A 115,343-nucleotide genomic window follows, 5' to 3' on the forward strand; every position below is an offset into this window, starting at 1 on the left:
TTTGGGACATATCGAGTCATGTTTGCTTCCAACTTTCCAATGGATCGAGTGAATACCAGCCTCGTCAATATCATTGATGCTTTTAGTGATATTGTGATGCAATATGATGAAAGTGCACTTGAAAATGTCTTTCATCATAATGCTAAACAATTCTATCGTTTATGATTGAACAGGATTAAAGTGGTATTTCCAAATGCCACTTTAATCTCATCATTCACTCAGGCATCAAGTTTCAATCAAATTGTGCAAGAAAGGCTTGAATGGCATGTCGAGCAATTTCAGCATCTTCAAATGATTTTACTCCTGATATACCTACCGCACCCACCACATGATCTTGATATAAAATCGGTTCTCCGCCCTCTAGCATACCTAAACCTGCATTCATGGATAAAAATCCGAATTGACCATTTTTGATCATGTTTTCATAAGCGCTAGAAGGTCTACGACTCAGTGCTGAGCATTTGGCTTTTTCTTGACAAAAATTTGCTGACATTGCCGATGCACCATCCATGCGCTTCATTGCCAATAAATTTCCTGTTTCATCGACAATAGCAATACTGACATTAAACTGATGTTCTACAGCATATTGTTGTGCTTTGTTCAATAAAAATTCTGCATCAGATAGCGTTAAATAATGTTTAGTTTGCATATTTTCATCCGTAATTATCGTATTTAAAATTTAAAAAAAAGCCCATAGTACAAAGGCTATGGGCTTTTATTCTAAATGAAGCTTTACGAAAAATGACTGCTCATTCTGCTCATTTATTACCGTAATCTACATGAGGTAAAATTAAGTTATACCTTCATTTCAGCAAAGGTTTCTTTGGCTGCTTGTAGGGTAAAGGCAATATCTTCATCACTATGTGCAGCAGAGATAAATCCAGCTTCAAATGCTGAAGGTGCAAGATTTACACCTCGGTTTAACATGCCGTGGAAAAACTTACGGAATGCATCAATATCACATTTCAAAATATGATCAAAACTGGTGATTTCAGTTTGATCTGTAAAGTAAATTCCAAATAATCCGCCTGCTTGTTGGGTAAAGAATGGAATCCCTGCTTCATCAGCAGCAGCTTGCAAGCCTTGCAGTAATTTATCTAGTTTTGCTGTTAAATCCGTATAGAAGTTGGCTTGGCGAAGTGTTTCAAACATTTTTACGCCCGCGCGCATTGCCAATGGATTACCCGACAAAGTACCTGCTTGATAAACACCACCTAAAGGTGCAATACATTCCATAATTTCACGTTTACCACCAAATGCACCTACAGGTAAACCAGCACCAATAATTTTACCCAAAGTGGTTAAGTCTGGTTTTACATTGTAATACGCCTGAGCACCACCAAGCGCAACACGGAAACCCGTCATGACTTCATCAATGATAAATACAGATTGATATTGATCACATTGTTCGCGGATAGTTTCTAAAAAGCCTTTTACGGGCTTAACCAGATTCATATTCCCTGCTACAGGTTCAACGATCACACCTGCGATTTCATCACCATACTTCGCAAAACACGCTTTAACTGCCTCAATATCGTTATACGGCAAAGTGACAGTATGCTTGGCAAAGTCAGCAGGTACTCCTTTTGAAGTTGGTTCACCCATGGTCAACATCCCCGAACCTGCTTTTACCAAGAGCGAGTCTGAATGTCCGTGATAGCAACCTTCGAATTTAACAATCATGTCACGCCCAGTATAGCCACGTGCTAATCGAATAGCGGTCATGGTCGCTTCTGTACCAGAATTGGTCATACGAACTAATTCAATGGATGGCATGATTTCACAAATTAAATCTGCAAGCGTGGTTTCATGAACAGTGGGTGCACCAAAACTTAAACCATCAACTGCTGCTTCTTGGACAGCTTGGATAATATCAGGGTGTGCATGCCCCAAAATCATCGGACCCCAAGAACCAACGTAATCTACATAACGCTTACCATCGACATCATACAAATAAGCCCCTTTGGCCTTTTCAATGAATATTGGCGTACCACCGACGCCATTAAACGCACGTACGGGAGAGTTCACACCCCCCGGAATATGTTTACTGGCTTGTTTAAACAATTGTTCTTGCTTGGCAGATAACGTCATGAGATTACTCGACTAAAAAAACAAATTACAAAGATAAGCTTAGGCTTTGTGAGCAGTAAATAAATCTGCCCATTCTTGGGTACGTACAGTGACACCAGATAAAGTGCGTCCTAATATATCACTAATTACAGCACAAAGGTCGGCGCCGGCTTCGATCACAGGTGCTGAATTTTCAACAGTCAAACCACCTATCGCACAGATTGGTACCTCAAATTTAGCTTTGGCTTGTTTTAAGGTATCAATACCGATATTTCCAGCTTCTGGTTTAGTATCAGTCGCGTAGATTGCCCCAAAAGCAACATAGTTTGCACCATCTGCAATTGCTTGTTCGGCAAGTTCGATCGAATTGTTACAGCTTCGCCCTACGAGGACCCCTTTCGGTAAACGAGCTACTGCTTCAACAATTGAACCATCACCTTGACCTAAGTGTACACCCACACCATATTTTATCGCAGCGTCTAGATCGTCATTTATCACAAAAGGTACTTTGTATTGTGCGCACATGGATTTCATGTACTCAATTTCATAGTCCTGATCTTGTTTTGGCACTTTCTTACGACGATATTGCAAAACAGCAACCTCATAGGTTGCCATTGCACCTTCTAATTTTGCTAATAAAAGTTCAATTGGATCATCATTGGTGATGAGATAAAGACCGCGCATGAGTTACTCGATTCATAATACACTTTTCAATTTGTACTTTAATGAATAATAAGATCAGAAGCTATACTGATGTTTTACAAGTGTTTATGTTTTTTGAAACAATTAACCGAATAAGCTGAATACAACAGCCTAAAATAACATTGCCATTTCTTTTTTAGTTTAGCTGGCTTGTGCTGGCTATTCTTCGATGAAATGCTCAGATCAATGTTATGTCACTGTTTCAGGTCAGTTTACACATCATAGATCTGAGTTTATTGTATGTTTAATCTACGCTAAAGTTTTTGAATCTAACAAAATCTATATTGGCACTCTTATGAAAGTAAGCTCAAGAAGTGACATGAATCAACTGTCAATTTTATCAAAACGGCGATCTTTCAAACTTAGATTGCCTCGTAAAATATCGGAGAGCATACGCCAATCTGAAATAAAGCTATATAAAGGTTGCTTAAAGCTGGCAGGCTTATTTTTTTCGAAAACGAAATGTCCCACCCAAGCACAGGCATAACCTGAAACTAATCCATATAGCACGTATTTGGCTTTACGTTGGCGAATTGCTTGAGTAAAGAAATAAATACCAATGCTACTTCCCGCTGCATGTAAACGGCGACTCATAATGTTGCGGTGTTCTGTTAGATAAAAACGATAAAACTCCGAATAGTTTTTAATTGGAAGTTCAAATTTAGGGTATTGCTCTAATTCCGATTTAGGCTCTACTTGGGCATTCATGTTCAATCATCCTGTTTTATTTTTAGTCAGCTTAGTTTATTTTATGCTGCATTAAAAGCCAAATTAAATATAGTGTGTTAATTGTGCATTCTTGTGGAAAGGATACGTTCCATCAGCATTTTACCAGCAATTTTGCGTTACAATGTCGAATTAAACATGAAGAAAAAGTTAAGTCTTCAATCAACACGATCATTTTTAGGATTTTCACATGCTTGAAGTTGAATTAAAGTTTCAAATTTCCGAAGCTCGTCGCAATGCAATACTTAAAGCAATAGACCCTAAAAAATCTGAGATTATTCACCTTCAAGCAAAGTACTATGACACGCCTGAACGTCAACTTTCTCAACAAGGCGCTGCACTTCGCCAACGTTTAGAAGGCACACGCTGGATACAGACTTTAAAAGCGGCAACAAAAAATCATTTAGAACGCTTCGAAGACAATATTGATTTAGGCGAGCAAACAGAAACACCAAGTTTAGATCTCAAAATTTACGAAAATAAGCCTGAGGCATTCGCCATACTTAAAAATGCTTTAGGTGATAAAATTCAAGACTTACAATTACAGTTCGAAACTGATATTCAACGCACTACTCGTGTGATCACTTTTGAAGATGCAGAAATTGAAATCAGTTTAGATGTCGGTGAAGTCAAAACTGAAACAGCAAAGCAAGACATTTATGAAGTTGAATTTGAATTAAAAAGCGGTTCAATTCAATCACTTTTAGCTTTTAGCTTTGAATGGGTTAAAAAATACCAACTTTGGTTAGATGTCCGCAGTAAAGCTGAGTTTGGAAACCTGTTGTTGCTTGGACAAAAAGTTAGTTCTGCAAAACTTGCAAAAGAGCCTCATTTAAATAAGAAAGACACTGCTGATAAAAACTTACGTGGGCTGATTGCCAATCAACTACAACATTTACTACCTAATATTGCCGCAATTTCCGCACAAGTCGCTGAACCTGAACATATTCTTCAAGCTCAAACTGCCCTCCACCACCTCCATTTAACCTTATCATTATTTAAAGATTGGACAGACAGCAAAACAGAAAAATGGGCACACCAACTTTCCGCTTTTGAGAGTCATTTTAAAAATTTACAACATTTTGAACATATGCAACGCACGTTGGGGGCTTTACTACAAAACCCAAAAACGGCTGAGAGCCTAGATAAAGACATTTTATATGCCAATGAAAAGTTAATTAATCTCGTCAAATCTACTCAAAATGTTCAACACTACCTAGAATTATTAATGTTTAGTTTGGGGCAATCAGAAAAGTCCCAAGCACATGATTTGAAATGGTTTGCACAAAATACTCTGCAACATCAGTACAAACAGCTCCAAGAGAGTTTGAATGGTGCTGATCTTTCGGATCTTGAAAGTCTTGAAGCTTTGGCACAGCATTTAAATGAACTGAAGTTTAGTTTTCCAATTTTAACCCAGATCTATGATGTTAAAAATTTGCAGAAATACGGTAAATCTTTGAACGATGCTCAACAAGCCTGTGAGCAATATCAAGTATTGGCATCCTCCTCTTCTTATTTACAACAAACTGACTTAGACGCAAGCGATTGGTTTGCTTTAGGATGGCTGACTGCCAAGCAAGAGGTATATGCTGAAAAATTACTCGAAGCCACGGAGCAATTCTTAGTCAGTCGTAAATTCTTAAAATAATAACTGTAAAGAGATGATTTTTATTTTAAAAATCATCTCTTTACATATTTCAACCAAGAATAAAACACAGTATAAATCTTCAACTGAGCATTTGATTTGTAATCATTTTTTAAAAATTCTCAAAAATACGATTGATCAGATTAGAATCATTTTGATACTAGCGAAAATGAGAAGATTAAGATGTTTGAAATCGAATTAAAATTCCAGATTCCGCAAGAAAAGCAAGATGCTCTCATTAAAGCATTTCAAAGAAAAAATGATCGCAGCTTACATCTACAAGCAAAGTATTACGACACTCCATCTTTTATATTATCAAAACATTCTATTTCGCTTCGTCAACGGCTTGAAAATGATCAATGGGTGCAAACTCTGAAACTTCCAACGGAACAAAAGCTTAAACGTGCTGAGTTTGAGCATGTTTTAGCAACAGATGAAACTGAGTTAAATCTTGAAGTTTATTTAAAAAACAAACAGATTGCTAAAAGTATTCAAGCATTATTAGAACAAAATAAAAGTTTGCTTGAAATTCAGTTTCAAACAGACATTGAAAGAAGATTAAGCGTTTTCCATTTTCAAAATAGTCAAATTGAAGTGAGCTATGATCAAGGACAAATTTTTACCCAAGATAATCGTTTAACTTTGCATGAACTTGAATTTGAACTTAAACAAGGCACAGTACAAGATCTGATTTCTTTTATATTGCCCCGTGTGAAACGCTATGGTTTATGGCTCGATGTCCGTAGCAAAGCACAACAAGGTTTTCAATTGGCGCAAAGCATCCAAGACAATCCGGTAGAATTCCAAACATCTTTACAGCTAAATGCAAAAGACACAGCTGAAATAGCATTAAAAAAGATTTTTAATCATTGTCTTAATCATCTACTTCCTAACAGCACTGCGATCGCTTCTGGCAACTTTAACTCCAAACATGTTCATCAGGCACGTGTCGCAATCCGCCGTTTACGTAGTGCAATTAAAACCTTTTCTGGTTGGTCTTTGCATATTGACCCAACATGGCAAACGCAATTAACAGAATTGTTTAGACAGCTTGGTTCAGCACGAGATTTAGATGTGATTCGTGAAGAACTCTTACCTCAGCTTGAAGCGGTAGGTGCTCCAAAATTTAAGTTGCCTGAATCAGAGACTACAGATACACAGAAATTAACTAAACTATTTAGGTCATTTAATTTTAACTATTTAGTTCTTTCATTGATTCAATTCATCGAACAAGATTCAACTGAAAAAACAAAAACCTCAGCACACAAATTAGCATTAAAAAAAATCAGTAAATTACATCAAAAAATTCAATTAGACGCTCAAAACTACTTAAACCTAGACATAGAAGCACGGCATAAAACACGTAAAAATTTAAAGCGTTTGCGCTATAGCCTAGAATTTGTTTCATCCTTATGTGATAAAAAAACTGTAAAAAAATACTTAAAATTAATAAAACCGGCTCAAGAGAGTTTAGGTCTATACAATGATTTTATTGTAGCAGAAGAGCTTTTAACAAAGCTGGTCAATACACAACCACAAGTTTGGTTTGCTTTGGGGTGGATTGCCGCAGAAAAACAACGTGTTTTACAGCAATCTCAGCAAGACTTACTCGACTTTGCTCAAATAAGTACATTACAGTAAGGCACTCCCAGTAAAACCAATTACTAAATGAGTACTAGCATAAATTGAGAAATTCCTTTTTGACGAGTAATACCTTAAAAACTCTCATCATTTTTTACTCTATTGATAGTGTTTAAGTCTGCTCATAGAGCATGATTTCTTGGATAACAATTGCTTCATCACTACAGCTAAATTTAATATTCATCTGTCCAAAACGCATCCCATAAATTCTTTGCGCATCGTCTTGATAGGCTGGACGTGGATCCAATGCCAATACTGACTCAAGTTCAGCAATATATTGCTGATCAATTTTTGCCTGTTGTAATAAACCTGTTCTAGATTGACATGCATGTTCTGACCAACGTACTTGTTTAACAATAGGTCGATCTTGTGCATAACCGCTTTGCGCATCCAACACAGCGTCAGAATACTGGATATAAGGTTTGATATCTAAAATGGGTGTACCATTTAATAAGTCACTTCCTGTCACATAAACACGCACAGTATTGCCCACTTTTTTGACCTGTTTAAGTTGAACAACCGACAATCCAACAGGTGCTGGACGATACATACTGCGTGTAGCAAATATCCCTATTTTCTTATTGCCACCTAATCGTGGCGGACGGACTTGGGGTCGAAATTTATCCTGTTGTTGCTGATTTTTATTGTCATGAAACTGCCAGATCAGCCATAAATGACTAAATGCTTCAATTCCTTCAAATGCCTCCATAACATTATAAGGGGCGAGCATTTCAATAAAAGATTCGACCTGAACCAAATTCGGTTGCCGAGGAATCCCAAATTTTTCCACATAAGGTGAACGCATAATACCAATAATTGGAAGACTCAACTCCGTCATAATCATTTTTTCTGATAAGCTCAATTAAATATATTCAGTTTATCGAGAATGATTTTAGATTAGAATAGCAAGCTGTTCTAATTTGATAATTTATTGAGACCTTTAATGGCTGCTTTCAACGTCGAAAAGATTACTCACGTACACCACTGGAATGACACTTTATTCAGTTTTAAGACCACACGTGATACTGCATTACGTTTTAAAAATGGTCAATTTGTGATGATTGGTCTTGAAGTCAATGGTAAGCCTTTAATGCGCGCATATTCGATTGCTAGCGCTAACTACGAAGAAGAATTAGAGTTTTTCTCAATCAAAGTACCTGATGGTCCCTTGACGTCTATTTTACAAAAAGTAAAAGTTGGCGATGAAATCTTGGTTTCGAAAAAACCGACTGGAACTTTAGTCCTTGACGATTTAAATCCAGGTAAGAATCTTTACCTTCTTTCTTCTGGGACTGGACTTGCACCATTCTTATCAACCATTCGTGACCCTGAAACTTACGAACGCTTTGAAAAAGTGATTGTTGTCCACGGAACACGTTTTATTTCTGAATTGGCATATCAAGATCTTATTCTCAATGAACTTCCAAACAATGAGTTCTTTGAAGAATTAGGCATCAAAGATAAATTGGTTTACTACCCAACAGTAACGCGTGAAGACTTTCATACACAAGGTCGTGTAACGACTGCAATTGAAACGGGCGCTTTATTTGAAAAAATCGGTTTACCACGTTTTAATCCAGAAACTGACCGTGCAATGTTATGCGGTAGCCCAGCATTTCTTGATGATGTTGTGGCACTATTGGATCAACATGGTCTTAAAGAATCACCAAAAATGGGTGTATTGGGCGACTACGTGATCGAACGTGCATTTGTTGAAAAATAAGTTTTAATCGTTAAAGATTAAAATGATAAACCGAGGTCAACGCCTCGGTTTTTTAATGATTAATGAATATAAATCAATACAGCTTGATTTCTGAGTGCCGCTTCTTGATAGAATTGTTTTAAGTCTTGAAAATACGGCAAAATATACTGTAACCCTTCCTCACTGTCTTCATCCCACATATTTGGATAAATATCAGCTTGGTCCAATGCTTCAATATCATATTGCTTTGAAAACTGATGATCACTGACCTGCTCTACTGCGTTCGCAACTTGCTTCACTTGCTCCGCTGTTAAATATCTGGCTGGACCGATTCCTAAATCCTCACCAATCTCTTTACCACCGAAAAACACCATTGCTAAAGGACCTTGTCCTCCATAAGCATCACCATTTAAGATAAAATGAATGGCATGCCATGTCTTATCCAAATCCAAAGTTTGTGATTGTTGATCTTTTTGATCACCATAAACATAAGCTTCAAGTAAATTTGGTGACTGAATAAAATCTTCTAATTGTTGCGTTGAAATACTCAATAAATTGCCGATCATTGACATTGTTTTCACTCTTTTTTCATTATTCTTCGAATTTATAAATCAAAAAACCATATATGTATAGGGTCTGCTCACAGACCCTATACTTTACTCAAACTAATTTTTAATTTAGGCGATCAATTTATACCTTTCTGAGCTTGCCCATATTGATCAGCCATGACTTCAACCAATTGCTCTGGTTTAATATATTTTTTAATCGCAGCATCAACATCAGCCTTAGTCAGCTTGGCAAATTCTTGATCACGTAAACCACGACTATCCATTTTTTTATTGCGTTCAAGTTGGCTGTTAAGCATACGATGAATGATCCGCTCATCTTCCAATGAGGTTACACGCTGCTTCATAATATTGGCTTTTGCCGCTTCCAACTCTTGACTAGTCACGCCAGTAGTGAGTAAATCCTGCAATACCTTACGAACCACTTGTGATACTTCAGCAGATTTTCCTGCGGTGTAATTGGCTTCGATCGATAAAGCTCCAGCATCATTGAAAGAATCTAAGTTAAGTTGACTGCCAAAACCGTAAACCAAGGCATTCTTCTCACGCAATTCCTGTCCTAAACGAGAAGATAACTGGGAATCGCCAAGAATATAACTAAACACAATTAATGCGGCTGCATCTTTATTGTCTACACCTACAGGTAAAGTCTGTAATGCCTGATAACTACCAAATTCACGTTGTTCTGACAGTGCATGCACTTTTTGTGCTTTGTAAGTATTAAATTCAGTCGATAAGCGTTGGTATGGTTGTTTACCCGTCCAATTCCCAAACTGTTGATTAAGTAACTTTTGCATAGCTTTGGCATCATATTGTCCTGTCACAGAAATGAAGCCGTGATCCATTGCAAAATACTTTTTATACAGGTCAATCACCTGGTGATTGGTCGCTGCCTGAATCTGCTGTTTTGCCAATTCAGGTTCAAAATGATAACGCAAATCTCCTGGTTGATAGGTTTCCAATAGACGCGCTATTGTTAAAGAGGAAACCGTTTCTGGCTCAGTATAGGGACGGTCTAAACTCGAAAGACTCTGTAATTTAATCAGATCAAATTGTGATTGTTCAAATTTAGGATTTTTCATTACAGAAACGATATATTTGAAGAAATCTTCAAATTTTTCTTTTTTCGCTGAAATTTGAATGGTTATCCCATTATCGATGGCCGCTGCAGTTGCATCACCGCCTGCCTCAATGGTTTTATCTGCAATATTCTGTAAGCTATATTGCTCGGATGCGCGCAACAATAAATAAGCCATAAAATCTAAAATTTGCGATTTATTTTTTAAAGCCTCTGCTGTGCCAAAATTCACCTCAATGGTCGCATAGGTTTTATCATCACGTGTCGAGGTTGGGAACAAAGCATATTGCATTCCATTTTTCAATGTTCCGCGTTGAATCTTTTTCTCTGTCGCCTCTAAGTACTGTTTTGACTGTTGAACGTACTGAGCAACTTCAGCTTGGTAAACACTGACATCTTTCAATGGTTCAACTGCTGCTGCCTGCTGATCAAGTGTTTTCGGTTTTTCAGTTGCTTGTTTTTGTTCTAAAGCTTTTTTCTGATCTTCTGGTGTAGGTTGAATATCACCATGGAAACGATGCTGTTGGGTGAAGAACGACTTTAAAGTTGAATTGGTTTCATTCACTGTCAAATTTTGAATGCGTTGTTGATCTTTAAAATATTGCGCCCAATCACCATGAGAAGTCACCACATAGTCACTTAACATGCCTCCTACAGCAGTTGCACTGCTCATTAGGTTATCGTGTGCATTCTGAATTAAGTTTTTAACGCGTTTTAATTCGACATCATTAAAGCTTGGGTTCTGCTCCACACCAGAAATCAAGGATTGATCAATTTTCTTAGCGTCATGATTCGGTGCATAAATTGCCCCCATAAACACCAAATTAAAATCATCATCTAACCATGTTGTTGACTGAACGTTGGTCGCAATACCTGTTTCCACCATACTTGAGTAGAGATGACCGCTCGGTTGCAAAGTATAGAGATAAGGAGCAAGTGCGAGTGCTGGTTGAATTTTCTCATTCTTACCATTCATATAAATATTGAATTTGGCAAGATCGCTGCCTTTTTTCACAGTGAAATCACGATTTTTAATTTTTGCAGAATCTAATAATGGCACTTGAGCTTGTTGCGGGGTTTGACGTGCAGAAATCGGGCTGAAATTTTTATCAATCGCTTTTAAAACTTCTGCCTTATCAAATTTACCTGAAATCACCATGACCGCATTATTCGGTGCATACCAATCTTTATAGAATTTATTTAATTCACTCATTTTAATCGATTGCAGTTCAGATAAGTCACCAATAGGTAAACGTCCTAAAGATTGATTACCATAAGCTGCTTTCCACATCTGATCCATTAATACAGCAAAAGGCTGATCCATGCGCACTTCACGTTCACGCATGACAATATTAATTTCAGATGGAACAAATTTTTCTTGGAGTACCAATTTATCCATACGCTGTGATTCTAAGTAGATCACTTCATTTAAGATATTTTGGTCTGGGCGAATAATATTGGTATATTTGGTTGAGTAATAATCTGTGCTGGCATTGGTCATCAACGTGTATTGATCTAAACGGCGTTGAAACTCTTCACCTTTCACATCTTGCGTGCCTTTAAAAGCCAAATGCTCAAGTAAATGAGCCAAACCACCTTTACCCTGTGGATCATTTAAAGAACCCGTTAAATATACGGTGTTCATAAACACTTTATTTTCTTTGTCGTTTGGCGCAAGTAAAACCCGAAAGCCATTCTCTAGCTTATATTCTTCAATATTATGATCAGATTTAACCAGAACAGTTTGAGCCAATGTCGACGCACTGAAACCAAGAATACAGAGAGAGAATGTGAGTTTTTTCAACCGCATAAGCATAAAAGAATCCAGAATTTTTTAAATTTTAAACATTTATAAGTGAGACATCTTAAAAAATTCTGAACATAATTTATAGTTAAGTTTTGAAAAAATAGCCGTTTATTTCAACGGCTTTTGTAAGCATTTCTGAATAAATATAGTCAAACCGCCTGATTATTCATACAAGTGATTTGGATGATTCATTTATTTTGTACTTTTGAATCATAAACAGTTTTGCTATCACGAGGCGACATGGATGTCGCCATGTTGAGCGGGGGTATTAGGATGTACCCCTCGCTCAACGGAAGATTTTTGTTACTTTTCATCTCTGAAAAGTAAAGTATCGCCTACGCAAAACAATTTAAACTCTAGAGCTAAAGCGTGGCAGTGCAAGCTTTATATCATCAAACAATATATTGATCGCTTTAATTTTATTGATCAAGAGAAATGATATTCAACTGGATGAATTTTTCAACAGATTGACTATACAATTCAGTCTATTTAAATCACGATCTCAGCTTGCATGTAAAGCTGGGCATAACCAGAAATTTCAATACGATTATCTGCTTGAAGAGTGCAAAATAATGTTCCACCACGCTCAGAAGCCTGATAACCAATTAACTGATTTTTTGCTAATTTTTCAGCCCATAATGGCGCTAAACCCGTATGCATAGACCCTGTCACAGGATCTTCATTGATTCCTTTGTGTGGAGCGAAATAGCGAGCAACATAATCATATTGATCAGAAGCGGCAGTGATGGTCACATCAAAACCACCCGAACTTGCGGTCAATGCTGTACTCACACTGTATTCCTCTGCAATACGTGTAATGTTGACCAAATTTGCTTGAGCATCAATCACATCTTGTGCCGAATCACAGACCAAAATATAAGCCTGAGCATTTAAATAAACTTCTTTAAAAGGCTTATCAATCACATGATTCAGTAATTCAGGATATTCCGTAACTTTTTGCAGTCTGCGTATTGGAAAGTTCATTTGAATCTTACCATCATCGGCTTGTTGAATGGTAAAAATACCTAAGTCTTTCACATGAAAACGAATTGTTTTGGCTGACGTATAGTCTTTAAATAAAACAAATGCTGATGCTAATGTTGCATGTCCACAAAAGTCCACTTCAACTTTTGGCGTAAACCAACGAATCTGATAATTTTCATCGTCGATTCTTTTTACAAATGCCGTTTCTGCCAAATTATTTTCTAAGGCAATATTCTGCATCAAGGCATGATCAAGCCATTCGTCTAAAACTAAAACTGCCGCAGGATTTCCTTTAAATAATTGTTGTGTAAAAGCATCAACTTGGTACATTTTCATCACAGAGACTCCTTATTTTCACACATTCTAAGTCAAGCAAAAAAATGATTACAGATACAATCTAAGCATAAAAATGGGTACAGAATATAGATATTTAATTCATGAAACTTTTCATTCACAAAACGAGCATTTTCATTATAGTATTTCAGGTGAATAATTTTTTTATCCCAATAAATAGGCAATAATAATGAAGAATAATCAAATGAAGAATCCCCAAACAATGTGTAAAAGCATCGTAATCACCTGTTGCTTACTCTTTTCTCCTTGGGCAAGTGCATCCAATACCACTTGGATTGCAGGAACAACACATAAAGGAAAAGTTACCGTTCCCATCGAAAACGGTCCAAATGTGGTTTGGAAATGTGATGGTTCTGTTTGTCGAATGACTGGTCCATGGGGCAATCAACTATCGCTTGACTCATGTCAAAGCTTGGTCTCCCGTATTGGAAAAATTAATTTTTACAAAAATAGCGCGGGTAAAATTTGGACAAAAAAATCTAAAGAATTGGCAGAATGTAATAAAGCATCGCGATAGCGTACTCTAAAATTAACACCATAAATTTACAAGAGACGATGACTCCATATTCTTTATCACTGCTTTCTAAGCATCAATGCATTAAATTGGAGTTATATTTTATGTGTATATCCCTCTTCAGTATAGGCAATTGATCGAATCCATTGAGTGTATTGAGAAATTTAAACTTTGATATATGGGGTAAATGTATGAAGCAATCTCGTTATTTAGATGAGTTAAACATACTTTTGAATCAATCAAAATTCGAACAAGTCGAAGTGTATCTAAAAGCACACTCAAATTTACCTGGACCTCGCGCAAATTTAGAACTGAGCTATAGCTTTGCCAGATGCTTTGCAAATATTTCAATATCTCAAAGCTTATGGGAATTTTTAGAGCAGTTATTAAATACATCAACTGACGGTAATTCGCGCGAAACAATTTTACCTTTCAGTGCTTTACTCGGATTATCTCAGAGTTATTTTTCTCAAGACACAACTCATCAAAAAATCATTTTAAATCAAAATCAAACCATGATGAATGATTCACGTTGGAGACTTCGAGAAGCCGCAGCAATGGCGTGCCAAATTATTGGGGAGCAAGATTTTTCAACTATCAAAAAATGGTTCGAACAGATATATCCTGATTCTAGTCTGCTAGAAAAAAGAGGAATTTTAGTCACTCTTGCTCACCCTCCTCTCTTAACAACCGCAGCTAACACTGTATATTGTTTAAATCTATGTGAACAAATCTTTAACGATATTTTTCCGTCTGATCATCAAACAATAGATCAATCAGAAGCCTTTAAAACATTGAAGAAAAGTTTGGAATACGTACTCAGTGTATTTGTTGCTGCAGATCCTTTACTCGGCTTTGATTTGCTTGCAAAGCTTGCTGAGAGAAAGCATCAGCAGATCAATAAAATTCTTAAAGCAAATTTATCAAAAAGTCGATTAACTAAAAAATATATGCTTAAAATCAATAAAATATATGAAATGATGGATCAATAAATAAAAAAACACCTAAATAAAATTTAGGTGTTTTTAAAACTCAGACAATCGAGAAAAAATGATCAGCTATGTTGCAAATCTTCTTGCTCATCTGAAAGTAAAATAGATTGGTCTGTCTGCCCCATCAATTGACTGGTTACCACACCAGCAGTCATTGAGCCATCGACATTTAAAGCCGTACGTCCCATATCAATCAAAGGTTCAATTGAGATTAACAACGCCACTAAAGTGACGGGTAGCCCCATAATGGGTAATACAATCAGCGCTGCAAAAGTTGCACCACCACCGACACCTGCAACACCAATTGAACTGAGTGTTACCACGCAGACCAAAGTCAAAATCCAAACAGGATCAAGTGGGTTAATCCCGACAGTCGGTGCAACCATGACCGCAAGCATTGCTGGATATAAACCTGCACAGCCATTTTGACCGATGGTCGTACCAAACGATGCTGAAAAACTGGCAATTGACTCAGGTATCCCTAAACGGCGTGTTTGTGCTTCAATATTTAAAGGAATACTGGCTGCACTTGAACGACTGGTAAAAGCAAAAGTCAGTACAGGTAAAACCTTTTTAAAGAAACGAATCGGGTTAACACCAGTGAATAATAAAATCAGTGCATGTACCCCAAACATGATGGCTAAGCCCAGATAAGAAGCAACAAGGAAACCACCTAGATTGACGATATCCGCTGCATTCGAGCTTGCCACCACTTTTGTAATTAATGCAAATACACCATAAGGCGTAAGCGTCATGACCAAGCGAACCAGTTTCATGACCCAAGCTTGTAAAGTATCAATTGCACTGACAATACGTTGCCCTTTTTCAGCATCATCTCTAATGAGATTTAAACCAGCCAAGCCCAATAAGGTTGCAAAAATAACCACACTAATAATTGAAGTTGGGTGAGCTCCCGTCAATTCTGCAAATGGATTGGTCGGCAAAAATGATAAAATGAAATCTGGCACATTTAAGTCAGTGACTTTACCAATATAATCCGTTTGAATTGCTTCAAGTCGCGCTGTTTCTTGTGTACCTTGTACTAAACCTGCCGCACTTAAACCAAAAAGATTGGTGACAAAAACACCAACCAATGCTGCAATAAATGTAGTAATCAACAATGTACCAATGCTGATAAGACTAATTTTACCCAGTGATGAAGCGTTATGTAGTTTGATCACAGCACTCAATATTGAAACTAGAACCAATGGCATTACGACCATCTGCAACAGTTTCACATAACCATTACCAACAATGTTAAACCATTGAATAGATTCAGTTAAAATTGCTGAATTTGTACCATAAACCCAATGTAATCCAAGCCCAAATACAACACCCAAACACAAACCTGCAAACACTTTTTTAGCCAGACTCCAATCGGTCTTTCTGGTTTGCATTAACAGTATGATTAAGGCAATGAATATGACAATATTCAAAATGAGCGTATAGTTCATTCGAGTTCCAATAGTTTTGATCGTTTTATTATAAACTTATTGTGAAATATCCAATAGCCTTTAGCACTTTTAGCGATTTAACTGATATTTTTTTGTTGCTCATAATCAACAATAAAAACATCATCTTATTTGCTTCATATGAATTTCATATAAGCATGTGCAAATAATGAATAAGCCCTCAATATAGGTTGTAATATGAATCAACATCTCCAAGCTGTTGAGCTTTCAAAAGCATATCGTCTATTAAATCATGGTCCAACCGTACTGGTGTCTGCGCAGTATGAACATGAGCAGAATGTCATGGCTGCTGCATGGGCATGTGCATTGGAGCTCGTACCTGCAAAAGTAACTGTTGTTTTAGACAAAAGCACAAAAACACGATTATTAATTGAAAAATCAGGTTATTTCATTTTACAAGTTCCCACCTTAAAGCAACTTAAACTGGTGCAACAACTGGGTTCAATCAGTCAATTCAACGATCCAGAAAAACTGTCACATTGTGAGACCCCCTTATTCAAGTTTGAAGGTTTTGATCTGCCTGCAGTGGAAGGCTGTGCGGCTTGGCTGATCTGTGAATTGATCCCAGAACCACACAATCAGCAGGAACATGATTTATTTATTGGCAAGGTAATCGCGGCTTATGCAGACGACCGAGTTTTCCGCAATGGGCACTGGTATTACCATGAAGTAGATGCCGAGTGGAAAAGTTTGCATCATGTTGCAGGTGGGCATTATTACACCATTGGTGACCCTGTCGATGCCAACCTCATTCAACCCTAATTTTTATTGTAACCAGAGTTCGAGTATTAAAGGCATTCAGTTGGGCTCAGTATTGTCTTTTTTACCAATTGATGGATTATTCTTAAACTAAATATTGATTATTTATTGTCATTTTTTTCAATTCGCCTTATGGTGAATTGAGTGAAAAATGGATGATATGTAAGTGAACAGGACTGTTTCAAATAAACTTCAATTGAGTGTCTTTCTTTGTCTAAGTACCTGTTTAGCGATTGGTATATTGCGATTTTCCTATACCGCATTATTGCCCACTACCCGACTCGCCTACCACTGGGATAGTAGTTTTGCCAGTATATTGGGGAGTGCTAATTTACTCGGTTATCTCATCGGTGCCTTTTGGTCGATGAAACTCCCACACACAGCCAATATGCCTCGTTATCTTGTACTTGCATCCTGTGCAGGTGCAATCAGCTTACTCAGTTGTGCATTTTCAGGTTTTTCTGAACTATGGTATGTATTCTGGCGAATCATCTCAGGCATTAGTGGAGGCTTAATCATGATTCTTGCACCCAGTATTGTGGCGCATTGTTGTCGAGCTGATGAACGCTTGAGTATCAATTTTATTGGTTTTAGTGGTATTGGGATTGGTGTACTTTCAGCTACCTTGTTTTTACCCTATCTAGATCAAATCAGTACCCAATCAGCTTGGATGATTTTGTTTGGGTTTTCAGCACTGATTTGCCTAATAAATGCCTATCTTTTACACGGGTTTAAAGATTATTTACACCAAACAAGTACCCATAACAATTCTATCAGCTCGATGGATGGTATTTATCTGAGTGTGTTAATCGTATATGCATGTAGTGCTTTTGCTTATGTGCCACACTCATTATTTTGGATTGATTATCTAAAAAACACTTTACACCTCAACCTCTACCTGATTAATTTCAACTGGATTCTTTATGGTTCAGGCAGTGCTTTGGGGGCGATCAGTGCTTACTTATTGGCACGAAAATTTGGAAATTTTACTGCCTTAAAAATATTATATAGTATCTATGTCGTTGCAATTTTGGTCGCAGTCTTTTCTATTCATCCGATCTTTACTTATATTTCCTCATTTTTTACAGGGCTTCTCAATCCAGCTGTGGTGTTCTTAACCTCCTATACGATTCTCAATCTTTATCATACAGCCTATAAAAATTTATGGAGTATCGCAACGCTAGGATTTGCCATTACTCAACTGATTGGTGGTTTATGTTTTAGCGCATTGCAACACTGGGGTGTTTCATATTATCAACAATTCATACTCGCTTCAGGGGTGCTGTTGATAGGTACACTACAATTTTTTATCTATACCCGAATGAAATTTAAATCGCAGGCATAAAATACGATTTTTAGAAGGATGATGACTTAATATTGAACGTATCATCCTACGTTTAAGCCATTCGCTGCGCATGCAGAACCAAACCTATTCATATTTTACCGTTTGGCATACAAATTGCTCATCTAAACCATTGATGAAAAATTCATGAAGGTTTCATATGAGCGCTGAAATTAACAAAATCAAACCTGAAGATGAAGTTTTAAGTTTAGGAAAAAACCTGACTTTTGGTCTACAACATGTACTCACCATGTATGGTGGTTTAATCGCTGCCCCATTGGTAGTAGGGACAGCCATTGGTTTAAATGCAGCCGAAATTGCACTATTAATTACTGCCTCGATTCTTGTTGGTGGTTTAGCTACGTTGTTACAAACATTAGGAGTGAAATGGTTTGGTGCAAAACTGCCCATAGTACAGGGCACTTCATTTGCTGCCGTGGCAAGTATGATTGCGATTGGTACTACAGGCGGTAATATTCAAACAATTTTTGGTGCAGTCATTGTCAGTTCTATTTTTGGTTTGTTGATTGCTCCATTTTTCTCAAAAATTGTGCGTTTCTTTCCACCGATTGTCACAGGTTCCATCATTACAATTATTGGAATTTCACTGTTACCCGTTGCCATTCGTTGGATTATGGGTGGAAATCCCAAAGCACCCTCATGGGGTTCATTAGAAAATATTGGAATTGCAGCATTCACACTCACGATCCTACTTTTGGTCAGCCGTTTTGGTACAGCAACCATGGCACGTCTGGCAGTATTGATTGCGATTATCGTCGGTGCGATATTCACCATCTTTTTAGGCGTTGCCGACTTTTCTAAAGTAACTCAAGGTGAGCTGTTTGCTTTGCCACATTTGTTCGCCTTTGGTCTTCCTACTTTTGAAATGTCTGCCATCTTGACCATGTGTATTGTCAGTATTGTGATCCTGACTGAAACTACTGCCAGCCTATTGGCGATTGGTGAAATTGTAGATACAAAAATGGACAGTCCCCGTCTCGCAAATGGTTTAAGAGCCGATATGCTTTCTTCAGCGATTGCCCCCTTATTCGGTTCATTTATGCAATGTGCTTTTGTACAAAATGTTGGCTTGGTCGCTATCTCAGGTGTGAAAAGTCGTTTTGTGGTTGCAACAGGTGGAGCAATTTTAGTGGTTTTGGGTTTATTGCCTATTTTTGGTCGTATTGTCGCAGCGATTCCGATGCCTGTTCTGGGTGGAGCGGGTATTGTTTTATTTGGTAGTGTTGCTGCAAGCGGGATTCGTACACTTTCTAAAGTCGATTATCAAATCCAGTCCAATTTAATCATTGTAGCAGTTTCAATTTGTGCGGGTTTAATTCCGTTGATTAGCCCAGAGTTTTTCAATGCATTCCCCAAAGTATTACAAACCTTATTTCACTCGGGGATTACCACGACCTGTATCGCAGCAGTCATGCTAAATATCTTCTTTAATCATCTGTCCTTTGGTAAAAGGTCGGTGAAAGCTCCAGTAAAGTCTGTACAAACTGTGACACATTAATTTATAAAAACAGAGCTTCTATTGAAGCTCTGTTTTTATATCAATAACTACATTTAATCATTAAAAGATTATTTTGTGATTGGCATATGCTTTTTAATAAAAGCAACCAATTCAGCATTCTTTGCAACAATTGCTCCTGTATGATTTTGATCATCTACAAGTAAGAACGTCACATCTGTACCCATATTTTTTAAGTCTTGCTGTAATTTTTCAGTCACTTGATAAGGTACTGCCATATCTAATTTACCCTGAATAATCATCACAGGTGTATTAATTTTCTTGGTTGCAGGCTGATTGTCTACTAAGAATTTTTTTACTGTTGAATTTTCTTGGAAGTTATCAATAAGCCCTGGATAGTCTAAAACAGTTTTACCGCTATTCGTGTTCAAATATTCACGAATATCTGTAATAAATTTACCCTTCAAATCTTCAAGACATGAACCATTTTCACCCGTTGTGCCCTCTGCCAATTCTACAATCAACTTAGAACGATCCTTGAAAACTTCTCGATAATTAAATCGAGGTTCATAGGCAGTGACACCTACTGTGGTATAAGCGGCATAGGCTAATAATTCAGCATAGACATCAATTGCTGTCTCAACTTTACCAGCGAGAAGAAGGTTCCGAATCGCTTGTGGTGCTACCTCAGAAATAATATAGCCTAAACTTGAAGCAGGTGCACCTGCTACTGCGCCTCTATAATTGGTATCACTATTGGAAAGTTCTGCTGTTCCTAAAGAAGCATGACCACCTTGAGACTGCCCCACGGACATCCATTGACCATTGATCTGACTACCATAATGATCTTTATAGGCTTTGACCGCATAAATCGCTGAATTTGCTTCACTCTTCAGTTTTAAATACGGATGCATACCTGGTGTTCCTAAGCCCTCATAGTCAGGTGCAACCACCACATAGCCTTCTTTTAATAAACTTTGTGCCATAGCTTTAAAACCTGTTTTAAAGCCATTCCTACTTGGCGCACAGCTATCACCTACACCTACCGTCCCATGCTCCCATACTACAACTTTCCAACCTTCCGCAGGTCTTGTTGTTTTAGGCACAAAAACCATGGCTGTGGCTTTTTTAGTTTCCCCTAAAACATTCGGCATATTATAGGTCATGACTTTGACTGAAGATGCTTCACTCATAATATCTAAATTATATGAACTTTCCGATACATAACTTTTATTACTATTCCAATTATCCCAATTGTCATCATCATTACATGCGCTTAAAAATAATGCTGAACCACAAGTAATAGCCAATAGTGTCCGTTTAAATAATACTTTCATTACCCTTTCCTCAAATTTTTCTTTTTTGAACAGCTCCGTGTTCCCCTCTAATTAAACATAAAAAAAAGCATCTTGCTAGAATGCTTTTAACCAAAGAGTAAAATAATATAGAAATACAAATAATTAATTTTAATTTATGTGATTTATCACACTTTAAATCAAACTCAATCAGCTTTAACCAAATCAAATGAGAGCAATAAAAATGCCTGCAAAAATAATCAGTCCAACCCAACGATTGTGCCTAAATGCCCAGAAACATCTTTGTGGATCACGATCTTTGGTTTTACTCCACTGATAAATAAAGTCCCCTGAAACCAATAACAATGCAATCAGTCCTATTGGGATCAGAATATTTTCCAAATACAGCGCTGCACCAATCAATACCACACTGCTCAACTGCAATAATGAAATAATTTCTATATCATAGCGACCAAACAGGATAGCTGTAGATTTCACCCCAATTTTTAAATCATATTCTCGATCTGTAATGGCATATTGCGTATCATAGGCCACGGTCCAAGCGAGATTGCCAAAATAAAGTAACCAGCATGTCCAACCTAAAGGTTTGCCCATTGCAGTAAAAGACATGGGAATTCCCCATGAAAATGCCATTCCCAACACCACTTGGGGTAAATGGGTATAACGCTTCATGAATGGATAAATAAATGCCAGAAGCAAACCTGCTAACGCACAATAAAATGTTGCAATCGGTAAAAAAAATAAAGTGCAGGCGCTTGCAGCCACCAACCCGATAAAAACCCAAACTGCTTCTTTTGCCGAAATTACACCCGTTGCAAGAGGACGGTTTTTAGTGCGTTCAACGTGGGCATCGACTTTACGATCTGCAAAGTCATTGATTGCACAACCTGCCGCACGCATAAAAATTGTCCCTAAGACCATCGCAATCAAAGTAACAATATCCGGGATTCCTTCCGCAGCAATCCATAATGCCCACATGGTTGGCCAAAATACCAACTCTGTTCCGATAGGTTTATCAAAACGACATAGATAATAATATGCTTCTAACCGTTGTTTCCATGTGGTTTGTTGCGCTATTGCCATGACAGTCCTTCAGTACACTATTTTGAAATATGCTGTTGTTGTAAAAATTGTTCAAAAGCAGGTAAAAAAGTTTCTTGAACTATAAATTTACAACCATGCCAAGTATAACAACTTTGGCGTGTCCAACCTTCTGCTAATTTTAAAACACGTCTTTCACATAAAGGATTGGTTCTTTGGAACAAAAACTTTCCAATTGGTTTGGTACGGATATGTTTAAACAAGCGTGCTTTGCTGTGAATACTTAAAATAGGAAAAATACTTTTTGCTTTAACCCAAGGTTGTGCATCACAACCAAATAAGTAACTTTCTCGCACCCATGAGGTATGTTGGTGAGGCATTGACATCCATTGACTGTCTAACAATGTCATTCTTTGATAGTGCTCTTGGATGGGCTGGACTTTAAAAATACCACCTGCCGCATCTGTCAATTGCTGGGTCAGGGAACCCTGTGCAAACAACCATGTTTTTAATTCAGGAGGAAATTTATGATCCCGTATTGCGCATGATTGTTTCAATGTTCACCCCTTCCATATTTTGGATGCCTCAGTTTAACTGAAATTTTTAACTTTGTTTGAGCTGATCTTTAAAATGTTCAGAATTAGTTGAAAAATCAATCAAAATTAAATCCACTCGAAAAGAACTTAATTTTCAATAAATCTCTTGATCAGTGATAAAGCATCACAAACATTGGGCTTTTTTAGTACGACTTAACTATTTTCGTTTTGATTTACCTTGATTTCTGCTACATTTTATAAATTAAAATCAATTGTAATGATTTCAGGACAAGCATAAATGAATATAAAAACTGCGCTAAAATTTAGCTTACTGTGTCTTCCCTCGACTTATAGCTTTGCACTCAACTTATCCAGTTCTCCAATCCAACAAGTTACTCTATACCCAACATTGGCAAAAATCGAACGAACCATTCCTGTGCAGGCTGGGGAACAGTTGGTGAGCTTGAGTGGACTGGCTGCCAATTTCAATATCGACCAACTGCAATATCAAAGTAGTAATATCGAAGTGAATGCAGTTTCTCACACTGACAGTGCATTAGATAAGCCTGCTGGCAATGAATCTTCACAGTTACGCGACCATATCGACGCGATTAAAAAGAAAATTTCAGAACAAAATTCAATTATTCAAGCTGCTGAGCTTCAGAATAAATTCTTGGGCAATGTGACCGAAGGTTCTGCACCTAAAGTTCGTAAGCAAGCTTATGAAGCGTTTATCGCCATTGATCAAGCCAAGATCGAAAAAGAAAAGCTTGAGCAACGTTTAGATGAGTTGGAACAAGATTTAAGCGCCATTGGTGACAGTGAATTTAATCAAAGAACCCTTAAATTTTATGTCAATGCACCACAACGGGGTGAAATTAAAATCAGTTATATGGTGCCTTATGCACGTTGGCAACCAATTTATAAAGCTGAATTGGATACCCAGACAAAGCAAATTAAGCTCACACGTATGGCAATGATTGCTCAAAAAACAGGTGAAGACTGGAATAATGTGAAGCTGGCACTGTCTACGGCAACACCGCAAAACTATGTTCAACAAGTCCAACCACAACAATGGTGGGTAAATTATTTTGAGCCAGAACCTGTTGTACGCCCTATTTATGCTATTGCTCCTGCACCAATGGCTGAAATGAGCTATGACCGAAAAGAAAAAAGTGCCAAAAAAGCGCCCCAGTTTCCACAATTCCAAGCAGCCGATCTAAACTTTAGTACTGAATTTCGATCAGAAACCAAAGCCTCTATTCCAAGTAGCCAACAGCAAATATTCTTACCTTTAAGCACAGAACAATATGCAGCAAAGCTTTCCGTATGGGCAATCCCTAAAAATAGTACCCAGGCAACGATTAATGCTGAGATTGCAAAACTGGATCAGAATTGGCCTTCAGGTACAGTGAAACTCTATCGTGACGGCGACTATATCGGGCAAAGAGCTTGGAACAACAGTGTAGATGAAAACTTACAAATGAGTTTTGGAACCGATGATCAAATCCAAATCAAAGTCACTGACTTGTCAGACAAGAAAAACCCTGTCAAAGGGACACAGTCAGAAACCACACAGAAACAGCAATATTCTGTGCAAAACTTACATAACTATCCAATTCAAGTCACTATTTTTGAATCTGAGCCACAAAGTCAAAATGGAAAACTGACCACTCACTCAACTTATAGCATTCCCCCAACGGCGACCCAATGGAATGGACAACCGAATATCAACTTATGGCAAGTGGATTTAAATCCAAAGCAAAGTTATAAGTTGGATGTACAACACCAATTTAAATATCCAAGTAAAGGTAGAACCTCTGGTTTTTAATATTCTCTTCTCTACCATAAATAATGAAGCCCAGTCATCACTGGGCTTTGATTTGCAACATGCTCATTCAGCAAAGACTAAAGATAGTCACCCTCACGTTCAGGCTGATACAATACTTTTTCAATTTTAACTTTCATTAAGTGTCCATCGGGTTGCGGCCACTCGATTTCTTGCCCTTCAGCCAAACCTAAAATAGCGGCGCCAACAGGAGCAATGACATTGACCTGCCCTTTATCACCACGGAAATCATGTGGATAAACCAGTGTAATTTCAGTTGCTTCTGTTGATGGTGCAATCGTGATCAGCACCTTTGCATTCATGGTCACAACATTTGCTGGAATGGCATCAGGTGCAACCACTTCTGCACGTGCCAATTCTTCTTCTAAATGTTGCATGGTGATCGTCAACTTTGACTGATGTTCTAACATCGTTTCCAAACGATGCAAATCCTGTTCTGAAATAATAATATTGGGTTTAGTCATGTACCGAATTCCTTTGCACTATTGCATTACCACAAGCGTATTGATAAAGCCGATCTTACAGTTATACATCAATTCGCTTGCCAACTAAATTGACAAAGCAAGATATAAACTGAAATCCATAGCTTTTCATCACCGATTTCTTTTATAACAGATATTTAGTCGTATATTACTGCTTTTTATTCAACCATAAAAAAAGCCTCCTTGAGAGGAGGCTTTCTCAAGTCAATGCTTATTTTGCATAAACTGGGAATTTAGCACATACCGCTTCAACTTTAGCTTGTACTGCTTTGATTACCGCTTCATCACCTTTAGCGTCTAGGATATCAGCAATCCAACCTGCCAAATCACGCACTTCCGCTTCACCAAAACCACGAGTGGTTACTGCAGGTGTACCGATACGGATACCTGAAGTAACAAATGGAGAACGTGGATCATTTGGTACAGCATTTTTATTCACTGTAATATGCGCTGCGCCTAACCATGCGTCAGCATCTTTACCTGTCACATCTTGTTTAATCAACGATAACAAGAATAAATGGTTTTCTGTACCACCAGAAACAACATCATAACCACGTGAAATCAACACTTCAGCCATCGCTTTAGCATTAACAACCACTTGTTTTTGATATTCTTTATATTCAGGTGTCATTGCTTCTTTAAAGCAAATTGCTTTTGCCGCAACAGCATGAACCAAAGGACCACCTTGGTTACCTGGGAATACAGCTGATTGAAGTTTTTTCTCAATCTCTTCATTTGCTTTAGCAAGGATCAAACCAGAACGTGGACCACGTAAAGTTTTATGCGTAGTTGTCGTTGTTACATCCGCAATTTGTACTGGGCTTGGATATACACCAGCAGCCACTAAACCAGCAACGTGCGCCATATCAACAAATAAATATGCACCAACTTTATCCGCGATATCACGGAAACGTTGCCAATCAACAATTTGGCTATACGCAGAGAAACCAGCAACGATCATACGAGGCTTGTGTTCTACAGCCAAACGTTCAACTTCTTCGTAGTCAATTTCACCAGTTTCAGGGTTTAAACCATATTGCACTGCATTATAAGTTTTACCTGAGAAGCTTACTTTTGCACCGTGGGTCAAGTGACCGCCATGCGCTAAGCTCATTCCTAAAACAGTATCGCCTGGGTTTAAAAGTGCAAGATAGACTGCTGAGTTTGCTTGAGAACCGGCATGAGGTTGTACGTTAGCGTAGTCAGCACCAAATAATGCTTTAGCACGATCGATCGCCAATTGTTCGATCACGTCTACATATTCACAACCGCCATAATAGCGTTTACCAGGATAACCTTCGGCATATTTGTTAGTGAGTTTTGATCCTTGTGCTTCCATTACTGCAGGTGAGCAATAGTTTTCAGATGCAATCAACTCAATATGTGCTTCTTGACGGGCATCTTCTTGAGAAATTGCTTGAGCGATTTCTGGATCAAATTCAGAAATAGAGATATTGGCGAACATTAGCGAGGTCCTATGAATTAGGGCTTTTAAGCCGTGCTAAGATTGCGCGTATTGTAGCATGAAGTTTGTAATTAAACAGAATGAAGTTTGCTCTGTTTTAAATAAAAATAGCTAATGTATCGTACATTAGCTATTTTTTTGATAATGGCAGTTTAAAGCGTTATTTTGCTGCAAACATAGCTTTGACATCTGCAACAATATTATCAATATTTAAAACATACGCAGAACTATGATCCCAAGTAGGTTCAGGGATATAGCGAACCTGTGTACCAAATGCTTTTGCGGTAGCATATAAAGTATCTGTCGCAATTTTGGGTACAGTAGTATCCGCCCCCCCTGATAAATTACTACAGGTGTTTTGACTTGAACTTGTAGTGGTTGTGAGTCTTCATTTAAAAATTTTTGTACAGGCGCTAGGGTCATAAATCCGTCAGTTGTTCTTGGATAATTCTTTAATGAACCATTGCTACCAACATATTGCATCATAGCCCCTGCAAATTGAGTTCCAAGATCACAGCTTGATTCTGCATTTCTTGCAATTGCATCCGTCGGTACTTTAAATACTTGGCTATAGTCTAAAGTAGGGTTTGTATTGCGTAAGCCCGCAGCAATTAATGCAGTAAAGGTATCTAAAGATGCATAAACAGGTATCTGCTGAGTTGGTGTAGCATTTTCAACTGAAAGATTTCCAACACTTAAAATTAATTTCAATTGTGAAGCTGGTGCAACAGCGACGGTGCCTTTATAGTCTAGGTTTGCACGCGCCGCATATTGCGCAGCGCCTAATGCTGCTTGACCACCTTGAGAATGTCCAACTGTGACCCACTGATTAGACGCTTTACTGCCTAGCCAATTACGTGTCGCCACTACCGCATCAGTAATCGAATAAGCTTCACTTTTTAAATTTAAAAATGGGTGTAATTCTTTACCACCAGGCTCGCCCAAGCCTTCGTAATCAGGTGCAACCACCACGTAGCCTGCTGCAAGAAACTTAGAAATCATGCCTTTAATATGGTCATTCATCACATTACGACTTGGTGCGCATTGATCTGCAACGCCTGTTGTTCCATGTGCCCAAACCACGATTGGCCAACCACCTGCTGGTGCTACAGTTTTCGGTGTAAAGACCAGTGAGGTTGCTTGTACTTCGGTACCATTAATACCTTTCATTTTATAGGTCATCACGACACTATCCGTTGCCACAGTGGAGAAGTCAGTTGCAGTGTATGCGCTTGGTGTTCCCACAACAGGATTGGCAATCGTGTTGACATCTGTATTATCTGGAGAAGCTCCAGATGAACTCCCTCCATCACCGTTATTACATGCTGTTAAAGCGATCCCAGAACTTATAATTAAAACTGTCAGTAAATTCTTTTTCATGTGATTTATCCTTAAACACAATTTTTTAAATATTTTATATCACTTATTACGCATAAGTATTTCATGAATACGTCAAAAAAATATGTTAGGCAAGTCTTTTAGTCATTATTTTTAAGGGATGAATCAACTGAATAAATCACCAATAATGGCATCACACCACACAAGGCATCATGTTTATTGTTAACATATTGAACAATATATAGAAATCTAAACTGCCAAGAAATGGCTATTTATTGTTTATAAAATTAATATCAAAGTAGCTTAAAGATTCGTTTAAAATTTCAATCTTATTTTAACGACGCTGGCTTTTTCACAGAATAAGATTCAACAGCATATCGCCAATCTGTTGAAAAATGCATGCCGCAAAAGTTAATTTCTCTTGATCAATAAAATCAATGCAATAAAGATCGTTTTGAATGATGTGAAGTTTCCCTGACCAAACTGTTATGCTGTACATCTAAAGCCTAAATAAATTTACCTAGATGATGCTTCACTTTGCTTAACCCATTTTTTGTTTAACCATATTCTTGCGATGCAAAAAAGGTAGTGCTTTGTTTTTTGCTCATATACGCATATAACCTCACTCAACATGGCAACATCCATGTCACCTCGCGATAGCAAGACCATTCTTGGTGTAAAAGTACAGAATAAATGAATCACAAAAATTTTATAAAATTTGTAAAAAAACATAAAGTTGATCCGACATGAGTGATTAAAATAAAAAATCACTGGTATGAATACTCAAGAAATGTTGAATGCATACCCTATTGATTTAAATATTTAAAAAAATTTGACTACAGGACAATGAGAGATAGATTGACTCAATCTTTTCACAAACTAACTATTTCACAAATTGAAAACTATAAAAGTGATTGCTAAAAAACCTGAGGATTTCCCCCTGCCTTTGCATATATTAGACAAATGAGGATGCTAACAACGTTATTGATGAATGAAGATACTCATCATGTTGCATTGAATGGATAAAGCAAGTTGAGTTATTCATAAGTTGCCACTGTTTGATTGAACAGTGGCAAAATTTAAAAACAATAATGATCAATATTCAAGGATTAGTTTGATAGCAGTGTTTTAATATCCGCCAATAAGTTTCCGTTTTTAGCATTTACACTATAAGCGGTACCATGGTCCCATTTTGGATCGGTTCGATAATCAATTTTTGTGGTTAATGCTCGTGCTTGCGCCACCAATGCGTCTGTTGCCTGAGGCAACACCAATGTATCTGCACCACCTTGATAAATAATGATTGGTGTTTTAACCAAGACTTGAAGAGGCTGTGAATCTTTCTCCAAAAATTGTTTGACGATCGGATCATCCATATAGCCCTTAGCTCTTCGTGGATAATCTTTTATACTACCATTATTTGCTTCAGCATATTCCCCTATTCCTCGCGCAAATTCAAAACCTAACTCAAGCACACATAAAGACTCAGCTTGTTCTGCAATTTTATCGGTGGGTGACTTAAAGACCTTACTATATACACCATCCATCCCATAAGTAGTTTTAATACTCGCAGCAATCAATGCGGTAAACCCATCCGTAGCAACATAACCTAGGGCTTTACGTTCGTATTCAGGATTTGTATCTCCATTTTCATCCAGCATATTATCGGACAACCCTTCTAACTTAAATTGAATTAAACTATCAATCATTTTTAAATTAGACGCAGGAGCAACCGCCACTGCCCCTTTGTAGTCCATATTGGCGCGTGCTGCATATTGAGCAGCACCCAATGCCGCTTGCCCGCCTTGTGAATGCCCCACTACTGCCCATTTATTAGAGACCTTATCACGTAACCAACTTTTGGTTGCTACCACTGCATCCGTAATTGAATAAGCCTCACTTTTGACATTTAGAAAAGGATGGAGTTCTTTATCACCAGGCTCTCCCAAACCTTCATAGTCAGGTGCAACAACAACATAACCTTCTTTAAGAAAGCTATCGATCATGTTTTTAATCGTTGGATCACCTGGACCAAACAAACCTGGTATCGTCAATTTGTTAACACTCGGTGCACAACTATCTGCGACACCCGTTGTACCATGTGCCCATACTACGATTGGCCATCCCCCTGCAGGCGGTGCTGTTTTTGGGGTAAAAACCAAGCTGGTAGCCAATGTTTCAGTTCCTTTGATGCCTTTCATTTTATAAGTCATCATTACACTGTCTGCGGCATTCGGTGGTGCATCTTCTTTAATATATTTATATGCAGCAGGTGTTCCCACCACAGGGTTTTGAATATTATTGATGTCTACATTTGATGTGGTAGATGGACCTCCATCATTATTGTCATCTCCTCCACATGCTGTTAAAAATACAACTGAACTTGCTAATAATATCCAAAGCGTATTTCTTTTCATTTTTTTCATCCTTGTTGCCTATCTTGTTTTAATACTTCAGTGTGCATAATTCCAATTTATCCGCACTGATCATTCAATTACCTAGCTTTTGGCGGGGTATTCTTTTTAAATTACCTTAAATCCAATAATTAAGATAATCTACACTATAATTATCTTATTAAAATAAATTTGCAAGCGATATTCGATAGCCATTATTTTGATATTTATTAGAAAATATTTAAAAAAAGTAGATTAAGTTGGTTTTAAACTAAAAAATGAGGTGAGATTCACTGTATTCAGTAGAATTTACAACCTCAACAATAAAAAAATACCAGCACGCCCAAACTTTAAGATATTCTTATAAATTATTAAATAAATGATGATAGCCAGTATCAACTAGATATAATTTATATTTTAATCATGCAACCACCATACAAGGACAGAACTGCTTGAGAGTTAAACAAAAACAAATCAAAACTGACTTTCAAATAACTTTAAATTGTATTCAATGCTTAAAAAAGCTAGGGTACTCAAAAGCTCCTGTTCAAATTGGTGAAGGAACAAAAGATGCAAGCCATTATTTTAGATACAGAAACACATACACTCAATGGTCTACCTATTGAAATTGCTTATGCACCTATTCAGATTGAAGCAGGAAAACTCAGTTTAGATCGCAAGCAAATATTTGATCAGCTTTATAGCATTGGCAATGAAAAAATCTCTTTTGCCTCTATGGCAGTTCACCATATTTTAGAAGCGGACATTGCAGGACAACCTAACTTTTCGGACTTCGAGCTTCCTAAAGAAACCACATATATCATTGGTCATAATATTGATTATGATATTCGTGCCATTGAACAATGCGGTGTGGATACTTCAAAAATCAAAGCTATTTGTACGCTGGCACTGGCTCGTTTAGTTTGGCCAGATGCTGAAGCCCATAATATTTCTGCGCTGATTTATATGATCAGTAAAGGCAGTGAAAAAGCACGTGAAATGCTGAAAAGTGCGCATCGCGCAGATGCAGATATTATTTTAACAGCCAATATTTTAATGCACATTATTCATCATTTAAAGATTCAGACTTTAGAAGAACTTTATGAAGCCTCTGAAGATGCACGTATACCAAGAACGATCAACTTTGGTAAACACCGCGGTACTGCAATTTCAGAATTACCCTCAGACTATGTGCAATGGTTATTACGCCAGGAAGACCTAGACCCTTATTTACGTAAGGCCTTAGAAAATGCAAACCTTATCACACTTTAACCTTGTGATTTGTAACAAGAAAGTCATATTAGTGTAATTTTCATTCTTTATCCTTGGGTCAATTTATTGGGGGAATAACTTGACTCATGGATCAATATTTTAAAACTGACTTGGGAATTCAGGCATTAAAACAGCGGTCATTTCAACTGAATGCGCGTCAAAGACAGTTATTACTCCTGATCGGTACTGATGATTTTAAAATTTTAAATAGTGCCCTCAAACAACGCTTGGCGACTCCTGAACTGATTCAACAATTAGAAGAACTTGGTTTGATTTTTCAGGATAATGCACCATCTGCGGATAAAAAAAATTATACCGCCCTATCAGCAGTGACAACTTCAATTGCATTAGACACAAACCAACAACCAACTTTGGCTCAAACAACAAAAAGTCAATCTTCAAAAGAAGATCTCATTTCCTCAATTAGCATCAGTGAAAAATTAACAGAAGTATCCTCACCCGACAATCTCCACACCAATGAGCTACCCCATGATCTAAAACCACAACTAGAAACACCAGCACAGAAGGAAAATAAACTCGAACATGTCCATATCAGTTTTGATGAGATCAAACAAAAAATGGCACATCTATTACAAACTCATTGTGGACTCATGACTAAACAATTGGTGATACAGATCCAGCAGGCAAAATCTATCCGTGATATTAAATTTTGCCAAATGCAATGGATTACCGCATTACAAGAGTCCAGAATTTCACCAGTTGAGCTAAATCAAACCATGCAACAAATTAATTATTCTTTACAACACCTACAATCATCATAATTTAAGCATGTTACAAGCGTGAGACTTAGCATTTAGATTTAACCCCCCTTAGAATGACACAATTAAGTGTTTTAACGTCATTCTAAGTTTTTTAATCTAAACAGATTAATATTTTTTAAAAGATGGATAATAATCAGATTTGGCAGATCATCGCCCTTGAAGATGATCATTATTTATCGGAACAAAAGCTGAATTTAGAATTAAAATCTGCTTTGCTCACAGAATTCCTTCAACACTTACACATTGAATTTCAACATTATGGTTTAGAAATACAACAATTCCACGTCTAAAATCAAATGTCATATATCGCTTAACATCACCAGCATATCTCATTGATATTAATGATGAATTAACTTAAATCCATATATCTTATTATATCTTTTTACAAAATCAAATTGTCTATTTTTACATCAAGCTATACAATAAACACTCAGCTAACTTGTTCAAATAATTACACAATTATGACTACTTATATTACCAAATCGACCAATCAAACAGCATTAGCACTTTCAAATTTTCATTCAACTTTTGAACAGTGTTTGACGGCTGTTTCTAATATTAAGCATAAAAGAGATTTACGAATCAAAGATGACCCAATGTCCTCACAACATGTGTTGGTACAAAGTTATCAATCTGGATCACTCAAAGGTGATTTAAGAATTGAAAAACGCGCTGTTGTTCAAGCCAATCGAGACCGCTTAGCCCTTTATCATTTAGTTGCTGTTGTTCTTGATCATTTTAAAACTGCTTGATTTTTTAGCAGAAACTTGGTTGTTGCTGTTCAGCTTTAGACCTTTTAATGCTTAGCTATAATAAATGTGTTGGATAAATGCATCCAACACATTTTTTTAATTGTCACATCTTTGGTCTAGTTAAAAATTAACTTACCTGTTCAATGATGCGATAAATACTATCACTTTCTTTACTCTCGAACAGTAATTCAATACTCGGCAATATCTTTTCGCCATCTACCACAATATGATCGATCTTTTGGAACAAGGATAAATTTTCAGCATCTTCATGCTCTTGCAATTTGTTTAACCATGCCATTGCATTTAATTCGTTGCTATATTGATCCTTCACCTTGACTGTAATCATTTCAGACATTTTCCTATCCTCTTTTTTATATACTGTTTTTCTTATAGCATGACATTGAATAAAATTTCTTGTGAAGTTGTTAGATTTTATGGCAATGTTAAAGCATTGCAACTTATGAATATTTTTCAGTTATAAAACAATCAATTACTTTGAATATTTTATGTAAATTCTGCCTATCTTAATTATTTCATCAAATTTCAAAATGAAAAAGCTCACATTTCTGTGAGCTTTTTGATGTTGGAAAGCTAGTGCTTATTTTTTATTTGAACTGGAGTCACAAATTCAATAAGCCGTCATTGATCTGTCCAACTACTTCGTAGCATCTTATCGATCTACTGTAGTTATAATATAGGCAGAACTTTGACCATCTGCAAGAAGCAGTAACATTATTCAACCTAATTACAGCGATTTTAAAATTGAATTATTTTAAAAACAGCAGATAATAGTTAAGCCTAAATTGATGATCAATTTTTCAATCTTTAAAGAATAATGGCTGCTAAGCACTAAAATGAAATTAAACTTTGAGAGTGCTTTAAAATGATCATTTTTCCGAATTAAAAATTCAGATAAAAAGTATAAAATTTGTTGAAAATAAATCATTTGTATGAAAAATTATGCGGTTTGAATATAAATGATCAGAAATTTACACGATCAATTATCACTTAGTATGTTTTCTTTATCGGATGAAAATTTGAGTTATGGCGATAATGTACTATATTCATTGTCTTTGAACTTCTTTACATTTTACCAATATTACCTAAAGTTATCGTACAGCTACATTTATAGTGCAATTATGTTCTGAGTCTTTTGCATTACGAAAATTTAATTGGTGCTTGAAACACTGACAATACGCTCTAGACTGAGTATATTTTATTTTTTCAGGAATATTTACACCCAAACATTCAGATTCAATATGCCCCATTTGTGATAAAGGAAACTCTCCTTTAAGTATTAATCCGACTGCGCCAAATACAATCAACATCACAAAAATTATCAATATTATATAAGTTCTCATTATTCTGAATTTTCATCTTTTTATAACTCAATAAAAATTAAGCAGATCTGTCAACAAGACTGTACTGCTCAATCATCATCGACCGTCTCATAAAACATACGATTTATTATTTTTTTACAACAGAGGATTTAGTGGCATATTCAACCCCATGTTTTTCTAAATATTCACGAATTAATTGGCGAACAACTTGAGAAGGTTTTAAGTCTTGACGGTTACATAATTCTTCAAATGCTTCTTTTTTATTTGGATCGATTAAAATTGTTAACCTTGCCGTTTTATTTTCCATACCCCATTTCCTTAAATTTCTTAGAAATAGAATTGTAATAATATTTAGAAGATTTTCAATGATAATTTTTTATCTCGCCAACCTTACAAGATAAGACATATACATATGATTTATAACACTTTATTTTAATAATTTTAATATTTAAATGATAAATCGATCATAATTTTTTGTGAATATTATCAAATATTTTAATTTTAAAGCTATAGCTAAATATATAAAGTTTGCTACACTATAAAAAACCTTACTGACTGCTGTTATGCCTAAGCCATACTCCAATGATCTTCGATACAAAGCTCTAGACTACTACAAAGAATGCCAGAATAAGTCTAAAACATGTACTGTTTTTAAGATTGCAAGAACGACTTTAGATCTCTGGATTCAGCTCGAACATCTCCAAGGAAATGCGAATAGACCACATCCCGAAAAAGCAGGTCGACCCTATAAAATTAAAGACCTAAAGGCTTTCAAAATCTTTGTTGAAACAACATCATTTTCACAGGCTAAAGATCTGGTGCCATTATTTGAGCAAAGATTTGGTTATTCCGTCAGCTATGCCAATATCTTATTTGCTTTAAAAAAGCTGGGATGGAGTTATAAAAAAAGAGTTTTCTCTACAGACAAGCCTGCAAAATAGGACGAGCAGTATTCCAATGGTTCCTGCCACAATGGAAACAGCAATATGGTGAAGAGTATATTTTATACATTGATGAATCAGGTATAAATACCAATGAGGTTGCTGAATATGGTTGGTCTGAGAAAGGAAAACGTTGTCGTGCATTAAGAACAGGTGGGCATGGAAGTAGACTAAATATAATCAGTGCTGTTCGATCAAGTGCAACGTTTAAATTCATTGCTCCCCTAATTTTTAAGGGCTCATGTGATCGCAATACTTTTACTGGCTGGCTTGAATATTTACTCAAAGATCTAACAAGAGATAAAAATGGTCAGCCTCAAAAATATTTACTAATTTTAGATAATGCTTCTATTCACAAAGGTCGAAAAATTGAGGAATTGGCTCGCCAGTACAATGCTAGGCTGATGTATTTGCCTGCTTATAGTCCAGACCTCAATCCAATTGAAAAAGCTTGGTCTATACTAAAAAGAAAAGTCAGACATATTGTTAGCCAACAACAGAAAACTATTCTTGAGGCTTTAGATATTGGGTTTAATCAAATGTAGCATAGTTTATTTAACTAGCTATAAAATTTACACAAAAGGCTATCACAACAACGCGAAGTAATAGCCAAGTCTCTATTTTTAAGAGAAATCTAATTCTTTTTCAAAAATTCTAAGTTCGTGTCTAGCCATTGCTAAATTAGATTTTTGACGATCCAATACTAAATATAAAAATAAATCACTGTTTTTCTCTAGCGGTCTAAGTAAATGATACTGTTTACCTAAAGTAATCAAAATATCATCAATAGTATCTTTCAAGTTCAACGCATCAGCAGTTTTCATTTTCGCACGTAAAACCTCAGTATTCCCCGCAGCTGCAAGCTCCAAATCAATGCCTGTTCCTTGTGCTGCCAATGAAAGACCACTTGTACAATCAACAAGTGCTGAAGCTGTAAATCCGTCAATATCTGCTAATGGTGTTAAGTCAATTTTAGCCATTTATATATACCTTTTATTAAGTAAAAACCGTATGAACCATCTGAGGAGTCTGGCTCATGTTTAAAAGTATCATAAAATTATAATAAAATATTATTTTATGATAATAATATGTGATTTTTTTTAGTCTAATTAAAAAAAGACAATATTTCTTTTCAGAAGTCATTTCTGATTTACTTTAAAATTCACATGTGAATCGACACGATTCATATAAATAAAGATGATTTGGAAAATAAATTTAATTTTTCTTATAAAAATATTGACAAAAAATAATTTAAATATAAAAACTTATGTGTTTATTATTTTCTTTGCAGCATACTTGGGTAGATGTTTTATGTATAACTTGCTCCACATATATGCTTTATGTATTACAGCACTTTTCATTAAAATGTTTGCGATATCATGTTATCAAGGTTATTTCCGTATTAAAAATAAGGCTTTTAAAAATAAAGAAGATGCACAATACCTAAACATGAATGCACATCCCGAAGAACTTCCGCAAGTGGTGAGAGCAAGTCAAGCCTGGGCTAACGATTTAGAAAATATTCCTGTGTTTTGGGTACTTGGTGGCATTTGTATCGCCTTGAATTTGAACACAACATTGATAGCATGGACGTTTAGTGTTTTTACCATTGCACGTATTGCTCATACAATAACCTATTTAGTAGGAATACAGCCTTGGAGAACGATCTCTTATATAACTGGTATCGTTTGCCTATTTATTTTAACCTTTATTATTATACTGGCTTGTTTATGACTGATCTAAGTGTAGGATGCTTCTAAATCAATCGCCAACAACATATTATGGTTGTGATAACGATCACAATATAACTATTTATTTGATGCAGATAAATACAAGATATGGTGAAATTTATAATTAAATTGAAAAATCATGTGCTTGATATAATATAAAAGCTAACCTGTTAGATAAATGCAGATTGACATTAAACTCATGCAAAATTTAAAATGATCAAAAATATATCATCCCACTATCCAACAAAAATGTGATCTAACTAAACTCACACATACTAAAAATATATTCTTATTGCGATTTATCTTAATAAAAGTAGATGTGGCACAACCCCGTACTGTATCGCTATTTTAAATATAAACATAAACAACACTTATGCACTGTTACGCAAGCCCAATATACATCGTCGTAATATACCTAGATCTGAGAACATAACCACGACGTAAAGAAAACAAGAGAATTGGTTAGGAGATAGACTTAACTCATCCTGATGATTGCTGACCTTATCCAAATGTTGTTTTCAAATGCTCAGCTTTATATAATCAGGAAAATATCCAGCCTCAATATGCATAATTTTAGCTGGAAAATTGGTAGTGCTGAATGCTTCTACACTACATATTGCATTGGTCAATAAAGTTACCAACAAAGATAAATCTCTAAATAGCAACAATCTTAGAGCAATCCAATACCACCTTATACTCACACCCCCTTATTTTATTATCTAATTTGCCAGTTTTGGATATTTTCCTCTTTGTTTATCAAACACTTACTTATCTTTGCTTAGCGTTCATTTTTTATTGTTTCTTCATCCTGAAAAATAGCTTCTATAGATAAACCAAAGAGTCTTGCTATTTTAAAGGCTAAAGGGAGACTTGGATCATAACGCTCTTTTTCGATAGCATTGATAGTTTGACGTGAAACACCAAGTAATTCCGCAATTTGTTGTTGCGACCAACCTTGCTTCATTCTTAATTCAGATAAAATATTTTTCATCGATAACGCCAACTTCCAATTGCGATCCCCATTCCCCACAATGTTGCCATTAATGGCCAAACAAAAAACATCGATAGTAAAGGAAATCCAATATTTTCTAAAAAGCCATAGCTAAATGTGATGAGCGCAGTACCAACAAAGGCGATTGCAAAAGCTTGTAGTTGAATTCGATGTTGCATTTCATCTAATTGCGATAACTGTCTAATCACGCTCCAACATACGAATACGCAAGGAATGACGGGCAATAAAGTTACAATCATTTGTGTTGAATCATCAAGTTGATTATTTTTTAAATATCTTAGAGAAAAAACCAACACAACAATATACAGCAAGATAGATAAAACCAATTCAAAAAGGTGTCTAAATTTATTCATAGCGCACTCATGTAAAGTAAACTTTACACAAGCATAATTAATTTCAAATTAAATGTAAAGGATACTTTACATCAATGATGATTGATGTGAATAAACTAACCAAAAGCATCGTACGCCTGATCTACTCTTTTTGAAGTAACCCAATTCAATAAAAATATATTTTTCATTTAAAATCAAATATATATTTCATATTTAAACTTTATAGCAATGATTTTAGATCATCTAAGATATTTAAAGTGAAAAAAATTATGGGGTATCATAAAAAACCCCACCAAAAGGTGGGGCGATTTATATCCAAGCTTATTTAACTTCTTTCACCGAAAAAGACTGATCTTTTGCAAGTTCAATTGTTGCTTCCTCACCTTTGGAATGAATTGACACACCATTTTCACCTTCTAGACGCATACCACTGCCAGCTGGAACTTCTTTAAGTGAATAGTTATGCCCTTCACTATCTGTCAAAGTTGCTGTAGCAAAATTATCAGTTGTTTGAAGTGTGAATTGCTTTTTATCTTCAGTTTCATATTTCACTGTTTTTTGGTTCGACTCATTGCTGTCTACCTGAGCAACAGGACTACTTGCTTCTCCTGTTGAGGCATTGGTTTTTTCTTTGTCTTTTGCATTACATCCAACTAAAAAAACAGCAGTTAAAATAGAGGAAATTAATAATATTTTTTTCATGATTAATCTCAGTAGAAATAAGAAGTTTAAGTTCTACCACAGGACTTGAAGCTCATCCAACCAGCGATTGCGAATTCACTACTGGTTCCGTACAGAAATCATAAACATTATTTATAATACTATACATTTCATATTTTATTTTTAACTATTTATATGTTAACTAGCCATAGATTTTAAATTAAGATTTATTTGAATAATAAATTAATGCAATGATTGCGATGAACACGATGCTGATTTGGAGAAGCAAAGAAAACATCAATTTTCCTAGGAGAATACAAAAATTTTCATTGAATTTAAAAGTTGTAGCTTCATCACTTAACATCGATATTGCTAATTTTTCCGCATTTACGGCATTCTTTTATGCAGCTTATATTAGGATATTCAAAAACATGAATACAAAGCAATTGTCTAATTCGCAACATCATAAAAATATGCCTTAAAAAAGCCCACATGATTGGATAATGTGGGCAACTACATGAAAAGCTTCTATTAGGTAAAGCTTGAAACTACAAAGTAATTTCTGGCTCAAATTTTAAAACAAAAACAATCAAGAACATTGGCATTAAATGACAATTTTTAAAATTTTATTTTAAATCAACACTTAATATTAAAAATACTAAACAATAATTAAATACTATAAATGTTCAATAATTAATGGACGATACTTAAAAGATTAAAGGTGCACATCGAAACATCTGAGATTAAAAAATATGGAGATAAACAAATTTTTAAATTTATTGTGAAAAGTTTAAAATCACGCTATAAAATTACTTCTTATTACCCAACAAGCCCCTTAAATTAGAGACCTGCTGGAATAGATAGTTACGACTGAGGTTGAATGTCCTTGTCATCATTCTTGTCGTTTTTGCTTGTCTTGGTCAGATTTTTTGTCTTGGTTTTATCAGCGCCATTTTTATGTGACTGATAATAACAACCAATTGCGATCCCAGTGCCTAATAATGCTGCAGTCTTAAACATGACATTCCTCGTACTGAATAAAAAAAGGTCTAATAGGAATAACATCAAATTAAAACCTGTGTATTTCAACATGTTAGTTGTGAAAGAATATGTGAAATTTTATAACATTAGATTTCAAAAATCATTTTAATTTTAATATTTTTCAATTGGTTAGAATTTATTTAATTTATAAACTGTTAACAGAACTGTCACACTTTGGACTATTTTTCATTGAATCATTAATTAATCAACATTTCCCTAAAAACAATCCATAAAAAAGCCCATCCTCAGATGAGCCCTTTACTTAGATTACACTATTTTAAAACCCACATCCCTGATGGAATATTTCCAAAGAGATGTACTAACAATGTAAGAACAACAAACATAAATATGAAAAAAGCGATGTTTATTGATTTATATATCATGTGATCACCCTCATTTTATTGTTGTTCTTTTTTTATACACTAATGACATAAAATTTACAAACCTTTTCAAAAAAACCCTATATTAAAAAGATTTATATAGTTATATCTATTCGGGCTAACAATCAGCAATCTTCTTGATTTTTCATTTTATTAAAACAATAAACACCAATATACATTTACTTTATTGTAGCTCTTGATAGAACGTTCATTTCATGATTTCACTGTGTAACCATTTTAAATAATTTTCTTTGTCATGAAATTGAGGAGACTGGTTTACATTCAAAGCAACTTCTTTCCCATCAACTAAAATTACATAATTTTTTGCCATCTGTGAACGCTCATCATCAGGTCGTGCAAGAATAAAAAAATATTTTAGAAACAGGGTATTATAAAGTATATTATCCATGATTGATTTAAGATCATTTAACTGTCTATTTTTCTTTGTGAATTTCTGATGATCATCTTTTTCAGGAAAATGCTGACTTGTCTTAAACGCTTCATATTTTTCATCTAATTCATTAATATTCATATTATTTATCACCAAAATTTTATTCCTACTTTAAATGAATGCAGTCAACCTGTTCTACATTCACCATAAACATGTTTTTATAACTACTTTGTATCAACCTGCGATCCGTTCCATAAGTATGAAGAATTAAACATTAAATTCGTTTCATACTTTTCTTGAGCAAATCAATCATAATATATTCATTTCAAATTTTTCATTCATTTATCCTTATTTTAAAGACTATGAATAAAATCACTTAGACTCATTAAAATTTTCCTTATTTATTAAATTCTTACAGTAATTAATGTGATCATTGTCTTTTTTATTATGCACCATTCTCATACATGAACAAAAGTGCTCAGATCGTCCATACTGGATATCATCTGGAACATCAATTCCATAACATTTCGCATCAATTTCATTCAATTTAGGTGCAACAATCCATTTTCCAGAATAAAAGGGATAGCCAAAGCCACCAATAACAATCATCAACAGAACAATAATTGGAAAGTTATTTTTAATATATTGAATCATTTTTAAAAATCTTTAAGGTCTAAAATCCAATTCTACAAAAAAATGATTATTCAACCAAATCAATACACTTTAATGGTACTTTTTAAATTTTATCAGCAAATAAAAGATATTGTCATGATAAAATATTTTAGAAAGTTGCTCAATCGTCGTTAGGAAATTATTTCATGAAATTTATAGTAGTTTTATCTACTTTTACTGTTTTACTTTCAGGCTGTACGGCAATGAGTATTGAGCAATGCAAAACTGCAAACTGGTTTAATGTTGGTGAAAAAGATGGTTCAGCTGGTTCCAACCCACATCTAGATCAATACTACTCTGCTTGCCAAAAAGCAAATATCATTCCAAATCAGAATTTATATGAAAAAGGCTACCAAAAAGGTTTGAATGCTTATTGTCAACCTGAAAACATTTTCTATGAAGCCTTAGAAGGTCATGGTAATTATCGAATTTGTCCTATAGAAAAGCGTGAATCTCTTCGTAGTTATTATCAAGTCGCAAGTCAGTACTTTTCCGCAAATTCAGATTTTAATAAATCACAAAATGGTATGAATTATTACCTTGAAAGATTGGAGTATAAAAACCTTTCTGATAAAGATCGCGATAGCTATAAACAGAAATTATATGATCTCCGTATCAATAGCAGCCAAGTACAATCTCGTTATCAAACAGCTCTGCGCAATTTAGAACGTTTCAAGGCTGAGCATGATCTTGATTAGATTGAAACAAATTCTTTATACAAATCTATGTTATAGATGTAATTTTCATGTTTTTTAAATAACATTTGAATAAAAATTTGTATTTGATTGATGCTGAATACGGTCTAGCATTATGCAATTATTTTAAAGCGATCTATACAAAATTGAAACTACTCGAAAATCTACTTATTTTTCGTTCTCGATTTTAAGCGATCTATAAGGCTGCGAAGAAAACAAGTTGTGAGCAAAAAATATGATGAGATTTAAAATTATTTTGCTATATAAAAAAGCCTCACATTTCTATGAGGCTTACCTTAATTTTGCGCTGATTAAGGTTTTTTGTTATTTATTTTTAGTAAAATAACTATTTAAATTTAATTTAAAATATATAATATGTCAATGATATTTACTGGTTCAAACAAAATTTAAAGATGTCCATTTTATTGGGTTTGCTGGATTTTTTTGAAACACATATTATCTTGTCAAACTTGAAAAAATTTATATGATGCCTGCGACCTGCATAAATTGATTTTATTGTGTGCCCTTTTTTCGAGTAAACTGCTGTTCTATTACAGTTTTGCCCCATTGATCTCCTGTCCATTCTTTTACTAACTCGAATCCCAATGATTCATACAATTTACGAGCAGCATCAAGCCCACTAAATGTCCATAAATGAACTGCTGAAAATGCGTGATGATCACAAAAACCGATTGCTTCATTTAAAAGCTTTCTTCCTACGCCATAGCCTTGATAATCCTCATCAAGAATAAACCAACGTAAATGAGCTTCATGATTGTTTAGATCTTCTCCATCTATGGCAACTGAACCAATGATTTGATCATTATGAATCGCAAACCAAATATTATTACAATCACTATTCATACGTTGAGAAAATTCAGCAACTGAAGCGGCAACTTTAGCTTCAAAAGAACACCCAAAGTTATGATTTTTTGAATAATATGTGCCATGCATTTCAGTAACACGTCCAATCATGCCCGCACGATATCCTGATATAATTTCAATATTTTGACTTAAATTAACAACTTTTTCTTTATGACAAGCTACCAATGCTTCTGCATAGAATTTAAGTCCTTGAGCAATCGTTTTTTGCTCAGAAATTAGGAGGTGATTTAGCGCATTCATCACTTGTTGATCTGCGTAGTGGTTTATTTTCTTGACAGTATTATGTCCTTGATCTGTCAATTGAAGGCACTTGTATCTTGCATCAGTGTCTTCGAGCCTGTAAAAACTTCTGTGTAAATGTCGCTTAAATGAAAGCGTCTAAACGACCTTCAAATTCGATCATAAACCGACTCATAGCAGCACGCCAATCCCGAATTGGCATATTCCACTTTTTTGATGCAGCTTCAATTGCCAAATAGATTACCTTTCTGACCGAGTCATCGGTTGGAAAGAGCTTACGCTTCTTGATTGCCTGCCGAATCACACTATTTAGTGATTCAATTGCATTGGTGGTGTAAATCGCTTTACGAATATCTGCTGGATAAGCAAACAAGGTATTTAGGTTCTGCCAGTGCCCGTACCAAGATTTGCTAATCTGCGGGTATTTATCATCCCATGTGCTCGCAAAGACTTCTAATGCCTGCAAGGCAGACTCTTCAGTAGCAGCTTGATAAATACGCCTCAAGTCACTGGTGACGGCTTTATAGTCCTTCCAACTCACATATTTCAAACTGTTGCGTACCATGTGGATAATACATAGTTGAATGCGTGTTTGTGGGTAGACGGTAGTAATCGCATCAGGAAAGCCTTTCAAACCATCTACACAGGCAATCAGAATGTCTTGTACACCACGATTCTTTAGTTCTGTTAGAACGGACAGCCAGAATTTGGCACCTTCATTCTCGGCGATCTACATACCCAGCAGTTCTTTGTGACCCTCAAGGTTAACACCCAATGCTAGAAAGACAGCTTTGTTAATAACGCTGTTGTCCTGTCTGACCTTCACCACAATGCAATCAAGGTACACGATGGGGTAAATGTTATCGAGTGGGCGATTCTGCCACTCAATCACTTGCTCTTTAACCGCATCTGTCACCTTGGAAATCAAACTAGGAGATACATCTGCATCGTATAGTTCTTTGAATGTACTGACGATTTCACGGGTGGTCATGCCTTTGGCATACAGCGATAGGATTTGGCTATCCATGCTGGTGATTCTGGTTTGGTGTTTCTTCACCAATTGTGGTTCAAATGTACCATCACGATCACGTGGGGTATTCAGCTCAAACTCACCATCACCCGTGAGTAGTTGCTTCTTACTGTAGCCATTACGTGCATTGCTTTTGGCACTAGGCTGGTGACGCTCATGCCCTAAATGCTCAGTGAGTTCTGCATTTAGGGCTGTTTCAACGGTAAGTTTCTTTAGAGCTTTACTGAATTCATTCAGGTCAGAATCTGTTTTTAGGTTTTTGGCAAATTCTTTTGCCAGTGCCATCAATTGACTGTGATCCATTGTGGATGTCTCCATCTATCCCTATTACAGGGTACTAAGATTTGGACATTTACACAGTTTTATTTACAGGCTTTTTTTAATCATTTGAACTTTATAAAGTACCTTATAAATAAAAGGTCTTTTTTCAAATTAAAACCAACTCAAGCGATCTATTTTCCAATTTAACATTTAAAATAGATAGCACCTTATAAACCTTAAAATACTAAAAAAATATACCTACAATAATTTGCGAATAAACATTTAAATTAGAATTTCCAAGTTGCAACCCACCCTCAGAAACATTGTTTTTCGGTTTAAAAAATCCAATTAATGGACTGATAAAATAGTGTTCTTTAATCATCCATTTTGTAAATATGTCTATTTCACGCCCACTATAATCATATGTAGACTTATTTATACTATTAAAGTTAAAATAAGATATCCCTAACTCTAATCCTTCTAAAGGGAATATACTTGCACCTAAATAATGCACTCTTAAATTAGTACTAAATGGCCCACCATAATTCGCAGCAACCTCACCTTGGAACCATGTACCATAGGTACCATTAGAGCCATAGAAAAGTGGATCATATTGTTCTGAAAACTGACTATATCTATAAATCAAGTTCGGGCTTCCCAAGACTTTATCAAGTTTAAAATTGGTTTGTAGGTACCAGGCACTTTCTTCCTTGTTTTGTATTGAATCTTGATAGGCATATTCACCGGAAAGCAACAAATAATCAGTTCCAACATTATTTACAAAACGCAAACTTACGGTGTCCATATTACGTCGATCTTTTAATCCAAGAGTTTTTGTTAGCAGTTGATCTTGGTTCAGTCCTCGAATCCATGTCAAACCAAAGACATTTTGATCACTCACATTTTCTAGAGTCATCGCTGCTAATTCTGTTTTAGCCTGGGCTTTATTGTCTGATTTCAACCACATTAAATCACTTCTTATACCCTCCTCTCCCCCCAGGGAGATCTTTGCAGTTTGAGCAAACGATTTTCTTGCAGCTAAATAATATGCACCACCTCTGGAAATATCTACGCCTACATCTGCATTACCATAATTAAACATATCCCCCAACAACAGAAAACCTTCTCCAATTCTTATAGACTGTTTCCCAACAGATAAACCTAGACCATTTTGTCCTAAAATTGGAATTAAATTACCAGACTTCCATCCAATACTAGCATTTTCAATATTTGTTTTACGTTCACTACCTCGGGTTATTCCTGCAGCATCCCCATCCCCCCATGTAGCAGAACTGATCAAGTCAAATGTTCCATAAAGATGGCTATCACTTTTTAATTTTTGATCAAGAGTAAAACCATATTTTGCATACCCCTCTTGCCATGAAGAATTGCCAATCTGTTTATTACCCATTACATTATAGTTTTCTTGGCTATGCATGGCTGCACTAATAGCTTCAAGATTTAAATTAAGTTTTAGTCCATTATTATCATATATTTCTTCAGCATATAATGATATAGAGTACATATTTAATATCAAAGCTGTTGTGATGCTAAATATATGATGAATAAATTCTCTCATTTTCTTTAGTGTCTCTTCGATAATTTCGAAATTACTTTTTATTTTTTTCATAGATTCACCTTAACAAATCATTTATTTTGGTTCAAATTGAGACTTTGATAAATATTCTTTAATTCTAGGTCTGATTATTTTCTCTTAAAATTAACCATCTATCAGCTTCAATAACAAACCTCATTAAACTCCGTAAATAAAGCTGATAAAATTAATATTTTAATTGATATTTTTAATGCATTTATAGATATTAAGAATATCTTTAATAATGCATCTTACAAATAGTGAATTCAGGCGATAGTAATGAGTTTCCTTGCCACAATCAAAATAATTAAATTTTATTCATCAGCTTTCACTTATCATATTAATAGCTTTAATTTTTATCAGAATTCAATATATACTAAATTCCTAAGCCAACTGTTGAATTACAGATTTTATCCCACCAAACAAGATTTGATGATTAAGCTATTATTGAGTTATTTCAATATTAAAAATACTGATCTCTTAAAGATATATAAACAACATACATATGATTCTGATTTAGAAAAGTTTCCAATAAGGACAACCTTCCTAAATCTTTAAAACTTATATCTGCTGTTTAAGAATTTTTCGCTTATAGGCTCTCCAAGTAATCGCCCACTTTTCAGGATCTTCCATTTCAGCTTCATTAACACGATGTACAACTTGACAGTGAGGTGCAGTTTTGACAATTTCAGGATGGCTGTATGCTTCGTCAATAATAATTTCTAATACATCAACCCACTTATCCAAATCTTCTTTTGACCACATTTCACCTGCTTCAGGTGTGAAAGGTTGAGGCACTAGCCATGGTTCATGTGAGAGCCAATAAGCATCTATCCCAAAATCTGTCATACGTGCTTGAATATCAAATGTTGTAACCCCTGTATCTTCAAATAGTTTCTGTACACTAAACCTTGTCATTTCCAAACGGCGCACTTTAAGATGTTCGTGTGAACGATTAACGCCTTTTAGGGTCATTAAACGTTTTTCCATATAGTTATTGCCCAAAACTGAAAGGTCTGCTGCCTCTTTAATGCCCTCAAGTCCCATTGCAAGAGTCCAAGCATAAGCCTTTATAATGATTGGAATATTACCTAAGAATTCACGAACTTTTTCAATAGCATAGGGTGCATCTTGTTTTAAATGATAGTGTTTACCATCAAATGTGACTTGTGGTTTAGGTAAAAATTGAGCCAGCTCTTCACTACAACCATAGGCACCTAATGCTGGACCACCCCCACCTTTGGGTACACCAAAAGTTTTATGTAACATAAACATACAAGCATCAAAACCAAGCTCTCGTGCCCGAATTCGTCCCATTACACCATTAAAGTTTGCATGATCGTAAAAGCATAAACCACCAGCATCATGTACAATTTCAATCCATTGTTTAATGTTGGGATTATATATTCCCATATCATCAGGATTATTTAACATTAAAGCAGCAGTCCGATCAGAAACAGCAGCTTTTAAGGCTTCTAATGTCGGATATCCATCAGGACCGAGTGGTAAAGTGATCACTTTAAATCCCGCAGTTGCTGCTGTAGCGGGATTACATGGATGTGATTGAATAGTCGTAATAATTTCATCACGTTTACCTAACTCCCCCTTTGACTGTAGCCAAGCACGAGTGACACAATTATGTGTATATGCTGCATCTGCACCGCCTGCAGGTTGAAAAGTAAATTGCGACATCCCGGATAATTGACATAACATTTCATTAAATTCATAAATAATCTGTAATGTCCCCTGTATCGTACTTTGATCCTGTAGAGGGTGAGTCTCTGCAACTTCTGGACGCCCTACCAACAATTCATTCAATCTCGGATTGTATTTCATGGTACATGTACCAAATAAATTAACCCCCATCATCCCCAACGTTTCCTGAGAGAGATGTAAATAATGACGCAGTACATCCGGTTCAGATAATTCAGGCAACTCCAAAGCACCAATACGTTGCATACCTTCTGGGATCAGGTCAGATAAAAGGCCTTGTTGAGCGAATAGCATTTCAGATATGGGAGGAAATAATATACCCCGACGACCTGCTTTACTCATTTCCATAATCACTGGTTCATTCCAACGAATTGCATGATAGCCTGTATTTCTTATATCCTTATTCATTTTCAAGTACCTCCTGTAAAGCTTTTACAGCCTGATCTATTTCTTTTAGACTATGTACTTCAGTTACAGCCCAAAGTGCAGTTTGTCCATAATTTGGAAAATGTGTCGAGAGATCAAGCCCACCAAAAATACTTTTTCTTAAAAGTCCAGTATTAATTTGTTCTACAGTTTTGCCAGTTGCCGTAAAATCAATCACAAATTCCTTAAAGAACCCATGTTTAAATTTGATCTGTACATTTGGGATTTCAGAAATTTTCTGAGCAGCGTAAATAGAATTACGAAGAATATTTTCACCAAGTTCTTTAAAACCCTGTGGACCTAATGTTGACATATACACAGCATTGACCACAGCCCATAAATATACTGACGTGCCTGTCCAATCCTTACCTTGTTCTCTCAATCCATAAGAAGACTGATGCATTAGTGGACGACCAAAACCATATTCATCAGGTTTTAATGTAGTTCCAATGGATACCATCAATGCATTGTATTCTCTGGCATAACGCTCCTCATCTCGTGTAGCAATGAAACCACCCAAACCTCCACCAAAATTCATATGGATACCAAGGGGTTGCGTAGTGCCAACAACAATGTCAGCTCCTAGACTTGCAGGTGATGCCAAAATACCTAAACAAGTAGGATCAACACCAATGATCAATTCACTACCATATTTTGTCGCTAAATCAGCTATCATTTTCATCTGTGTTTCAATGACGCCCAAAAAATTAGGTATTTCAATATAAATGGCACATACTGATGCAGATAAATGCTTTTCTAAATCCAAAAGATCTAGTAAACTATTTTTTTCATCAGATTTAATCTGTGTGATTTCAATACGATTTCGTGTATTTTCTGGTTGGCAATAGTTTTTGATCACTGAAAGGCGTTCAGGGCACATAATTTCTGGAATAAGAACGTTATAACGATGGGTCAATCGAGATGCCATACGAATAGCATGACCTGCAGCACAGCCCCAACTATAAACAGGCAGACTTACAATCTCTAAATCAACCAACTCACCTAACTGACTCGCATATTCAAACCATGCTTGATTTCTACCATGATCTGCTGAAGGTATACCCCACATAGACGTGAGAAATTCACTTCGATTTGCAATTTCATCACAAATCGCAGGGACATGATGTTGCCAACAACCAGCACCTAAAAAGTTAATAGTATCTTCACAGTGCATATTTTTTTTAAGAATATTCAAAATATGGCGTTTTAACGAGATTTCACTGGTTAATGGATCAGCTAACCTAATATTACCTGTAGCAATATGTTCTTTGGGAATTTCAACAAATAGATCCTCTATTTGATTGACCCCAATGGATTTAAGCATTTCTTGTTTTATGGCCTCTGTCGCGTTTGCCATAAATGGATGAGCTGTCTTTGTCATATCTATATTCCTTGATTTATTCTAAGCACAATGTGATGGACTTTCTGCCCATTTATCCTATTTATTAAATAAAAGCTTATAACACAGTAAAAAAATGAGTGTGGATGCATGTCGAAAATGTGTTCTTTTTTTGACTTTACCAAATTGACACATGGCGTAAATTAACAAGATCGAAAGGAGTATTCACAATGATCGTAAAAAAAATAGGATTAATTATTAATCCATATGCAGGATTAGGTGGAAAAGTTGGCTTAAAAGGTACAGATGGTTTAGAGACTGTTCTTGAAGCTTTATCTTTGGGCTCTGTAGCAATGGCAGAAACACGTACCCATCTTGCGCTCTCAGAAATCAGAAGTTCTTCCCATGTAGTTATTTATACAGCATCAGCAAATATGGGAGCTAATCTTTGTCAAGAACTTAAATTAAATCATCATATTATTTACCAATCATCAGAACTAGAAACTTGTGCAAATGACAGTATAAAAACTGCTCAGAAATTATTGGACTTGAATGTTGATCTAATTATATTTGCTGGAGGTGATGGTACCGCCAGAGATATTCAAACAATTATTACAGATCGTATTCCTATGATTGGAATACCTTGTGGTGTAAAAATGTATTCTGGGGTGTTTGCACTAAATCCAAGACATGCTGGTATATTAATCAATACTTTTATCAATAATGAAAAAAATGATATCAAAGAAACTGAAATTCTTGATATTAATGAAAACTATTTAAGAGCAGATTGCCCCACAACTCAACTCTACGGTTATGCAAAAACCCTTCTAGACCGAAGAATACAATCATCTAAAGGCTCAAAAAAAAGCCAACCAACCGATCATTTAGATGCTATCTGTTATGATAATTCGAAGTTATTATTTTCATCAGAAGTGGTAAATATTGTAGGTCCTGGTTCAACCATGAAAAAACTTATGGATTATGCAAATATCGAAGGAACCTTATTAGGTGTTGATGTTATCAAAGAAGGAAAAATCATCATAAAAGATGCTAATGAGCAACAGATTTTGAATATAATTCAGGATGTTCCTACAAAAATATTTGTAGGAGTCATTGGAGGTACGGGGTGTTTGTTTGGTCGTGGTAACCAACAAATCAGTGCTAAAGTCATTGATTTAGTTGGTAAGGCAAATATTAAAGTAATCTGTACTATGGATAAAATTCTTTCATTAGAAAATAATGAATTTTTTGTAGATACAGGATGTTGTGAGGTTGATCAAAAACTTTCAGGATTTATCAAGGTGCAAGTAGAAAAAAATAACTTTATGCTCGTAGGTATCAAATGTTAGTAAACTTATCATTAAAACTTTCAGGATTTTCAATTAATACTCAAACCTGAATAGAATAGACCTCTTGCGAAAGTGTTTTTTTAATCATTTGAACTTTATGCAATACCTTATAAATCAAAGGTCTTTCCTGCTCAAATTTTGACTAACGCAAGAGATCAAATTTATAATAAATTTGATCATCAACAAACATTTAAAACACTAAGTTATTTTAGAATTATCATAATTTTCAGCTATTTTCACACAAAACTTAATTGCAATTAAAATTGCGATGAAGCCACCGAACAACTTTGCCAATACAACTGGAAGTATTAACGTTGGTTGAAAATTCGCAGTAAAAGCTAAATGATCACCAATCGTCGCTTGTGCACAAATACCAAATGCCACACAAATTACTTTATCTCTAGCGTTCATATTTTTAAATAGATGATAGGTAGCAATAATATTTGCCAAAACAGTAATAAATCCAACTGCTCCAGTAGAACTGAGCCCAAATATTTTACCCACAAATTTCATAAAAGGTTGGCAATATTTCTGAAACAAATAGCATATTGGAAATGTGCCTGCTAACATAATTCCAATATATCCTGCGACTTCAATTGCTCTAAATAAATCTTTCGAATCTGCAAACATAGGGCTAAAACCCCAACCTATTGTTTTACTAAATAAGCCAGTAAAATGTTCAACAATTGATAAAGCTAGAATCATTTTTATAAAAGCATCTAATATTCTGCCAAAAATAAGAAATCCTACAACAATTGCATTTGGCTTAAACTTTAAACCTGCCGCTAAACTAAAACAGAATATGAATAATGGTATTAACGCTTTAAAAATTTCAAACAAGCTCCCTTTTAAATGTACCAAGGCAGGACCTGAGGTTGTAATAACTTCTCGAATAGGTATGTTAAACATCGTAATAATAAATAATCCAAAAATTACAGCGAAAGGGATACTTATTAATCCAGCCATTGCTCCTAGTGCTAAATATTTATGATCTTCTTGCTTAAGCATCATTAAACCAACAGGAATGAGATAAACTATCGTCGCACCAGAGGTGTAGCCAACCATAGATGCTGTAATCCACATTTCTTTAGTCTCTGCAATAGCATTGGCTAATTGGCATCCTCCTATGTCTACTGCTATAATAGATAAAGCTGCTATAGATGAATCAGAACCTAAGCTATTAAATATAGGACCAAGAAAATATGTAATTCCTTGTGATAAAAATGGAATCGAAACCATGATACCTGCTTGTGCCATAAATACAGGTCCAATGGAATGTATACCATTTACAAATTCTTTTCCAAGATCACTATGTGGCTTGATAATAGCTGAAAGTGCACCAACGACAGCTCCAACCATAATCAAATATATGATAAAGTTTCCCAAATTTAGCATATTTTTTCTCTTTTAATAACTACTTAATTTATTATTGAGTCATGTTAAATTCATTAAATTAATAAAACTGGAAATATATTATGATCTCTAAGCATAGTTTATTTCTATATAAAATAAACTATGCACTTTAGAATATGCATCTAAAAAAATAGTGCAAATTTCTCACAGTGGAGAAGAGCTTCCTTACCTTAATCAAAATGATTAAATAACATTAATCTCAATATCCCATTTTATACTTGGTACATTAATATTTTCATTAAATACCAACACTAACAGTTTCAGTAATCGTACATGCACCATCAATAACAATTTGGGTTCCTGTAATATAACTAGATTCTTCAGAAGCCAAAAATGCGGATAACTCGCCTATCTCATCTGGATTTGCTAGACGTTGTAATGGTATTGCCTCTGCCATATCCGTTAAAACTTGCTCTGGATTAGCTGGATTGCTTTGTTCAGCGATTTGTTGCGCCATAGGGGTTAATACAAACCCAGGGCAAATTGCGTTTACACGAATGTGGTATTTAGCCATTTCAACAGCTAAAGATTTAGTGAAACCAATTAGTGCAGCCTTTGAAAGAGCATAAGCAACTTCTCCTGGATCAGATGTCAAATCGCCCGTGATTGAAGACATTACAACAATAGATCCACCTCCTGATTGAATCATATGTGGAATTACAGCTCTGGATGTATGCCATGCTCCCTTAATATTGACATCAATATGGAAATCTAGTTCAGCATCTGTAGACTCTAGAAACTTTGCAAAACGGCAGACACCTGCGTTACATACTAAAATATCAATCTTTCCAAAGTATTCTTGAGCTTGATCCGCTATTTTTTTCATTTCTTCTGGTTGTGTAACATTGCCTTTTACTGCAAGAACTCGTATGCCATATTTTTGCCTTAATTCTTCAGCAACAATTTTGACAGTATCAGAAATATCAATAAGCACTAAATCTGCACCATATTTCGCATATATTGATGCGTGCGATTTACCCATACCTTGTGATGCACCCGTGATAAATGCCACCTTATTCTGTAACTTTTTCATTTTATTTCCTTAAGCTAAATAAACTTATTCCATTCCTTAAATACTGATATAATTCATTTCATTAAATATCTTTTGACTGTTTGAGAAGGTAATTCAGAAAATAGTTGTTTATAATAATAACTAAACATACCCATATGTCCAAACCCCCACTTTAAAGCAATATCATTTATTGATACATTACCATCCTTAATAATAATTTCCTGTTTTGCACCATTAAGTCTTATATAACGTAAAAAAAACCACTGGACTAATACCTAGAACTTTATTAAATGAATAGTGTAGTGACCTACGACTTACCTTTAACTCGTTACAAATATCAGAGACATTAAGATTCTTTGATTTATTAAAGAAAATAAATTCTTTAGTACAATCAATCAAATAACGAGCAACATATTGACTTGGATATTTATTTCTAATTTTTGGCATATAATTAAAAATATCAAATAATAAATCATAAACCTCGCTTTCTAGATGACTATATAAGTTTAAGTATTTCATTTCTTTTTTATTTTTTTCTATAACTTTAAATATCCCAATCATTCGACCAACAATATCCAAATAAAAATTATTATCTAACAAATTCAACTCCTTAATATTAGTTGATAAATAAATATCACTATCTTCAAAATATTTATTTAACAACTCAACATTTAAGGTAATTCCATATAGATCTGAAAAAATTGGAGTTTTAAAGAAATGCTCATAATTAGGTCTTAAATATAGAAGTGTTATTTCTATTAAGAAGTTTTCCATTCCAATTACCCTCCCCACAGATTTTTGTAGGAATTGCTATCGTAAAGCTATTTTTTTGGCTGGTGGATTTTTGGTAAACAATTTGATTCATGGCTTCCTGAAAAATCTGAATATTACCAACATGTATTTCTTTAGTAGTCCCTTTAAATACTCCAGAACTCAATTGGAAATATTCTTGCTTCCATTCTGATATTGAGCTTGCTTGTGTGCAAGCATCATTATTTTCTGTAGACTTCAAGTCACTTATTGTTGGAATCATAATAGTATCGGCATTTATATTGATCATTCCTTGACCTCCTCATATCAAAATAACAAAACTATTTTGATAAATTATTCTTCAAACACTTATTATTAAGTATAAAGTATCTAAAAATATTTCGTCGTACAATAAGATCATGACCAGAATGCTTATTCTTTTCCGTTTTTTGATATTAATTATGAATATACCGTTTAAATAATTGATTTTATAAAATTTTAAAAGGCTAGCTTATTGATTTTAAAGTGTAGTTCTATATCAAATATTCTAAATTTATTTTCAACAACAATTTATTTTTCATCAACATTTTATTATATTTTCAGTGATATAAAAAATTTACCCATTAAATTAATTTAAGATAATTAATAGACCTCTTGCGAAAGTAGGCTGTTTCATCATGATTGGCACATCCATGTTTGTGAATTATTTTGTGAAAAGTCTATAATTTATCGGTGATATTTTAATCATTTTAAATCTTAAAATAATTCATTGCGAAACTAAAATTTCGAGTCAACATTTATTATTTTTCTGTTTGAGGTATATGTCTTAGACAATCCTATCTATGTATCTAAGACATTAAATTTTCGAAATATTTTTTATAAAATTGATATTTAACAATGCTTAACAAAACCAAATTACAGTTTTTATTGAGTGAAAGCGCCTTGCTGATATGCTGGGAAAGTACTTTGATCAATTTTGTGATATAAGGCATACCCATTTATCTTTTTTCCTCTATGAGGTTTTATATGAAAAATACACCATCATCTGATGATCTAGAATCAACAGCATTAGGTTGGAAATTCATTGTTATTGTTGGTATTTTAACGTCTATCTTTTTTACTTTTCTGTATCTTGCGATGTCTAGCGAACCAGACTATATGCCAAGTCAGAAGCAGAAACAAACCTCCATACAACATAAAAACAGCACATCATAATCTTTTGAGTAATCAACTAGAACTTTATCAAGTGAATTATAGAGTATTCATTTTTTATTGTTGATGTTTGGTTTGAATAAAAACTCGCTAAATTGAACCGCACCCGAAAGTTGGACACTTTTAACCTAATTTGGAGGGTGCCTTTTATGACCAAATATTCTTAAAAATAACGCTGAGATGTCCTATCAACATTCGTCGTTATCGAAACGGCTTCATCATCTTGAGGCTCCGTTTGTAATAGTTTCGTTGCGGTAAAAGCAAAAGTTACCATCAACAAAATAAACATGGACAACGAAAAAAAACCACTTTTATTACCTATATCACATGATTGACAATGATTTTTTTCAGTCATTGTGGGTCTATTGCACCTTTTACAAAAATTTTGACTCATCGCCCTACGACAATCCTGTTATACAAGACTCTTTTAACATATCAATATTAGTTGATTTCGAGTAAAAATTACAGAATTGTTATTTTAAATAAAGAACCTCCTCTTTGTTGATCTACTTCAAATAAGGAATCTATATTTTAAATAATCAAAGAGTAGGTTGTGGAATCGGAATGTCTTTTGATATTTTCTTGGCATTATTCAAATTCAGATCACAACGAGAGTGCCCCCACTTCACTATGATACCCTTTTCAAGCATAAATTTTTCTTCACAATAACGCCCTGGATGAACAAATGTTTCATAAGAAATTATTTTTCCTCCATTTGTTAAGGTATAGCTTTTATCTGGTAATCCCCATTTTTTAATTAGTTTTTCTTCTGACGAACCAACCCATGATTGCATTAGATCATTGAGTGTTTCATAGCGCTGTGTACTGAGACTTGCACAAGCTAGAAGTGATTGGCTGATTACAATAATTAAAAGTATTTCCTTCATTATTCATGCCTAAAATCATAATACAGATCAATACTATATGATTAAACCATTTTTACAAAGATTAAAAGTTAAACTATTTCTTCTTTTATTAAACTCAGCATGATTAACTTTCGCACCACTCTTTACTCTAACACTTAAAAAAGTGAGCAGTGTAGATCGTTAAAAAACTAAACATTTTACGGTACATTTTTATTCGATTTTACAGCATGCCCCCAAATGTACCCTTATTATGAAGGTATACAGAGGAACAAACTGCGACAAGCTGAGACAATAAGAATGCCTAGGTGCTTTTAATATAAAGGGTTTTGAGACAAATTGGAATAAGGAGGAACAGCAAGATGGTACGCCCAGCGCTCTTCTAAATAAACACCCAATGTAATGATAAATATAAACTAATTTATTTATAAAAATATTTGTAACGCAACCTGTAACGCAATGATTGAAATCACTCTATTTTTTTATACTTTTGCTTAAAGAATTCTACCATCTTTATAAAAATCGCTAAAGTTGTTTTGGCTAAGCCAATTTCTCTGTATGTCTATGTTATTTCAAATATAGAAAGTGGTCTATGAGTCAAGATATGTTGTCTAAGAATTACTTTACGAAGAATGGGATGATTAGATTTAAGTAAATTTCAAATAAAATTTTTACACTTAATGCTGTGGTTTAAGAGTAGTCACTGATTTAACTTTAAATAATAAAATTAAGATTATGGTTTCGTAGAACTATAATTGAATTGTGTTAAAATTCTAGAATACATCTTGAAACCTCACGATTCATATTTTTGAGTAAGAAAATGACAGTTAAAAAAGTAGTTTATGACCATGATGATTTGGTTGAAAAATTCTCTAATTTAATAAATGATATTCAAAAATTTCTTGATCATTATAAAATTAAAACTAATGTCAACATTACAAAATTAGCAAGCTTCCTAAAAGCCTTAAAAGATTTAAATACCAATTCTGATTGTAATGATCAACAAAAAGCAAATCTTTATTATTTGGTGATAAAATTTCTACAGCTGCAGTATTTCTTGGATATAACCAATCCAAGAGTTAGAGTTAAACCAGATGAAATTAAAAAAATCATTTGTGGAAAAAGTAACACAAATGATTCAGATCAAGAGTATAACGGACCATTTTTTGAGATCTCTACAGCAGTTAGATTTGTAAAGATGACAAATGCTGAAACCGATATAAATTTAGATACTGATTGTGATATTATTTTAGAGAATGAAATTGCCGTTGAATGCAAGTACATTCGTAGTGAAAATAGAATATCAGATAATATTGAAAAAGCAATTGATCAAATTGATAAAAGAATAGAGGCAGGATTGGCTAAAAAAGGGATCATTGCTATAGATTTATCAAATTTATTTGACCGAGAAAATGTAATTGCTTTTGCTAAAAGTATTCTAGATAGATTTATTTACCATCATGAAATTCTAAACAATCAAGGAGTTCATTATGGTAAATTTAAAGATGTTAAAAGTATAATAAATGCTAATAAGGGTTATTCAGATATAGTTGGAAGGTATCTTCAAAATGAAATAGAAATGGTTTTTTTAAAAGCTTTATCGAATAAAGTTGATGAAAAATTTCAAACAAGCAAACATTCTGTCGCAATAACTTACGAAGCTAGTTTTGGGATTGGGTTTGAATACAATGGGCAAAGTGTCCATTTTCCAATTAGATGTCTTAGTTATTATATGAATCAAAATCTTTCAGAGCATGACAATAATTATTATAAAAAATTTTTGCACCTCTTAGCCGTAGGAATGTAGTTGTAAATTTAAACAATACAATTTTACGTAATTAAATGTAAAAGATTAATCGGGCCATACCTCCCTCAATCTTTTTGCATCAGCTGCGTGTCCATTAGCTAATAGTGCTTTAGCTTCACTTCTCCCTTTCTTTAGGAATCATAAAAAGGCGGGGAGGAAATTCCTTAAAATCATGATTTTCCAACTTATCAATACAATATTCTACATAGTAGCCTAGTCTCATTAGGAAGGTTAGAATACAAGAAAGGATTAAAAATTTTCCTTTGAGCCTTATAAAAGTTTGGGTAAGTTCATGTTTGATATCAATGATGATTTAAGAAAAATTGAAAATACTAATTTTTTTTCTAAAATGGGAATTAACAATATCAATGATGATAGAGTTATTTTAATTGAAAATTTAGGTAAAGCTTTTTTGAATCATTCAGACGAGGACTTTCAGGGAAAATATAACAAACTTAGATGGTTACCATCAAGTATTTCCCAAGAAGATCCATTTTACAAAAAACAAAAGAATACCTCAGAATTATTGAACTTGAGAAAATGTATTAATAATAAAATTTTAAATGCAACAAGAGACATGAATAAGGAGTTGTTCATAATACCTCCACATGATTTTAGTCTTGCAGCTCGTGATTCAATTTGTTTCTGTTTCAGACAGTTAATGACTGAAAGATATTTACAATTAGGTCAAAAATGGGAGTTTATTGCTGAGTTATATTATTTAGGCCATTATCCTATTGGATATATTGACAATAAAATTGTAGCTATTTAAGCCTTATTCTGTATAAATCCATCACAAAAGCAAACTTGAATAAGCATAAAAACAATGAGTTATATAATTTAAGAACTTTGGTCATGTTTGGTATAAGGTTTGACCAAAGTAATATTTTGCACACTTGTTAAAATTTTTAGTTATCTGTATTGAAACTTTTCACAGCCTCTAATGAACTCATAAAACCAGTAGTTTTATCAATTGCATGAATCACTGAATCAATTAACCAGTCACCATCAATTCCAGATCTAAAACTTGAAAGACTTAATTTTGCTTCAGCTGAAAGCAATGGATCACCAGGTAACTCAATAGAAACTTTATCTTCGTTACGCTTAGATGAATCAAGCGCAGATTGAGCAGCTGCTCTTGCACTTTTTTCATCAAGATAAGTATGTCGTAATCTTCTAACTGGTTCGCCCTCACCCAACTTCACTTCATTCTTTTTTGCTTTGTTTTTTTCATGCCAATAGGTGATAACAGTACCAGCACTATCCCTTGAACTACTCACCATTGACCAGTTTGAAACTTGGTAGCGTGTAAGCTCGACTGTACCTAAATCAATTTCGCCTCTTTTTACAAATAATAACTTGCCACCAGCTGGCTTACATACTGCGTCATAGCGTTTAGATAATCGCATCAAGAATGATAAATCTGATTCTTCAGACTGTGTTATTTGTGGTAGCTTAACTGACTTTAAAGAATCACTCACTAAGTGTTCTAAATTATGTTCAGTTGCGATTTTAAGGACAACACCCTCAACAGTAATGTCCTTATCCCATACTCTACTCTTTTGGGTCTGTAATGACGTTTTACCTGTCTTACTCTCCGTTTGAACTGCAGCCCTACAACGAATAATCATTTTGTCTGGTGGACCTGATAACTCAACTTCATCAACAATAAATAAGCCCATGCTCTGAAGCTCACCATCATAGCCCATTGAAACTTTTAACTCTGCGCCCTTCACAGGCATATCAATTGGGTTTGTAGGGTCATCGATCAAACTAATCTCGCATGAATCTGACTCAATTCCGGTTTTATCAGTCACACTGATTGATTCAAATAATTGATAGATCACACTGCTTATATCATTACCATTTGCGACCACACTAAAACTAGGTTTTAATCCCATAGTTTAATCCTTGTATTCATTGAAATTTGAGTGTTTGTTTGTTCTGGTAGTTTAATCAATACGCCTTCTGGCAATATTGGTGACATTGCGGATAATCGTGGATTGGCATTAAAAATATTTTCCACCACTTTATTTTTTGTGTGCCCATAATATTTATAGGCAATATAATCTACTGTATCGCCCGCTTTAGTTTGATATTGAGCCATGCTTATAATCTCCCAATTGCACCGCGAATGATATTTGCAAGCCCTAAGCTTCCCATTACATCACTATGCTTCCTAAGGTTAATCGTAAATTCTTGTCGTCGTGGTACACCAAATGCGGCATGTTTACTCTGCCCCTCAGCAACCTCTGTAATAATCCAATTGCCTAAAACCTTTCCTGAGCCAGTAATCAATAATTGAGGCTTACCCAGCGAGCCTAATACTCGTAAATTATCAAGCTGTCTTGTGCCACCATTCCATTCAGGGAAAATCACACCAGTTAAAGTCATAGTGTCTTGTCCAGGTCCCAAATATTGCAGATTATCCCAATCCCCAAAAACAGACTGTTCCCCCCACTGATATTGAGTTGTTCTGTTTAATTCCTGATAAGCTGCCGTATAGATTCCAAATTTGAAATCACCTAGGCGCATCATGGTGATGAAAGATCCATAAACTAACATTATTGTGCATACCCCCAATCAATCATTGAATTACGCTCTTGAACGCCCTGTTGTTGTTTCAGCTTTTGCATTACCTCTTGAGCTATTTCCTTTGGATTTTGATTAGGTGCGGCATGAATCGTAAATGAAAAGGAATTGTGGTTTACCTGATCGCGCCGATCTGATTGATTAATTCGAGCGGATTGACTCGAGTCAGAAGTTTTACTATTTGAAAATGGTTTGATTGCTTCAGGAATGTTATCGGCTTCAAAATTAGATTTTCTTGCAAATCCTTCACCTACAAATGAAGCTTTCGGCATTTCAACTTTTGGGACCTTCATTGGGAATGGTAATGCTGTAGTTTTTGGCTGTGTTGGCTGGGCAAGCGGTATTTGCGAAATAGATTTAACCTCTGCAACTTTTGAGCCTAGATCAAAACCTACAATTTTCCCAATTAAGTCAAAAACTTTACCGCCAAAATCTAAGATCCGCTTAAAACCATCAATCATCATGCGAAGTGGTGCCAAAACAGCATTGATTGCACCGCCCACCAATTGACCAAATCTTTGCCCAGCTGAGGTCGCTTTTTCTATATCCTCTTTACTCGCCTTAACTGGTGTGAGTAATTCTTTAAACCAATTCCATGCTTTAGAAACCGCAGTGCTCACCAGATCCCACGCTTTACCTAAAATTGGTACAGAAGCAATTAACTCAGATACAGCACTTGTGAAAGGTTCCATACCTTGTTTTAAGCCTTGCCAAAAACCTGCAAAGAAAGCTTTTATTCGATCCCAATTTTTGTAAATCGCAATACCAGCCCCAATTGCTACTGCTGCAACAGCGCCCCACGGAGTTCGTAGTAAAGCAAATCCAATTTGTTTTAATACAGGTCCAAATGATGAAAAAGCAGCTCTTGCGATGCCAAGTGGGTTTTTCATACCTAATATAGCTTGCCCTGTACTTTTGAACACTTTTGATAATCCGCTACTGCTTCCAAGCAATCGGATAAAAGAACCAGCAAGCCCTAAAATACTGGATCTCAAAAGCAATGACACAAGGCGCACAGCAATCAACCCAACTTTTAAAGCTGTTAAACCTACAACCACCTTTACAATTGTGCTTGTAAGTTCTGGATTTGCTTTGGTCCACTCAATCACTTTAACTACAAATGTTCCAAGCTTCTCAACACCAGCCGTAATATAGGGTAAGAGCACACTTCCAATAATTGTGCCTAATGCAGATAAACTATTTTTAAAAAGAATAATTGAATTGGCGGTTGTTTCAGATCGAGCCTGATACTCTGCTGCCATCGATCCAGCGTATTTGCTTTTATCGGCAACCATTCCTAGATTTTTTTCTAATGATTCAATATTGGTTAAAAGTGGTGCAATTGCGCCCAACGACTCCTTACCAAATAAATTAGATAAAACCGCTGCTTGTTTATGCTTTTCAAGTTTTGATACAGACTTTAAAACTTCCAATGTTGTGCCGTTGGCATCATTTTGCATTTGTTTTGAAATACGTTTGTAATCAAGCCCTAATTCTGCATAGGCTGCCTTTTGGCTTTTAGTGGCAGACTCACCAGCAACCAAAGCCAACATGGTATTTTTAATACCTGTTGCTGCAATTTCCTCCGAAATCCCCATACCACGTAACGTCGCACCAAGTGCAGCAATTGATCCCGAAGCGAAGCCCCCAACTTCACCCAATGGACCAATACGTTGAACAATATCCATAATGGCTTTGGCTGCAGCTGGTGTATTGTTGCCTAAATAGTTAATTTTATCGGCAAGCTCTACAACCTCATCTTGGTTCATGCGAAATGCGGTACGCATCTCTGCCATAGATTGCCCTGCAATATCCGCTGTGGTATCAAACGCCACTCCCATTTTGACTGCATCTTCAGCAAATCGAGTAAGCTCATTGGCTTTAATACCGGACTGACTACCTGCAGCCATAATTTTAGATATTTCAGTCGCGACCATTGGTAGGCGCGTTGATAGCATCAAAGCATCATCACTAATCTTTTTAAATTCTTGATCAGTACCGCTAAAGGTCTTTTTTACATCTGCCATTGCAGATTCAAAATCAATTGCCAATTTAACCGGGACACCGACAGTTACAGTCGAAGCAATAACAGATCCTAATTGCCCTTTTAGATTTGATAGTTTTTCATTGTTTTCTAGTCTTGCTTTCTCAATCGAATTTAACTTACGTTGTTGCGATTCTAATTTTTTTAATTCGGCTGTAACGGCGCTATAACGTGAACGTAAATTATCAACGTTCTTACCCATTCCACCAAAAGTTTTGATCGAGTCGCCCAATTGGTTTTGAGTTTTTTTAAGTCGATTGACTTCCGAGCCAATTTTATTAAGTTCGCCCTTTGTGGTATTCATTACAGATTTAAAGGAACCTGATAATGCTCCTCCAATCGTAATGACTGCATTGAGTTTCTTATTTGACATAGCAAAACAATTTTAGAATCTGATTCACTATTTTTTATTTGTTTTGAAAATTTATCATTATTCAGTTTTTCATTAAAAAACCGCTCGAAAGCGGTTATTGATCATCTTCAGGCAATCCCTCACACCACCAAATTATTTCTGAAATTCTCATTTCCAAAATTTCAGCTTTTGACCATGAAGTGTGTGAAGCTAAACCGAGCACATAAGATCTTGCGACCTCTGTGCTCATGTTGTAAAAAGCTTAAATGCCTCTTGAATACGGCGATAATCTTTTAATGTCGCTGCCTTGATTTGATCCGGTGTAACACTACAAAGATTTGAAAACATCATGATCTCTTGAACCGCATCAGATTGACCCTTTGATTGCATTTCTGCAGCAAGCAAATCTTGTACTGTAGGCTCACGCATTACAATTACACCCACTTTCGCCCCATCAATATCAAGTGACTTGGCAAATGTAATTTCGAAATCGCCTGTAGCTGTTTCTTTTAGATATTCTGGAAGTTGATTTTGTTTAGACATTTTTTTAGATCCCAATTGCGTTACGAATATCAGCCAATACATCCACACCATCAATGATACGAACCATGTTAATCACATCAATTTCGTGAATGACTTTTCCACCAATGGTCTGTTTATAGTAAGTTAAGGACATATCGTATTTGTCTTTAGGTAATTCACCGGCTTTAACTTTACCCTGGCTAATTTTTACAACCTTACCTTGCATTGTGTGTTCAATAGCGGTGACAGTGCCGTCGAAACTCTCCATTGCTTCACGAACAATCACGGTTGTAGATTTACCTTGTTTAACTCCAAACAAAGCCAAAGTATCTCGGCTATGAGAGTTAAGAGTAAAGTCAGAAGTTAACTTTTTCATACCTGTGCGAATATCTATTGCCGCGTCCATCCCTGCAGCACGATAATCTTCGTTTTCTTCTTCCAACTCAGGAGGATTGTATTCATCGGCTTTACCCGCATAGCCTTTACCATCAATAAAGATATTCCAATTTTTGCGAATATCTGCTGCTACACCTGTCATACAACCCCCTTACGCAAAAATATCTTTGATGTAATCATCTACAAGATGAGAACGGAAAATAATGTGTTCAGCTGGATAAACTGGTGTGAAATCGAAATCAAAATAAATCTTTCCTGATTTAATTTGATCAGGGGTATTTAAGTCAGGATTTGCCCAACATTTACCGCCTAAAATTGCACCAATGTTTGTTAAATAGCGCAAATAACTATTTACTCCCTCGACCACATCACTCACATAATTTTTAGTAATACCACGGTCTACAGCCCAAAGATGGGCAGCTTTCAATGATTCGTCGATCATATCCGCAGTACGCACCACGCATAAAAATTGCCACTTAGAATCTGCTGATAACGTGCGATTTCCCCACAAACGATAACCGTTTTGGCGAATGATTGTATTTACTTTTGCTTCATTTAGGATATTCGCACGACAATTTGCGTCACCCATTTGAAAATCTATTGCGCGAACTGTGCCGACAATACCATTGATTTCCTGATTTGATGGTGACCACCACCAACCGCGCTCACTATCTGATTTTGCAATTAGACCTGCAACATGAGCACTTGAGAATGATTCAATTAATGTACCTTCTGAACCAACTTTTTTGGATTTTGGATCTACCAGATAAATACGCTTTGAACCAAAATCTTTCGCATAAGCTTGAGCATCTGAATCATTGGTATTCGGACCATCCGGAATAATGGTCGCTTTTAGTCGTTCAGCAATACCAACCAATTCAGCGACTACAGCATTGGAATTACCCTCTGTGCGTGTATGTGTAAAACCTGGTGCGATTAAAATCTTTGGAACAAACCCTAAGATGTTCTCAGAAGCAAGAAATGCATGAACACCTTCATAAGTACCGTTGTTCGCATCCACTCCACCCAAAACATTGGCAAGTGTCTCAGCTTCAGTCACGCCCTTTGCAACACGAGTGACAACAATAAGCGCGCCAATTTGATCAAAGATTGAATCTATAGCATCAGGCAAAGTACCAGTTAATCCAAGTTTTGCTGCTTCTATTCGAGATCCAGCGATTGAAACTGGAGTATTGAGTGGAAAAAGTTTCTCATCTGCATCGGGTGCGGTCCCGATTAATCCGATTACTGAACTTCGCACTGTGGTAATTGGTCTTACGCCATCATCTACAGTGACGTTTTCAATACCGTGAATGAAAGTGTCTGTCATGAATAAATCCATAATCATATTTAGATTTTGGATTCATTCTTGAATAAATTATGATTCTTTTCCTTATTCACTTTTTCACAGATAAATGACAAGCCAGAAATTGAGAAAGACTCTTTTTATAAGGTCATCGCATGTTGCCAAAGTTGATCAACTTGATCTTCACTAAGTTCAAGCATTTCACACATTGCATTCACTGATTCTGATTCTCGATGAAACTCAACTGATTCTGAGTATTCAATCTGCATACGTTTTCGTAGTTGCAGATCTGGAATGTTGTCGATCGTTGATTCAACTTTCTCAAGTAAATTGTTTTCTAGCAAAGCAAGTTTGAATTGACGACGAGTAAGAGCCGTGAGTGTAAGTAGAAAGGCTTCTCGTTTTTGCTGATCATTCCAATATTTCTCAGGATTTAAATGACGATCAATTTCGCTTTTTGTCATTTTTACAAAATCTTCAGTGATTAATTCATCTTGTGAACCGTCACTCTCGAATGCAAAAACTTCACCATTTTTTTTGAAATATTTCATTATGTTAGCTCCGACCATTTAGTGAATGTTCCATCAACACGGTAAGTTGTATATGGAGGCACTGTAATCTCACCACCCCTCGATGTACCCCAGGCTGTAGTATTTGAAAATGCAAATAGAAACTCACCTCCAACACTTATATTTGCATAAGCGTTATTGCCACCAGCTTCTAAATAAATAGCAACTTTGATAGGTACGGATCTGTTGTTGGTATATGTTGTATTGGCAGCACGTTGAGATGTTACATTGCGCCACGTTTGATTAATGCCAAGCCCTTGAACAACTGAAGCTGAAATATTTATATTCCCAGAATCATCAAAGCTTGCACTTCCTGAAAGTTGACCTGAAAGCGTCACTGAACCTTGTGGATCTAATGAACGCCATTCAGTAAAGTTTTGACCGCCATTCCAAGACTGTCGGACTGCCACAGATCCATTTACATTTTTATTATGTGCGTAATAAGTTTGATGAATCGTCGCTCCAGCTTTACGAACTTCTAAAATTCCATATCCATAGAATCCACTGATATTACTATCTGCAACAAGATAAAAACCATCTTCAAGAGAACTGTTTAAAGTTGAATTATTTGCATTTCCTAGATAGCGCATAGGAGCTGTAATATTAATATCACCTGTTCCATCAAATAGAACATTATTGATATTTCTGGCAATTTGTAACTTAGTTGCGGATGGTGCAATACCTTGCCCGTTGCCTGTTCCACCACAATCAACTGATAAGGGTACATAGCCTGTGGCTGGATCAAATGCCCCCCACTTTTGTTGGTTGATAAATAAATATCTACCTGTACTATTACTGATTGTTGTTTCAGCACGTGCTGTGAAGAAACCACCTGCAGTTAAAATATTCCCTTTAGAGTAAATACCATTTTCAGGAACATAGGAAACATCCGTATAATTTGAGGAAGCAAGTAATCCACCCGATAGAACTTTTTTAGCTATTCCACCATCATTAGACGTGAACCAAAAATCACTTTCACCTCTGAACTTTTGAGCATATATTGCACCAGCAACTTCTACATCACCATTAAACTTATTAGATCCAGTAAAAGTCTGATTATCGCTAAATGCAATTTCTTTCCAAGATGTCCAAGACCCATTATAAAACCGTCTAATGAATGTGCGATTTGTGTTGTATTCAGTAAATGTTTGCTTTGCACCTGCATGACGTTCTACAAAGAGTGAAAAAGCAAATGGTGTTGGTAAATTTAGAATAGTTGCAGCTTCAGCATCTGCATCACACCAATACAGTCCTGGTTCCTGATAATGGTTTAAATCACCGCTGGAGATTTTTGTTGATTTTGACAGTTTACTATCAAACAATGTTTTTCCTTGTGCTGCAGTCAACGCCTCAGTTACAGAAGTACTAGTCAATGTATTGTTTAGTTGTACTGCTCCTTGTACTGTTGTCGAAGCTGAAGGAAACATTCTATTGCCAGCACTTGTAATTCTCCCTTTGTTATCAACTGTAAATACTGGAATTTGTAATGTGTTCGCACCATAAGTACCAGCACTTGTATTTGCCATTGCTAAAACCATATTGATAGAAACATTAGATGTCCCATCAAAATAAGTCGTACCATTTGCATCACCTGCAATTGTAATATTTCGGGCAGTTTGCAATTTTGTAGCTGAAGCAACATTACTATTGGTATGTGCTATATTTTTCCATGAACCATAATTAGCATTTGTAGGTGCTGAACGTACTGCGATTTCACCAGAAGAATATCCAGTAGCCATTTGTAGTCGCCCTGGTGCATTTTTTTTGTAAGTTGTTTTTGTCTCAATATAAATAAAATCATCTGCAATATTGGGTGCATTTAATAAATTTATATTTTTAGAAACTAAAATACGCGATCCAAGTGGAAAATCATCAAAAGACTTAAAAGTTTGCTCAGTGAGATGATCTTGATAATAATCAACATCTTTTGCAAATGAATCAAAAAAAGAGTTTCCAACTTCAACCTTTTTTTCGTTTAATTTTTTGCCTTGATTTGCAGATAAGGGTTTTTTTGCATCACTTGAATTTAGATCATCAATTGCGTCTACAGTCGGTTGAGGATTTAGCTTACTATAAATTTCATACCATTCTGACCACTCTTGATAATAAGATCGAATATATTGTTTTGTACCACCACCATTGTAAGTTGTTAGCCTTTGAACAACGCCTGCGGTAATATCCACTTGTAGAGTGAAAGATAACCATGTTGGACTGTTTTTAATAGTTGCAGCATAAACGTCTAGATCGACAAAGAAGCTTCCTTGAGTTTTATAATTATTTAAATCAGCATTTACAGGAATATTAATTGCTTTATTGAGTTTATTATCCTCTAAATATTTTCCTTGTTTTGCCGAGAGTGGTTTTTTTGAATCATCTGTCGTTAGATTATCTACAATTTCATTTCGACGAATATAATTGGTATTTACCCATTCACGAGTTGCATAGATTAACGAGTCATCAAGATAAAGTGCAATCACTTCAGCATTTTGAACATTAATAATAAGTTTAAGGTTTATTTCTCGTGCACCACCTTCATCGGCTAAAGGCTTATAAGTTGGTGGGTAGTTTGAGTTTACGACCATTGTAGCGCCAGCATATAACCCAAGCTCACGGATGTAAAAACCGCCTACATTGCTTGGGATGATTGCCTCACATACAATTTGATTGGCATTACTACTGCTAATTTCAACGACATTGAGTGCAATTCTTGCCTTTTCATTTATAAGTGCTGAGCGTGTTTCGGAAGGTGTAGGAACTGAACCGTTACCATCACCAAGGGCAATATGTGAATAATTAACTTTATTATTGACTGTGGCATTTGCAATAAGTGCCTTACCGTTGTTTGTTAATATGCCTTTATACACTGTTGCCATTGATCGATTACTCTACATAAATTGTGACTGTCTCCGCACCATGTACACCAACCGCAACACGCGGAATACAAACAGGTTGAACATTGATTGTTAGGTTTGTCAGTGGTCGGCTTGCTGGTTTATTTTCTGAAATTAACCGATCTACTTCCTTATACACTTCTTCACTTAGCTCACGACCATTAAGGTCAAGCTCTAAATAGAAAGTACCTGGTATCCCTTGCGGAACGGTTTGCCACCACTCTGTAATTTTTGATTCATATCCGAAAGGTTCTAAGGCATTTAAAATAGCCTTGCGTGTCCCTTTGATTTTATGTCTATTGAAAGATTGCTTTAAAATTGCGCGCTTTAATGATGGCGTCCAGTCATCACGCCAATAATCAACTGAATATTGAATCGCTAGAAAATTTAGGAATTGATCTGGTACAGAATCAATATTAATCAATACATTCAATCGAGGCTCAATTTTAAATGTATTGCTTAGAGTTTCTGCTAAATTGTATTCAAGTTCGGTTGAGTTGGAAGGCAATAATTTTTTCATTCATAAACCTCAACCTGTATATCAATATTTGTGCAATAACTCGCTTGAGACGAATCTATAATGATGTCTTGTACCGGGGAAATTATTTCCACATGTTCCACACCAGAAATATGTAAGACTGAATAGATTGCAGACTTGCGGACAGAGCGACCGATACGGCGCTGATCTCTGATATAGCTGTTTAAATTTTCTCTGGCTTGCTGCAACAAGGTACTATTTTTAGCAGTTTGAGCCACATAGATTTTTGCTTGAATGTCATAATTTACAATACCAATAGAATGCACTGTTGGACGGTCGCAAACTGGTCTGACACTTTCATCGTTGAGTGCGAGCTGAACAATATCAATTAATTCTTGAGATGCCGCCCCAGTCTCAGAATCATTTTGCAAAATGTAAATATCCAAGAAATACGGCTTATTTGGTGGAGAAACTACGGACACATCCCCCACACGACCATCGGCACTATGTGCAAAAAATTTATATGAAGATGTTGGACCAGCAACGCTTAAACTATTCATTGCCAAGATATAGCGATAACGTAGATCATCATCAGTTTCCATAATTGCTGGCATTGGCGGCGTAACTGTATTATCTGCTGGACTAATGACTAATCGTTTTATATTTCGATCTGCAACTAAATTCTCTAAATCCGAACCTGTTGAATACATCACCAATAAAGATTTAACATCCTCGTTACGCTCCTGGCAGAATATCAATTCTAAATAAGCGCAATATTCCAATAATTTAGTCACTGGATCTGATTCACGTTTTAAGGTTTTTTCAATTTCTTCACGATCTTCAGGATTGTAAAGCGCGATAAATCCCTCTTTTCGTTTAGAAAGAATTTCTTCAAAATTCAGTTCTTTGATTAACTTTGGCGGTGTTAAATATTCAAAATTAATACCTGTCATTTTTCACCTACCTTATTACAATCCCATCCAGTTTAATTGCCTTACCATCCAGCAGATATTTACCTGTCAGCGTTAAAACCAATTGCCCTTTGGTTGCGCTGGTAATATCAATTTGCTCTAACTGCAAACGGTCTTCCCACTGATTTAATGCTTCAGCCACAGCCGCATAAATATCTACTAATGTTTCTCGATTTGTCGGCGCATCGATCAATTCAAATAATCGAGATCCGTATTCACGGCGCATGACTCTTGAGCCAATTGGCGTAGTCAAAATATCAACAATGCTTTGTCTTAAATGCTCAATACCTGTGAGCTCACGACCATGGATTCGACTCATCCCCATTAGTTGACCTCGCCTGAATTATCACCACCGCTTTTAACTTTATTATGAGTATGTGAGCCACCAATATTTTTGCCATTGTGTGTCACTGAACCACCAGTAAAACTAACATTGCCAGACATTGTGGATTTGCCTTTTACTGCCAATGCACCGCCAACGGATAAATTGCCTGTGCATGTGGTTTCTGGTGCATCTATCTGAACATGACTACATTTAACAATGACTTCTCCACCTGCTTGAGATGCATCGACAGTCAAGGTATGTGATTGCTTGTCATATTCAATATAAGTGCCATCCACATATATTGTTTTAGGATTAGCGTTTTTATTGGGGTTCGGAAATTTCTCTTGTGTGATTGAAAATGCAATGACCCCTTGTGCAATATCACCACTGGGCGAAAGTACACAGACTTGCTCACCTTCGCTGGGTGCATTGCCTGAACGATCATCACCAGCACGGGATTTAGCCCATTCAAGCCCTGTCACCAGTAAACCATCGAAATCCACTGCTGCTGTCATCGTCTCAAAATCAACAGACTCAATGCGCCCATAGCGAATTAAATCACCTAACATTCGATCCATATTGGCATTGGCATAACTCAAAGCTCTACCTCCTGATAATCTTGCTCATGACCTATACCTACATCAGGCGTATAGCTATAAACAGGGATCGGGGTTTCACCAATCTGCTTCCAAATATTTTCCCCAACTAGAATTGGGATTGAGAAATCCACACGCCATACTTCATAACTTTTTAAGCTTGGGTAAAAATGATCTTGTGTCAAAGCATCCAATGAAGCTGGTCCAACGGCAATAGATCCGTTATAGGCATGGAAGCGTTTATTTTTAAAAATATAATAAGCAACTTGAGCCGCTAAAGAACGAATATTGATTTTAGAGTTTTGTCTTTCAAAGCTGTCAATCACTCTGGCTTCAACTCTTGCGATCAATGGAAGTTGCTCAGATCCACTATCCCCATCAAGATTTATTTCAAAATCCATTTCCAGAAATAATGCAGGGAGTTCATTCAGTGTTGGCGGCTTGCGTTCTTCTTCTGATCGATAAAATTCAACCAATTTAAACTTTGGAAATTGTTCACGAAGTTTTTTTTCTATTGTCGCGTGTAGATTGAATAAATCTACCCCATCCATTTCATCTGCCATTTTAATTCATGCTCCAATGTCTTAAAAAACTGTTCATGAAATTCCACTGAATTAAACTCAACACCTTCAAGATATGCATCAGCTTGTGGCTTAATAATTTCAACCTGTTTTTCAATGGGTAAACGTGCTTTACCTATCCGTTTAAAAACTTGATTTTTACGCTTAGAAATAAAAGCCTCATCCACTTTTCGCTTACTGGCTGTTACCCCTTTTTGTGTTTGTCTTGGGTTTAAGTGAATCAAGGCAATATCATTCAATCCATAAAACAACCGTATTGAAAATCCTGAACCTGATTGAACGATGGTACTTTTCTTTAAACGGCGTCTGAGTATTTTTTGAGTCAAAGCCAATTCACTGCTTAAACCTCTGACTGTTCGGGTACTCATCCATTTCGCCATCTTGTTTAAAGTACGTTTTAGAGCAACTTTAGCTTGGTTTTCCGAGGGTTCAAGTTCAGCAACTATTGCCTCAATGCCTTCAGATCGAATATCAAATTGAATCATCTCGCTCTTCTAACTTTAAGATACAAAACCCCGTACCATCCCTTTGCGGATAAGTCATAATATTAAAGGTACGCCCATCATCCAAAATCAAACGATCCATTTTCTTAACATCGAAAACATCAATTTCTTTACAAGTAAAGCGTGGCTCAATTGCATCGACTTCATATTCGCCGAGTTGGGCATTTAGATAAGGTTCATCAAAAATGCCCGTAATATTTCGATTGGGTGAACAATCCAAAAATTCGATAGTGACGGTTATGGCAAAACCGCCCTTATCATCTTTTTGTAGAAATACGTCTAAATTTTCCCAACTTGGCGAAGGCATTGATTATTCCTCTGCAGCGGATTGAATAGCTTCAATCATTTGCTTTTTATTTAAACTTTTATCTAAGTCAACATCATATTCAGACTTAGCAAATTCAATCAGCTGGGGCATCGTTAACTTAGATAAATCAACTTCATTGGAATCTGTTTCTTCAAGTGTGCCACGACCTCGGTAAAGCAATTCTTTTGCCAATTGTTCATTGATCTCAACTTCTTCACCCGCACGGCGAATAACACCCTCAATAACGACTGCTGCGGTTAATTTAATCAATACTTTACTCATTTTAATATCCTGATATTTGATTCTAAAAAGCTACCTTTCGATAGCTTTAGAAATTTGAATTAAGGTGTTTTTTTGCCGTAGCAAATAGACTCACTATTACGCAATACAAAATCTACATCTTGGAAAGCGACAATTCGTAATCCACCGCTCGAACTTAATGAATAAGGGTCTAGTGTGAGATCCAGCCCACCCCAAAGACCAATAATTAAATCTGCAAAGTTACCAAAGAAAATATCTCCATCCTCAATCTGATTGGTGATTTCTGTGCGATAACCGTTGACTGTGCCACCTGTTTCCCAAATAACACTTTCAGTACCCGTGCCGAACTTAGGAGCAGTTTTACAATGTCCGCGCATTAATGAGTTCATGACATAAGCCATGCGATCCACGTTGGCATTATCTGCAGCAATTTGACTTTCCATGTCGACAATTTCTTTATAGCTCGGATTTAACGCGGCAAAAGGAACCGCATTAATACCCGACATATTTTTAATGCCTAAAGGTTGTTTGTCCGTTCCTGTGCCGTAATAACCTGCTTTATCAATGGTTAAAGCCAAAGCTTGGTTAATATCATCCCATACCAAACTTTCTGCATCTGGTGAACTTTGTTGCATCAAACTACGTGTAATATCAACAAGCGCGCCTACAGTTTTTGGTTTTAACTCTTTTTGACCTGTAGTCGGGTTGCTGCCTGCAACATTATCACCTTCACCAACCCAATAGGCGGTAGCTCCACCGGTTGCTTTTGGAATTTCAACATTCCCCACCAAGCCAGACATATGACGACCAAGTTGCATAATCGTGGTACGACTACGCAATAAATCAATAAACATATCTCCACGATGATCAGTCCCTAACAGACTTCCACCTGCGCCAGTGCCCCCACCCAAATCAAAAGCACGTTGTTGATTTTGAGGGATTGAACGGCTTAATACATCAGCAGGTACTAAAATACCCTGAGCAGTACGCCCATAGGCTCGCTCTGCTGCTGCACTACACTCAAACTCAAATGCAGCAGCTTCACGTTCTGAGGCGCTTGCGTTAGGGCGTAAAGCTCGGATAGCTCTGAATAGTGAAAACTGGCGTGTTTCATCATCAGTTAAACCAATATTTGCATTATTGGATTTTGGTTGTTCAGTAATTGGCTTGCCTTGGCGCTCATGCATTTTGTCTAAAATTGCAGTTTGAAATTCAGCTGGTGATTTTCGTTGACCAATATACTCAGTTGCCAATTCAGGCATATTGTATTTTTGACCCAATTCTAAAATTTCACGTGTTCGCGCATGTTCTTGTTCTGCTCCGCGTGTCGCTGTATCTTCAGCCTTGCGAAGAATCTCAATTGCACCAAAACGCTCACCTTTATCATTGAGCTGTTGGCGACAGTAATTACCGTCTTTGTCTGTAAAATGATCCCAATTCATATAAAACGCTCTTTGCTGATTGACTTGAGTTTTAACTTCAATAGGTTCATTTTGCTGAGTGGGTAAATTGTTTTCATTATTCACTTTTTCATTAGAACGACCTACGCCCACGGATGTATCCGCTGGAATAGAAACAGAAGAAATTTCATAGGGTTGCCATTCTGTAATCAGGTAAACATCTTCATGCTCACGCTGTTCCTTCAGAATTGCTTTTTTGATGATGTAACCCACGCTGATATTGGTACGAATTAGATCTACAATATCCTGTAGAATTTCTTCTCCGCGGGACGACTTACTTAATCGTACTAAAGCGCGCCCTTTACGCTGAGAATGGTCAAGCCATGCACTTTCAACAACACCGACTTGATCACGAGAATTATGATCCAGTAAGAATGGCGCACGAGCATTTAAACGACTGAAATCAATTGCACCCTGAGAGTGATCCAAAATCTCAACACCGAACCAACGCCCAACCTCTGCCTCACTTGAAAATGAAAGCTCTGCAGTACGTTTTTCAAGATCAACCTTAAAATCATCTACGACATAAGAACGAAATAATTTATCTTTATTAAAATCAGGCAATGGCTTTGTTTGAGATGCATCACGTTTAAAGTACGCACCTGCAAGCAACCCGCACACAATTGAAGTCGATAACTTAGACTTTTTCATTACACACCCTCTTTTGGTCGCCCAACTGCGCCAACTTGTTTTTTACCCATACTTGTTAAAACCATTTCTTCAGCCACTTCTTTTGTTATGCCTTGATCTACCAACAAATCAATCATTGCTCTGGTATCCCTTGCGATTTCTGCCCATACCGTTTGTGGGTCTTTGCCTTGCTCTCTAATCAGTGCACCAGGTGAAGTCAACATATTATTTTTAGACTTTTCCGCTGCTGCCACATCGCTAGATGGGTCAATCCATGCCCAACGGCGAGGTTGCCAAGACACAGATTTATAACGTTCAAGATCAAGCGCTTTTAGTGGAATATTGCCTTTTTTAATCACACCTTTAAGCAAAGAATATTCAAGCCAAGCGTTATATACGGGTTCAACTAATGACTCGATCAGCCATTGCTGTAATTCTTTCCAGTGTTCACGCTCATCTAATGTGCCCTGTCGAATACTTGAAAAATTCACACCTTCCAAATCAGAGGCGAGATTGTTGTAAAGCACACCCATGCCCGCTGCCATTGAGCGCAGCATTGCCTTATGGAATGGAAGAAATTCGCCAGTGGGGTAATTAGGTGACCATTCTTTTAATTGAGCACCTTGAGGTAACATCGGAAATTCACCAGCCTGAGACTCAATAACAATTTCATCTTCTTCAGGGTCAAACTCTGGACCACTTGCGTCCTTATCCCACTGAATGAATCCCATTTTGTTAGCTGAAACACGTGCATTGACAATGGCTGAATCTTCAAACTCTGCCAATTGCTTCATGCGAAATAAACTGGTTGCGGTCCAAGGTAATCCGCGCTTTTGCCCTACAATGTCATCTAAAAAACCGTGAATAACATCTTCAGCCATCACTTTAATGTAATTTGCAGATCCATATTTATATTGAGCATTTTGTTCGGTAGAGGCATCAAAATAGTAAGCAATCGGGCGACCGAATTTATTAAACTCAATCCCTTGGCGAATGAAATTACCATTTGATAATTTATCTGAATAATGCACTGGACAACGTTGAGCATCTAAAATTTGCAAAGCAAAACCATACTGCCCAGCTTCTTGACCTCGAATAATTCTTATAAAAAATTCTCCATCTTTGGCGGCAGATATGACACAAGCTCTTTGCAATGAGCGCCAAGACTTCTTCCCTTGAATATCACAAATAGACTTCTTGCCCCATTGCTCCCAAGCCTGCTCAATAGAGTCATTCACTTTATTGTCGAGTTTTCCAGCACTGTTTTTGATTTGTGCCTGAAGTGTGACACCTTGTGGACCTACAATATTTTGATGGGTGAGGCGTAAAAATTGTTTACCATAATCATTATTGGCGCATTGCTCGCGACTCCGCGCGACAATAATTTTTTGATAGCGCTCAATGATTAAATCTGCGGGTAAAGGCGAGGATGACCACTTTGAAGTAAGCCGATCTGTAACCCCAGCTTTAAACATTCGACTAGCAGTTTGAAATACACGTCCAGCTCTTTTTTTTATTGAGTCATTATTGATCTTAACTTCTGGTAATGCAGAAATATCAGGGGTTTCAGGTATGGTTCGCTTCAATCCAAACATGAGCATTTACCCCAACTTCACGCGCACGACTTTACCAAAAATACTTTTGCCACTTGACTTGGCAATTTCTCTTGATACTTCAGCACGATATTGATTTCGTAATTTTATAAGGGTGTCTAAGGGTGTTCTAAATAATTCCCTGTTGTTTAATCGATAGCGTTCTTGGTCTAAGGTTGCTCGCCCCTCAATTACAGCTTCTAATGCTTCAAGTGTTTTCTTGGCATGTGAACGTGTATCAACTTGACCAGTTACCGCAGCTAAATCTGTAATAACTTCAACAGAACCCGCTTCAATTTCTTCAACTTCGCCAAAATCATTGACAGCGCGTAAAGAAAAACCGTAATAGCCTGATTTATAGTTTTTTGTGACATCAGCAGATACGTTTAAAACGTGGAGATTTCCATCTTTCTCAGCACTAATATCAATGCTTGATGGTCCACGCAAATAAGCTTTAACAGCCCATAAGGAGGCTGGGTACGCTGTTAAATTAATGTTGTGCTTGAGTGTTAAGCCTGCTGTGATTTTTTGTGGAAATACCATAAAAAATGATTACCGAAACTGAGCTGTTATGCCCATCTTCGATAATCATTAAAATTTTTTCATTATTCATTTTTTCATCTATCTAACTATTAAACTAAAAAGTCTTACTTTTTATTTCCGAATACTCTTTTCTTTTTAACTATTACCGTGGATGACTTTTTTTTAACAACTGTATTTACTCGAGTTTTTTTCGGTTCAATCATTTCGGTTTTTACATTTTCGATGACTGCTGCATCAGTGAGTACACGTTCAGAAATACGTTTTAAATTAGGATTCATAATCTTTAATGCTGCCAAAGCATAAACACGACAATCCAGCGCCTCATTCCGTGCTCGGTCTGGTTTATGCCACTCTCTAATTGGTTGACCTTTGATGTATTTAATGACCAATTTTTCCGCTGTAAGTTGCTTATACCACTCTGTTTCTCGCTGAATAGGAAAATGGCAATAACCCGGTCCCACTCGATCCGATTCCAAACGACGAGATACCATTAATTTTGCTTCGTCTACACCAACAAGCCACAAATCAATTTTACGTTTATCCTTCCCTGATTGCTTTCGCTGTGGTGTTTGTACTATGGGTAAGCCCCATCCACCACGACCTTTGATTGCAAAAAGCTTTCTATTGCGGCGATTTTTAACGTACTCATAAGCCGCTTGTGTACATCCTGCAGTACCACCGGTATCCAGACAAGTTGCTGATATAGTTAGTTGTGAGCCAGACTCATGCAGATAAGATTCTGCAAGAACATCGTCTAACTGCTCCCATACTTCCTCACCAAGCGGATCACCCCACAACACACGATAATCTACAGACCAGCTTTCCTCGCCAAGTCCCCATGCGACAATTTCAAGTTCTAAACGGTCCATTTGCATATCGACACCACAAGTGAGATACACACCATTTAGCGGAACGATCGCTTTATATTCCTCAGCTCGTGCCTGCAAAGAATCAGGATCTACCTTATCTGCATTTTCCTCATAGGTTTCACCCAAAGATACATTTACAAATACCTGTAAATCATCCAAAGCCAATTTATCTAAATAGGATTGGACAATGTCTCGCATTTTTCGGAATGTTGAAAGCATCTCCGGGGCATGGAAACTGATATGACCTTTAAAGGGTAATTCTGCTTTCCAGCCATAACCGTTTTTCTCTGCATTTCGGATGGCTGCAATACGCTCCCCATCTGTCCAAATCTCATTACAACATTCACACCTATAGCCCGCTGTTTCTACTAAATGTGTTTGTTCTAAATCTTCTCGGGCATCTTGAATATTTTTAGATTTTCGCCCCTGCCAAGTCACATTTTCCCATTTTAAAAATTGTGCTTCTCCACAGTGAGGACAAGGAACATAGTACCTACGGCGGTCACCGTTATAATATGCCGTTTCTACACGACTTGCCCCCTTAACTGTGGGTGTACTGGATTCAGTTCTTAAAGCTTGATCGCCAAATGTTGCTGAACGTTGGGAAAGTAACTCAATTGGATCACCTTCGCTTGTAGCTTCCATGCCATCGATTTCATCTGCATGTGTCACTGGTGCAGATCTTGAACGCAATGTTTTAGGAGAACCAGCCCAAGAAAACATCAGCCAACCACCAATATATGAAATCATTCGGCTGTTATTTACACCTTCGCGGCTTCTTGGTTTTGCCATTTTTTTAGAAATTGATTTATTCGCCTCGATCATTGGTCTAAGTTTAGTTTCTAAAAATGTTTGCACGTCCCCTTGTGTAGGTTGGACAAATATCTGAGACTTTGGCTCATGTTCGATAAAGTAGCCTGTTGCACACTGCTGAATTGTTGTTTTGCCTAACTGAGCACCTGTCATATATGTGACACGGCGTACACCATATTCTTTGATAGCATCCAGCATTCCTCGCTGATAAGGTGCATTATCAAAATTTATGGGACCAGGTATGGCATTACCCACTGGAATTTTAATATTTCTCTCCGCCCACTCACTCGGCTTAATGTCAGGTGGTGGCATCAAGAAAGACATTGAGCGTTTAAGAGAATTTACGACTGACTCAAAATTACTAAAGATTGATAAATCACTCATCGTCATCATCCTCAATATCTGAGTCGGCTACTGTTTCAAGCGCTAAAACTAATTCAGCTCTTAATTTTTCTTTAAATGTGCGCTCATCTGTTTCACCTAATAACTGTAAAACCGCACGTTGAGGGATGTTTAGAATGTTTGATCGAATAATACTAAATGCAATGGATTGAGCACGCTCAAACTCTGAAATTAATGCCACTTCACCTTTTTCTTTTGCCAGTTTTAATTCTGCCAATTCGGTTTCTGCTTTTTGTTTTCGTAGTTCTAATTCTTCTTTATTGTCAGGTATTCCACCTGTTGCATTATCCACTGCTTGATCTTGAAGCCACTGGGAGATCTGAGCGGTGTTAAACTGCCATTCACTCCCTTTTCCATGACCTCGGACTACTACTGGACAACCTCTTTTAACCCAAGCATCAACCGTAGTTAAAGCAACTCCAAAAACATCTGAAAGCCCCTTTCTACTTACGTTTTGACCTTTACTTGAGACTGCCATAAAAGCACTTTTTCCAATCCTTATTTTGCTGAGAAGTAGTAGTATGTTTTATTTTAAAAATTCACGCAGATATGAAATCCTGCGAGGTCTTTGCCCCCGCTTGGGGTCACCCCCTGAAAGTACCTGCAATAATGATAATTACTCTCATTTAAATAAGACTTATTAATGATAATATTTTCTATGGGTTGCAAGTTGTTGAATCTTTTTACACTAATAATTTCTTGGTTCATCAGAAGCCTGCCTTGATTACCCATTGACCAGTGCGCATCTGCTCTGCATGACGTTTAGCCCGTTGAGGTGTCTGCTTTGCCCAAAGAGAGTTAAGCATCCCTGTTGCTGCACTTTCATAGCGACCGGTGCGAATCATCTCAAGTGTATTCTTGAAACCTAACAAGCCCTCTACACCCATCTGGAAGGACATAGATAGCAGTACGCCACGGCGCGCATCATCTAATGATTTAAACCATGGTAGTTTTTGTTCAAGCAAGACTAAGCATTTTTGAATATCGTTATTAAGCAAGTAAGCCGACTCTTCAGCTGTGATGCCCCCACCCTTACGGCGATCAATCAAACGACCAACGCCAATCGTTGAATATCCCAAATGATCTTTATACTCTGAAAGAACTTCACCCTCTTCAGCACGTAATAAGCGAGTCATTTGCTCATCAAAATTACTCATTACTTTTTACCTCGACTTAGCCAGCTCTTTATCATTTCACCAAAATAAGTGAAAAAGCTTTGATTCTTATATTCACCATTTTTTATCCAGGACGTAAGCTCTTGAATAACCATACCGCCAAACGCACCTAACAAGAATCCAATACCACCGGCATGCACTGGTTCAAGGTCTAACCAATAGATAACGACTTGTGTCAAATAATGAGCAGTTAAAGCGCCTGAAAGTATGAATACAGTGTAATCATGCCATGTCTTTAATCGGTCTTTGTGGTATCTAGTCACTACTGAAGCTCCTAAAAAACCAGCGATGAAATACTGAATATTGTCCCAAAACTTCAAAATTGCTTCATAAACTTCATGCCAGTTCATTACACTAAGTTCTCAAAATTATTTATTAGATGATTTTTAAATTTTTGTTGTTTTATTTCATTATTCACTTTTTCATAAGCAAAAATAATCTCCCGTAGGAGATTATTTTTAAAAATTCACTGATTACGATTTACTTGACCTTAAAACTCTAAATATAGCAACAGGAGTCATTCCAAATGCATTATTAGGACGACCAAATTGCTCTTTAAGCATATTCGTAGTTTGTGAAATTAGATTTCTTAATTCATTTTTTTCAGTGTGATATGTAAAACCATCATCATATGGAATGGCATCTAAAACACCTAATACATACCACTTACCAGACATAAACTCTCCATGCTTAAAATTTATATCATGAGCATTATTAATCATCTCACTACGACTTAAAGTCATCCATATTTCATCACACAAAGGAATACCTTTAGAATCTTTTCCGCCAGTATCAACTAACAATTTACCCTCTAAAGCATAAGGTACTTCTCTAACGAATTGCAGCATAGGTTGAGTGATCTTACTAAATTCTTCTTTCTTCTTTTTGTGTGCAGATGTTAGGTTCGGCATTGAAGACTTCATGAAATCAATACTTGGCTCAACAAATCCTTTAATAACTGATACATCAACAATACTTAAACGACCTTCAACCAACAATAAATTTCCTAAATTATCTGGATCGATTACCCGATTGACAAAACCTAGTTCATCTAACTTATCAATCATTTCTCTCGGCATAGTTACAGAAGCATCAAAAATATCTTCACTTCCTAAACCAGCGATATTTTTAAATGTTGACTTAGCAGTTGCTACCGTTGGAATACTTCCAGAAAACTCTGCTGTTGAATCATCACTAGTAGAACTTGTGTTTTTGCGACTAGTAATAGCACCATTACCTGTCAGTTGCGCATAAAAAGATCTTATTTTAGTATTATCAAGATAAATAAAATCAAAGATTGATTCTATGCTTTGTGATTCTTGCTCCACGTTGAATATGCTCCTCAGCTTTTTTTCTTGATTCATTATACTGACTTGCAGCTTCATTTAAAGCATTAACATAAGCATTTAATGTCTCTGTAAACACCTGAGATGAAGATGTTTTTTTATTATCCTCATCCTTTTTTTTGTGATCATAAAACATTAGATAACCCTCGTTTGATTGTACACAAATTACTCTAGTAAATAACATAGGTACGCTCATTTATCATATTCTAACTAAAGATATGCGTCAATCCACACAACTTTTTAATTGTCAAGAGTTACACTTTTATAAATTAAATTTAAATTTTACATCTATCAAATGCAAAATTTCAACGAATAATATCATTCACTTACCAGAAGTTGCCAACAAAACACCTCTTGTCGATAAGTTAAAAAACACTGCCAATTGCTCTAAGCTATAGCCTTGCTTCAACATATCCGTAATTCCTGCATTTCTTCTTTTTAGAATTATGTGCTTACAAAGTGAAAGAGTTAATAACTCCCCACCAAACTCTTTGCATAACTTCAACGCATCGGTATAGCCCAAAATATCAATCAACTTATGATCAAACCCTAACCGAGATTCTTTCGGTACATACAGAAGTAATTGCCCTTCACCATTTCGCTTCTTTGATTTATATCTTGGGTATTGGCTCACTAAAAACAGTGCTTGTTGCTTTCCTATAATTTCAGCAATAGAACGAATATCACCAGTCAAATCATTAATGTTTTCGGTCATAGTATCTTCCATTTCGGCATACGATATACGACTAAATAAACCACTCCTAAGATCCACATCACGTCTATAGGATCTGGATTATACGAATAATTCTTGTATGCCATTGTTGAAGCTGCAAGCGCGATAAATAAGAAAAAGTTATCTTGAAAGACTAGTTGCCTATTCCAACCTTTAGGAGCACCAATAGAAAAAACAAAAGTGAGGATTGCTGCAGTTACCAAGGCAAGCAAAATAGTGAATATTGGGATTAACACGTGGCTCAAAGCGATACACCTCCAAACTTTGCAAAACGCTTGTGAACCAACATTGCTGCATCCCTTGAATGCTCATTGGTTCGACCAAGCCATTTAGTGATTTTTTGAAATGTGGCTGCTTTAACTTTTGTCGTATTTGCTTTCGGGTGAATCATCAAATAATTGATTTTATTTTCAATGCACCATGTTTCCCATATTTGTGCATCACGTTTGATAGATCCAACGCCTTGAGCTTTTTCTCGTCCACCAGTAAACCAGGTTCTTAAACGAGCATCTTCGATGTAAAGACAAACATTAGGATTTCCATATTGCTCAATAATCTCTTGAACACGTGCCATAGCTTGAGTAATCGTTAAGCAATTGACCTGTACCAGTTCTCCACCATCACCGCGATCAATCGCCATTGCAAATCCAGTATTTACACCTGTATCGATACCGATCATCACTTTTTCAAATGAAGAAAATTTATCAATGGCACTCATGCAACTTTCCTATTTTGTTTTGATTTAAATCCAACTGCTTGCAGGTGTGATTTCCAGTTCTGTAGCTCATTCGGATCTGAGAGTTTTGCAGCAATCCGGCTTGTTAGTTTTTCAAAGGATTCTCCTGGCATACTGAACTCATCGATAACGTCTGGAAGTTGAGCCAATTTGTTGGCAAAAACATAAATCTGCTGAGGTGATGAGAAAAATACAGAATCAGATTCACCAGTGGATTTTCCATTTTGCGCTATGTCGTATTTGTGACGGTTTCTCAAAAGTGTGTCAGCAAAGTGGTAAATCAAAAGATCATCACAAAGATCCTTGTCGGCATTGAAAAGTTCAAAAGCTCTTTTTTCGCGTTCAAACCAACTTGCTTCGATAATCGACTTTGGCACTACCGTGGGATCAGCTTGATCTAATTCCCAACGAAGTTTTTTCAAACAAAGCCAGTCTTTTTTATTTTTAGATTCTAATGGGAGATTCCTTGGGAGATTCTGTGTCCCAAAATTGGTACTGGTCTCGGTACCAAAATTGGTACTGGTTCCAGTTCCATTATTGGTACTAGTACCGTTTTTGGAACTAGTACCTAAATTGACACCTGTACCATTTTTGGTACTAGTCCCCTTTTTGGTACTGGTGTCTGAATAATCTTCACGTCCAAATACACCAATTAATTGATAAACCTTAACCCCGTTCCCTTTGATTTCACCTGTAAATTGGATCAATTTTTTGAGTTCAAGTTCATCTAAAACTTTGATAATCGTTTTGCGATTTAGCGTAGTGTCTTTCTCTAAGCGCTTTATGCTTGGAAAGCACTTATGATCATCACCGGCTCGATCAGCAAGAGCTAAAAGTACAAGCCTTTCGCTTGCACCTGAGACTGTAGCTTTCCATGCCCATACGGTTGCATCTAAGCTCATATTTCACCGACCTTAGGCATTTCATATATGAAACTGCCATACATTAAAATTTTATTAGCTTTGAGTAAGCTTGCGACAATCTCACCGGCTTGATATACCGTTAAGCGGTGTTCATTGATCAGCATTTCCATAAATTCATGTTTTGTGACTGCAGCATTTTTCTCATCACGATTAATCTTTCTTAAATTTGCTTTTCGGATTTCAAGAAATGTATCTAAAGACTTTAGTGCTGGCTCATACCAGGATTGAGTCCATTGCCTTTGTTTATGCTCTGGAGCTTTTTTAAATACCTTGTTAGTTGTCATGAAACCTCCGCAAGAGATAACTCTATTGGACTTAAACGGCGCTTCATCATGAGTTCAGTCGTTGTTGCGGTACGAATAGCACTTTCAGCTACTCGACCTATGCGGTGATCCGTTGTCCAATGCTTACCATCGAATTCTTTAAGCGTAATAAGTTCATTTATCGATAAAAGATTAAGGTTCTTTAAAACCACTACATCACCAGGTAAAAAATTGGATTGATTGTTTTCGTTTATTTGTTGTGCTACATTTGATTTCATATTCATTTCATCTCGTTATGGATATGTGAAGCCTGACCTCGAACATCAGGCTTTTTTAATGTCTAAAATTTGATTTGGTTCAATTCGATTAGGGTTCCCAACCAGTCCCAAGCTTTCCCTTTTCTTCCTATTTTTATTCGCTCTTTCAAGCATTAAGCTAACTTCATGAAATTCACCCATAATTGCTTTTTCTAATAGGATGACCGCTTGATGTGCATAGTCTTTTCCCCTTACGTCTGCAACCAATCTCAAACGCTCCATCATGTCAGGGAGCATCTTTAGTCGTAGATCTTCTTTTTCTAGGCTCATTTTTGCCTCATTTGAATTAGTTAAAAAGCAGAAGAATTACTATTTTTAGTAGAACGAATGAATTCCCAATTTATATCAGGACGCAATTGCTCAGCCTTAACATTTGATTGAGTTAGTTGTTCAATCGCTAAACAACGTCCTTTAGGAATTTTATCGAAATTCCATTTACTTAATGCCCACGGTGTAATTCCTAGACTGCGAGCTAATGCTGACTTACTACCTGCAATTTTTACTGCTCTTTCTAAAGCATCTTTTGGAGATAACATAATGCACCAATTAAAACTACTTAAAGTAGAAAACAATATACAACCAAAAATAGAATTGGTGCAACTAAAAATACGAGGTAAACTTCTACCAGTGGTAGAAAATGGAAAGAAATCCAAATTGCAAACAGCTAAATATCAAGAATTTGCATCTCGACTTAAAAGCCTTATGAATAAAGAAGGATCTCCTATATCAACTGTCAACCAGTTGAAAGATGCTATTGAAGTCACTTATGAGATGGCGCGAAGGTATACGCTTGGGATTGCAAAACCACGTGAAGAAAAAATGCAGACTCTGGCTGAAAAGTTTAATGTTGATATTAGCTATTTGGACCACGGTACAGGCATAGAAACTAATGTCTCAGCACCATTCCCTGTTGCTGGCAGACTCGTTCCAGTAATTTCATGGGTACAAGCTGGGTCATGGACTACTGTCGAGGTCGTCCCTGCCGGCACACAATTTGAAGAATGGTTGCCGCCAAATCCTAAATGTGGCAAGCACGGCTATGGTTTAGAAGTTTCAGGTGAATCCATGCTTCCTGACTTCCGCCCTGGTGATAAAATTTATGTAAATCCTGACTTTCAGGTGAGTGATTTAAAAACAGGGGATCTTGTTATTGTTTCTTGTGAGGGTGATAAAGCAGCAACGTTTAAAAAGCTGATCGTAGAAACAGACAATATGTATTTGCAACCATTAAACCCAGAATGGATTGAGAAAGCGATAGCTTTAGAGGATGGCTGTAAATTGGTTGGTAAGGTTGTTGGGTTGTATCGGGATGTCTAAGCTTGCTGAATGCTTTTGATTCATCAAAAGCATTCATTTTAAACTTAATTCGTCAGTGACGTATCAATTCCTGTATAAATGGTATCCTCAAGAATATCTGCAAAATACTCTTCATTATGCTTAAGTGCTGGTTGACCTTGTCTAGAATAATAAATTGAGAATCTTGCAACGATATCAGAAATAAAAGAGTTTGATATTTGAATTTTCGTAGTAGAAAATCCGGTACTACACTCTTTTGGTGAGACACTGATGACTGAGGCAAAATCAATAAACCCACCCAAGAAATCAAACATTGGAGGTAGAAAATGAAAATTTGGATTTCCATTGGCTGTAAAGGTTTTTAATGTTTTTTGTCTTGCTCTGCTATTACCCTCACCTTTCACTTTAGTGGCAATTAATTGCTTTGGTGAAATAATCTCACATAACAAAATACAATGTGCTTTTTCCTGTGCTAAATCGCACGCAGGAGTCAGCACAATATAATCTTTATTGTCCTTTAAGTTATTTAAAATACTACCCGGCTTAATTTTTTGAGCAATAGGCGGATAAATATACATCTCTTGCAAATAGTACTCATTGCTTTCTTCATCAATATATTGATTTAGATGATTAATAGTATGTCTTAATAAAGCATTTCTAGTTTTCTCGAAGTCATTTTGAGAATGGTTGAACCAACTATCCTTTTGTTTGTGAATATTTTTATGAAATACATTATATAAATAATTTTTTATAACCCCTTTACCACCAATAATATCAATAATTCCAGTATTTTTAATCTGAATAAAACTATCCAATATTTCAGATATTTCAATCTTACCCTTAATTTTTATATCTATTAATGGATGGCTATCTAATGCGACATCTGCAGTACCAGTTAAGATTATGGTGGGTATAATTATCTTGTTTTCTGCAAAAAAATCTATAATGGTAACACCGCTTTCATCGTCATCAAGTGAAGAAAGCTTCATATCAATTACAATTCCATCACAATTAATAACATCTTCAAGTTTTGATTTAAATTCTGCAATATTAGTGCATTTAATTAATTCAATACTATATTCAGTATTTTTTCTTGCATAAACCTTGCATGAACGTTCAAACGTTGAAATAGCTTCAGGCTCATCTTCAATAATTGCGATTTTTAAAGCATTCATTATTTATTTCCCCGACACCTTAAAATGTGCCCCATCATCAAATTCAAAGGCGTTTAACACCAATCCATTTCGTTCAGCCGCCTCACCTGCAATTGAAAGACCAAGGCCTGTTCCATTTACTTTCTTAGTATAACCAGGTTCAAATATAGAGCCGGATGCAATACTTGAAGAATCAATTCCAGGTCCATTATCATAATAATTAATTACTGGTTTAGAGTTCTCATAATTCAACTCGATTGTAATGCATCTACTGCCATCTTGGTTTTCCAACCAATAGATACTATTTTCTATTAGATTTGCAAAAATAATTCCAATATCTTGTCGCCATGAGAGTATTGTTGCATCTTTATCTACATTAATTTTTATGGATATATTTAATGAGCTTATTTTTCCTGTAAATAATTTTATAGAATCCTGTATACAATCATATATTTTTTCATGCTTTTTACTTCCTCTTTTTGCAGCAGCCAAAGGCGAAATTTTATCAAACAGTTCAACAAAATCTTTTGCATTCTTCACTGTTCCCTGAACAATACTCTCAACCTCAGCTAAATCATCTGGCGACTTAGTTTCTAAATACTCTTGTAGGAAAAATTCGAAATTTGGAATTTCGTTTTTGAAATATCCAAGAGGTCTGCGACCTTCATGTAATATTTGATTAATAATTTTACCAAGCATAGCTTGTGTTTGATAAACAGAAACTGCTTTTCTAATTTCTTCAACAGCTTTATTTTGAATTTCAGATTTTTTATCGATTGAATAAAGAATTTTTTCAGATGTCTCTACAGATACCCCCTCATCATCTAAAGACTTTTTGATATCAAATTTCAAATCATCAAAAGTAAAGAGTTTTTCAAATTCTTGCTCAATTTTTAATGCTGGACGTGAAAGACCATTTATTTTTCTATAATTAAAGCGTCTTGTCTCAAGCTCAGCAATTACTTGTTGAGTAACAGATATTAGATCCGAGTAAGCAAGATTATCCTTTAAACCATCCCTTGCACTTTTTTCAACTAAACTCGAATGCTCTTCTGATTGAATCTTGACATAGCCAATGACTTGATTAATACCTATTCTTAATGATGGGTTTTGTACGCGCCGACTGTCCAATAAAAGCCAATCATAGCCTGGATCACCCATTGGTCTTAAGCGAAATCCATTCCTAAAGACGCCAAGACCGTTATATTCATCTAAAAGTTTTTTTGTATCTGTCTTGGTGAAAGTTTGATTTTTTTTATTCGATTCATCTCCTATACTATTTTTGATGAAATTCCCTCTTTTAATTAATGCTTCAAGTGATTCAGGATCTCGGTCGTAAACTCTAATATCAAAAATTAATTGCCCGCATCGTAATGGTGCAGCAACTAAAAAAGTCCGATTATCTATAAATTTTTCTACCTTAAATTGAAAATTAATTGGATCATCTTTAATATTTTCTGTTTTTTGGCAAGAGTACGTTAACTCTGCACTTCCATCAGCATTAACTGAGCCAAAAATCCTATAGTCATAATGATCTACTATTGGATATGGTTTGATCTCAGCTCTACGGACAGCCTCTAAATCTAAATCACTTTCTACTTCTAAATAAATGTTAAATTTTTGATTTTTATTTCCTACTTTTTGTTTACTCATGTCTAATGGAACTATTAATTTTTTTAATTCAAAAATTAATTTGCTTACTTGCTTATCAGTCCATTCTTTATAGAAACTTTCGTCACCTACGATTTCAATGGTAGTGCCATTTTTTAGAGTCGTGTCTGTTTTTGTATCCACTTCGACATCGACTTGATCTAAATAAGTAGCTTTTTCAAAATCACTCCAGCGAAGTGAAACTTGAGTACATTCACCTTCTTTTGTAACAGTTTTAATATTTAGTAGATCACCTAGTAACGCAACAGCATATCGTCCAACTCCTTTACGTCCCTGCATAATTCGGCCATTGCTAGACTCCTTTCTTTTAAGCTTGTCATCCGTTGATGGAACTAACCATTTTTTCAACACATCATCACGAGACATTCCATGTCCAGTATCAGTAATAAGGACACTGTATTTTTTTTCCGCATTATTCTTTTTTATTAATATATCTACAGTCGGGGAGTCAGCATCATATGCATTTTTCACCAATTCTATAATTGCTGCAGCATGATCTTGAATTAACTCACGACCAATAGTCAGAATATGTCGCCCAGCAGGTCTAATGGTTATTCTTTGATTAGCGTTGTTCCCCATCTAAAATCTCCAGAATTTTTTCAGCAATCTTGTTTGCGAGTAAGACAGGTACAGCATTTCCTATCTGTTTATAAGCACTTGTACGACTTGCTTTTCCACTCTGACTTTCAAAGAAATAGTCATCAGGAAAAGTTTGTAGTCTAGCTGCCTCTCTAGGCGTTAAAGATCTGTTTTGCTCAATATCAGGATGAATGTAGTGATGTCCATCTTTTGACATGTGAGCAACTACAGTATGCGAAGCTGGTAAATCAGCCGCCACGATTTTAAATCGATCAGTAAATGAAGTTGTAACTTTATGACTTTTCAATCTTTCTGGCAAGTCATTATAATTTAATCTTTTTTGATGGTCATTCCATACTTGTACCACAGACTTATAAATTTCTAAATCTTGTTTTGTATTCGGTCTAGACTGATGCCAAGTAACTGGAAGTTTGGTACTTATATTTGCTAATTTAAGCCATTTGCTCTGATTTTTTGATATTTCACATGGCAAGTGAGAACCTTCACCAGCTTGAATTTTTGGAAGATCGATCAGCGCATCCTTAACAGTTGCATTCCCTATATCTTTTATAAACTCAGGATAGAAGTTTTCATGATTCTGCCCTCTTTTCCCAATCAGAATGATACGCTTCCGGTTTTGAAGTACTCCAAACTCAACTGCATTTAAGATTTTGTATTCAATAGAATAACCAACTTCTTTAAACAATCTCTTCATTTTATCGAAATAAAGCTCACCATCAGGATCTCTAGCAGACAATAGTCCCAATACATTTTCAAATACAAAATACTTAGGCTGATAGCGCTTTAAAAACTCCGCATATTGAATATATAAATGATTCCGTGGGTCATCTTTCATGTTCCCACGCGCGCGCCCAATTAAAGAATACGCTTGGCATGGTGGACCACCAACGATTAAATCCAGTTCTTTACCATTTAAAATTTTATCAACTTTGTCAAAAATTGTTTCTAAAGTTTTTGATTCAATAAATTCGTTAATTACAGAGTCTAAAACTGACTTCGGTGCAACACTCCAAAAATCCTTTCTAGAAGTTTGACCATTTAAATAGTCTATATAAGATTGAATATTATTTTGTTGTTTCAACCAGTGGAATACTTGCCTAGTTCTCAGCGTCGCACACGCTGCAGCATCTGATTCAACATGAGCTACAGGTTCAAATCCAGCCTGTACAAAACCCTCAGATAAACCACCAGCACCAGCAAATAAGTCTAAAAAATTAAAATTAGGACGTAGAGACTTCATACCACAAACACAACAAATAAAACATAAGCAAGAGTGCCAGGAGAAGGAAATTCTTTCAAGTAATATTTCCCAGTTTCATGAATATATTTTACGTATAAAGATATTTTTTTAAATTTTTGGTAGTTTTCTTAAGATTAATTACAAAAAAACTTAAAGTAGAAATCACCCTACAATATATTGACTTTTATTCTACTTAAAGTAGAATTTATCTCACAGACAAAAAAGCACCCCTGCCTTCGAACTCATGGGTGCTTTACAGATCACTGCGAGATAAGTATGAACACAAAACCCCATTCCATCAATCCCACTCTTACACATCGCGTACAGCCGCTTAACCGCTTCAAAATTGCCATAGTGTCTGGTTTATTGACAGTTGTTGCAATTGCACTGGCGTACGATCAAACAGCGACTCAATACGCGCCACCTGTTACCATTCCAAACGTCATATCTTCCACATATAACATTGAAGCCTTAAAACTTACCTCAGACACCTCTGGTATAGCTGTAATTAAATTAGATAGCTTTCTAGTTAAAGTAAGTTTTGATTTTGATACTCGTCCAGACAATGACGGTGTTCCTGGTACAGAATTTACAGCAGTAGAAATTACCAATCTCGCGATAGATGAAATCACGGATGTAAATGGTAAAGGCTGGAATGACTTCACAGATTACAACGATCACAGAAACATCAATCAAATGATTGTGTCTTATATCGAGCGTAACAAACTTGTGGAGGCAAAATAATGATTTCTACCACTCCAAATAAAACTGAATTCATCAGCAATGAAAACGGTGAATTCCGTATGCGTATCTATTCTTCTGAGTACATTCAAAAAAATGGTGAGATTTATCGAGTGAGTAAATCCGGCTATCTATTTCTTATTGAATTTGCGGAACATTTAGAAAAGCCCTGGATCAGTCTTAGTTTTGAAAAAGAGCGAAATTTCCAAAAGCGCAAGGCTTTAGCAATTGGTTTAAAAAAATCACATATCCCCTCTTATGAACGTCGTACTTACAAAAAACGTATGGGGTTGATTTGGATCCATTAATAGGCAATTTGATTAAGCAACTTGAGTATAAAGTTTCAAACTGAAATTTTTAAAGACGAAGATAAATTAAAAAACGAGTGAATTTATGAACCGTAGAGAAAACTTGATGGACGATCCATTATTAAAAACATCAGAAGTCGCAAAGCTTACTTTTAGTCGAAATACGATCGACAGCAAATTAAAGAAAGGGTTATTTCCACAACCTGATTATGTAGACCCTGAAAGTAAATACCGCTACTGGCGACTTTCCACTATCAATAACTTCTTTAGTAAAAAGGCTTCTTAGGAAGCCTTTAATTTATCTATATAGTTAGACCAAGCCTGCATCATTTCAGCACGATCTTCTAAGAACTTGGTTCGGTTATAAGCACGACCATGCATATCACGTACTTGATGGGCTAACTGTTGTTCAATTCGTTCTACAGGGAACTTTAACTTTTCTTCTAATAATGTTCGAGCGATTGCACGAAAGCCATGCCCTGTCATCTTGTCACGATCATAACCCATTCTTCGTAAAGCCATATTAATTGTCATGTCCGACATTGGGCGTGTTTTACTCGAGATACTTGGAAAAAGTAAATCAGACTTATAACAGAATGGTTTTAACTCTTTAAGCAACTCAATAACTTGATCGGATAAAGGAACGATATGTTCAACACCTGTCTTTTTCATAGTTTTAGGTGGTGTATAGGACCAAGTACGTTCTTCAAAATTTATATCCGACCATTTAGCATGACGTAACTCACCAGTACGCACAAAAACATGAGGCAGAATTTTTAAAGCGAATTTGGTGTGAACATAACCCTCATATTGCTCGATGTCTTTTAATAGTTGACCAAAGTCTTTTTCTTCAACCAAAGCTGAATAATGTTTAATTTCTCTAGGCTTAATCGTCCCAATTAAATCATGTGCAACATCACGCTCACAAAAACCTAATGAAACGGCGTACCTGAAAACTTGAGAGGCTTTTGATCGAATTCTATGTGCTGTTTCTATTGTGCCTTTTGCTTCTGCTTTACGAATGACTTTAACCAGATGCTTAGCTCTTATCTCAGAAATCGGCATCTCTCCGAATTCTTCATATAAATAGTTATAGATCCGTTCATTTCTAACGGCTGTGGCAGGCGTTAAGACTTGTTTGGTTTTAAATTCTTCAGCAATTTTTCTAAATGTATTTTCGTGGCTAATTTTAGCTTCTTCTAAAATGTCATTTCGATAAGTTTGAGGATCAATATTTTTTGAAATTAATGCTCTGTACTCTTCTCGTACTCCTCGAGCTTCAGCCAAAGTAATTTCAGGATAATTACCAATGGCTAAAGTATTTCTCTTTTTAGAGATTGGACGAGTATAGTCAAATCGCCAAAGTACAGCGCCAGAAGTACGGAAAATTAGATTTAATCCATCACCATCAGACAAACGTAAATCTTTGGCTAATCCACTGTTTATATTAGCTTTAAATTGTTTTTGCGTTGCTTTAATCTTCGAATCCGTTAACGGCACTACTTTCTTTGGCATGGCTTTTTGCGTTACAAATTTTGAGTTTTGAATATTGTAACGCAACCTGTACTGCAAAACATGCGTTACAACTATAAATTACTTTGGGCTAGTTTGAGTAGACTTTAAGATATTTTCTTTTACTTATTAACAACTTAATGCATCTTTCTATAGGTTTATGCAACCAATTTGGTACGCCCAGCGGGACTCGAACCCACTCCACAGGCTTCGGAAACCTGTACTCTATCCAGTTAAGCTATGGGCGCTTAAATTGAGATGGCACATCATAACAAAAAAAACCGTGAGGTAAAGCATTTATAAAACAACTCTTTTCATTGATGATCATGCTTTAAACAATGTTCTATATTTGCAATGTAGAATTCCGTCTAACTTACTTGGTTTATTCAAAAAGATCGCTCACAATACACACTCCTGAAACCATGTGAGAATTTCATGACTGATGCCTTGACGTTAAGAGATTTATCGAAAACCTATAGAAATGGATTCCAAGCACTCAAAGGAATCAATCTAACTGTTCCAGAAGGAGAGTTTTACGCACTTTTAGGACCGAATGGTGCAGGTAAATCTACAACAATCGGTATTATCAGTTCCTTGACACGTAAAACTTCAGGAACCGTGGAAATTTTTGGACACAACCTAGATACCCATCCATCAAATGCCAAACAATGTTTAGGTGTCGTCCCTCAAGAGTTTAACTTTGGTCAATTTGAAAAGATCTTTGACATCTTAGTGACCCAAGCAGGTTATTACGGTATTCCTCCAAAAATTGCACAAAAACGTGCAGAAGAATACTTAGAAAAACTTGGATTATGGGAAAAACGTAATACTCAAGGTCGGATGCTATCTGGTGGGATGAAACGCCGCTTAATGATTGCCCGTGCCATGATGCATGAACCTAAACTTTTAATTTTAGATGAGCCAACTGCTGGGGTAGACATTGAGCTGCGTCGTTCAATGTGGGACTTTCTCACTGAAATGAATGAAAAAGGCACCTCAATTATTTTAACCACACATTATTTGGAAGAAGCTGAAATGCTTTGTCGCCAAATCGCGATTATTGACCGTGGTGTGATTAAAGAAGACACCTCAATGAAAGCCTTTTTAAATCAACTCAGTGAAGAATCATTTATTTTTGATTTGGAATATCCAATCGAGCCCATCACTGTTGACATCATCGGGGTTAAATTTAATTTAATTGATCCAATGACACTAGAAGTCACGATGGACAAAGCACACGCTTTAAATGATTTATTCCAACTTTTAGAAGCTCAAGGTATTCGTGTACGCAGTATGCGTAATAAATCGAATCGTCTAGAAGAACTCTTTGTTAAAATGGTGGAGAAAAACCTGCAAGGAGCAGCACAATGAATTTTAATCAACTGCAAATTGCACTTTACACACTGGTCTTAAAAGAAATTCGCCGCTTTATGCGAATCTGGCCACAGACACTATTACCACCCGCCATTACCATGAGTTTGTACTTTGTAATCTTTGGTAATTTGGTTGGTTCTCGGATTGGTCAAATGGGTGGATTTAGCTACATGCAATTCATCGTACCCGGTCTGATTATGATGGCTGTAATTACCAACAGTTATGCCAACGTCTCTTCAAGTTTTTTTAGTGCCAAATTTCAAAAAAGTATTGAAGAGCTTATCATGAGCCCAGTTCCATTACACATGGTTTTATGTGGTTATGTGATTGGCGGGGTGTGTCGTGGTGTGCTTGTCGGTGCGATTGTCACTGCCATGAGTATGTTTTTCACTGACCTTTATATACATAATATTTTCGTGACCATATATACGGTGATTGTGACCTCACTATTGTTCTCTTTGGGTGGTTTTATCAATGCTGTATATGCAAAATCTTTCGATGATATTTCAATTATTCCAACCTTTGTATTAACACCACTGACTTATCTTGGTGGAGTATTTTACTCGATCAGTGCTTTAAGCCCATTTTGGCAAAATCTCTCTTTAGTTAACCCGATCGTATATATGGTTAATGCTTTCCGTTTTGGAATTTTAGGTCATAGTGATGTCAATGTTACTTTGTCTTTAATCATAGTGACACTTTGCTGTGGCTTACTCTATGGTGTTGCTTACTATTTACTTTCTCGTGGTTCAGGAATGCGTGAATAATGTCTGTTGAACAATCTTTATTGGGTAAAGAAACCAATTACCCGACTACCTATCAGCCTGAAATTCTTTTCCCAATATCACGTGCACAAGCACGTGAACAATATGCTGAAGTTGAAGGCATATATCAAGGTCAAGATTGGTGGCATGTTTTCGAAATTTCTTGGCTAAATGCTAGGGGAATTCCTCAAGTTGGGATTGGGCGTATTGCACTCCCAGCAACATCACCGAATTTGATCGAATCTAAATCTCTCAAGCTGTATTTTAATAGCATGAACTTTACTCAGTTTGATTCCCGTCAAGCTTTTATCGATACTGTTGAAAAAGATTTGTCTCAAGCAGCGCAAGCACCTGTCACTTTAACCTTGTTTCAAGTGGATGATTTAGACATTACCAAACCGACAGGTATTTGTATTGATGATCAAGAACCTGACCGTCTGGTCAATCATACAGATGCTAGCCTTTTGGAATTCGATCAAAACACTTCAAACACAGATAAAAATTTTGAAATTCAACTATTTTCACACTTATTAAGAAGTAACTGCCCTGTGACAGGTCAACCTGATTGGGGAACTGTTTTTATCCGTTATCAAGGTAAAAAACCTTGTTATCGTAGTATTTTAGCTTATATTATCTCCTATCGTCAGCATAATGGTTTTCACGAACAATGCGTGGAACAAATTTTTGCCGATATTTGGCAAAATTTAAAACCAGAAAAGCTGATGGTTTATGCAACATATACACGCCGTGGCGGTTTAGATATTAATCCGTGTCGTGTATCTGATGAATCATGGATGCCAAGCCCAATTCGATTGGCGCGACAATAAACATTGAGGTTGAACACATGCCTTTTTTTGGTTTTGTACCTTCTGAAGAACTACTCAAGAATATTCAGACAGGTATCGAGAAAAAAAACTCTAACGAACCACTCTATCCTTTACGTGATCAAACAGCCTTACTCATTAATGAAGAAATTATTGATACGCTTTTGATTGAACTTGTTCGTCGTTTCCCTGCAAGCGACAAACGAGACACTGCGGAAAAACTCGCGGGTTATGTCAAATCAACCGTTGCTGTATTGCTTAAACAGTTATTAAGTAAGGCAGACAATGATGTGGTTCGCCAGTCTGTAGATTTTTCAGAACGTAGTCTATTTAAAGATCCGCAAGGTCAATATCGGGTTGGGGTTAACTTAGATCCTAATTTGGTTATTAACCTAAAAAATAGCTTTGCAGAAGTTCAAGCCAATGGCGATGTCAATCGTGCCGTTTTAGCAGAGCAATTTAAACAGTTTGCTGATGCAACTACCAACCACTTTATGCGTGACTTTAATAAAACCCTAGATTTAGGGATGATTAAACGTAAAGCAGCAGATATTGGTGCAGCGGCTGTAGGTAAAGCTGTACATATCGCAATTGATAAATTGATTCCTAATTTAAATAAGGATGAAATTGCAGCAGTTGCAGAATATTACGACACTTTATTTTTTAATTGATCAATAAATTTTAATTGATTTTTTAAATATAAAAATGCCCTTTTGATTCAGGGCATTTTTTTTTCATGCTCTCAATCCGTCAGTTTTAAAATATATAATTTCTTTTTAAATTCAAATAATTATTCATAGTTATAATTATATACTATTGGAGCGTACAGAAAATTGTTGAATCAATCTCAACATATCAGCGTAAATTGGCGATTCAGCTTTAGCTTTAACATCTTTCATCTATAAAAACCCCCTCTAAATATTCAAACATAATTTTGTTGCGAAGTATTGATATTCATTGCCTTCGGGGGGGATTGTGATAGCATGCGCAAAACATGTTTTTGTACAAAATAGACCAATGGCACCAAGCGCTCAATATAAATTTTTACGGCATTCTCCTCGTGATGGTTTAAGCACCGCCACGCTCCCTTCTCGTTGGCAAAGACTACATATTGACCCTTGGTTGAGTTTATTTCTCATTTTAAATGCATTACTGGGCTTAACCGTGCTTTATAGCGCATCGGCACAGGATATGGGGTTGGTTTCCAAACAAGCAATGAGTTTTGGGATCGGTTTCTTAGTGATGTGCAGTTTAGCCCAAGTCCCACCCAAAGTTTATCAAGCGTTCGCACCATATTTTTATCTTTTTGGTTTGGTCTGTCTGGTTGCAGTTAAGCTATTTGGTGAAGTGCGAATGGGCGCACAGCGTTGGATTGGTATCCCAGGCTTCGGTAGTGTACAACCCAGTGAGTTCTTAAAAATTGGTATGCCCTTAATGATTGCTTGGTTTTTATCACGTAATCCACTTCCACCAAGCTTTAAGAATGTAGTGTTGTCATTATTGATGATTGGTATACCTTTTATCCTAATCGCTGAACAGCCTGATCTAGGGACATCACTGTTGATCTTAGCCAGTGGGATTTTTGTGCTGTTTCTCAGTGGGCTTTCATGGAAAATGATTTTAGGTGCGGTTAGCGCAGCTGCTGTGGTTATTCCAGTGGCTTGGGAGTTTTTACTGCATGATTACCAACGACAGCGTGTTCTCACCTTATTTAATCCTGAAGCTGACGCCTTAGGCACAGGCTGGAACATCATTCAATCTAAAACGGCGATTGGCTCAGGCGGATTTATGGGCAAAGGCTACTTAGAAGGGACTCAATCACATTTACACTTTTTACCAGAAGGTCACACTGACTTTATTATTGCTGCATTTTCTGAAGAATTTGGTTTGATTGGTATTCTACTACTCATCACTATCTATTTTTGTATCATCTTTAGAACCTTTCAAATGAGTCTACAATGCTTTCATAATTTTGGACGTTTGGTTGCCGGTGCTTTTGCTTTGTCATTTTTTGTTTATGTATTTGTAAATGCAGGCATGGTCAGTGGTATTTTACCTGTAGTCGGTGTACCACTACCCTTTATGAGTTATGGTGGCACGGCAATTATTACTTTAATGGCCACTTTTGGCATTGTGATGTCGATCCATACGCATCGTTAATTTTTTATCATAAATAATTAGGAAATATAACCTATGCTTACTTTTGGGCTTTTACAGAAGGTTAAAAATATCACTTTCTGTGCGGCAGCATTTTCACTGACCAGTTTTTGTCAAGCCAATGATTTTGCCAGCAACCCTGAATACAATAATTTTAAAGCCAGAACTATGCAAACATACGGCTTAAGTGCAGAACAGATTGATTGGGCAATGAATGGTTCACGCAATTTACCGAATATCATCAATATCATGGAACGCCCAGGTGAAAGCAAGCCTTGGTATCAGTATAAGACTAACTTTTTAGCCGAAGGCACTATTCAGCGTGGCGTGCGTTTCAAACAACAATATGCAGATACCCTAAATCGCGCAGAACAGCAGTTTGGTGTGCCTCAATCGATCATTTTGGGCATTCTAGGGGTTGAAACAGGATATGGCTCGAATAAGGGCTCATTTATCACCCGTGATGCACTTGCTACACTGGGTTTTGGTTATCCTCGCCGTGCTCAATATTTTCAGGATGAATTAGGTGCCCTTATTGCATGGTCATATAAAGATGGTGTTCCAACCAACTCGATTGTTGGTTCCTATGCAGGTGCTGTAGGCTATCCGCAATTTATGCCAAGTAATGTGTCTAAGTTTGGTGTGGATTATGATGGCAATGGTCATGTCGACTTGCGAAACTCTGCTGTAGATGCAATTGGTTCTATTGCGAACTATCTTGCTCAGCATGGTTGGCAACGCGATCAACCGATTGCATTTTTAGCGCGATATACAGGAAACAATCCTGATGCAATCATTGCCAAAGATTTAACCCAACCTGTTCCTTATGGTTCACTGAAAAATTTAGGAATTTCTCCATTAAACCCAATTGTTAAAATTGATGATTTAGACTTGGTCAATATTATTCAGTTACAAGACACAAATGGTCCTATTTATTATATTACTTATCCTAATTTTCAAGTGATTACCACATATAATAGAAGCCGCATGTATGCCACCGCTTTATGGCTTTTAGGCACTGAAATTGTAAGTCGATAAGACTTGCAATTTCCTTTAGATAGAATAAGTCAAGAAATTTTTTTGTTAATTTGATCACATTATATACTTTTTAAATAAATTGTTACAATATTGATTTTTTTTTAATCAAAACCTGTAAGAATTTGTCCTTTTTGTAACGGTTTCTTAAATAATGCTAGACACGTTTAATGCAGCTTGAATATTATCCTTTCCGTTAAATGCAGTTGCAAAAGTGAATTTACAGACCTCTATGGTTAATTTTCAGCGACTTAGAAAGTTAAAATTGAGGTTCCAAGGAGTTAAACGATGCATGCTTCACTCAAATGTGTGATGGCCCTGACCATGGGTCTGAGTATGACGCAAGTCAACTCAGAAATGGTTCAGTCATCATATTTAAATAATGATTCGGATAGTTCGAGTCTAGCTTCTCGTGTGATTAGCAAAGATTCAACAAATTTCAATTCTCATTTTTCAAACCTAAACAGTTTGTCAATTACTGAACGTTCTGGCGACCAAGTCCGTCGTCAAACTATTGCAGCAAAGATTCAAGTTCCTGAAGATGAGCCTTCAGTAATTGATAAACTTAATGAAGTTGCTTCTAATACAGTTCGCAAATTTAGCCAAACTGGTGTTGCATCTTGGTACGGTCGTCAGTTTCACGGTCGTAAAACTGCAAGTGGTGATACATTCGATATGAATGATCTCACAGCAGCTCATCGTAGCCTGCCATTAAACTGCTTTATTCGTGTAACCAATAAAGACAATGGCAAGAGTGTTGTGGTTAAAGTTAACGATCGTGGTCCATTCCATGGTAATCGTGTACTCGATCTCTCTTATGGCGCTGCGAAGCGTTTAGGTATTACAAATTCAGGAACGGCACGCGTTAATATTGAACGCGTAGACGGTCCAAACTCGTAAATCACTGCATGCATTTAACAAAAGCCACTTTCCAGTGGCTTTTTTATTATCACTTAAAAATACTCATGTCCGAATTGCCCCCTTATTTTTTTAATTATTTCCCTTTTCTTTAAAATTATTTCCAATCAAAATTAAAATTCAATGAGCACAGGAAGTGTTCGAGAACATATCCAAAAAAAGCAAAAATCTAAAATTAGGCAAGTGAGTCCAGCATGGAAGCAAACCATAAGATCCACCGTGTAGATCATCGAATACTCAGCAAAACACACAAAGTGATTGCGCTCGGGTTTGCGACACAAGGACTTGGTTATGCCACAGTCATGACTGCTCTCCCCACGATAAAAGACCGATTTAAGTTAACTGAAGACCAGTTAGCAATGATCATTCTAGGAGTCTGTATTGCTGCAGCACTCGGTTCAATTTTAGCCGATCGTATAGCGGTTAAACTTGGGTCACGACTTGCCATTGTGACTGGTTTTATTTTGGAAGCCATTGGAATAGCAATTGCTGCATTTAGCCCAAATGTGATGCTGATGATTGCGAGCTTCTTAGTGTATGGGCTTGGACTAGGCTGCTTAGATGCAGCACTTAATATGCAAGCCGTCATGATGGAACAACGACTTGGGAGAAGTGTTTTTGGCGGTTTCTTTGCTTGCTATACAGCGGCTGCTTTTCTAGGCGCATTGATGATGTCAGCCACTGTTTCCACCCCACTTGGCGCAACGACAGCATTATGCATCGCTGTGGTGATTGCATGCATCACCTCGCATTTGTCTAGAAACTGGTTATTTCAGCAAAAACAGTGTGCAGAATTAAATCCAAAGCAGAAGCCAGCCATCCCATATCAACAACTACTTATTTTTGGGCTAATTATCCTAATTGTATTTACTGTCGACTCCGCAATCAGTACTTGGAGCTCCATTTACCTCAAAGATGTTTTAGCAAGTTCAGCAACGATTGCTCCTTTGGGTTATGCAGCTTATCAAATTGGAATTTTACTGACGCGATTAAGTCTTGATTATTTGCTGCGATTTAAAACAGCCACATGGGTTGCATTAGTCACAATCCTGATCGGAGCATTTGGATGTGTATTATCTGGAATAAGTCATTCACTCGTTACCGTAATCATTGGTTTTGCGCTGGCTGGTGTCGCCGTAGGTGCATTGGTCCCACTGACCTTTTCCGCCGCAGGTCGTTTAGATGAAAATCGACGAGATGAAATTATTGCTCGAGTTAATATTTTTAATTATGGCGGTGCTGTTGCAGGTGCAGTTATTGTTGGCTTACTTGCAACGCCTTTTGGTTATGCCCCATCGTTTATTGGTTTGGCATTTGCTTTGCTGGGCATCCTTTATTTTAGAAAAAGACTGGTTTAATCTGTATCAATTCTAATCTTACATTCATAAAAGTGACTAAATAGCCCAGTTTAAATATGTGAAAAGTAAACATCATTTCTATACTTAGCATGAAATCTTTGTTAATTTAATTCTTATTCTATACGCTATTTTGAATTCAATTGTAGCGACGTATATTCAATTCTAACAATACAAAAACTAGGGTGATTCACTATGTTGCAACTTAACCCATCCCAGCTTGTTCGATTTATTGCTCCTATCATCTGCATCAGTAGTTTTGGCTTGCTCAGTGCTTGTACCAACATCGCTCAATCAGATCCCACAAAATCTCAAACTGTAACAACTTCCCTTCCACAAGCCAGTACACTTTTTTATGGTGGCTCGATTTTAACCATGCAAGGGATGTCACCACATTATGTAGAAGCATTGTTTGTCAAAGATGGAAAAATTGTCTTTGCAGGTGATTTAAACCAAGCACAGAAACTTAAACAAAAGAATACTCAAGTAATTAACTTAAAACGTCATACTCTACTCCCCGGGTTTATCGATGCACATAGCCATTTAAACAGTGTGGGTTTACAGCAAACTGTTGCCAACCTCTATCCAACACCAGATGGCAATGTATCCGATATCCCCTCGCTGATTCATGAACTTTCCTTGTGGCAACAAAAAAATCCTGATTTTATTAAGGCAACCTCAGGATGGATTATTGGCAATGGTTATGATGATGCGCAACTGAATGAAAAACGCCACCCAACCGCTGATGATTTAGACTTGGTTTCGACCAACCATCCTATTATTGTCTTACACCAATCAGGTCATTTAGCCTCAGTCAATCATAAAGCGCTTGAGGTTTTAAACATCAATCAGAATACACCTAATCCAACTGGAGGGATTATTCGCCGTAAAGCAAATTCTCAAGAACCCAATGGCGTACTTGAAGAAGCTGCCGTTTTCTCAGCAATGGCAACGGCTTTTAGTCAAGTGCCACCTGAGATCATGCAAAATATGGCAAAAACAGCGCTCAATACCTACATCAAAAATGGCTATACCACCGTACAAGAAGGTCGTGCTGATCACGGCACAGCTGAATTGTGGCGAAGTTTTGCCGCCATCAACCAATTAGATATTGATGTTGTGGTTTATCCCGACATCATGAATGAAAAAGACTACATGCTTAAAAATGGCAGCAGTCTAAATTACCAAAATCATTTTAGAATTGGCGGGGTAAAAATCAGCCTAGATGGTTCTCCTCAAGGCAAAACTGCATGGCTCACTCAGCCTTATCTTGTTCCACCAGAAGGCAAAAGCAAAGATTATCGAGGTTATCCAGCTTATCCTGATATCAAACAAGTTCAAGATGCAATTAATCTTGCTTATCAGAATCACTGGCAAATTCTTGCACATGCCAATGGAGATGCTGCAATTGATCAATATTTAACAACCATTGAAAAAGCAAATACTCAATATGGATATGCAGACCGCCGTAATGTCATTATTCATGCCCAAACCATGCGTGAAGATCAATTAGATCAAGCCAAAAAACTTGGACTGATTCCATCATTCTTTTCATTACACACCTACTATTGGGGTGATTGGCACAAACATGAAACGCTTGGCGCAGAACGCGCTAACCGAATTTCCCCAACTGGATCTGCTTTACGCAAGAATATGATTTTTACTGAACATCATGATGCGCCTGTTATTCCACCCAAGAATATGATGGTGATTGATGCCACTGTGAATCGAACGACCCGTTCTGGAGATGTTTTAGGTGAAGATCAAAAAGTCAGTCCCTATATTGCTTTAAAATCAGTGACTGATTGGGCTGCATACCAGTACTTTGAAGAAAAAAATAAAGGTACTTTAGAGCAAGGAAAATTGGCGGACCTTGTACTTTTAGATCAAGACCCTTTAAAAGTCCCTTCTCAAAAGATCAAAGACATTAAAATATTAGCGACCTATAAAGAAGGTCGATTGATTTATCAACGCCCTCAATAAAGATCAAAAAGGATAAGTCATGCTCAAGCAAAAAATTTTAATCATGATTTTATTCCTGCTCAGTGGTTTTGCTTATGGCGATATTTCCATATTCAAAGCCACTTTTCCAGCGTTGAAAAATAACAAAGCGCCACATCAACAACACCACATCGAAAAGCTGCCAGCGACCAGACTTAATCATGATGTTTTTGTCGACACGTATATTGCTGCCATTCCCAATCCATTTAACGATACTGGCTTTTATAAAGACGATTCCGTATGTAACAACAACAAAACCCAAGCTGTGAAGTGTCAATTTAATTATCAATTGTCCACAACACAGGCTAAAAATTTCAAAATTATCTTGTTACCTGGTATTGGTCCCGTACTCATCCCTAAAACATGGCAGGTCATCAGTACAGATTTAGGACCTTCTGGTGTCGCTTATGCTGTACTCGCAAGTCCTCAAAAAGATGAAGCGATCACAATTTACAATTCATCTGCTTGTGTTGGCTGTGCCATGCACAGTGCCAGTTTATATTTTCCAAATGTTCGAAAACTCAGTCTAGCCAATGAGTTTGGTGCTATTGAGGACAAAAATCATCTATTAAAGATCGTCAGAGTGAACAAAAACAAAGTTTATTTTAGTTATCAGATTCCCAACCACAACGCACATACACATGGTATCGCCTATTATGTTGATGAAAGTGATGGTAGTGACATCACCAACTTTCAAGAAATCAAAGTCACGCTCAAACCGCAACACCAAACTTGGGCACGTGATATCTTAAATTTCTATCAAAGCACACATTAAAATAGGTCGACTAAAGCAATCGGAATTGATTTGGTCAGTCGGATTTTGACCTCAAGCCAATTCTGAATTATATTATTTTCAGGAAAATTAAAGCTAGATGAATAATAAAGCCAACCACCTGCATGGAGCGCCAAATGAAAAACATTACTGAATGGTTTGATGAATATAGTGAAAGTCATCAAAACAAAACCAATAAAGCCATCCATTGGGCCTGTGTTCCTGCGATTTTATTTGCCATCATTGGAATCCTTGCACATTTTAGTGCCTTGCTTACAGCCCTTCTTTTAGTGCTTACACTGGTTTTCTACACCCGCTTAGATATTGTGCTTGCTGTCGCCATGACCGCATTGATTGCTGTTATGGCATGGGTGATCTATCTGCTTCCTGTTGGCGTTGGTTTTTATATTGGCGTGTTTGTTTTGGCTTGGATCGGACAGTTTTATGGGCATAAAATTGAGGGTAAAAAACCTTCATTTTTTAAAGACCTTCAATTTCTCTTGATTGGTCCTGTATGGTGCATGGATGCATATCTAAGTAAAGTACTGCCAAAATGGAAAACACGCCAAAAACTGGCTTTTTAAGGCAAATACATTGAGGGGAAATTCTATATCAGCTTTTCCCTTCAGATACAGTCAACTTAATAAGTAAAATAAACCATAGAAACACAGTAGACTTAGACCAAGATTGACTAAGATTTTTTTAGAAATCAGCGCTAAAACAATACATATGATCGCTGTTAAAAAATAAGCATCTAAAGGTAAAGCTCGCAATTGTTGATCATTAAAGAACACAATCGGTGCACAAATGGCGGTGAGTAAACAAGGTGCAGAATACTGCAACATATTTTCAATCCAATGCGGTAACTTAAATGCAACTTTGGGTTCGAGAAAGAAATAACGATTTAGAAATACGATAAGTGCCAAGCTTAGTAGCAATAACCATGTCATTGTTGAACTCCTAAGCTTCTAAGTCTTATTAACTTTGCTGCACACATCGCACTCAACATGCCAAAAATTCCTGACAATACAATACCACCTTCGAATTGAAAATATTTAAAGATACAGGCAAAAATTAAGGTAAAGATCACCCCAATCAAGGTTGCCTTGTTTTTAATCATCGGCACAATGATGAGAATAAATACTGCAACAATCGAAAAATCGAGATGTAAACTTTCTAAATTAGGTATCGACTTTGCCAACAAGATGCCAAATAAGCTAAATAAACACCATGCTAAATAAAAACATAAGCCAGCGCCAAATAGATAAGCGAAGGTTCGTTGCTTATTTTCCCCTATTCCTACTGCAAATAATTCATCGGTTAGCAGAAAGCCGATCACCAGTCTCTGTCTAAAAGAAAATTGAGTTACATCCTTACGGAAGTTCAAGGCATAAATCAAATGTTGACTGGTTAAGAAAAACACCGTAATAAAAATGGTCCAAACCGAAGCCCCCGCCATAACCAAACCCAAACTCACCAGTTGAGCAGCACCTGCAAATACAACAGCTGACATCGAAAAAGCCTGAGCAAAGGTCAATCCTGCGTTGATTGCCATCGAACCTGCTAGAATCCCCCAAGGCAATACAGCGATTGATAGAGGCAAAATATCAACAACGCCGCGTAAAAATGCTTTTTTATTCAAGTCGGATTGCGATTGAATGTCAGCAGAACAAGGTTCAAATTGATGACTCATTAATTAAATCCAAAACCACGAATAGGATGAGTATCTTCAAAAGCAGTGGACGTGGCTTGCATGAAATTGCTGCTTTATTGCTGTTCTAAGGATTTCTTATGACTTTTAAAAGATGTTGAACTAGGCTAAATATTCAAAGTGCTTAAATATTGGGAAGGTGTTACGCCCATTGCCTTTTTAAAATGTCGATTAAAATGGCTTTGATCTGAAAAGCCACAATTTTGAGCTGTCATTGCGATCGTGTAACCTTGTTTTAATAATTGCCGTGCTTTATGCAAACGGACTTGTACCAACCAACTGTGTGGCGGCAACCCTGTATACTTTTTAAATTCTCGCAAAAAGTGCCAAGGACTCAATCCCACTGTCGCAGCCAAATCAGTCAATGAATAATCACGCTCAGGAAAAGCACTCAATAAATCTTTAACAATTTCAACTTTACGTTGTGCTTCAGGAAGCTCTGCGGGCGTTAACTTTGCTCGACCATAGCGACTGATTAAACGAGCCAAAGTTGATAAATACAGACTTTCCTTGAGCAACGTATTTTCTTTTTGTTCCAACAGATCAAACAATAAGGTAAATTGTTGTGCCAAACCAACATCGTGAACAACAGCATAAGGAAACCAAGGCACACTATTTTTGACACTAAAAAAATCTTGTCCTGCATCAAGTAACATTTCGGGTGTTGGATAAATTGCTCGGTATTTCCAACCCGACTCAACCGCAGATGAACCCGTGTGAATTTCATCTGCATTGACTAAAATAATGTCACCTTTCGGCGCTGTATGTAACTGCCCTGTTCGATAAAAACTTTGCGCACCATCTTCAATCACACCAATACAATAACCTTCATGCACATGCTTTGAAAATTGCTTATGGTGATACTGTGCTTTTAACAACTCCAATCCACCTAATTCTTTAAGGTGGAAATAGTTTGCCCACTCCTGCATGTTTTCGATTCAAACGCCTTCTGATGGCTTAAAAATAGCACGATTAGAAACAAGGTATAGAACAAAATTGCTGTCGAAATCTGAATAGAATAACAATCAACTAAATTTTATAGAACTGAATGAACAATGCACTATTTATTGATAGGTTTTTCCATCATGCTTTAGCCAACCATCTTTATGACGGCGACTTGGATCATGATGTGTCCAATGAATCACACCACCTTGATTACTGTATTCATATTCGCCAAAAAACTCAACACGATCGCCTTTACGTAAATGATCAATTCGTGGCGCTAAATCAATATTATGTGCGATAAAGACAGTTAAGCCGTTATCCAACGAAAGAATGAATTTTTGATGACGGGAACCTTGATTATCGTCACGTAATATTGCTTTTACTCGTCCTTCCGACTGAACTTGAACATTGCTCAACTTTCCATCAAAAGCTTGACGAATAACCGTTAACCCTTGCTGATTTTGACTATTGTTTGACTGCGTGTTTTGAAAATTTTGCTGATCACTTGATTTAGAATCAAATTGTGCAGCACGATTGTTTTGATCTTGGGAATTAACTTGAGCTTGCTCAGTTGATGCCTTGTTTTGTTGGTTTAGGTCAATACCAAAATAAGCAGCAACAATTACAGCGATTGCAGCACCAATACCAAGTTGCGTTTTGTTTGCCATTAAGTTTTAGTCTAAGCAATATGAATAATAGAGATTATAAAAGAATAACGCCCATCATTTGTATAAAATCATTTTACTGATTCTTCTTGAATTTATTTTTCTATAAAATCAACAGCAATAAAAAACCCCTCAAATGAGGGGTTTTCAATAATTATACTTAAAAAGTAAAATTATTTAGCAGCAGCCTGAGCAGCAGCAACTTCTTCAGCAAAGCTCATTTCAGCTTTTTTCTCAATACCTTCACCTACTTCGAAGCGAACGAATTGAGCTACAGTTGTCGCAGTCGCTTTCAATACTTCAGCAACTTTTTTGTCGTTGTCGATAACGTATTGTTGACGCTCAAGAACAACTTCGTTCAAGTATTTTTCAACTGAACCAGTTACCATTTTTTCAACGATGTTTGCTGGTTTACCAGATTCAATTGCTTTAGCTTCTGCAATTTCTTTCTCTTTAGCGATAAGATCAGCAGAAACGTCTTCAGCAGTTACAGCAACTGGGTTGAACGCAGCAACGTGCATTGCAATACCTTTACCAGTTTCAGCAGAACCTGTGTAAGAAACAACAACACCAATTTTTAAACCGTGTTTGTAAACTGCAAGGTTTTCACCTTCTACAATTGCAGCACGACGAACTTGAATGTTTTCACCGATTTTTTGAACAAGCGCGATACGAGCTTCTTCAACAGTTGAACCGTCTTCAAGTTTCAATTCAGCAATTTGAGCAGCGTCAGTTACGCCAGCAGCAAGTGCAGCAGCAGCAACTTTAGCAGAGAAACCAGCAAAGTTTTCGTCTTTCGCAACGAAGTCAGTTTGACAGTTTACTTCTAAAAGAATTGCTTTGTTACCTTCTTGAGCAATCGTGATTGCACCATCAGCAGCAATATTACCAGCTTTTTTAGCTGCTTTTGCTTGACCTGATTTACGAAGGTTATCAATCGCTAATTCGATGTCACCGTCTGCTTCTGTTAATGCTTTTTTGCATTCCATCATTGCAAGACCAGTACGGTCACGTAATTCTTTTACCATGCTCGCAGTAACTGCAGTCATGTTGTTCTCCTAAATACGGTAGAATATGAATCTGTTCAACAAAAACGGCCCAAAGGTTTCTCTGGACCGTTTTGCTTTATCGACGCTCAATTTGTCATCATTTTAATTCACAAAAATGACAAGCTTGCGTCAAAACGCATTAAGCCTCAGGAGCTTCTTTCGCAGCTTCTTCGCCTTTAGCTTGAGCATTTGCTTGAGTTTGAGCGTATTCTTTACCAGCAAGAATCGCATCAGCCATTGCAGAAGCATAAAGTGTAACAGCACGGATCGCATCGTCGTTACCAGGAATAACGAAATCTACGTTATCTGGGTTAGAGTTTGTATCAACGATACCGATTACTGGAATACCAAGGTTTTTAGCTTCTTTAATCGCGATTGCTTCGTGATCAACGTCGATGATGAACAATGCGTCAGGTAAACCACCCATGTTCTTAACACCGCCTAAAGAGCGTTCAAGTTTTTCCATTTCACGAGTACGTTCTAATGCTTCACGTTTAGTAAGTTTAGCAAAAGTACCATCTTGTGATTGAGTTTGAAGATCTTTCAAACGGTTGATTGACTGACGAAGAGTTTTCCAGTTAGTCAACATACCACCCAACCAACGGTGATCTACATAAGGTTGACCAGCGCGTTGAGCTTGCTCACGAATGATGTTAGAAGCAGCACGTTTTGTACCAACGAACAATACTTTGTTCTTTTTGCTTGCTAGATTGTTAACAAAATTCAAAGCATCATTTAACGCAGGAACAGTGTGTTCAAGGTTAATGATGTGAATGCGGTTACGCGCACCAAAAATGTATTGACGCATTTTTGGGTTCCAGAAGCGAGTTTGGTGACCAAAGTGCGCACCAGCTTGAAGAAGGTCGCGCATGCTTACGTTGTAATCTGCCATTTTCTTTACCTTAAAAGTTTGGGTTAGGCCTCCATATGTCCGCATTCTCCACCCTTTCAGGCACCCAGAGTAATGTGACGACATATGTGCGGATTTTTAAAATTACCCTTATCAAAATTTCCATAAACGATTCATAAAGAAAGTCACAGAAAGCATTTGATAAATTGGGCGGCTATTTATACCATAGTCACATACAAATTTCCAAAAGTTTTTAAAGATCATGAACAGTACTTACGAAGCGCCCCGTCGATTAATCAAAACCGCAGATGAAATTGAGAAGATGCGTGTTGCAGGTCGATTGGCTGCAGAAGTTTTGGATATGATCAAACCGCATATCAAACCAGGTGTCAGTACACTGGAGTTGGATACGATTTGTCATGACTATATTGTCAATACACAAAATGCTATACCTGCATGTTTGGGTTATGGCGCTGCACCCGGTCGACCTGCTTTCCAACATGTGATTTGTACTTCTGTGAACCACGTGGTATGTCACGGCATTCCGTCTGAAAGTAAAATCCTGAAAAAAGGCGATATTCTGAATATTGATGTCACAGTGATTAAAGATGGTTACCACGGCGATACCAATATGATGTATGTCGTTGGTGGAGAAACTTCAATCATTGCAGACCGTTTATGTAAAGTTGCTCAAGAAGCAATGTACCGTGGTATGGCAACCGTTAAACCAGGCTCTACAATTGGCGATATTGGTGCTGCAATCCAAAAGTATGTTGAGTCAGAGCGTTTTAGCGTTGTCCGTGAATATTGTGGTCATGGTATCGGCACTGTATTCCATGACGAACCCCAAGTTTTACATTATGGACAACCAAACTCAGGTATGGTTTTAGAAGAAGGCATGACCTTTACCATTGAACCTATGGTCAATGCAGGCGTTTGGCAAACACGCTTGATGGGCGATAAATGGACTGTCGTAACCAAAGATCATAGCCTTTCAGCGCAATACGAACATACACTGCTAGTCACTAAAAATGGTGTTGAAGTTTTAACCGCGCGCCCTGAAGAAGACTTGTCTCGCTTTCAGGAATAAATAAGTCATTGACTAAACTGACTTGAGTCATTTAAGAAAAGGTCATATTGATATGACCTTTTTTTATTACTGCAATTTTCCACTATAAATAAGATATTGTTTTAAAATATTTTTTACCGTCAAAATCTTCTATTTTTACAATGTAATGCAATGTTAACACAATTACACAGATGCTAAGATTATCAACCCGATGATAAATAAAACATTAAAAAAAGAACATTCACTTAAAAAAACACCTTGCAAAAGCAACATTCAAACACAGCAAAAAATCCTAATAATAAAAATACATAAAAATTAGTATCAATTGCGGACATGGAGTCCAATTCTATGAAGAAATCATTACTTTGCATGATCACCACATGTGTGACTTTACCCATGATGGCACATGCGGATTCACCTTATTTTAGTTTTAAAGATGGTGATGGATTTAAACGATTTTCTGTCTCAGCAGGTTGGTTACACGCTATGCCACAAGGCAATGGCAATCCGATCAAAGTGAATACCGCCGTTGCTGAAGGAACCCAATCAAAAGTAGGAGATATTTCTAAAAAAGCTGTACTAGATGCAGCTGTTAAGGAATCAAATCCTTTTCTATATGGTGCAATCGGACTTTTAGGTGACACAATTCCCAGTGCTTTAACTGGTACAGCAACGGTCAATGGCTTATCGAGTTGGACTGCTGAAGGTACAGGCTTAACAGCAAAAGATGTTGATACTTTTGGCTTGATGGGCAATTATTACTTTACTGACAATATTTCTCTAGAGTTTAAAGCGGGTATTCCACCTAAAGTTGAGATTGAAGGTAAAGGTCAAATCTATGCCCCTTTGACAGGCAAAGATTCAACACCTCTCGGGAGTATTGACTTACAGAAAGATATTCCGATTACCGATTTATCCAAGCACGCTAAAGCAGCATCAGCAACTGCATGGTTACCAGCAGCAGAGTTACATTATCAATTTGGTAAATCTGGTGTAAATAAATTTCGACCTTATCTTGGTGTCGGTGTGATGTATGCACATTTCACCCATTTAAAAGTCGATAATGGCGTGAAAGATGATTTGATTGCAGCAGGTCATATGATTCAAAATGTCTTAGATAATCAAGCAGGTGCTGCACTTGACGGTAAACTATCTTCAGCAAATCCTGTAGTCAAAGTCAAAGCAGATGATGCTTGGGCGCCTATGGCAACATTGGGTGCAACCTATGACTTTAATGAGCGTTGGTTTGGCGTAGGCTCAGTAACTTATGCTCCTATGAGTAGCGATGCCACAATTACCATTTCAAACTCAAATACCAATAAAGATCTTGTTACGGCTAAGACTAAAATTGATATCGATCCTCTGATTACCTATGTGGGTGTAGGTTACCGTTTTTAATTTCTGAGACTAAAATGATTTTCTTGAAAAATCATGTAATCAATAAATTAAAATCATTGACCTAAACCGAGCAGATTGATCACTAAAATTTATCGATCGATAAAATTTTATTCTATCGCTAAGTCCCATTGAATCCTCTACAATTCTCATATGATGATTCAATGGACCACTTATGTCAGCACTACAGGACGACACTCGCTTTTCTAAACCTCTCATTTATATGCTCATCGGAAGTGCTTTTATTCTGGCACTTTCTTTGGGTGTGCGTCATGGTTTTGGACTTTATTTAGTCCCGATGAGCCATGAGTTTAACTGGAGCCACCAAGTTTTTAGCTTGGCGATTGCCATGCAAAACTTACTCTGGGGTGCTGTTCAACCCTTTACAGGCGCACTTGCTGATAAATACGGCAGTAAAAAAGTCGTTGCAGTTGGAGGTGTACTTTATACGATTGGCTTGTTGTTGATGTCAGTCAGTTCAAATGCCCTTTTACTTGACCTTAGTGTCGGTTTAATTATTGGCTTAGCTCTCTCTGCAACTTCTTTTTCGGTACTGCTTTCAGCAGTTGGGCGTGCCGCTCATCCAAGCAAACGCAGCATGGCTATGGGGATTGCAAGTGCGGCAGGTTCATTTGGGCAATTTATCATGTTGCCCACCACTCTATTACTGATTAAAAACTTTGGATGGTCTTCAGCACTAGTCATTACAGCCGTCTTGGTTGTATTGATTATCCCATTGGCATGGATGCTGAAAGCACCAATGTATACCCCGCCAAATGCAGTCAAGCAGGCGCTAAAACCGAGCTTAACCTTTAAGCAAATTTTAAACATTGCCTTTCATCACAAACCTTTTCTGTGGTTGGCCTTTGGTTTCTTGGTATGTGGATTCCAAGTGGTGTTCTTAGGAATTCATCTTCCAGGCTACCTGATTGATCATGGTTTTGATGCTTCAACAGGTACAGTATTTCTTGCACTGGTTGGATTATTTAATATTGTAGGAACCTATGCCGCAGGCTGGTTAGGCGATAAATATTCAAAACCTCATTTGTTAATGGGTCTCTATGGCTTACGAGGCGTAACCATTATTGCATTTTTGATGCTGCCACTGAGCATCTGGACGGTATATGCTTTCGGCATCATTATGGGGATTCTTTGGCTTTCAACGGTTCCTTTAACCAATGGCATTGTTGCCAATATGTTTGGTGTAAAATATTTAACCATGCTCAGCGGTATTGTATTTTTCACCCATCAAGTCGGCTCATTTTTTGGTGGCTGGTTGGGTGGCTTAAACCATGATATAACAGGTAACTACAACATCATCTGGGGTTGTTCAATTGCGTTAAGTCTGTTTGGCGTTATTGTGCATTTCTTCGTGAATGAGGAGGCGGTTGTCGATGACTGATACTGATATATGGTTAAAATTTGCTGTTTGGGGTGTCATTATTCTATTGTTGCTCTTGTCTAGCCTAATGTGGTTTAACACACCTGAATTGTTTGAATATTTTAATATGGCTTTTTGTGCACACTAATTTGAACTGAATTTGACGACTTAAACGTTTGAGCTGAATCTCAGTGCGATTGATTCGAAAGCGTTCAAAAAAAAGCTGCCAGACAATCGTGCTTATGGCAGCTTTTTTAAAATTCACTATTCAGTCTTTATTTTTTGAATAAAAAAGTTTAGACATTAAAAAGACCATTTCACAATGGTCTCTTTAATGATCAATCTTAGATGACCTTAAGCTGATTTGCGTGAGTTTACTCGCCCTTGAATCACAGCTTTGACATTATTTTTGGCATAATTCAAGAAAACTTTTAATGGTGAAAGTTTTGGATTTGGCTTTTTGCCTTCACCGATTGCTTTAAATTGTGCGGCATACCAAAGGATTTCCATAATTGCCATTTTATCAACAAAAGGAATACCAGTTTTGATTTGCTCTACTGCATAACGCACATCTTGACCTGCGATCAAATGATTACTCACATCAGGCTCTACTGCCAAAGGACGAGCAATACCAATAAATTCGCAAGCGCCACTCTCCAGTGCTGCATTCATCCCTTGCGCTGTGCGGAAACCACCTGTCACCATCAGATGACATTTAACCTCTTTACGGATTTTTTCAGCAAAATCTAGGAAATATGCTTCACGTGCAATAGTGCTTTGTTTACGCTTGTCAGCCTTTGCTCCCGCCATTGCTGGTGCTTCATAAGTTCCACCAGAAATTTCGATAATATCAATACCAGCTGCATCAATCGCTTTGAATACTTGCACCACTTCTTCTTCAGTAATTCCACCACGTTGAAAGTCCGCAGAGTTCAACTTAACCGATACAATAAATTTTTCTGAGGTTTTGGCACGAACTGCTTGATAAATTTCCAATAAGAAACGCATACGGTTTTCAATCGAACCGCCCCACTGATCTTGACGCTTATTGGTCAACGGTGAGAGAAATTGACTGATCAAATAACCATGTGCGCCGTGGAGCTGCACCCCTTCGAATCCCGCTTTTTCACAAATCCGCGCTGATTCTGCAAAACGCTGGATAATATCTAAGATTTCAGCTTCACTTAGCGCTCGAGGAGTCCCAAATGTGGTTGCCAATAATGGACTAAACGGTACGGCAGATGGCGCAACTGTTTCTTTATTTAACCCTTTTGGACACTGACGTCCCGGATGTGACAATTGAATCAATTGCACCATGCCGTGTTTTTTTCCGATATTTGCCCATTCAGTCAATTTGGCAAGATCTCGCTCGGTTTCAACCACAACCACACCCGGCTCATTTTTAGCACGGAAATCAACCATCACATTACCGGTGATCGCACAACCCAAACCACCTTTGCCCCATGCATCATACAATCCCAAATGCAGTTGATTGGGTTGTCCGGCATGGTTTGCCAGTGCCTCACTCATCGCACCTTTAATAATGCGGTTTTTAAAAATGGTCTTATTTATTTCTAATGATTCTGCAAGATGGCTCATGGTCAAATCTCTTCAATGATTAGAGTTTTTACTCTATTTTAAATTTATCATAGTTCAAGCGTAAATCTGACAATTTAATTTGTCAATTTTGTAAGTGTGACTGAAGAGATTAAAATTACTCAATCATTACAGCTTAATATTGACTCGCTTTAATTAAATTTTTTGTGTAACTATTCAACGGCTTGTCAAATAAATCTTGGGTATCTTGAAACTCGATAACCTTCGCCTCTTTCAGCACCAATACTTTCTGACAAAGTGCTTTGACTACTTGCAAGTCATGACTAATAAATAAATAGCTCATTTGATAGTCTTG

Annotated in this window: 119 protein-coding genes, 1 tRNA gene and 2 pseudogenes (2 of these 122 only partly in view); 40 read left to right on the forward strand and 82 right to left on the reverse strand. The window is 36.5% G+C overall.

Features of this window, described 5'->3' with window-relative positions; all coding sequences use genetic code 11:
* Positions 1-165 carry the end of an amidohydrolase family protein gene (locus TOL5_RS14760; protein WP_151781060.1) on the forward strand. The gene continues 900 nt to the left of window position 1, outside the view, so 165 of the gene's 1,065 nt are visible here — the last part of the coding sequence; its start codon lies beyond the left edge, outside the window; the stop codon is at positions 163-165.
* A gap of 67 nt (positions 166-232) precedes the next feature.
* On the opposite strand, the gene TOL5_RS14765 is transcribed toward TOL5_RS14760, so the two are convergent.
* From TOL5_RS14765 to TOL5_RS14780, 4 genes are all read right to left on the reverse strand, one after another.
* Positions 233-649 (reverse strand): GlcG/HbpS family heme-binding protein, encoded by a 417-nt coding sequence (locus TOL5_RS14765; RefSeq protein WP_005030085.1) that lies wholly within the window; start codon positions 647-649, stop codon positions 233-235.
* 146 nt (positions 650-795) lie between these two features.
* Positions 796-2,091, reverse strand: coding sequence for a glutamate-1-semialdehyde 2,1-aminomutase (hemL, locus tag TOL5_RS14770; protein WP_151781061.1), 1,296 nt, complete (start codon positions 2,089-2,091; stop codon positions 796-798).
* 39 nt (positions 2,092-2,130) lie between these two features.
* Positions 2,131-2,754, reverse strand: a complete 624-nt coding sequence (gene thiE, locus TOL5_RS14775) for a thiamine phosphate synthase (protein WP_004831540.1) — start codon at positions 2,752-2,754, stop codon at positions 2,131-2,133.
* A 342-nt stretch (positions 2,755-3,096) separates the two neighbouring features.
* Positions 3,097-3,480: a DUF962 domain-containing protein gene (locus TOL5_RS14780; RefSeq protein WP_042085141.1), complete on the reverse strand. Its 384-nt coding sequence runs from the start codon at positions 3,478-3,480 to the stop codon at positions 3,097-3,099.
* A gap of 208 nt (positions 3,481-3,688) precedes the next feature.
* Here TOL5_RS14780 and TOL5_RS14785 point away from each other — a divergent pair, with 208 nt between their 5' ends.
* Both TOL5_RS14785 and TOL5_RS14790 read left to right on the forward strand, forming a co-directional pair.
* Positions 3,689-5,149 carry an inorganic triphosphatase gene (locus tag TOL5_RS14785; protein WP_121774040.1) on the forward strand — a complete coding sequence of 487 codons (1,461 nt, stop codon included), beginning with the start codon at positions 3,689-3,691 and terminating at the stop codon, positions 5,147-5,149.
* Positions 5,150-5,329: 180 nt separating this feature from the next.
* A complete protein-coding gene (locus TOL5_RS14790; RefSeq protein WP_151781062.1) occupies positions 5,330-6,787 on the forward strand; it encodes a CYTH and CHAD domain-containing protein in 1,458 nt (485 codons plus the stop codon).
* A gap of 112 nt (positions 6,788-6,899) precedes the next feature.
* Here the strand turns inward: TOL5_RS14790 and tsaA are convergent, their stop codons facing one another.
* Complete coding sequence (gene tsaA / locus TOL5_RS14795; RefSeq protein WP_151781063.1) at positions 6,900-7,631, reverse strand: tRNA (N6-threonylcarbamoyladenosine(37)-N6)-methyltransferase TrmO; 732 nt, start codon at positions 7,629-7,631, stop codon at positions 6,900-6,902.
* Positions 7,632-7,730: 99 nt separating this feature from the next.
* On the opposite strand from tsaA, the gene TOL5_RS14800 reads away from it, so the two are divergent.
* On the forward strand, positions 7,731-8,510 hold the full coding sequence (locus TOL5_RS14800) for a ferredoxin--NADP reductase (RefSeq protein ID WP_004831549.1): 780 nt from the start codon (positions 7,731-7,733) through the stop codon (positions 8,508-8,510).
* Between the two features lie 59 nt (positions 8,511-8,569).
* Here the strand turns inward: TOL5_RS14800 and TOL5_RS14805 are convergent, their stop codons facing one another.
* The 3 genes from TOL5_RS14805 to TOL5_RS14815 all read right to left on the reverse strand — a co-directional run bounded on the left by TOL5_RS14805 (position 8,570) and on the right by TOL5_RS14815 (position 13,260).
* A complete protein-coding gene (locus tag TOL5_RS14805) occupies positions 8,570-9,061 on the reverse strand; it encodes a YfbM family protein (RefSeq protein WP_046761281.1) in 492 nt (163 codons plus the stop codon).
* 113 nt (positions 9,062-9,174) lie between these two features.
* Positions 9,175-11,949, reverse strand: a complete 2,775-nt coding sequence (locus TOL5_RS14810) for a M16 family metallopeptidase (RefSeq protein WP_151781064.1) — start codon at positions 11,947-11,949, stop codon at positions 9,175-9,177.
* A gap of 480 nt (positions 11,950-12,429) precedes the next feature.
* Positions 12,430-13,260: a PhzF family phenazine biosynthesis protein gene (locus TOL5_RS14815; protein ID WP_221260454.1), complete on the reverse strand. Its 831-nt coding sequence runs from the start codon at positions 13,258-13,260 to the stop codon at positions 12,430-12,432.
* Between the two features lie 220 nt (positions 13,261-13,480).
* On the opposite strand from TOL5_RS14815, the gene TOL5_RS14820 reads away from it, so the two are divergent.
* A complete protein-coding gene (locus tag TOL5_RS14820; protein WP_035301323.1) occupies positions 13,481-13,795 on the forward strand; it encodes a hypothetical protein in 315 nt (104 codons plus the stop codon).
* A gap of 188 nt (positions 13,796-13,983) precedes the next feature.
* Positions 13,984-14,784: a hypothetical protein gene (locus tag TOL5_RS14825; RefSeq protein ID WP_046761277.1), complete on the forward strand. Its 801-nt coding sequence runs from the start codon at positions 13,984-13,986 to the stop codon at positions 14,782-14,784.
* Between the two features lie 62 nt (positions 14,785-14,846).
* Here the strand turns inward: TOL5_RS14825 and TOL5_RS14830 are convergent, their stop codons facing one another.
* Complete coding sequence (locus TOL5_RS14830) at positions 14,847-16,238, reverse strand: L-cystine transporter (RefSeq protein ID WP_042085124.1); 1,392 nt, start codon at positions 16,236-16,238, stop codon at positions 14,847-14,849.
* A gap of 195 nt (positions 16,239-16,433) precedes the next feature.
* Here TOL5_RS14830 and TOL5_RS14835 point away from each other — a divergent pair, with 195 nt between their 5' ends.
* The 3 genes from TOL5_RS14835 (at position 16,434) to TOL5_RS14845 (ending at position 19,876) form a co-directional block, all read left to right on the forward strand.
* On the forward strand, positions 16,434-17,018 hold the full coding sequence (locus TOL5_RS14835) for a flavin reductase family protein (protein WP_042085122.1): 585 nt from the start codon (positions 16,434-16,436) through the stop codon (positions 17,016-17,018).
* Positions 17,019-17,181: 163 nt separating this feature from the next.
* On the forward strand, positions 17,182-18,360 hold the full coding sequence (locus TOL5_RS14840; protein WP_042085119.1) for a YbfB/YjiJ family MFS transporter: 1,179 nt from the start codon (positions 17,182-17,184) through the stop codon (positions 18,358-18,360).
* Positions 18,361-18,517: 157 nt separating this feature from the next.
* Complete coding sequence (locus TOL5_RS14845; RefSeq protein WP_139419499.1) at positions 18,518-19,876, forward strand: nucleobase:cation symporter-2 family protein; 1,359 nt, start codon at positions 18,518-18,520, stop codon at positions 19,874-19,876.
* Between the two features lie 68 nt (positions 19,877-19,944).
* Here TOL5_RS14845 and TOL5_RS14850 read toward each other — a convergent pair whose 3' ends face one another.
* From TOL5_RS14850 to TOL5_RS14860, 3 genes are all read right to left on the reverse strand, one after another.
* Positions 19,945-21,171, reverse strand: a complete 1,227-nt coding sequence (locus TOL5_RS14850) for an alpha/beta hydrolase family protein (RefSeq protein ID WP_221260455.1) — start codon at positions 21,169-21,171, stop codon at positions 19,945-19,947.
* A gap of 183 nt (positions 21,172-21,354) precedes the next feature.
* Positions 21,355-22,233, reverse strand: coding sequence for a 4-hydroxybenzoate octaprenyltransferase (ubiA, locus tag TOL5_RS14855; protein WP_009586209.1), 879 nt, complete (start codon positions 22,231-22,233; stop codon positions 21,355-21,357).
* A gap of 17 nt (positions 22,234-22,250) precedes the next feature.
* Positions 22,251-22,748, reverse strand: coding sequence for a chorismate--pyruvate lyase family protein (locus TOL5_RS14860; protein ID WP_042086648.1), 498 nt, complete (start codon positions 22,746-22,748; stop codon positions 22,251-22,253).
* 277 nt (positions 22,749-23,025) lie between these two features.
* Here TOL5_RS14860 and TOL5_RS14865 point away from each other — a divergent pair, with 277 nt between their 5' ends.
* On the forward strand, positions 23,026-24,558 hold the full coding sequence (locus TOL5_RS14865; protein ID WP_009586203.1) for a DUF4139 domain-containing protein: 1,533 nt from the start codon (positions 23,026-23,028) through the stop codon (positions 24,556-24,558).
* 77 nt (positions 24,559-24,635) lie between these two features.
* Here TOL5_RS14865 and rnk read toward each other — a convergent pair whose 3' ends face one another.
* From rnk to TOL5_RS14885, 4 genes and pseudogenes are all read right to left on the reverse strand, one after another.
* Positions 24,636-25,040: a nucleoside diphosphate kinase regulator gene (rnk, locus tag TOL5_RS14870; protein WP_004831562.1), complete on the reverse strand. Its 405-nt coding sequence runs from the start codon at positions 25,038-25,040 to the stop codon at positions 24,636-24,638.
* A gap of 229 nt (positions 25,041-25,269) precedes the next feature.
* Complete coding sequence (glyA, locus tag TOL5_RS14875) at positions 25,270-26,523, reverse strand: serine hydroxymethyltransferase (RefSeq protein WP_004831563.1); 1,254 nt, start codon at positions 26,521-26,523, stop codon at positions 25,270-25,272.
* Between the two features lie 160 nt (positions 26,524-26,683).
* Positions 26,684-27,903, reverse strand: a pseudogene (locus TOL5_RS14880) (alpha/beta hydrolase family protein).
* 1,067 nt (positions 27,904-28,970) lie between these two features.
* Complete coding sequence (locus TOL5_RS14885) at positions 28,971-30,278, reverse strand: alpha/beta hydrolase family protein (RefSeq protein WP_151781500.1); 1,308 nt, start codon at positions 30,276-30,278, stop codon at positions 28,971-28,973.
* 546 nt (positions 30,279-30,824) lie between these two features.
* On the opposite strand from TOL5_RS14885, the gene TOL5_RS14890 reads away from it, so the two are divergent.
* The 4 genes from TOL5_RS14890 (at position 30,825) to TOL5_RS14905 (ending at position 33,060) form a co-directional block, all read left to right on the forward strand.
* Positions 30,825-31,526 (forward strand): exonuclease domain-containing protein, encoded by a 702-nt coding sequence (locus TOL5_RS14890; protein ID WP_004831566.1) that lies wholly within the window; start codon positions 30,825-30,827, stop codon positions 31,524-31,526.
* A gap of 86 nt (positions 31,527-31,612) precedes the next feature.
* Positions 31,613-32,308 carry a hypothetical protein gene (locus TOL5_RS14895; RefSeq protein ID WP_221260456.1) on the forward strand — a complete coding sequence of 232 codons (696 nt, stop codon included), beginning with the start codon at positions 31,613-31,615 and terminating at the stop codon, positions 32,306-32,308.
* A gap of 122 nt (positions 32,309-32,430) precedes the next feature.
* Positions 32,431-32,598: a hypothetical protein gene (locus TOL5_RS14900; RefSeq protein ID WP_162987735.1), complete on the forward strand. Its 168-nt coding sequence runs from the start codon at positions 32,431-32,433 to the stop codon at positions 32,596-32,598.
* A gap of 171 nt (positions 32,599-32,769) precedes the next feature.
* Complete coding sequence (locus TOL5_RS14905; RefSeq protein WP_004831569.1) at positions 32,770-33,060, forward strand: hypothetical protein; 291 nt, start codon at positions 32,770-32,772, stop codon at positions 33,058-33,060.
* Between the two features lie 127 nt (positions 33,061-33,187).
* Here TOL5_RS14905 and TOL5_RS14910 read toward each other — a convergent pair whose 3' ends face one another.
* Together TOL5_RS14910 and TOL5_RS14915 are read right to left on the reverse strand one after the other, a co-directional pair.
* Entirely contained in the window at positions 33,188-33,415 is a 228-nt protein-coding gene (locus TOL5_RS14910; RefSeq protein ID WP_004831570.1) for a hypothetical protein, read from the reverse strand.
* Between the two features lie 1,112 nt (positions 33,416-34,527).
* The gene (locus tag TOL5_RS14915) at positions 34,528-34,707 is read right to left on the reverse strand and encodes a ribbon-helix-helix protein, CopG family (RefSeq protein WP_004831572.1); all 180 of its coding nucleotides are present in this window, start codon (positions 34,705-34,707) and stop codon (positions 34,528-34,530) included.
* Positions 34,708-34,963: 256 nt separating this feature from the next.
* Between TOL5_RS14915 and TOL5_RS14920 the strand changes: the two genes are divergently transcribed.
* Positions 34,964-35,341: an IS630 transposase-related protein gene (locus TOL5_RS14920; protein ID WP_005029849.1), complete on the forward strand. Its 378-nt coding sequence runs from the start codon at positions 34,964-34,966 to the stop codon at positions 35,339-35,341.
* A 23-nt stretch (positions 35,342-35,364) separates the two neighbouring features.
* Positions 35,365-35,886: an IS630 family transposase gene (locus tag TOL5_RS14925; RefSeq protein ID WP_227544161.1), complete on the forward strand. Its 522-nt coding sequence runs from the start codon at positions 35,365-35,367 to the stop codon at positions 35,884-35,886.
* A gap of 78 nt (positions 35,887-35,964) precedes the next feature.
* Here the strand turns inward: TOL5_RS14925 and TOL5_RS14930 are convergent, their stop codons facing one another.
* The gene (locus TOL5_RS14930) at positions 35,965-36,321 is read right to left on the reverse strand and encodes a hypothetical protein (RefSeq protein ID WP_004831574.1); all 357 of its coding nucleotides are present in this window, start codon (positions 36,319-36,321) and stop codon (positions 35,965-35,967) included.
* Between the two features lie 217 nt (positions 36,322-36,538).
* Here TOL5_RS14930 and TOL5_RS14935 point away from each other — a divergent pair, with 217 nt between their 5' ends.
* Positions 36,539-37,075, forward strand: a complete 537-nt coding sequence (locus tag TOL5_RS14935) for an MAPEG family protein (RefSeq protein ID WP_009586210.1) — start codon at positions 36,539-36,541, stop codon at positions 37,073-37,075.
* A gap of 774 nt (positions 37,076-37,849) precedes the next feature.
* On the opposite strand, the gene TOL5_RS14940 is transcribed toward TOL5_RS14935, so the two are convergent.
* From TOL5_RS14940 to TOL5_RS14965, 6 genes are all read right to left on the reverse strand, one after another.
* Complete coding sequence (locus TOL5_RS14940; RefSeq protein ID WP_005030142.1) at positions 37,850-38,062, reverse strand: helix-turn-helix transcriptional regulator; 213 nt, start codon at positions 38,060-38,062, stop codon at positions 37,850-37,852.
* Positions 38,059-38,436, reverse strand: a complete 378-nt coding sequence (locus tag TOL5_RS14945; RefSeq protein WP_004831577.1) for a hypothetical protein — start codon at positions 38,434-38,436, stop codon at positions 38,059-38,061. Before TOL5_RS14945 ends, TOL5_RS14940 begins: the two co-directional genes overlap by 4 nt.
* A 300-nt stretch (positions 38,437-38,736) precedes the next feature.
* A complete protein-coding gene (locus TOL5_RS14950; RefSeq protein ID WP_004831578.1) occupies positions 38,737-39,117 on the reverse strand; it encodes an MliC family protein in 381 nt (126 codons plus the stop codon).
* A gap of 822 nt (positions 39,118-39,939) precedes the next feature.
* Positions 39,940-40,095 carry a hypothetical protein gene (locus TOL5_RS14955; RefSeq protein WP_009586207.1) on the reverse strand — a complete coding sequence of 52 codons (156 nt, stop codon included), beginning with the start codon at positions 40,093-40,095 and terminating at the stop codon, positions 39,940-39,942.
* Between the two features lie 609 nt (positions 40,096-40,704).
* Positions 40,705-41,028 carry a hypothetical protein gene (locus tag TOL5_RS14960; RefSeq protein ID WP_042086633.1) on the reverse strand — a complete coding sequence of 108 codons (324 nt, stop codon included), beginning with the start codon at positions 41,026-41,028 and terminating at the stop codon, positions 40,705-40,707.
* 231 nt (positions 41,029-41,259) lie between these two features.
* Positions 41,260-41,541: a hypothetical protein gene (locus tag TOL5_RS14965; protein ID WP_058970626.1), complete on the reverse strand. Its 282-nt coding sequence runs from the start codon at positions 41,539-41,541 to the stop codon at positions 41,260-41,262.
* Between the two features lie 164 nt (positions 41,542-41,705).
* Between TOL5_RS14965 and TOL5_RS14970 the strand changes: the two genes are divergently transcribed.
* Positions 41,706-42,257: a DUF2799 domain-containing protein gene (locus tag TOL5_RS14970; protein WP_151779650.1), complete on the forward strand. Its 552-nt coding sequence runs from the start codon at positions 41,706-41,708 to the stop codon at positions 42,255-42,257.
* Positions 42,258-42,767: 510 nt separating this feature from the next.
* On the opposite strand, the gene TOL5_RS14975 is transcribed toward TOL5_RS14970, so the two are convergent.
* The 5 genes and pseudogenes from TOL5_RS14975 to gcvPA form a co-directional block, all read right to left on the reverse strand.
* Complete coding sequence (locus TOL5_RS14975) at positions 42,768-43,379, reverse strand: GNAT family N-acetyltransferase (protein WP_052012587.1); 612 nt, start codon at positions 43,377-43,379, stop codon at positions 42,768-42,770.
* A 124-nt stretch (positions 43,380-43,503) separates the two neighbouring features.
* Positions 43,504-44,712, reverse strand: a pseudogene (locus TOL5_RS14980) (IS256-like element ISAbe10 family transposase).
* A gap of 202 nt (positions 44,713-44,914) precedes the next feature.
* A complete protein-coding gene (locus tag TOL5_RS14985; RefSeq protein ID WP_227566848.1) occupies positions 44,915-46,300 on the reverse strand; it encodes a hypothetical protein in 1,386 nt (461 codons plus the stop codon).
* Positions 46,301-46,825: 525 nt separating this feature from the next.
* Complete coding sequence (gene gcvPB / locus TOL5_RS14990) at positions 46,826-48,385, reverse strand: aminomethyl-transferring glycine dehydrogenase subunit GcvPB (RefSeq protein ID WP_221260457.1); 1,560 nt, start codon at positions 48,383-48,385, stop codon at positions 46,826-46,828.
* The gene (gcvPA, locus tag TOL5_RS14995; RefSeq protein ID WP_199995333.1) at positions 48,378-49,784 is read right to left on the reverse strand and encodes an aminomethyl-transferring glycine dehydrogenase subunit GcvPA; all 1,407 of its coding nucleotides are present in this window, start codon (positions 49,782-49,784) and stop codon (positions 48,378-48,380) included. The genes gcvPB and gcvPA overlap by 8 nt, the downstream gene beginning before the upstream one ends.
* A 188-nt stretch (positions 49,785-49,972) precedes the next feature.
* Between gcvPA and TOL5_RS15000 the strand changes: the two genes are divergently transcribed.
* Positions 49,973-51,091 (forward strand): ATP-NAD kinase family protein, encoded by a 1,119-nt coding sequence (locus tag TOL5_RS15000; RefSeq protein ID WP_009586533.1) that lies wholly within the window; start codon positions 49,973-49,975, stop codon positions 51,089-51,091.
* A gap of 198 nt (positions 51,092-51,289) precedes the next feature.
* On the opposite strand, the gene eutH is transcribed toward TOL5_RS15000, so the two are convergent.
* From eutH to TOL5_RS15025, 5 genes are all read right to left on the reverse strand, one after another.
* Positions 51,290-52,486 carry an ethanolamine utilization protein EutH gene (gene eutH, locus TOL5_RS15005; RefSeq protein WP_121775075.1) on the reverse strand — a complete coding sequence of 399 codons (1,197 nt, stop codon included), beginning with the start codon at positions 52,484-52,486 and terminating at the stop codon, positions 51,290-51,292.
* Between the two features lie 256 nt (positions 52,487-52,742).
* Positions 52,743-53,537 carry an SDR family oxidoreductase UcpA gene (gene ucpA / locus TOL5_RS15010; RefSeq protein ID WP_009586447.1) on the reverse strand — a complete coding sequence of 265 codons (795 nt, stop codon included), beginning with the start codon at positions 53,535-53,537 and terminating at the stop codon, positions 52,743-52,745.
* A gap of 53 nt (positions 53,538-53,590) precedes the next feature.
* Entirely contained in the window at positions 53,591-53,761 is a 171-nt protein-coding gene (locus tag TOL5_RS22735; RefSeq protein WP_199995393.1) for a helix-turn-helix domain-containing protein, read from the reverse strand.
* Positions 53,751-54,290: a hypothetical protein gene (locus tag TOL5_RS15020; RefSeq protein ID WP_199995334.1), complete on the reverse strand. Its 540-nt coding sequence runs from the start codon at positions 54,288-54,290 to the stop codon at positions 53,751-53,753. Before TOL5_RS15020 ends, TOL5_RS22735 begins: the two co-directional genes overlap by 11 nt.
* Entirely contained in the window at positions 54,244-54,576 is a 333-nt protein-coding gene (locus tag TOL5_RS15025; protein WP_199995335.1) for a hypothetical protein, read from the reverse strand. Before TOL5_RS15025 ends, TOL5_RS15020 begins: the two co-directional genes overlap by 47 nt.
* Before the next feature lie 716 nt (positions 54,577-55,292).
* Between TOL5_RS15025 and TOL5_RS15030 the strand changes: the two genes are divergently transcribed.
* Positions 55,293-55,481, forward strand: coding sequence for a hypothetical protein (locus TOL5_RS15030; protein WP_005030158.1), 189 nt, complete (start codon positions 55,293-55,295; stop codon positions 55,479-55,481).
* Positions 55,482-56,017: 536 nt separating this feature from the next.
* Here TOL5_RS15030 and TOL5_RS15035 read toward each other — a convergent pair.
* Positions 56,018-56,365 (reverse strand): hypothetical protein, encoded by a 348-nt coding sequence (locus tag TOL5_RS15035; protein WP_121774520.1) that lies wholly within the window; start codon positions 56,363-56,365, stop codon positions 56,018-56,020.
* 796 nt (positions 56,366-57,161) lie between these two features.
* On the opposite strand from TOL5_RS15035, the gene TOL5_RS15040 reads away from it, so the two are divergent.
* Together TOL5_RS15040 and TOL5_RS15045 are read left to right on the forward strand one after the other, a co-directional pair.
* Positions 57,162-58,148: a hypothetical protein gene (locus TOL5_RS15040; protein WP_221260458.1), complete on the forward strand. Its 987-nt coding sequence runs from the start codon at positions 57,162-57,164 to the stop codon at positions 58,146-58,148.
* A gap of 292 nt (positions 58,149-58,440) precedes the next feature.
* Entirely contained in the window at positions 58,441-58,920 is a 480-nt protein-coding gene (locus TOL5_RS15045) for a hypothetical protein (RefSeq protein ID WP_221260459.1), read from the forward strand.
* A gap of 136 nt (positions 58,921-59,056) precedes the next feature.
* On the opposite strand, the gene TOL5_RS15050 is transcribed toward TOL5_RS15045, so the two are convergent.
* The 33 genes from TOL5_RS15050 to TOL5_RS15210 form a co-directional block, all read right to left on the reverse strand.
* Complete coding sequence (locus tag TOL5_RS15050) at positions 59,057-60,049, reverse strand: phage late control D family protein (RefSeq protein ID WP_221260460.1); 993 nt, start codon at positions 60,047-60,049, stop codon at positions 59,057-59,059.
* On the reverse strand, positions 60,040-60,255 hold the full coding sequence (locus TOL5_RS15055; RefSeq protein WP_221260461.1) for a tail protein X: 216 nt from the start codon (positions 60,253-60,255) through the stop codon (positions 60,040-60,042). Before TOL5_RS15055 ends, TOL5_RS15050 begins: the two co-directional genes overlap by 10 nt.
* Before the next feature lie 2 nt (positions 60,256-60,257).
* Entirely contained in the window at positions 60,258-60,713 is a 456-nt protein-coding gene (locus TOL5_RS15060; protein ID WP_221260462.1) for a phage tail protein, read from the reverse strand.
* Complete coding sequence (locus tag TOL5_RS15065) at positions 60,713-63,157, reverse strand: phage tail tape measure protein (RefSeq protein WP_221260463.1); 2,445 nt, start codon at positions 63,155-63,157, stop codon at positions 60,713-60,715. Before TOL5_RS15065 ends, TOL5_RS15060 begins: the two co-directional genes overlap by 1 nt.
* A 225-nt stretch (positions 63,158-63,382) precedes the next feature.
* Positions 63,383-63,679 (reverse strand): phage tail assembly protein, encoded by a 297-nt coding sequence (locus TOL5_RS15070; RefSeq protein ID WP_221260464.1) that lies wholly within the window; start codon positions 63,677-63,679, stop codon positions 63,383-63,385.
* A 4-nt stretch (positions 63,680-63,683) separates the two neighbouring features.
* Complete coding sequence (locus tag TOL5_RS15075) at positions 63,684-64,196, reverse strand: phage major tail tube protein (RefSeq protein WP_200024627.1); 513 nt, start codon at positions 64,194-64,196, stop codon at positions 63,684-63,686.
* Positions 64,197-64,205: 9 nt separating this feature from the next.
* On the reverse strand, positions 64,206-65,384 hold the full coding sequence (locus TOL5_RS15080) for a phage tail sheath subtilisin-like domain-containing protein (protein WP_221260465.1): 1,179 nt from the start codon (positions 65,382-65,384) through the stop codon (positions 64,206-64,208).
* A 116-nt stretch (positions 65,385-65,500) separates the two neighbouring features.
* The gene (locus TOL5_RS15085) at positions 65,501-65,911 is read right to left on the reverse strand and encodes a hypothetical protein (protein WP_221260466.1); all 411 of its coding nucleotides are present in this window, start codon (positions 65,909-65,911) and stop codon (positions 65,501-65,503) included.
* Entirely contained in the window at positions 65,911-68,802 is a 2,892-nt protein-coding gene (locus TOL5_RS22520; protein ID WP_228740290.1) for a phage tail protein, read from the reverse strand. The genes TOL5_RS15085 and TOL5_RS22520 overlap by 1 nt, the downstream gene beginning before the upstream one ends.
* A gap of 7 nt (positions 68,803-68,809) precedes the next feature.
* Entirely contained in the window at positions 68,810-69,340 is a 531-nt protein-coding gene (locus TOL5_RS15095; protein WP_100884825.1) for a phage tail protein I, read from the reverse strand.
* On the reverse strand, positions 69,337-70,251 hold the full coding sequence (locus TOL5_RS15100; protein ID WP_221260467.1) for a baseplate assembly protein: 915 nt from the start codon (positions 70,249-70,251) through the stop codon (positions 69,337-69,339). Before TOL5_RS15100 ends, TOL5_RS15095 begins: the two co-directional genes overlap by 4 nt.
* Before the next feature lie 7 nt (positions 70,252-70,258).
* Positions 70,259-70,588, reverse strand: a complete 330-nt coding sequence (locus TOL5_RS15105) for a GPW/gp25 family protein (RefSeq protein ID WP_228153680.1) — start codon at positions 70,586-70,588, stop codon at positions 70,259-70,261.
* A gap of 5 nt (positions 70,589-70,593) precedes the next feature.
* Positions 70,594-71,193 (reverse strand): phage baseplate assembly protein V, encoded by a 600-nt coding sequence (locus TOL5_RS15110; protein WP_100884822.1) that lies wholly within the window; start codon positions 71,191-71,193, stop codon positions 70,594-70,596.
* On the reverse strand, positions 71,190-71,753 hold the full coding sequence (locus tag TOL5_RS15115) for a hypothetical protein (RefSeq protein ID WP_221260468.1): 564 nt from the start codon (positions 71,751-71,753) through the stop codon (positions 71,190-71,192). Before TOL5_RS15115 ends, TOL5_RS15110 begins: the two co-directional genes overlap by 4 nt.
* Positions 71,729-72,256 carry a phage tail protein gene (locus tag TOL5_RS15120; RefSeq protein WP_221260469.1) on the reverse strand — a complete coding sequence of 176 codons (528 nt, stop codon included), beginning with the start codon at positions 72,254-72,256 and terminating at the stop codon, positions 71,729-71,731. Before TOL5_RS15120 ends, TOL5_RS15115 begins: the two co-directional genes overlap by 25 nt.
* Complete coding sequence (locus tag TOL5_RS15125; RefSeq protein ID WP_221260470.1) at positions 72,243-72,581, reverse strand: head-tail joining protein; 339 nt, start codon at positions 72,579-72,581, stop codon at positions 72,243-72,245. The genes TOL5_RS15120 and TOL5_RS15125 overlap by 14 nt, the downstream gene beginning before the upstream one ends.
* Positions 72,582-72,584: 3 nt before the next feature.
* Positions 72,585-72,863 (reverse strand): hypothetical protein, encoded by a 279-nt coding sequence (locus TOL5_RS15130; RefSeq protein WP_151806607.1) that lies wholly within the window; start codon positions 72,861-72,863, stop codon positions 72,585-72,587.
* Between the two features lie 59 nt (positions 72,864-72,922).
* Positions 72,923-74,953, reverse strand: a complete 2,031-nt coding sequence (locus TOL5_RS15135; protein WP_221260471.1) for a phage major capsid protein — start codon at positions 74,951-74,953, stop codon at positions 72,923-72,925.
* Positions 74,953-76,527 carry a phage portal protein gene (locus TOL5_RS15140; RefSeq protein ID WP_221260472.1) on the reverse strand — a complete coding sequence of 525 codons (1,575 nt, stop codon included), beginning with the start codon at positions 76,525-76,527 and terminating at the stop codon, positions 74,953-74,955. Before TOL5_RS15140 ends, TOL5_RS15135 begins: the two co-directional genes overlap by 1 nt.
* Positions 76,528-76,533: 6 nt before the next feature.
* Positions 76,534-77,067, reverse strand: a complete 534-nt coding sequence (locus TOL5_RS15145) for a hypothetical protein (protein WP_221260473.1) — start codon at positions 77,065-77,067, stop codon at positions 76,534-76,536.
* Positions 77,068-77,171: 104 nt separating this feature from the next.
* Positions 77,172-79,133: a phage terminase large subunit family protein gene (locus TOL5_RS15150; protein WP_213065030.1), complete on the reverse strand. Its 1,962-nt coding sequence runs from the start codon at positions 79,131-79,133 to the stop codon at positions 77,172-77,174.
* Complete coding sequence (locus TOL5_RS15155; RefSeq protein WP_042086497.1) at positions 79,126-79,629, reverse strand: terminase small subunit; 504 nt, start codon at positions 79,627-79,629, stop codon at positions 79,126-79,128. The genes TOL5_RS15150 and TOL5_RS15155 overlap by 8 nt, the downstream gene beginning before the upstream one ends.
* A gap of 229 nt (positions 79,630-79,858) precedes the next feature.
* A complete protein-coding gene (locus tag TOL5_RS15160; protein ID WP_221260474.1) occupies positions 79,859-80,308 on the reverse strand; it encodes a glycoside hydrolase family protein in 450 nt (149 codons plus the stop codon).
* Positions 80,308-80,676, reverse strand: coding sequence for an MFS transporter (locus tag TOL5_RS15165; protein ID WP_221260475.1), 369 nt, complete (start codon positions 80,674-80,676; stop codon positions 80,308-80,310). Before TOL5_RS15165 ends, TOL5_RS15160 begins: the two co-directional genes overlap by 1 nt.
* Before the next feature lie 123 nt (positions 80,677-80,799).
* On the reverse strand, positions 80,800-81,654 hold the full coding sequence (locus tag TOL5_RS15170; RefSeq protein WP_221260476.1) for a DUF6414 family protein: 855 nt from the start codon (positions 81,652-81,654) through the stop codon (positions 80,800-80,802).
* Entirely contained in the window at positions 81,617-81,868 is a 252-nt protein-coding gene (locus tag TOL5_RS15175) for a hypothetical protein (protein ID WP_228740291.1), read from the reverse strand. Before TOL5_RS15175 ends, TOL5_RS15170 begins: the two co-directional genes overlap by 38 nt.
* Before the next feature lie 126 nt (positions 81,869-81,994).
* Positions 81,995-82,387, reverse strand: coding sequence for a hypothetical protein (locus TOL5_RS15180; protein ID WP_221260477.1), 393 nt, complete (start codon positions 82,385-82,387; stop codon positions 81,995-81,997).
* Positions 82,388-82,646: 259 nt separating this feature from the next.
* The gene (locus TOL5_RS15185; protein WP_221260478.1) at positions 82,647-83,123 is read right to left on the reverse strand and encodes a hypothetical protein; all 477 of its coding nucleotides are present in this window, start codon (positions 83,121-83,123) and stop codon (positions 82,647-82,649) included.
* A complete protein-coding gene (locus TOL5_RS15190) occupies positions 83,120-84,043 on the reverse strand; it encodes a helix-turn-helix domain-containing protein (protein WP_221260479.1) in 924 nt (307 codons plus the stop codon). Before TOL5_RS15190 ends, TOL5_RS15185 begins: the two co-directional genes overlap by 4 nt.
* On the reverse strand, positions 84,040-84,348 hold the full coding sequence (locus tag TOL5_RS15195) for a hypothetical protein (RefSeq protein WP_100884806.1): 309 nt from the start codon (positions 84,346-84,348) through the stop codon (positions 84,040-84,042). Before TOL5_RS15195 ends, TOL5_RS15190 begins: the two co-directional genes overlap by 4 nt.
* Positions 84,345-84,605 (reverse strand): hypothetical protein, encoded by a 261-nt coding sequence (locus TOL5_RS15200; RefSeq protein ID WP_221260480.1) that lies wholly within the window; start codon positions 84,603-84,605, stop codon positions 84,345-84,347. Before TOL5_RS15200 ends, TOL5_RS15195 begins: the two co-directional genes overlap by 4 nt.
* A gap of 45 nt (positions 84,606-84,650) precedes the next feature.
* Positions 84,651-84,914: a hypothetical protein gene (locus TOL5_RS15205; RefSeq protein WP_199958754.1), complete on the reverse strand. Its 264-nt coding sequence runs from the start codon at positions 84,912-84,914 to the stop codon at positions 84,651-84,653.
* Between the two features lie 20 nt (positions 84,915-84,934).
* Entirely contained in the window at positions 84,935-85,180 is a 246-nt protein-coding gene (locus TOL5_RS15210) for a transcriptional regulator (protein WP_221260481.1), read from the reverse strand.
* Position 85,181: 1 nt separating this feature from the next.
* On the opposite strand from TOL5_RS15210, the gene TOL5_RS15215 reads away from it, so the two are divergent.
* A complete protein-coding gene (locus TOL5_RS15215) occupies positions 85,182-85,961 on the forward strand; it encodes a LexA family protein (protein WP_221260482.1) in 780 nt (259 codons plus the stop codon).
* A gap of 44 nt (positions 85,962-86,005) precedes the next feature.
* Here the strand turns inward: TOL5_RS15215 and TOL5_RS15220 are convergent, their stop codons facing one another.
* Genes TOL5_RS15220 through TOL5_RS15230 form a run of 3 tightly spaced genes read right to left on the reverse strand, consistent with a single transcriptional unit; the run spans position 86,006 to position 90,605 of the window.
* Positions 86,006-87,115 carry a hypothetical protein gene (locus TOL5_RS15220; RefSeq protein ID WP_221260483.1) on the reverse strand — a complete coding sequence of 370 codons (1,110 nt, stop codon included), beginning with the start codon at positions 87,113-87,115 and terminating at the stop codon, positions 86,006-86,008.
* A 3-nt stretch (positions 87,116-87,118) separates the two neighbouring features.
* Positions 87,119-89,344 carry a sensor histidine kinase gene (locus tag TOL5_RS15225; RefSeq protein WP_221260484.1) on the reverse strand — a complete coding sequence of 742 codons (2,226 nt, stop codon included), beginning with the start codon at positions 89,342-89,344 and terminating at the stop codon, positions 87,119-87,121.
* The gene (locus TOL5_RS15230; RefSeq protein WP_221260485.1) at positions 89,328-90,605 is read right to left on the reverse strand and encodes a DNA cytosine methyltransferase; all 1,278 of its coding nucleotides are present in this window, start codon (positions 90,603-90,605) and stop codon (positions 89,328-89,330) included. Before TOL5_RS15230 ends, TOL5_RS15225 begins: the two co-directional genes overlap by 17 nt.
* A gap of 276 nt (positions 90,606-90,881) precedes the next feature.
* Here TOL5_RS15230 and TOL5_RS15235 point away from each other — a divergent pair, with 276 nt between their 5' ends.
* From TOL5_RS15235 to TOL5_RS15245, 3 genes are all read left to right on the forward strand, one after another.
* Positions 90,882-91,349 (forward strand): hypothetical protein, encoded by a 468-nt coding sequence (locus tag TOL5_RS15235; RefSeq protein WP_221260486.1) that lies wholly within the window; start codon positions 90,882-90,884, stop codon positions 91,347-91,349.
* Entirely contained in the window at positions 91,349-91,654 is a 306-nt protein-coding gene (locus TOL5_RS15240) for a hypothetical protein (protein WP_221260487.1), read from the forward strand. Before TOL5_RS15235 ends, TOL5_RS15240 begins: the two co-directional genes overlap by 1 nt.
* 85 nt (positions 91,655-91,739) lie before the next feature.
* Entirely contained in the window at positions 91,740-91,940 is a 201-nt protein-coding gene (locus TOL5_RS15245; RefSeq protein WP_199958764.1) for a helix-turn-helix transcriptional regulator, read from the forward strand.
* Here the strand turns inward: TOL5_RS15245 and TOL5_RS15250 are convergent.
* On the reverse strand, positions 91,937-93,169 hold the full coding sequence (locus TOL5_RS15250) for a tyrosine-type recombinase/integrase (protein ID WP_221260488.1): 1,233 nt from the start codon (positions 93,167-93,169) through the stop codon (positions 91,937-91,939). The two genes, TOL5_RS15245 and TOL5_RS15250, sit on opposite strands and share 4 nt — an antisense overlap.
* Before the next feature lie 169 nt (positions 93,170-93,338).
* Positions 93,339-93,414: transfer RNA gene (locus TOL5_RS15255), tRNA-Arg, on the reverse strand.
* 187 nt (positions 93,415-93,601) lie between these two features.
* Here TOL5_RS15255 and TOL5_RS15260 point away from each other — a divergent pair.
* The 11 genes from TOL5_RS15260 to TOL5_RS15310 all read left to right on the forward strand — a co-directional run bounded on the left by TOL5_RS15260 (position 93,602) and on the right by TOL5_RS15310 (position 104,950).
* A complete protein-coding gene (locus TOL5_RS15260) occupies positions 93,602-94,537 on the forward strand; it encodes an ABC transporter ATP-binding protein (RefSeq protein ID WP_004831679.1) in 936 nt (311 codons plus the stop codon).
* The gene (locus tag TOL5_RS15265) at positions 94,534-95,307 is read left to right on the forward strand and encodes an ABC transporter permease (RefSeq protein ID WP_004831680.1); all 774 of its coding nucleotides are present in this window, start codon (positions 94,534-94,536) and stop codon (positions 95,305-95,307) included. Before TOL5_RS15260 ends, TOL5_RS15265 begins: the two co-directional genes overlap by 4 nt.
* Positions 95,307-96,131: an NADPH-dependent 7-cyano-7-deazaguanine reductase QueF gene (queF, locus tag TOL5_RS15270; RefSeq protein WP_151781220.1), complete on the forward strand. Its 825-nt coding sequence runs from the start codon at positions 95,307-95,309 to the stop codon at positions 96,129-96,131. Before TOL5_RS15265 ends, queF begins: the two co-directional genes overlap by 1 nt.
* 17 nt (positions 96,132-96,148) lie before the next feature.
* A complete protein-coding gene (locus TOL5_RS15275; protein ID WP_042086625.1) occupies positions 96,149-96,799 on the forward strand; it encodes a hypothetical protein in 651 nt (216 codons plus the stop codon).
* 346 nt (positions 96,800-97,145) lie between these two features.
* Positions 97,146-98,288: a rod shape-determining protein RodA gene (gene rodA, locus TOL5_RS15280; RefSeq protein WP_042085768.1), complete on the forward strand. Its 1,143-nt coding sequence runs from the start codon at positions 97,146-97,148 to the stop codon at positions 98,286-98,288.
* 33 nt (positions 98,289-98,321) lie between these two features.
* The gene (gene mltB, locus TOL5_RS15285) at positions 98,322-99,323 is read left to right on the forward strand and encodes a lytic murein transglycosylase B (protein ID WP_004831688.1); all 1,002 of its coding nucleotides are present in this window, start codon (positions 98,322-98,324) and stop codon (positions 99,321-99,323) included.
* A 285-nt stretch (positions 99,324-99,608) separates the two neighbouring features.
* Entirely contained in the window at positions 99,609-100,220 is a 612-nt protein-coding gene (locus tag TOL5_RS15290; RefSeq protein WP_009586515.1) for a septal ring lytic transglycosylase RlpA family protein, read from the forward strand.
* A gap of 212 nt (positions 100,221-100,432) precedes the next feature.
* Complete coding sequence (locus TOL5_RS15295) at positions 100,433-101,596, forward strand: MFS transporter (protein WP_151781065.1); 1,164 nt, start codon at positions 100,433-100,435, stop codon at positions 101,594-101,596.
* A 192-nt stretch (positions 101,597-101,788) separates the two neighbouring features.
* Positions 101,789-103,576, forward strand: a complete 1,788-nt coding sequence (locus TOL5_RS15300; RefSeq protein ID WP_100884791.1) for an amidohydrolase — start codon at positions 101,789-101,791, stop codon at positions 103,574-103,576.
* A 19-nt stretch (positions 103,577-103,595) separates the two neighbouring features.
* On the forward strand, positions 103,596-104,369 hold the full coding sequence (locus TOL5_RS15305) for a DUF4850 domain-containing protein (RefSeq protein ID WP_151781066.1): 774 nt from the start codon (positions 103,596-103,598) through the stop codon (positions 104,367-104,369).
* Between the two features lie 134 nt (positions 104,370-104,503).
* Complete coding sequence (locus TOL5_RS15310; RefSeq protein ID WP_004831696.1) at positions 104,504-104,950, forward strand: DUF962 domain-containing protein; 447 nt, start codon at positions 104,504-104,506, stop codon at positions 104,948-104,950.
* A gap of 51 nt (positions 104,951-105,001) precedes the next feature.
* Here TOL5_RS15310 and TOL5_RS15315 read toward each other — a convergent pair whose 3' ends face one another.
* The 6 genes from TOL5_RS15315 to rpsB form a co-directional block, all read right to left on the reverse strand.
* Positions 105,002-105,316: an AzlD domain-containing protein gene (locus TOL5_RS15315; RefSeq protein ID WP_004831697.1), complete on the reverse strand. Its 315-nt coding sequence runs from the start codon at positions 105,314-105,316 to the stop codon at positions 105,002-105,004.
* Entirely contained in the window at positions 105,313-106,059 is a 747-nt protein-coding gene (locus tag TOL5_RS15320; RefSeq protein ID WP_151781067.1) for an AzlC family ABC transporter permease, read from the reverse strand. The genes TOL5_RS15315 and TOL5_RS15320 overlap by 4 nt, the downstream gene beginning before the upstream one ends.
* Positions 106,060-106,184: 125 nt before the next feature.
* A complete protein-coding gene (locus tag TOL5_RS15325; protein ID WP_042085752.1) occupies positions 106,185-107,006 on the reverse strand; it encodes an AraC family transcriptional regulator in 822 nt (273 codons plus the stop codon).
* Positions 107,007-107,141: 135 nt separating this feature from the next.
* Positions 107,142-107,690, reverse strand: coding sequence for a DUF3465 domain-containing protein (locus TOL5_RS15330; protein WP_221260489.1), 549 nt, complete (start codon positions 107,688-107,690; stop codon positions 107,142-107,144).
* A 170-nt stretch (positions 107,691-107,860) separates the two neighbouring features.
* Entirely contained in the window at positions 107,861-108,736 is an 876-nt protein-coding gene (gene tsf / locus TOL5_RS15335) for a translation elongation factor Ts (protein ID WP_004722025.1), read from the reverse strand.
* Between the two features lie 139 nt (positions 108,737-108,875).
* Entirely contained in the window at positions 108,876-109,628 is a 753-nt protein-coding gene (rpsB, locus tag TOL5_RS15340) for a 30S ribosomal protein S2 (protein ID WP_004831703.1), read from the reverse strand.
* Between the two features lie 220 nt (positions 109,629-109,848).
* Between rpsB and map the strand changes: the two genes are divergently transcribed.
* The 3 genes from map (at position 109,849) to TOL5_RS15355 (ending at position 113,452) form a co-directional block, all read left to right on the forward strand.
* Positions 109,849-110,676, forward strand: coding sequence for a type I methionyl aminopeptidase (map, locus tag TOL5_RS15345; protein ID WP_221260490.1), 828 nt, complete (start codon positions 109,849-109,851; stop codon positions 110,674-110,676).
* 327 nt (positions 110,677-111,003) lie between these two features.
* The gene (locus TOL5_RS15350) at positions 111,004-112,053 is read left to right on the forward strand and encodes an OmpW/AlkL family protein (RefSeq protein ID WP_004831705.1); all 1,050 of its coding nucleotides are present in this window, start codon (positions 111,004-111,006) and stop codon (positions 112,051-112,053) included.
* Between the two features lie 172 nt (positions 112,054-112,225).
* A complete protein-coding gene (locus TOL5_RS15355; RefSeq protein ID WP_009586510.1) occupies positions 112,226-113,452 on the forward strand; it encodes an MFS transporter in 1,227 nt (408 codons plus the stop codon).
* Positions 113,453-113,785: 333 nt separating this feature from the next.
* On the opposite strand, the gene TOL5_RS15360 is transcribed toward TOL5_RS15355, so the two are convergent.
* Together TOL5_RS15360 and TOL5_RS15365 are read right to left on the reverse strand one after the other, a co-directional pair.
* Positions 113,786-115,030, reverse strand: a complete 1,245-nt coding sequence (locus tag TOL5_RS15360) for an NADH:flavin oxidoreductase/NADH oxidase family protein (protein WP_004831708.1) — start codon at positions 115,028-115,030, stop codon at positions 113,786-113,788.
* 133 nt (positions 115,031-115,163) lie between these two features.
* On the reverse strand, positions 115,164-115,343 hold the 3' end of the coding sequence (locus TOL5_RS15365) for an ATP-binding cassette domain-containing protein (RefSeq protein WP_221260491.1). It continues 1,419 nt past the right edge of the window; the window shows 180 of its 1,599 coding nt (coding positions 1,420-1,599); its start codon lies off the right edge, out of view — the gene reads right to left on this strand; the stop codon is at positions 115,164-115,166.

The organism is Acinetobacter sp. Tol 5 (assembly GCF_019702905.1).
Lineage (GTDB): Bacteria > Pseudomonadota > Gammaproteobacteria > Pseudomonadales > Moraxellaceae > Acinetobacter > Acinetobacter bereziniae.

Bases quoted from the DNA above. Each gene is read 5' to 3' on its own strand.
- TOL5_RS14765 (WP_005030085.1), bottom strand. From the start codon at position 649: ATGCAAACTAAACATTATTTAACGCTATCTGATGCAGAATTTTTATTG.
- hemL (WP_151781061.1), bottom strand. From the start codon at position 2,091: ATGACGTTATCTGCCAAGCAAGAACAATTGTTTAAACAAGCCAGTAAA.
- thiE (WP_004831540.1), bottom strand. From the start codon at position 2,754: ATGCGCGGTCTTTATCTCATCACCAATGATGATCCAATTGAACTTTTA.
- TOL5_RS14780 (WP_042085141.1), bottom strand. From the start codon at position 3,480: ATGAATGCCCAAGTAGAGCCTAAATCGGAATTAGAGCAATACCCTAAA.
- TOL5_RS14785 (WP_121774040.1), top strand. From the start codon at position 3,689: ATGCTTGAAGTTGAATTAAAGTTTCAAATTTCCGAAGCTCGTCGCAAT.
- TOL5_RS14790 (WP_151781062.1), top strand. From the start codon at position 5,330: ATGTTTGAAATCGAATTAAAATTCCAGATTCCGCAAGAAAAGCAAGAT.
- tsaA (WP_151781063.1), bottom strand. From the start codon at position 7,631: ATGATTATGACGGAGTTGAGTCTTCCAATTATTGGTATTATGCGTTCA.
- TOL5_RS14800 (WP_004831549.1), top strand. From the start codon at position 7,731: ATGGCTGCTTTCAACGTCGAAAAGATTACTCACGTACACCACTGGAAT.
- TOL5_RS14805 (WP_046761281.1), bottom strand. From the start codon at position 9,061: ATGTCAATGATCGGCAATTTATTGAGTATTTCAACGCAACAATTAGAA.
- TOL5_RS14810 (WP_151781064.1), bottom strand. From the start codon at position 11,949: ATGCTTATGCGGTTGAAAAAACTCACATTCTCTCTCTGTATTCTTGGT.
- TOL5_RS14815 (WP_221260454.1), bottom strand. From the start codon at position 13,260: ATGAAAATGTACCAAGTTGATGCTTTTACACAACAATTATTTAAAGGA.
- TOL5_RS14820 (WP_035301323.1), top strand. From the start codon at position 13,481: ATGTGTAAAAGCATCGTAATCACCTGTTGCTTACTCTTTTCTCCTTGG.
- TOL5_RS14825 (WP_046761277.1), top strand. From the start codon at position 13,984: ATGAAGCAATCTCGTTATTTAGATGAGTTAAACATACTTTTGAATCAA.
- TOL5_RS14830 (WP_042085124.1), bottom strand. From the start codon at position 16,238: ATGAACTATACGCTCATTTTGAATATTGTCATATTCATTGCCTTAATC.
- TOL5_RS14835 (WP_042085122.1), top strand. From the start codon at position 16,434: ATGAATCAACATCTCCAAGCTGTTGAGCTTTCAAAAGCATATCGTCTA.
- TOL5_RS14845 (WP_139419499.1), top strand. From the start codon at position 18,518: ATGAGCGCTGAAATTAACAAAATCAAACCTGAAGATGAAGTTTTAAGT.
- TOL5_RS14850 (WP_221260455.1), bottom strand. From the start codon at position 21,171: ATGAAAGTATTATTTAAACGGACACTATTGGCTATTACTTGTGGTTCA.
- ubiA (WP_009586209.1), bottom strand. From the start codon at position 22,233: ATGGCAATAGCGCAACAAACCACATGGAAACAACGGTTAGAAGCATAT.
- TOL5_RS14865 (WP_009586203.1), top strand. From the start codon at position 23,026: ATGAATATAAAAACTGCGCTAAAATTTAGCTTACTGTGTCTTCCCTCG.
- rnk (WP_004831562.1), bottom strand. From the start codon at position 25,040: ATGACTAAACCCAATATTATTATTTCAGAACAGGATTTGCATCGTTTG.
- glyA (WP_004831563.1), bottom strand. From the start codon at position 26,523: ATGTTCGCCAATATCTCTATTTCTGAATTTGATCCAGAAATCGCTCAA.
- TOL5_RS14885 (WP_151781500.1), bottom strand. From the start codon at position 30,278: ATGAAAAGAAATACGCTTTGGATATTATTAGCAAGTTCAGTTGTATTT.
- TOL5_RS14890 (WP_004831566.1), top strand. From the start codon at position 30,825: ATGCAAGCCATTATTTTAGATACAGAAACACATACACTCAATGGTCTA.
- TOL5_RS14895 (WP_221260456.1), top strand. From the start codon at position 31,613: ATGGATCAATATTTTAAAACTGACTTGGGAATTCAGGCATTAAAACAG.
- TOL5_RS14900 (WP_162987735.1), top strand. From the start codon at position 32,431: ATGGATAATAATCAGATTTGGCAGATCATCGCCCTTGAAGATGATCAT.
- TOL5_RS14905 (WP_004831569.1), top strand. From the start codon at position 32,770: ATGACTACTTATATTACCAAATCGACCAATCAAACAGCATTAGCACTT.
- TOL5_RS14910 (WP_004831570.1), bottom strand. From the start codon at position 33,415: ATGTCTGAAATGATTACAGTCAAGGTGAAGGATCAATATAGCAACGAA.
- TOL5_RS14915 (WP_004831572.1), bottom strand. From the start codon at position 34,707: ATGGAAAATAAAACGGCAAGGTTAACAATTTTAATCGATCCAAATAAA.
- TOL5_RS14920 (WP_005029849.1), top strand. From the start codon at position 34,964: ATGCCTAAGCCATACTCCAATGATCTTCGATACAAAGCTCTAGACTAC.
- TOL5_RS14930 (WP_004831574.1), bottom strand. From the start codon at position 36,321: ATGGCTAAAATTGACTTAACACCATTAGCAGATATTGACGGATTTACA.
- TOL5_RS14935 (WP_009586210.1), top strand. From the start codon at position 36,539: ATGATTTGGAAAATAAATTTAATTTTTCTTATAAAAATATTGACAAAA.
- TOL5_RS14940 (WP_005030142.1), bottom strand. From the start codon at position 38,062: ATGAAAAATATTTTATCTGAATTAAGAATGAAGCAAGGTTGGTCGCAA.
- TOL5_RS14945 (WP_004831577.1), bottom strand. From the start codon at position 38,436: ATGAATAAATTTAGACACCTTTTTGAATTGGTTTTATCTATCTTGCTG.
- TOL5_RS14950 (WP_004831578.1), bottom strand. From the start codon at position 39,117: ATGAAAAAAATATTATTAATTTCCTCTATTTTAACTGCTGTTTTTTTA.
- TOL5_RS14955 (WP_009586207.1), bottom strand. From the start codon at position 40,095: ATGTTTAAGACTGCAGCATTATTAGGCACTGGGATCGCAATTGGTTGT.
- TOL5_RS14960 (WP_042086633.1), bottom strand. From the start codon at position 41,028: ATGAATATTAATGAATTAGATGAAAAATATGAAGCGTTTAAGACAAGT.
- TOL5_RS14965 (WP_058970626.1), bottom strand. From the start codon at position 41,541: ATGATTCAATATATTAAAAATAACTTTCCAATTATTGTTCTGTTGATG.
- TOL5_RS14970 (WP_151779650.1), top strand. From the start codon at position 41,706: ATGAAATTTATAGTAGTTTTATCTACTTTTACTGTTTTACTTTCAGGC.
- TOL5_RS14975 (WP_052012587.1), bottom strand. From the start codon at position 43,379: ATGAATGCGCTAAATCACCTCCTAATTTCTGAGCAAAAAACGATTGCT.
- TOL5_RS14985 (WP_227566848.1), bottom strand. From the start codon at position 46,300: ATGAAAAAAATAAAAAGTAATTTCGAAATTATCGAAGAGACACTAAAG.
- gcvPB (WP_221260457.1), bottom strand. From the start codon at position 48,385: ATGAATAAGGATATAAGAAATACAGGCTATCATGCAATTCGTTGGAAT.
- gcvPA (WP_199995333.1), bottom strand. From the start codon at position 49,784: ATGACAAAGACAGCTCATCCATTTATGGCAAACGCGACAGAGGCCATA.
- TOL5_RS15000 (WP_009586533.1), top strand. From the start codon at position 49,973: ATGATCGTAAAAAAAATAGGATTAATTATTAATCCATATGCAGGATTA.
- eutH (WP_121775075.1), bottom strand. From the start codon at position 52,486: ATGCTAAATTTGGGAAACTTTATCATATATTTGATTATGGTTGGAGCT.
- ucpA (WP_009586447.1), bottom strand. From the start codon at position 53,537: ATGAAAAAGTTACAGAATAAGGTGGCATTTATCACGGGTGCATCACAA.
- TOL5_RS15020 (WP_199995334.1), bottom strand. From the start codon at position 54,290: ATGGAAAACTTCTTAATAGAAATAACACTTCTATATTTAAGACCTAAT.
- TOL5_RS15025 (WP_199995335.1), bottom strand. From the start codon at position 54,576: ATGATCAATATAAATGCCGATACTATTATGATTCCAACAATAAGTGAC.
- TOL5_RS15030 (WP_005030158.1), top strand. From the start codon at position 55,293: ATGAAAAATACACCATCATCTGATGATCTAGAATCAACAGCATTAGGT.
- TOL5_RS15035 (WP_121774520.1), bottom strand. From the start codon at position 56,365: ATGAAGGAAATACTTTTAATTATTGTAATCAGCCAATCACTTCTAGCT.
- TOL5_RS15040 (WP_221260458.1), top strand. From the start codon at position 57,162: ATGACAGTTAAAAAAGTAGTTTATGACCATGATGATTTGGTTGAAAAA.
- TOL5_RS15045 (WP_221260459.1), top strand. From the start codon at position 58,441: ATGTTTGATATCAATGATGATTTAAGAAAAATTGAAAATACTAATTTT.
- TOL5_RS15050 (WP_221260460.1), bottom strand. From the start codon at position 60,049: ATGGGATTAAAACCTAGTTTTAGTGTGGTCGCAAATGGTAATGATATA.
- TOL5_RS15055 (WP_221260461.1), bottom strand. From the start codon at position 60,255: ATGGCTCAATATCAAACTAAAGCGGGCGATACAGTAGATTATATTGCC.
- TOL5_RS15060 (WP_221260462.1), bottom strand. From the start codon at position 60,713: ATGTTAGTTTATGGATCTTTCATCACCATGATGCGCCTAGGTGATTTC.
- TOL5_RS15065 (WP_221260463.1), bottom strand. From the start codon at position 63,157: ATGTCAAATAAGAAACTCAATGCAGTCATTACGATTGGAGGAGCATTA.
- TOL5_RS15070 (WP_221260464.1), bottom strand. From the start codon at position 63,679: ATGTCTAAACAAAATCAACTTCCAGAATATCTAAAAGAAACAGCTACA.
- TOL5_RS15075 (WP_200024627.1), bottom strand. From the start codon at position 64,196: ATGACAGGTGTAGCAGCAGATATTCGCAAAAATTGGAATATCTTTATT.
- TOL5_RS15080 (WP_221260465.1), bottom strand. From the start codon at position 65,384: ATGACAGACACTTTCATTCACGGTATTGAAAACGTCACTGTAGATGAT.
- TOL5_RS15085 (WP_221260466.1), bottom strand. From the start codon at position 65,911: ATGAAATATTTCAAAAAAAATGGTGAAGTTTTTGCATTCGAGAGTGAC.
- TOL5_RS22520 (WP_228740290.1), bottom strand. From the start codon at position 68,802: ATGGCAACAGTGTATAAAGGCATATTAACAAACAACGGTAAGGCACTT.
- TOL5_RS15095 (WP_100884825.1), bottom strand. From the start codon at position 69,340: ATGAAAAAATTATTGCCTTCCAACTCAACCGAACTTGAATACAATTTA.
- TOL5_RS15100 (WP_221260467.1), bottom strand. From the start codon at position 70,251: ATGACAGGTATTAATTTTGAATATTTAACACCGCCAAAGTTAATCAAA.
- TOL5_RS15105 (WP_228153680.1), bottom strand. From the start codon at position 70,588: ATGAGTCGAATCCATGGTCGTGAGCTCACAGGTATTGAGCATTTAAGA.
- TOL5_RS15115 (WP_221260468.1), bottom strand. From the start codon at position 71,753: ATGGCAGATGAAATGGATGGGGTAGATTTATTCAATCTACACGCGACA.
- TOL5_RS15120 (WP_221260469.1), bottom strand. From the start codon at position 72,256: ATGATTCAATTTGATATTCGATCTGAAGGCATTGAGGCAATAGTTGCT.
- TOL5_RS15125 (WP_221260470.1), bottom strand. From the start codon at position 72,581: ATGCCTTCGCCAAGTTGGGAAAATTTAGACGTATTTCTACAAAAAGAT.
- TOL5_RS15130 (WP_151806607.1), bottom strand. From the start codon at position 72,863: ATGAGTAAAGTATTGATTAAATTAACCGCAGCAGTCGTTATTGAGGGT.
- TOL5_RS15135 (WP_221260471.1), bottom strand. From the start codon at position 74,953: ATGAAAAAGTCTAAGTTATCGACTTCAATTGTGTGCGGGTTGCTTGCA.
- TOL5_RS15140 (WP_221260472.1), bottom strand. From the start codon at position 76,527: ATGTTTGGATTGAAGCGAACCATACCTGAAACCCCTGATATTTCTGCA.
- TOL5_RS15145 (WP_221260473.1), bottom strand. From the start codon at position 77,067: ATGGTATTTCCACAAAAAATCACAGCAGGCTTAACACTCAAGCACAAC.
- TOL5_RS15150 (WP_213065030.1), bottom strand. From the start codon at position 79,133: ATGAGTGATTTATCAATCTTTAGTAATTTTGAGTCAGTCGTAAATTCT.
- TOL5_RS15155 (WP_042086497.1), bottom strand. From the start codon at position 79,629: ATGGCAGTCTCAAGTAAAGGTCAAAACGTAAGTAGAAAGGGGCTTTCA.
- TOL5_RS15160 (WP_221260474.1), bottom strand. From the start codon at position 80,308: ATGAGTAATTTTGATGAGCAAATGACTCGCTTATTACGTGCTGAAGAG.
- TOL5_RS15165 (WP_221260475.1), bottom strand. From the start codon at position 80,676: ATGAACTGGCATGAAGTTTATGAAGCAATTTTGAAGTTTTGGGACAAT.
- TOL5_RS15175 (WP_228740291.1), bottom strand. From the start codon at position 81,868: ATGAGCGTACCTATGTTATTTACTAGAGTAATTTGTGTACAATCAAAC.
- TOL5_RS15180 (WP_221260477.1), bottom strand. From the start codon at position 82,387: ATGACCGAAAACATTAATGATTTGACTGGTGATATTCGTTCTATTGCT.
- TOL5_RS15185 (WP_221260478.1), bottom strand. From the start codon at position 83,123: ATGAGTGCCATTGATAAATTTTCTTCATTTGAAAAAGTGATGATCGGT.
- TOL5_RS15190 (WP_221260479.1), bottom strand. From the start codon at position 84,043: ATGAGCTTAGATGCAACCGTATGGGCATGGAAAGCTACAGTCTCAGGT.
- TOL5_RS15195 (WP_100884806.1), bottom strand. From the start codon at position 84,348: ATGACAACTAACAAGGTATTTAAAAAAGCTCCAGAGCATAAACAAAGG.
- TOL5_RS15200 (WP_221260480.1), bottom strand. From the start codon at position 84,605: ATGAAATCAAATGTAGCACAACAAATAAACGAAAACAATCAATCCAAT.
- TOL5_RS15205 (WP_199958754.1), bottom strand. From the start codon at position 84,914: ATGAGCCTAGAAAAAGAAGATCTACGACTAAAGATGCTCCCTGACATG.
- TOL5_RS15210 (WP_221260481.1), bottom strand. From the start codon at position 85,180: ATGTTATCTCCAAAAGATGCTTTAGAAAGAGCAGTAAAAATTGCAGGT.
- TOL5_RS15215 (WP_221260482.1), top strand. From the start codon at position 85,182: ATGCACCAATTAAAACTACTTAAAGTAGAAAACAATATACAACCAAAA.
- TOL5_RS15220 (WP_221260483.1), bottom strand. From the start codon at position 87,115: ATGAATGCTTTAAAAATCGCAATTATTGAAGATGAGCCTGAAGCTATT.
- TOL5_RS15225 (WP_221260484.1), bottom strand. From the start codon at position 89,344: ATGGGGAACAACGCTAATCAAAGAATAACCATTAGACCTGCTGGGCGA.
- TOL5_RS15230 (WP_221260485.1), bottom strand. From the start codon at position 90,605: ATGAAGTCTCTACGTCCTAATTTTAATTTTTTAGACTTATTTGCTGGT.
- TOL5_RS15235 (WP_221260486.1), top strand. From the start codon at position 90,882: ATGAACACAAAACCCCATTCCATCAATCCCACTCTTACACATCGCGTA.
- TOL5_RS15240 (WP_221260487.1), top strand. From the start codon at position 91,349: ATGATTTCTACCACTCCAAATAAAACTGAATTCATCAGCAATGAAAAC.
- TOL5_RS15245 (WP_199958764.1), top strand. From the start codon at position 91,740: ATGAACCGTAGAGAAAACTTGATGGACGATCCATTATTAAAAACATCA.
- TOL5_RS15250 (WP_221260488.1), bottom strand. From the start codon at position 93,169: ATGCCAAAGAAAGTAGTGCCGTTAACGGATTCGAAGATTAAAGCAACG.
- TOL5_RS15260 (WP_004831679.1), top strand. From the start codon at position 93,602: ATGACTGATGCCTTGACGTTAAGAGATTTATCGAAAACCTATAGAAAT.
- TOL5_RS15265 (WP_004831680.1), top strand. From the start codon at position 94,534: ATGAATTTTAATCAACTGCAAATTGCACTTTACACACTGGTCTTAAAA.
- queF (WP_151781220.1), top strand. From the start codon at position 95,307: ATGTCTGTTGAACAATCTTTATTGGGTAAAGAAACCAATTACCCGACT.
- TOL5_RS15275 (WP_042086625.1), top strand. From the start codon at position 96,149: ATGCCTTTTTTTGGTTTTGTACCTTCTGAAGAACTACTCAAGAATATT.
- rodA (WP_042085768.1), top strand. From the start codon at position 97,146: ATGGCACCAAGCGCTCAATATAAATTTTTACGGCATTCTCCTCGTGAT.
- mltB (WP_004831688.1), top strand. From the start codon at position 98,322: ATGCTTACTTTTGGGCTTTTACAGAAGGTTAAAAATATCACTTTCTGT.
- TOL5_RS15290 (WP_009586515.1), top strand. From the start codon at position 99,609: ATGCATGCTTCACTCAAATGTGTGATGGCCCTGACCATGGGTCTGAGT.
- TOL5_RS15295 (WP_151781065.1), top strand. From the start codon at position 100,433: ATGGAAGCAAACCATAAGATCCACCGTGTAGATCATCGAATACTCAGC.
- TOL5_RS15300 (WP_100884791.1), top strand. From the start codon at position 101,789: ATGTTGCAACTTAACCCATCCCAGCTTGTTCGATTTATTGCTCCTATC.
- TOL5_RS15305 (WP_151781066.1), top strand. From the start codon at position 103,596: ATGCTCAAGCAAAAAATTTTAATCATGATTTTATTCCTGCTCAGTGGT.
- TOL5_RS15310 (WP_004831696.1), top strand. From the start codon at position 104,504: ATGAAAAACATTACTGAATGGTTTGATGAATATAGTGAAAGTCATCAA.
- TOL5_RS15315 (WP_004831697.1), bottom strand. From the start codon at position 105,316: ATGACATGGTTATTGCTACTAAGCTTGGCACTTATCGTATTTCTAAAT.
- TOL5_RS15320 (WP_151781067.1), bottom strand. From the start codon at position 106,059: ATGAGTCATCAATTTGAACCTTGTTCTGCTGACATTCAATCGCAATCC.
- TOL5_RS15325 (WP_042085752.1), bottom strand. From the start codon at position 107,006: ATGCAGGAGTGGGCAAACTATTTCCACCTTAAAGAATTAGGTGGATTG.
- TOL5_RS15330 (WP_221260489.1), bottom strand. From the start codon at position 107,690: ATGGCAAACAAAACGCAACTTGGTATTGGTGCTGCAATCGCTGTAATT.
- tsf (WP_004722025.1), bottom strand. From the start codon at position 108,736: ATGACTGCAGTTACTGCGAGCATGGTAAAAGAATTACGTGACCGTACT.
- rpsB (WP_004831703.1), bottom strand. From the start codon at position 109,628: ATGGCAGATTACAACGTAAGCATGCGCGACCTTCTTCAAGCTGGTGCG.
- map (WP_221260490.1), top strand. From the start codon at position 109,849: ATGAACAGTACTTACGAAGCGCCCCGTCGATTAATCAAAACCGCAGAT.
- TOL5_RS15350 (WP_004831705.1), top strand. From the start codon at position 111,004: ATGAAGAAATCATTACTTTGCATGATCACCACATGTGTGACTTTACCC.
- TOL5_RS15355 (WP_009586510.1), top strand. From the start codon at position 112,226: ATGTCAGCACTACAGGACGACACTCGCTTTTCTAAACCTCTCATTTAT.
- TOL5_RS15360 (WP_004831708.1), bottom strand. From the start codon at position 115,030: ATGAGCCATCTTGCAGAATCATTAGAAATAAATAAGACCATTTTTAAA.